This window comes from Bradyrhizobium sp. 18BD, assembly GCF_054185225.1.
Genome location: NZ_JAVAYL010000013.1, coordinates 1 through 112,158 on the forward strand (window position 1 = coordinate 1; position 112,158 = coordinate 112,158).

Genomic DNA, 112,158 nt, shown 5'->3' on the forward strand with positions numbered 1-112,158 from the left:
GTGGATGCGGCAGTCGCGTCAACCGGCGCAGTGCCGGCGACTTTCGCGAGGGCGAGGGAGGCCAAAGGGAATTCGGCTCCCGGGAGACCACGGCATAAGCCGTCCAACCATCGCGCAGGGAAGGCCGAGTGATTGGCTACACCTGTATGCTGCTGTGCGGTCTCTTTGCGCTACCTTTCGCGCAGCGGACCGCGGGTGCCAGCCGGCACCCGGCCTTCCCTGCGCCCTCTTGGTCAAGAGGGTGGAGTGACCAAGCAAAGCTCGGGCGAAGTGAGCCGCGAGAGCGAGAAGGTGTGCCTTTGTTGAACCGCGCACAATTCTATGACCGTCACCCCCGCGCAATGGCGAAGCCATTGTCGCTGGAGGTGCGCGCTCTGCGGCGCATCGCGCCGGAGAGTAAGCCTCGAAGGGCGACAGCCCGGCTGCATCTCGGCCGTACATCCTTCGAGGCTCCCGATGGGGCGCGCTCCGCGCCCCATCACTCGCACCTCCAGCGACAACGGCTTCGCCGTTGCGCGGGGATGACGGAGCTAGTGATGTCGTCATTGCGAGGAGCGAAGCGACGAAGCAATCCAGAATCTTTCCACGGACAGACTCTGGATTGCTTCGCTGCGCTCGCAATGACGATGGGGAGAGAGCTACGCATGACACTCCGCTCGCGTGCCCTGATATGGCCGCGCAACGACGCGTGCGGATCACACGTGCTGGCCGCCGTTGATGTGGATCTCGGCGCCGTTGACGTAGGAGCTGGTGTCCGTGCACAGCACGTAGATGATCTTGGCGACCTCGTCGGGGGTGCCGAGGCGGTGCATCGGGATCTGCTGCTCGACGATCTTCTCGGTGCCCGGCGACAGGATCGAGGTGTCGATCTCGCCCGGCGCGATCGCGTTGACGCGGACGCCGACGCGGCCGAAGTCGGAGGCCATCTCGCGCGTCAGCGATGCGAGCGCCGCCTTCGAGGTGGCATAGGCCGCGCCGGCGAAGGGATGCACGCGCGAGCCCGCGATCGAGGTGACGTTCACGACCGAGCCCCTGGCCGCCTTCAATTCCGAGATCAATCCGCGCGCGATCATGATCGGCGCGAAGAAGTTGACGTGGAAGACGTGCGTCCAGGTGTCGAGGTCGGTGTCGACCGAGCCGAGGCGGCTGCCGCCCGGGCCCTTGGGCGAGATCGCGGCGTTGTTGACCAGCGCGTGCAGCACGCCGCCTTCGAGGCGGTTGCGGATTTCAGAGATCGCGCGCGTGGTATCCTGGGGATTGCCGAGATCGACCTGGATGTGATCCTCGGGGCCCGCGTCCCACGGACAGTCCTCGGGGAAGGGATGCCGCGAGCAGGTGATGACGCGCCAGCCCGCCGACGAGAAGCGGATCACGGTGGCGTGGCCGATGCCGCGGCTCGCTCCGGTCAGGAGCAGCGTGCGGCGCGGCGCATTGGACGAATGCGGCATGGACATCTTTCAGGTCGGCCTAGAGCTTTAAGGGTACATCCGCGTCTTGGACCATGGTTGGCCGGCCGCGTCACGGCGAAATTCGATGCGGTCGTGCAGGCGGAATGGGCGATCATGCCAGAACTCGATCCGCGAGGGGATGATGCGCCAGCCGCTCCAGCCCGGCGGCCGTGGCACCTCGCCGATGACGTGCCTGGCCGCGACCTTGGCGATCGCCTGCTCGAAGGCGAAGCGGCTCTCCAGCTCCTGCGACTGCTTGCTGGCCCAGGCGCCGATCTGGGCCTGCTTCGGTCGCGTCGCGAAATAGGCGTCGGCCTCGGCGTCGGTCACCGGCGTCACGTTGCCGCGGATGCGGACCTGACGGCGCAGCGACTTCCAGTGAAAAAGTAAAGCGGCCTTAGGATTTGCGGCGAGTTCGCGGCCCTTCTGGCTGGCGATGTGGCTGTAGAAGACAAAACCCTCGGTATCGAAGCCCTTCATCAGCACCATGCGCACGTCAGGCAGCCCGTCGGGATCGACGGTTGCGAGCGCCATGGCGTTCGGATCGTTCGGCTCGCTCTTGATGGCCTCGTTCAGCCAGGCCTCGAACAGCGCAAAAGGCTCGTCGGCGGCGGTGAAATCACCGGATGTTAAGGGTGTCTGGTGTTTCATCGAGGTCGTGTCGGTCATGTCTGGAGTCCGAGTTGCGTCCCGCGGCCCAAAACGCGTTGTTGTCCGCTACCGCCCTATATAGGGCATGGGAACGCGTTGGCCTATCGGCGATGCGGCCGTCCGGCCTTGTCATGACGATGATTGTGATCGGGCTCGCGACCTGCGGCTGCAGCTTTTCCCGCGGTGACAAGACGGCCTACGCCAAGGCCGAGGACACCGACCTCACCGGCTCGATCGCGATGCTGGCGAAGGACGCCGCTCCGACCGAGACCGATCTCGCCTTCGCCCGCAATGCCGCCTCCGACGTACTGAGCAAGGGCGACAAGGATTCCAGCCAGCACTGGGAAAATCCGGAAACCGGGGCGCGCGGCTCGGTGACGCCGATCGCCCAGTCCTATGCGGCCGAGGACGGCCGCAAATGCCGCGATTTCCTCGCGAGCTACGTCAACGGGGCGACCGAAAGCTGGCTCCAGGGCGCCGGATGCCAAAGCAGCCGTGGCCGTTGGGAGATTCATACGCTAAAGCCGTGGCGTAGCTAGGAATCGCTCCGGGATACTAGTTGCAAAAATGCCACTCCGACCCCACATGGTTTGCAGGTGGGGTGGGGAGCCCTTTAAACAATTCGATTCTTTGAAGGAGACGTGACGGATGCGCGACCCCTATGAGGTCTTGGGGGTGCCGCGGAGCGCCAACGCTGCCGCGATCAAGAGCGCCTATCGCAGGCTGGCCAAGAAGCATCATCCCGACAGCAACAAGGATGACCCCAAGGCCGCCGAGCGCTTCTCCGAGATCAATTCGGCCAACGAGATCATCGGCGACGAGGACAAGCGCAAGCAGTTCGACCGCGGCGAGATCGACGCCGAGGGCAAGCCGCGCTTCCAGGGCTTTCCGGGCGGCGGCGGCCCGCGCGGTCGCGCGGGTGCGGGTCCCGGCGGGTTCGAGAGCTATTCGTTCCGCAGTGGCGGTCCGGGCGGTGGTGGTCCGGGCGCGGGCGCGTTCGAGGACATCCTCAATAGCATGTTCGGTGGCGGGATGCGCGGTGCGCGACCCGGGGCCGGCAGCGCCGGCCAGTTCGAATTCGACACCGGCGGGATCGGTCTCGATCTCGACGTCAATGTCGCCATGTCCGTCTCGCTCGAAGAATCGGTCAAGGGCGGCGAGAAGCGCGTCCGGCTGCCGAACGGCAAGGAGCTCAACGTCAAGATTCCGGCCGGTGTCGTCGAGGGCCAGCAGATTCGTTTGCGGGGGCAGGGCGAGAGCGCCCAGGGCCATCCGCCGGGCGATCTCCTGATCACCATCAGCGTCACGCCGCACCCGTATTTCAAGGTCGAAGGCGCTGACTTGCGAATCGACCTGCCGGTCACGCTTTACGAGGCGGTGCTCGGCGGCAAGGTCCGCGTGCCCACCCTGGGCAACGCGGTCGAGCTCTCGGTCCCGAAAAACACCTCCAGCGGCCGGACCTTCCGACTCAAAGGCAAGGGCTTGCCGAAATCTGGTGGAACCGGGGATCTCTTCGTCACCATCAGGATTATGCTACCGGACGGGAACGACGCCGAGCTTGAAGCATTGATGGAGAAGTGGCGGGACCAACACCCCTACAACCCGCGTAGCGGGCTGGGTTAAGGCGAGATCGAACTGAAGGGGCTCTCCTAGAGGCTATGAGCATCTCCGAGCAGGATGATGCTCATCATATGCTTGAGGCGTGGTAGCGCTTCACGGACTCGACGTGTCGGCTGTCCGGCGGGGCAGCCGACAAAAAGGTGCGGCCTCGAGAGGGGGACCAGCGCGGTACCAAAAACCCCAATCGAGGCCGCCCGCGTCGATCGGCGGATCGAACGCTGCTCATATTCGCGTGAACACCCGGTGCGATAATGAGACGCACACATGTCTTGATTCCAAATTTTCAATGACGGAATCGAGGCACCGCGTTTGTGCAGTTGTCTAGCCGCCGTTTTTCTCTGCCTGGTCGTACACGGCTTGCGCCACCTTGGTCAGCCTGTCGCGATCGGCACCGCCGCCGCTGACGACGTAGCCGACGCCGCGCTCGGCCCAGAACAGCGCGCCGTCCTTGTCGGTCTTCGCGTATCGCATTTGCGTTGCACCATTCTCGGTCTTGGCGGTGTAGATCGTATAGCGCTCGCCCGAGGCGCCCTCATACATCAGGAACGACGCCGGTCCGCTCGGCCCCGGCAGCAGCCGGCCGCCGACCAGCTTCAGCCCGCTCGCCTCCAGATTCGGTGCGAACACGGTCCAGCCGCAGCGCCGGGTCAGCCAGGCCTGGAGGTGGTCGCGCTCGTTGCCGCCGACCTCGACGGGGTGGCGGACCTCGACGACATAGAGGCGGTGGGCGTCGAGCGCGTCCGCCGTGAAGCTCTGGAAGGTCGAGGGTGCGTTGGCGGCGCCATGCGCCACCCAGCCGGCCGTGCCGCCGGCGACGAAGGCCACCAGCACGGCGGCGGCCGCGCCATAGAACCATTGCCGCGGACGGCGCTCCAGCCGCTCCAGCTCCAGCCGGGCCGGCACCGGCTCCTGCACGACCGAATCGTAGCGGGCGTGCAGCATCTCGGCCATGGCGCGCCAGGACTGCACCCGCTCGGCATCGTCAGGATGGGCGGCGAGCCAGGCCTCGACGTCAGCGCGGCGCTCGGCCGGCAGCTCGCCGTCGACATAGGCGTGCAGCTCGTCCTCGGTAATGGGAATATTACGGTCGTTCATATCGGTCGTCTCTGGCTCTGCGGCCCAAAAAATCCTACGCGGTTCAACTGCGCTGCTTCTCGCTCCATGCAGGGGAGGCGGCATGCGCGAGGCATCAATCCTGCCATCATTTCACCCGCCTGAGCGCCGGGCGCTCACCTTCCAGCGACGCTTTAACGTGTGCGCGGGCGCGCGCCAGTCGGGACATTACGGTGCCGATCGGCACGCCCTGGATGTCGGCGACCTCGCGGTAGCTCATGCCCTCCAGCATCACCAGCAGCAGCACCGAGCGCTGCTCCTCGACCAGTGTCGCGAGCGCCTTCTCGATGTCGCGTCCCTCGGCTTCGGTCCCGCTGGCATCGGGATTGTTCTCCGTCAGCTGCATGAATTGCGGCCGCCGTGCCAGCGAGCGCCGCCGGTTCTTGTTGAGGTTGGTCAGGATCGTATAGAGCCAGCTCCTGACGTCGCCTCCGAGAAACAAGCGCTCCGAGCGCAGCGCCCGCACCAATGTATCCTGCACCAGATCGTCGGCTGCATCCGCATCGCGCGTCAGCGCGCGGGCGTAGCGGCGCAACGCCGGGATCATGGCTTCCACACTCTGGCGAAACGCACTCATGCCGTGTTTGATGTCCTGCCGTTCGGCGCAAGCGCCACAATCATCATAACACCCGAATGGAACGGCTATTCCGGCCCTCGAAACAGCGTTAACGCCGCGTATTAGGGCTGTACCGCAAGGGAGGGCTGGTGTACCTCCAGACCTCAACGAGAGCTCGACGGGACGTTCAAAAATGGCGCAGAATTCAGGTCTGATGCAAGGACTGATGCAAGGCAAGCGCGGGGTGATCCTCGGCCTTGCCAACAACCGCTCGATCGCCTGGGGCATCGCCAAGGCATGCCACGCCGCCGGTGCCGAACTCGCCTTCACCTATCAGGGCGATGCGCTGAAGAAGCGCGTCGAGCCGCTCGCCGCAGAGATCGGCGGGCTCGTGCTCGGCCATTGCGACGTCACCGACGCTGCGACCATCGACGCGGCCTTCGCGGTGCTGCAGGAGAAGTGGGGCAAGATCGACTTCCTGGTGCACGCGATCGCCTATGGCGAGCAGCTCGACGGCCGCTATGTCGACACCACGCCGGAGAACTTTTCCAAGTCGATGCTGATCTCCTGCTATTCGTTCACGGCGGTGGCGCAGCGCGCCGAGAAGCTGATGACCGACGGCGGCTCGCTGATCACGCTCAGCTATTACGGCGCCGAGAAGTGGATGCCGCATTACAACGTGATGGGCGTGGCGAAGGCTGCGCTCGAGGCCAGCGTGCGCTATCTCGCCGCCGATCTCGGCGAGAAAAACATTCGCGTCAACGCGATCTCGGCCGGCCCGATCAAGACGCTCGCGGCATCCGGCATCGGCGACTTTCGCTATATCCTGAAGTGGAACGAGAACAACGCTCCGCTGCGGCGCAATGTCTCCACCGAAGACGTCGGCGGCAGCGCGCTGTATTTGCTCTCCGACCTGTCGCGTGGCGTCACCGGCGAGGTGCATCACGTCGATTCCGGCTATCACGTGCTCGGCATGAAGCGCCCCGACGCGCCGGACATCTCGTTCGGCAGCAAGGACTGACATCTCACTCGGAATGCCCGTGCCTACGATCTATTACCTCCGCCACGGCGAGACCGAGTGGAATGCACTCGGCAGGCTTCAGGGCACCAAGGACATTCCGCTGAACGCGCGCGGGCGCGGCCAGGCCGTGCAGGCCGGCGGCGTTCTCGCCGATCTCTTCAAGCGCAACGGCCGCGACAAGGCTGCGCTGCCCTATGTGTCGAGCCCGCTCGGCCGGGCGCGCCAGACCATGGAACTCGCGCGCGGCAAGCTCGAGCTGCCGGTGGCGGACTATGCGCTCGATGATCGCCTGCGCGAGATCGGTTATGGCGTCTGGGAAGGGCTGACGCTGGCCGAGAGCGAGGCGAAAGATCCTGAAATTTATGCCAGACGCCTCGCCGACAAATGGACCGTGGGGCCCGCGGGCGGGGAGACCTACGCCGATGTGCAGGTCCGCGTCCGCGCCTGGTATGATGAGCTCCGGACCGACATTGTCGCGGTCGCCCATGGTGGCACCTGCCGGGCCCTGATGGTCTCGCTCGGCCTCGAGACGCCCGCCAGCGCCGCCGAGCTCTATATCGAGCAGGGCACCGTCTACGTGTTCCGCGACGGCCGGCTGGAGAAGTATAGTTGAGGGCGGCGCAGCAGCCGGTCTCCGCTGTCATGTCGGGCTTGTCCCGGGCATTTGACCCTCTTTTCAGGGCGAGTTAAGTCAGCACTGACTTACCAGCCAGCGAGCAGCAATGTCCTTCAACACCTTCGGCCATATGTTCCGTGTCACCACCTTCGGCGAGAGCCACGGGGTGGCGATCGGCTGTGTGGTTGACGGCTGCCCGCCGATGATCCCGCTCACCGAGGCCGACATCCAGCGGGACCTCGACCGTCGCCGGCCGGGCCAGTCGCGTTTCACCACCCAGCGCCAGGAGCCGGACCAGGTCAAGATCCTGTCCGGCGTGATGGCGCATCCGGAGACCGGCGTGCAGGTGACGACGGGCACGCCGATCGGGCTCCTGATCGAGAACACCGACCAGCGCTCGAAGGACTATTCCGAGATCAAGGACAAGTTTCGCCCCGGTCACGCCGACTTCACCTATGAGGCGAAGTACGGCCTGCGCGACTATCGCGGCGGCGGCCGGTCATCGGCGCGCGAGACCGCGATGCGCGTCGCCGCCGGTGCGATCGCGCGAAAGGTGCTGCCCGACGTGAAGGTGCGCGGCGCGCTGGTGCAGATCGGCCCGCACAAGATCGACCGCGAGAAGTGGGACTGGGACGAGATCGCCAAAAATCCGTTCTTCTGCCCGGACAAGGACAAGGCCGCGTTCTTCGAGACCTATCTCGACGGCATCCGCAAGAGCGGCTCCTCGATCGGTGCGGTGCTCGAGATCGTTGCCGAGGGCGTGCCGGCAGGCCTGGGTGCACCGATCTACGCCAAGCTCGATTCCGATCTGGCCGGCGCGATGATGACCATCAACGCGGTGAAGGGTGTCGAGATCGGCGCCGGCTTTGGCGCCGCCGAACTCACCGGCGAGGAGAACGCCGACGAGATGCGCACCGGCAATGACGGCACGCGCTTTTTGTCCAATCACGCCGGCGGCGTTCTGGGCGGCATCTCCACCGGACAGCCGATCGTGGTGCGCTTTGCGGTTAAGCCGACCTCGTCGATCCTCCAGCCGCGTCTCACCGTCGATCGCAAGGGCGCCGACACCGAGATCTTCACCAAGGGCCGCCACGACCCCTGCGTCGGCATTCGTGCCGTCCCCGTCGGCGAAGCCATGATGGCCTGCGTGCTGGCTGACCACTTTTTGCGCGACCGCGGGCAGGTGGGGCGTTAGCGCGCGCATGATCCGGACCCGAAGGGCCGCGTGAGCGCAAAGTGTGAAGCTGTGTTCCGAACAGATCATGCGCGAACTATAATGTCGCGGTACCAGCTCACCGCGCAGCTTGACGATCGCACAACTTCGTCCGCAAATGGGGCATGGAAAATTCCGAGCTCCAGCGCATCACCAACTGGCTGATCGACGGCGCGAGGTCGTCGGGGACCCCGGCCGAGATGATTGCGGATGTCTGCGAACATCTGGTCGCAGCCGGTCTGCCGCTGTCGCGCTTCGGCATCTTCATCCGCACGCTGCATCCGGAAATCTTTGGCCGCAACTTCATCTGGCGGGAGGGCCAGGCAGTCGAGATCGGCACCGTCGATTTCGAGATTCTCGAGACCCCCGAATTCGCCAAGAGCCCGCTCCGGATCGTATTCGAGGAGGGGATCGAGGTCAGGGGGCGCATGGATGACCCCGATAGCAAGCGCTTTCCGTTCCTAGACGACATGCGCGCCGAGGGCGTCACCGACTACATCGCCGTGCCGATGCCGTTTCTCGACGGTTCGGTGCACGCGACGAGCTGGATCACGCGCGATCCCGGCGGATTCAGCGACGGCGACATCGCGGCAATCCGCTCGATCGTGACGCCGCTCGCGCGTGTGGCCGAGATCATCAGCCTGCGCCGCACCGCCGAGATGCTGCTCGACACCTATGTCGGCAACCGCGCCGGTGCGCGCATCCTCGGCGGCCAGATTCGCCGCGGCCACAACGACACCATGCAGGCCGCGATCTGGCTCTCGGATCTGCGCGGCTTCACCGCGTTGTCGGACCGCCTGCCGGCCGAGACCGTGGTCGAGATCCTCAACCATTATTTCGACTGCCAGGTCACTGCAATCCGCGGCCATGGCGGCGAGGTGCTGAAATTCATGGGCGACGGCCTGCTCGCGGTGTTTCCGATCGACGAGTATGTCGGCGATGCCGCGCATGTCTGCGCGCGCGTGCTCGAGGCCGCGCGCGAATCCCGCACCAGCGTCGAGGCGCTCGCATTTCCGGTCGGCCGCGTCATCGAGCGCTTCCGCTTCGGCGTAGCGCTGCATGTCGGCAACATCCTCTACGGCAATATCGGCGGCGGCAACCGGCTCGACTTCACCTGCATCGGCCCCGCCGTCAATCTGGCGGCACGGCTGGAGAAGATCGCCGGCCGGCTCGGCCGCACCGTCGTGGTCTCGGAAGTCTTTGCCAATGCCTGCCGCCACGACTGGCGCGAGCTCGGCGAATTTCCGATCGCGGGGTTTTCAAAGGCGCAGCGCGTCTATGGGCTCGCCGAGGAGACGGCGGTGGTGATGGCGTAGCTTGCAGGCCTAGATGCCAACGAAGAGCGTCAATTGAGCGACATCGTGGTCCGACCCGCGACCGAGCGGGATGCAGCAGTCATTGCCGACGTCCATGTATCAAGCTGGCGTGATGCGTATGCTCACATCCTCGCGCCGGAATTCCTGAACGGTGCCATCGAGGCCGACCGGCTTGCCCACTGGTCGGAGCGGCTCCGCGATCCTTCTGCGGTTCAATTGATCAAAGTGGCCGGCGACCCGGCCGGACTCGTGCAGGGATTCGCTTGCAGCTATTGCGATGTCGATCCTGTCTGGGGAAGTCTTGTGGACAATCTGCACGTTCGTCCGCAGGAGCGCGGGCAGCGGAGCAATTGGGCCAAGCTTGGTTCGCGCCACAGGGCCGCCCATGACCGTCGAATTCCGCCAGATCGAGATCGCCGACACCGATGCCTTTCGCGCCGCCGTCGATGTCGTTGCCCGCGAGCGCAAATACATCGCGCTGGTGGAGGCGCCGCCGCAGCCGGTTTGGTGAGGATCAACGGCCGCCCGCCCCGACACATTGCCGCAGCAATGGAAAAGGTATACTATTTATCGTTGCTCAGCCGGCTCGATATGCCGGCCTTTCGTTCGATCCCTGCATTGCGTCGCGAAAAGAGGAGCATAATCATGCCGATTACGACGCTGAAGGTCTTGGCAAGCCTCATCCAATTGCACGGGCCAGGCGCAACCATTCAGAGCGACCATCAGGGCATCGACGCGTTGCTCAACGATTTGCGTGGACAGGGCACGGAGCAGGGTGTCGTCTCCGACGACCCGGTCGCGACCCAGGCGGCTTTCAGACGAGGCGGTTTTGCCAAAGGTGCCAACGCAGGTGCCTTTCGCAGGGCGGCATACGCTCCGGGCGTGGGCGCGTTCCGCCGAGGCGGATTTGTTCGAGGCTACTAGTCTTTCCAGCCCGTCTTGGTATCGGCATGTCGGCTGACGATTCAGATCGTGTCGCCTTCCAGGATCAGCCGATCACGCAGTTGCTGGTCAAGGTCGCAACCAGATGCAACATCGACTGCTCCTATTGCTACTGGTTTCGCGACGCGTCCGTTTACAGCAAGCCGAAGCTGATGAGCTCCGAGGTTCGGCATCAATTGCTGCAACGCATCGAGGAGCACGTCGTCAGATATTCACTCGTCGATTTTCCCATCATTCTGCACGGTGGCGAACCATTGCTGTGGGGCGTCGAGAACTTCCACCGTTTTGCCGGGGCTTGCGATGCCATTTCATCGCGAACGGGCTGCGACATACCCATCGCGGTCACGACCAACGGCATATTGATTGATGAGGAATGGCTCGACTGCTTCGAGGCGCGCAACATTTCGGTTGCGATCAGCGTCGACGGGCCGGCCCACATTCACGACCTCCACCGCAAGACGTTTCAGGGTACGGGCACTCATGGCGCCGTCGAACGTGCCGTTCGCATGCTGGTATCGCGCAACATTGGCGTCATTGCTCTGGCTGTCTGCAATCCCGCCTACGCGCCGCAGGAATACACCGACTTTTTCGCCGCGTGCGGGATCTCCAACTACGACATCATGATCCCCGACGCGACGGTGGATGAGAGGCCGCCATCCATTGTCGCCTTCTACAAGGGACTGTTCGATCTGTGGCTGGCGGCAAATCGCACAACGCCGACGACCGATATCCGTATCATCTCGGATATGATCACCGCCCTGCTTGGCAACAATTCGCCGACCGAGGGCGTGGGTCACAAACCTGTCGAGCTATGCACGGTGATGACCGACGGCACCGTGGAGGCCCACGATGTGCTGCGGATTGCAGGCGACGGATTCACCAACACCAGGTTCAACATCTTCGATCATCCGATCGATGAGGTCAGGAATGAACCGCGCTGGAAAGCCGCCCGCGACGCCTCGATCAATCTTTGTGCGAAGTGTCGCCAGTGCAAGTTCATGAACGCCTGCGGAGGTGGCTATCTTCCGCATCGTTTCTCCAAGAAAAACGGATACGACAATCCTTCGGTCTATTGCGACGATCTCTATGCGATGTTCGAGAACATGCAATCCGTGCTGGACAGCCATCTCTATATCAGCAAGCCGGATGGAGCGCGCGTCAACGTGCGCGACACGCTGACGGGGGCTGCCGCTACGCCTCAATAGGCGACCTTCATCGCTAGCGTGGCAATCACGATCATGATGGCGCCGCCGACGCGGGTCGCGATCTGGGCGAAGGCCATCAGGCCCATGCGGTCCGCGGCACCGAGAATGGCGACGTCGCCGGTGCCGCCGAGGCCGGAATGACAGGCGGTCACGATCGCCGCCTCGACCGGGTACATGTTCAGCCATTTGCCGACGAAGAAGCCGGAGGCGACCATCGCCAGCACGGTCGTGGTGCAGACCGCGATATAGCCGGGATTGAACGACGCCACGAGCTGTTGCCACGACACCAGCAGCGTTCCCATCGCCACCAGGATCGCGAAGGTGAGGTTGGTCGACATGAACTTGTTGATCTGGTAGGCGCCGAGCTCCATCTCCGCCGGCAGCAGCTTTGTCAGCTTGAGCGCGACCGCCGCGACGATCATCAGGATCGGACCGGGAATGCCGGTATAGGGCGCGAGCACCATGCCGAGCACGAACAGCACACAGGACAGCACGATGCCGGCGCCGAGCAGGCCGAGATCGATCGGACGATCGGCTCGCGCCGGCCCCAGGATGTCGTTGTCGCCGGACTTGACCAGCATGCCCTGACCATTGAGCTCGCGCCTTTTCTCCCCGAGACGAGCGAGAAGTCCGGCCGCAACGATGGCGACGACGTTGCCGAGCAGGGCCGCGGGCACCATCTGTGCGACGAGCTCGGCTTGCGGCCGGTGCAACATCTCCGCATAGGCGATCGACAGCGGCAGCACGCCTTCGGCGAGGCCGCCGCCGATGATCGGGATGATCACGAAGAAGAGGGTCTCCTTCGGGCTGTGGCCGAACAGCAGCCCGACCGTGATGCCGACGGCGATCGCGCTGAGCGTCCCGATCAGCAGCGGCACGAACATCCGGATAAAGCCCTGCACCAGCACGCGATGGGGCATGCCGAGGATCGAGCCCGCGACGAGACAGGCGATGAAGAAGTACTGGAAGTTGGCGGTGCGGAACGTCGTCGTGATGGCCTTGAGCGCCGTCTCCGGCATCAGCCCGTAAGCGACCAGTGCGGCCGGTACGAACAGGCACAGGATGGCGGTGCCGCCGATTCGCTTCAGCACCGGGAAGGTCTGGCCGAGCTTGCCGAGCAGGAAGCCGAGCAGCATCAGCACCGAGAGCCCGCCGATCACGTCGTTGGGGAGCTTTCCGGTGTAGATCGCGACGACGCAGACCAGCGCAGCGGCAAGATAGACCGCGATCGGCAGCGGGCCGATCCTGAGCGCCGCCAGCGTGGACGACGGAGCGGGCTGCGCCGGCTCGTCGAGCTTCATGGTCGTGTCGGTCAAGATAGCCTCCCTCTGTCGCGTTATGATTGTTGGTCTGGTCGCGCAGTCACGCCGGTCAGAACCAGGGATTGTCCGCCCTGTGCCGCCGCTCAAAAGCACGGATGTCGTCGGCATGGACTAGCGTTGCGCTGATCGCGTCGCGCCCCGAGAGGAACGCCTCCTTGCGCGCAGGCTCGATCGCGAAGGGTACGGTGCCGCCGCCGTCGACGCGGATGGTTTGCTGCTCGAGGTCGATGGTGAGGCGATTGCTCGCCGGTTTCGCGACGATGTCGCCGATCATGCCGACCGTGGCAGCATCGAGGCTGATCGTGAGCAGGCCGTTGTTGGCGCAATTGTCGTTGAAGATACCGGCGAAGGTGGTGCCGATGAGGGCACGGATGCCAAGTTGCTGGAGTCCCCAGACGGCATGTTCGCGGCTCGATCCGCAGCCGAAATTCGGTCCCACGACGAGGAAGGCGGCGTCGCGATAGCCGTCCTTGTTCAGCACGAAGTCGGGGTTCGGCTTGCCCGCATTGAACCGCAGCAGGTGGAAGGCGCCGTCGCCGAGACCGCTGCGATCGACACCTTTCAGGAACATTTTCGGCATGATCACGTCGGTGTCGATATTGGGCGTCATCATCGGCGCCGCGGTGCCGGAGACACGGTGAAATGGCGTCATGGCGCGTCTCCTCCGATCAGGCTGCGGACGTCGGTGATGCGGCCGGTGACGGCTGCGGCCGCGACCATCGCGGGGCTCATCAGATGCGTGCGCGCGCCCGGTCCCTGACGGCCCTCGAAATTGCGGTTGGTCGAGGAGGCCGAGCGCTGGCCCGGCGCCAGCACGTCGTCGTTCATCGCAAGGCACATCGAGCAGCCGGACTGCCGCCATTCGACGCCTGCATCGATCAGGATTTGCGCGATCCCTTCCGCCTCCGCCTGCGCGCGGACCTGCGTCGATCCCGGCACGACGATGGCGCGAACGCCGGCCGCGACGTGGCGACCCCTGAAGATCTTTGCCGCATCGCGCAGATCCTCGATGCGCGCATTGGTGCAGGAGCCGATGAAGGCAAAATCGATCGGTACCGACTGGATCGGCGTTCCCGGCGCAAGGCCCATATAGGCGAGCGCGCGCGTCGCGGCCGCCTTGCTGTCCATGGCCGTGTTGCTGTCGGGATCGGGAATCCGATCGGTCACGGCGATGGCCTGGTCCGGGCTCGTGCCCCAGGTCACCAGTGGCGCGACCTCGCCGGCATCGAGCGTCATCTCGCGGTCGAAGCGGGCGTCGGGATCGGAGCTAAGCTGCAACCAGGCTTTGGCGGCGCGATCCCACATGTCGCCTTTGGGCGCGCGGGGCCTTCCCTCGAGATAGTCGAGCACCTTCTGATCGGGCGCGATGACGACACCGCGCGCACCGGCCTCGACGATCATGATCGACATCACGATGCGTCCCTCGACGCTCATTCCGGTTACGGCAGAGCCGGCGAACTCCACCGCATAGCCGGTGGCACCGTCCGCGCCGATGCGCCGGATGATCTCCATCACGATGTCCTTCGGTGTGACGCCGAGCGCAGGCCGCCCGGTCACGTTGATGCGCATCGTCTTCAGGCGGCGGTAACGCACCGTCGAGGTCGCGAGATAATGCTCGATGTCGGAGGTGCCGATGCCGTAGCCGAGCGCGCCGAAGGCGCCGTAGGCGGTGGTGTGGCTGTCGCCGGCGGCGATCACCATGCCGGGCATCACCAGCCCTTGCTCGGGCGCGACGACATGCTCGATGCCCTGGCGCGGGTCCAGGATGTCGAAATATTCGATGCCGAAGTCGCGCGCGTTGTCGGCGAAATAGTCGACCTGCCGCGCCGCATCGGTATCAGGCATCTGCCGCGTGCGGCGCGCCGCGGTCGGATTGACGTGGTCGACCACCATGAGCGCGGCGGACGGATTCCACACCTTGCGTCCAGCGGCGCGCAAGCCGGCAAAGGCCTGCGGGCTGGTATATTCGTTGAGCACGGTGCGATCGACATAGAGCAGCACCAGCCCGTCGTCGTCGAGCTTCCGCACCACATGCGCGTCGATGAGCTTGTCGTAGAGCGTGCGCCCAGACATTCCGCCTCCCAAAAGGAAATCTACTTTCAAGGAAGGTGCAGGCCGGGCTTCTGGAAATCTAATGTCACCTCATGATATGATTATGCAGGATTTGCATAAGCAGGGCGGGCCCATGGAAATCAACTGGCTGCACGATTTCATCGCGGTGGCGTCGACGCGCAGTTTTTCGCGCGCAGCCGAGCAGAGGAATTCCTCGCAGCCGGCGCTCAGCCGCCGGATCAAGGCGCTGGAGCTGTGGGCCGGGGCCGCGCTGTTCGAGCGTACGACGCACGCGGTGAGCCTCACCGCCGCGGGCGATGCGTTCCGCCTCACGGCGGAGGACATCATCCGCCGCCTCTCGGCCGGCCGGCTAGAGGCGCAGGAACTGGCGCGCGGCTCGTCCGACGTATTGAAATTCGCATCGACCAACGCGCTTTCGCTGACCTTCTTTCCGGACTGGCTGCGCGGCATCGAGACCGCGCTCTCCTTCGTGCCGAACGTGCAGCTTGTCGCCAACCACATGGAGGCGTGCGAGCGGATGTTGCTGGCGGGCGAGGTGCATTTCCTGCTCTGCCACCATCATCCCGCAACTGTCACGGCACTGACGACGTCGCAGTTCCGCTCGGCGCACGTCGGCGACGACTGCCTGATTCCGGCATCCGTGCCGGCGTCGCGATCAGGCAAGACCCCGCGCTTCAAGCTGCCGGGAACGGACGCCGCGCCGGTGCAGTTCCTGAGCTACCGTCTGGAATCCGGGATGGGAAAGATCCTCGACGCCGTTCGCTCGACGTCTCCGCTGCAAGCGCATCTGAAGCCCGCGTTCACCTCGCATCTCGCAAAGCTTCTCGTCACCATGGTGCAGGCCGGCCGCGGCATGGCCTGGCTGCCGGAGAGCCTGATCGCGGACCAGCTCGCATCGGGCGAGCTGGTGAAGGCGGGTGGACAGGAGTGGGAAATTCCGATCGAGATCCACGTGTTCCGGCCGAGATCGCGGCTGACGCCTGCGGCGGAGGCGTTCTGGCAGCACGTCCAGGGGCACCCGCCCGCGAGCATGGTACGCAAGCCGCCGCGCTCCCGTCGTCGCCGGGGCTCAAGGCTCGGCTAGCCGGCACGTCCGTCACTGCGATATTGGAATGTGGAGTGCAAAATGCGTCTTCATCTGACATGACGGGAATAAGCCTTCGACCAACCGCCCGCCGACCGGCGGAAATTGGGCTGTGGTGTCGTCCCTGAAATTGAACGCCATGTAGGACCAGTTCTTCACGGCATAGCGATCGTCGTCACGAACGATCATCAGCGCGTGGAACTGCTGCGTGAAATCGTCTGCCCCGCCAAACCACTTCGCATAAGCCCGCATCTTCCAGGAGGAGAGCTCGAACATCGAGGGCGCGTGATAGCCCAATCCCCTTTCATCCGGGAGAACGATGCAATAGGCGCGGCCGGCCGCGATCTGCTCCGCACGCACGATCGCAGCCGGGATGGTCACGAAGGAGGCAATGAGCGCGGCGACGGCTGCGTAGCGGACGCCGTAGATCGCCCCACGCTTCGTCTCAGGCCGGGCCCAACTGACTGGTATCGCAAGCAGGATGAGGATATCGGCGGAGGCCGCGTAGAAGCTGGCGACGGAGAGCACGAGGCCGGGATCAATCGCGAGTGCTTTCCTGCTCAGAAAGGGCAAGAGCGCCATAGCCGACGCCAGCAACAGGTGCAGGCAGATGGCCGTGTACAGCCATCGATAGTAGCGGGAGCCAAACCGGGCGGGAGCAAAGCTCCAGACGATCACCAGGACCGGTGAGAAGATGAAGATGGCGAGCGGCGCGATAAGTTCACGCCGGAGACCGGTCAAGATGCCGGTCTTGTTGCAGGTGTAGAAAAAGATCAGGGACAGTGTCGCGCCGAGGATGAAGTACAGCGTCGGTCTGACCCGCAGACGCGCGGGGCGCGATAGGGATTCGTGCGGTGCGGTATCGACGGTCACGCCCCTGATCGCCCCAATGCGAATGATGAAAGATCAGCCCTTCTCTAGCATCAGGTTCCGCGAAGAACGAGTGGCTAGCGCTATTCCTCCGGCTCCGTCGTGAACAGTAGCGGATAGCCCTTGGCGCGGCCGGCATCGGTGGCGCGCGTCGCCTTGGTCTCGGCCACGTCCTTGGTGAACACGGCGACCACGCAGGCGCCGAGCTTGTGCGCGGTGATCATCACCTTGTAGGCCTGATCCTCCGTCATGCGGAACTCCGCCTTCAGCACCATGGTGACGAATTCGCGCGGCGTGTAGTCGTCGTTGATCAGGATGACCTTGTGCAGCTTGGGCCGCTCGACCTTGGTCCTGGTCCTGGTTTTCGGCTTGGTGACGGTCTCGTTCATTCCGCCTCCCGGACTCGGCGGGTTCGGGTTTCCGCCGCGGCGATCAGCTCGCGGCTTTCGCACCATATTGCAGAACCTGCACCTTCTCCAAGGTGATGAGGCCGCTCGACATCATGCCATCCAGGATGGGCAGGAATGCGTTGATGTTGTCCTCGCTGTCGACGATCTCGATCAGCAGCGGCAGGTCCTCCGAGAGCCGCAGGATTTTCGAGGTGTGCAGCCGGCTCGACTTGCCGAAGCCGATCGGCCCGCGCAGCACGGTGGCCCCCGCAAGATGGCGCTCGCGCGCGGTCATCACGATCGCCTCATAGAGCGGCTTGCCGTCGTAATGGTCGCTCTCGCCGATGAAGATCCGCAGCAAAACGGCCTGATTGGGAATTTGCATGGTCAGCTCCTTTTCAAGCGGTTGATGCTGGTTGCCATCATATGCCCGAGCCAGACTGACACCAGCCAGCAGACGACGGAGGCCGCGATATAGGCCAGCGCCGTATATTTCATGCCGCCGTGGAACAGGCGGAAGGTCTCGAGGCTGAAGGTCGAGAAGGTGGTGTAGCCGCCGCAGAAGCCGGTCATGACGAATTGCCGGTGCTCGGGCCGCGCCAGCATGCGGCCATCCGGGCCGGTCAGCGTTGCATAGAAGCCGATGATCAGCGAGCCCGTGGCATTGATGAACAGCGTCGCGACGGGGAAGCCCGGCCCGGTGTCGAGCGCGATCCCGACCAGATAACGCGCCAGGCCGCCAATGATGCTGCCGGCAGCAACCCAGGCATAGAGCACCGCAGTGCGCCAGCGCTCGGCGGAGGAGGGAGAGTTCATCGGCCTCTATCCCCCAAGACTGTCAGCGAGGAGGAAGCCGCAACTGACGGCGGCAAGGCACAGCCCGACCGAGAACACGACATTGCCGAGCGCGTGCATCGGCTCGCCGGCACGGGCGAGCGTCAGCGTCTGCAGGCTGAACGAGGACACCGTGGTGTAGCAGCCGAGGAACCCGGTCACCGCGAACAGCCATGGATTGGGGGAGGCGAACAACGAGCCGGGATGGGTCGCCAGTGCGCCGAAGATGCCGATCAGGAAGGCGCCGGTGACGTTGATGGTCATGGTGCCCCATGGAAACGTCTCGCCCATCCGCCGCGCGATCGCGCCGGAGACGAAATAGCGCGAGCAGCCGCCCAGCACGCTGCCGACCACGATTGCGATCACTCCGCTCAACACGATGAATTATCCCCCACTTTCATTTGTCCTCCGCAGCCAGCCCGTTGCCGATCGCGAGCAGTCCCACCAGCGAGACCAGCGCGAAGCCGAGCCCGGCGAGGAACGTGCCGGTCGGGCCATAGGCGTCCCACAGCGCGCCGGCGATCACACTCGCGGCCAGCAGAGCAAGGCCCGTGAACAGGTTGAAATAGCCGAAGGCGGTGCCGCGCAGGCTCGGCGGCGCGGCGTCGGCGACCAGCGCCGAGAGCAGGCCTTGCGTTAGTCCCATATGCAGCCCCCACAGCACGACGCCGAGCGCGAGGCCGCCAAGGCTCGGCAGCAGTGCGAGTGCGAGATCGGCGCCGGCGAGCAAGACGAGGCCGAGCGCGAGCAGGCCGGTGCGGTTGATCCGGTCCGACAGCACGCCGGCCGGGTAGGCGGAGAGCGCGTAGGCGATGTTCATGAGCACCAGCACGGCCGGCACCCACATCGCATTGAGGCCGATGTTTTGCGCGCGCAGGATCAGGAAGGCTTCGCTGAAGCGCGCCAGCGTGAACACGACGCCAACAGCTACGACGCGCCAGTACACGGGTCCGAGTTGCCGCATCGCGGCGAGATTGAGCGGGTTTTTCGCGCGCTCCCGGCTCGGGTCCGGCTCCGGCTCGTTCACCGCGAACGCGATCAGTCCGAACGACAGGAAGGCCGGCAGCACAGCCACCCAGAACACGAGGGCGAAATTATCCGTGGTCCACCACATCAGGCCGATCGCCGCGAGCGGCCCGACGAAGGCGCCGACGGTGTCGAGCGATTGGCGCAGGCCGAAGCTCGCGCCGCGCAGGCCTGGGGGTGCGATATCGGCGATCAGCGCATCGCGCGGTGCACCGCGGATGCCCTTTCCGACGCGGTCGATGAAGCGCGCGGCCACCAGCCAGCCGACGCTGGGAGCGAGTGGGAACAGCGGCTTTGTCAGCGCGGCCAGCCCGTAGCCGAGGGCCGCGAGCAGCTTGCGGCGGCCAAGCCAATCCGACAGCGCGCCGGAGAAGATCTTCGTGATCGAGGCCGTCGCCTCAGCGATCCCCTCGATGAAGCCGACCGTGAGCGTGGAGGCGCCGAGCACGGTGACCAGATAGACCGGCAGCAGCGCGTGGATCATCTCCGAAGAGACGTCCATCAGCAGCGAGACGAAGCCGAGCACCCAGATCCCCCTGGGCAGCCCCGCATGCGCAGCCTTCTTCGGTGTCGTCGCAGTCACGCCTTCTCCTTCTTCCGGCCCGCTCGGCCTTCCCCTTGGCTTCTTGCAGGCAACAAAAAACCCGCCATCGGCGGGTTTGTCCATGCTCCCGCCAAAGGCAGAGGCTCAAAGATTGCCCCACCTCAAGCAGGAGCCATCAGCCCACTACGGTTCACAGGCCGCCGGGCGGTTATCGGGGGACTCCATCCCCATCTGTAGGATCAGCCTAGCATGGAAATCGTGCCCGACAAGTGGGCCGGGGAATGTCTCCACACGGCTCCTGTCATTCCGGAGTGAGGCGCCGCATCGATGACGGTGCGAGCCATCGCGCCTGTTCCAGCGGCGCAAGCGCGGCAATGCGGCGGCAGCTTTGTGCAAAGTGCGCAAATTCCTAACCTGAATGTGAAGCGCGAGCGATCTTCGCGCTTTGCGGCAAGCCGATTGCATGTCACCATCACGTCATACGACGGGAGACTGCGATGCGCTTGCTGTTCTCGATCGGGGCTGTGCTGGTGGCCGGCGTTCTCGCCGGGGGGGACGTCGCGGGCATCGCGGCACCAGGGCCGAAGTTTGAGCCGACCAAAAATCAGCCGCAGCGGCTCGCTGCCGACAAAGACGCTCAGTCGGTCGACGTCGAGCTGATCCTCGCGGTCGACGTCTCCTACTCCATGGACATGGACGAGCTCGCGATCCAACGCGAAGGCTACGCGCAGGCGATCCAGTCGAAGGAATTCTTGCAGGCGCTGAAGCTCGGTCCGAACGGCCGGATCGCGGTGACCTATTTCGAATGGGCCGCCTCCACCGACCAGAAAGTCATCATCCCCTGGCGTCTCGTCGACGGCCCCGAGACTGCGGATGCGGTCGCCGCCGAAATCATGAAGACGCCGATCCGGCGCGCCTCGCGCACCTCGATCTCCGGCGCGATCACCTTCGCGATGCCGCTGTTCGACGAGGATCCCTATCGCGGCTTGCGCCGCGTCATCGACATCTCCGGCGACGGTCCGAACAACAATGGCGGCCCGGTCACGGTGGCGCGCGACGCCGCGCTCGAGAAGGGCATCGTCATCAATGGCCTGCCGATCATGGTCAAGGAGCCGTCCTACTCGACCATGGATATCGACAATCTCGACTACTACTACGAGGACTGCGTCATTGGCGGCCCCGGCTCCTTCGTGATCTCGATCAAGGACCGCGAGAAGTTCAAGGAAGCGATCCGCACCAAACTCCTGATGGAGGTTGCGGGTCGCACGCCGGACCGCCCCGTGATGCGCGTTGCCGACAAGGAGCCGCGGATCAATTGCATGATCGGCGAGAAGATCTGGTCGGATCGCTGGGGGCGCTAGAGCGTTTTCGAGCGACGCGGGCTAGGCCGATCCTCACCAGTTCGGCGCCCGCTTCTCCACGAACGCCCTCAAACCTTCCTGCGCTTCATCCGAGGTCGCGACGTTGCAGAAATCGTCGACGGCGCTGGCAATGCTGCGCCGGTAGTCGAGATCGATCTGGCGCATGAAGGCGGCCCGGCCCATCCGGAGCACCGCGGCCGATTTGCCGGAAAATTGCGCCGCGAGCTTCAGGGTCTCGGCCTCGAGCTGGGCGTCTGCGACGACGCGGTTCACCACGCCGAGCTCGCGGGCCTCAGTCGCGCTGAAGACCCGGCCGGTGAACAACAGCTCGAAGGCGCGGTGGCGTCCGACGATGCGCGGCAGATGGGCGTAGTGGATCGCGGGAATGACGCCGACGTCGATCTCGGGATAGCCGAACGTCGCGCTCTCGGAGGCCAGCACGACGTCGCAGGACACCGCCATGGTCATGCCGCCGCCCCGCGCCGCGCCACCGACCGCGGCAATCGACGGTTTGCCGAGCCCATACTGGGCATCGTAGAGATTGATATAGAGCGCCTGGAGGAATTCGCGGATCTGCGCGCCGGACTTGCCGAGCAGGATGTCGAGGTCGAGCCCCGCCGAAAACCGCTTTGCAATGGCGCTCGCCAGCACGACCACGCGCGCATCGTCATCCTCGGCCGCGCGGCGGAGCGCTGCGACCACGGCACGGATGACCTCGAGGCTCAGCGCGTTGACAGGCGGACGGCGCAGCGTGATGCGGGCGATGCCGCCTGCGCACTCGTAAGTGACGGGATTGTCTGATGTCATGGGGGTCTCCATGCCTTAGGTGGTCAGAAGTTTCAGCTGCTGCACGATCTGATCGTCATTGCGAGCGCAGCGAAGCAATCCAGAGTCTTTCCGCGGAGGCAGTCTGGATTGCTTCGTCGCAAGTGCTCCTCGCAATGACGATGCTATCCAGTCCGTCATCCTGAGGTGCGAGTGGCGCGATGCGAAGCATCGCGCCGGCAGCCTCGAAGGATGCACGGCCCCGATGTTTCCGCTTGGCCACCAGCGGGGCCATCGCCCTTCGAGGGCCGCTGAAGAAGCGGCCACCTCAGGGTGACGGGGTGGAGGTGCGCTCGACGACAGCTACTTCGCGGCCAACGGTGGCAGCGGCGGCACGCTGTCGTTCGGCGCTTCGGCCTGCATCGTGATCAGCGTCATCGAGACCAGATCGTAATAGCCGATCAGGCCGATGATATCCATGATGCCGCGCTCGCCGAATTTCTGCTGCGCTGCGCGGTAGATGTCGTCGGACACTTTCTTGTCGCGATAGAGCGCCATCGCAAGGTCATAGAGCGCGGCCTCGTCATCCTTCATCGCCTGCGGCCGCACGCCGTTCGCGATATCCTTGGCGACCTGCGGGTCGAGGCCGGCCTTCATCGCGAGCGGATAATGTGCGAACCATTCGTATTGTGCGGTCCATTGCCGCGCGGTGATCAGGATGGCGAATTCGCTGAGGCGCGCCGGCAGCGACGAATTCCAGCGCAGATAGTCGGACATCGCCGAGAGCTTTGGCGCCAACTCGGGATTGCGGATATAGGCGCGGTAGGGCGGGTTGGTGAACTTGGCATTGCGCGGCGGCACCGCGATCGCATCCGCCCATTCCTTCTGCGGCGGCGTGAGCTCGTCCGGCTTCAGCGGAACGAAGCGGGTCGGCTCCGCAGCGCGGCCCGCTCCCGACAGCGTCACAGCGAACAGCGCGGCCAGCGCCAGGCCAAGATATTTCATCGTCATCCTCCCATGTCGGCGGACTCGCGCCGCCTTGTTCGCCGTGCAGCTTACGTTGCGAGGCGCAGCGTGCAAGGCCTCAGGAATGCATGCTAGACTGCGTGGCGGAGATTGCTTGCGACGGAGAGGGATCAATGACCGACGAACGGGCGATGATGGTGGGCTCTGCGTCCGTCTTCGTCGTCGCCGACATCGGCGCCAGCCTTGCTTATTACCGTGACGTGCTCGGCTTCGAGGTCACCTTCGAATACGGCCAGCCTCCGTCCTATGCCTGCCTCTGCCGGGACGAGGTCGGCCTGCATCTGCTCGCGGCGGCCGTAACGAAGCGGTCGGCCGGGCAGGGCGGCCTCTGCATCTTCGTTCGCGACGTTGACCAGCTCTATGCCGAGCTGTCGGCGCGCTGCGCCACGCTGCTCAACCGGCCGGAGGACCGCGACTACGGTACGCGCGATTTCGACGTCGTCGATGCCGACGGCAATCAGCTCACCTTCGGCATGGGGACGGACGCCGCGGCCTGATTTCGTCGGCCGCGCGCGTCCGCTTCAGGCTCAGATCCGCGCCTCGAGGATCAGGTTGAACGGCGTTTCGGCGGCGCGGCGGAAGCGCGTCAGGCCGCCCTCGTTCGCGACCTTACGTAGCCTTGCCTCGCCGGCCTGCGCGCCGAGTGCGAGGCCGACCTCCTGGTCGAGCGAGGCCGGCGTGCAGATCATGGTCGACGCCGCGTAATAGACGCGGCCGACCGGATTGAGATTGTCTTCGAGACGGTCGCCGGCAAATGGCTCGACCAGCATGCAGGTGCCGTCCTTCGCCATGCTCTCGCGCACATGGCGGATGGCGCCGACGGGATCGCCCATGTCGTGCAGGCAATCGAAGAAGCAGACGAGATCGTAGCCTTCGGCCGGGTAGGTCTTGGCCGAATGGACCGCGAAGCTGACGCGGTCGCCGAGCTTCGCCTCCGCGGCGGCCTTTCGTGCCGCCTCGATCGAGCCCTCGTGATAGTCGAAGCCGTAGAAGCGCGAATTGGGGAAGGCTTCCGCCATCAGCCGCGTCGAGACGCCGTGACCGCAGCCGACATCGGCGACCTTGGCACCGCGCTTGAGCTTGTCCACGACGCCATCGAGCGCAGGCAGCCACTCCTGCACCAGGTGATGCATGTAGCCGGTGCGGAAGAAGCGGGCGGTGCCGCAGAACAGGCACTCGCTGCGCCGGTTCCAGCCGACACCCTTGCCGGACTTGAAGGCGTCCGTGATCTTCGGCTCGTCGAGAAACGCCGCGGCAATGACGTTGCCGACGGCACCGAGGAACACCGGGCTGTCCGGGTCTGCAAGCGCCATCGCTTGCTCCGGCAGCATCGAGAATTTTCCGGATGCCGAGTCATATTCGACGTAGCCGGACGCCGCCTGGCTCGAGAGCCATTCGCGGACATAACGCTCCGTCGTTCCGGTGGCGCTCGCCAGCTCGGCGGACTTCATCGGCCCCTTGGCGGCGAGGGCGCGGTAAAGGCCGAGCTTGTCGCCCAGCAGGACCAGCGATGCGTTCATCGCCGCCCCGACCTCGGTGATCATCTTGCCCATAAAGGCATTCAACCTGTCGGTATCGACGTCCATGATAGCCTCCATGCATGTGGGGCATTTTCAAAGGTCTGCGCACGCGCAGCACGGCGCGCGCAGCCTTGTAATTAGGTCCGCCCGCCACAGGTGAGGTTCAAGGCGTCAGGAAAAGGTGATGGCCGGAACTGGGTGGCGTGATCACGGGCATTGCGTGGCTGGCATTTGCACGATCCTGGGCATATAATCAGCGAGGTTTTTTGACGGTCACCTGAATGCCCAACTTCGCTCGTTCCTGCGGTCTTGCCACTCTCCTCACCGTGCTCTGCTTCGGCGGAGCGCCGGCTCATGCGCAGGTCGCGCCCGTGCAGTATTGGATCCCAGGCGGGGCTTTCGGCTTTGGCGGCAGCACCGACAGCTACGGCAATTTTCCGAGCTTCAATGCCGGCGATGCCAAGGCCGGTTATGATTTTCGTCCCGGCTTCGTTGTCGGAAGCCAGCACGGCAGCTTCGGTCTCGGCGGGTTCAGCCAGCCCGCGACGGTCGGCAATTTCAGCGCGCTGTCTTATGACAGCACGCAGTTCGGCTACAACACCAAGACCGCAGGCGGCATGCCCGTCACGTTCTTTGCCGGTTTCAACGCGATGAAATATGGCGACGGCATCGGCAGCTCGCTTGCGCCGCTGACCTCGGGTGTTACGCCCGGCTATGGCGCGTTCGCAGGCGTCGAGTTCAAGCCGACCTCGAACCTCAGCCTGTCGTTCGGGGCCGGGTTCACCCAGCAGGACTCGAGCCGCATGGACAGCGACATCAGGTCGAACATGCTGCCCGGCGAATCGCCGGCATTGAGCGGGCTGCGGCGCTAACGCTGCATCACCTGCTCCGGTGGACGCCGCAGAGATTTCGGCATGTCCGGACCGGTTCCGAAGCGCATCACGATATCGGGGCGCCGTTCGCCCAGTCCGAGCGAGGTGGCGAATTGCGGCCTAAGTGCTGCCACCTCGACCGGCTGGTTGACGAACGAATATTTGAGCCCCAGCGCGGTCGCCTGCAAGCCGAAACGCTGGCAGGCGCGGCCGACCGCGATCCAGTGCGCCTTGTCGCTGCGATCGGCTGCCAGCACGACGACACCCGCAGAGCTGTCGAGCTGCTCCCGGTATTTGCTGTTCTCTCCATCCTCGGTGAAGAAGAGGCTCAGGAGCGGTCGCGCGATCCATGCAGGCAGGGACGGATTTCCCGAGACACGCGAAAACAACCCGTCCGTCGTCGCAAGCGCATCGGTCTCGTTGAAGCGCATCCAGCTCACGAGCTCGCGCATGAAAGCCTTGTCACGCATCTGCGCTGAATTGCCCTCGATCACATAGTCGGTGACCGTCTTGATCGCGGCGCGCTCGGTCATCAGGATCGCAGCGACGTTCGGCTCGCGGCAGGCGTTCTCGAGCTGGCGCAGGATCTCGGGCCTAGCCTGCTTGCCGTCGAAGACTGCGCGGGTGCATTGCCTGAGGGGAATCGCGCCGGCCAGCGCCGATGCAACCGGCGGCGCCTCCTCGAGTGCGAGCACGATCCGGTCGCCGTCGACGACCGGGCTCGCGCGCCAGCCGAGCGTGGACGCCGAGAGAATGAGATTTTCGGCGGCGCAGCCGAGGCTGACGAAGAGGTGATGATCGTCCGGATCGACGGCCGGACAACGGCGAGCGAAGTCGGGCGCAATCGAAATCTCGTTGGCGTGGGCGGAGAAGATCCACGGCTGGGTGTTGTGGCTGTTGGCTGCTAGCGTCGCAAAGCGCACCAGCTCGCGATCCCTCGGCGCAGCCTGCAGCGGGGCTCGCGACGCTTTCACGGCTTCATCGTAGGTCATCGTCGCCGCTTTAGCAGGGAGGCTGCTGATCGCGGCCGCAGAAAGCCCGAGCGCGGTCGCGATGAACTGTCGCCGGTCAACCACAAAAATCCGCTCCACATCCTGTTGCGCAAGGACGCTTTTAGCGTCAGCAGACGCCGGCGCGATTGACCGGAATCAAAGCTGGAGGGTGCGGATCAATCCGGAATTCGCGGCCTAGCGCGCGAACCGCGCGACCAGCTCAACATGCGCGGTGTGGCGGAACTGGTCGACCGGAACGACGCTCTCGATTCTGTAGCCGCCGTCGATCAGCAGCCGCGCGTCGCGGGCAAACGTCGCGGCGTTGCAGGACACGGCTACGACCACCGGCACCTTGCTTGCGGCGAGTTTCAGCGCCTGAGCCTGCGCGCCCTGGCGCGGGGGATCGAACACGACGGCGTCGAAGTCGCGCAGCTCCGGCGGTACCAGCGGGCGGCGGAACAGGTCGCGCGGCTCGGCCTTGATCGGCTTCAGGCCGGGCGTGCGCGCGGCTTTCGCGAGTGCGGCGATCGCGCCGGCGTCGTTGTCGTAAGCCGTGACGCGCGCCTTCTCGGCGAGCCTGAGCGCAAACGGCCCGACGCCGCAGAAGAGGTCGAGAACCTCCTTGGCCTTGCCGACGCGCTCGGCAACGAGCGCGGCCAGCGTCTCTTCGCCCGCCACCGTCGCCTGCAGGAATGAGCCCGGCGGCAGCGTCACCTCGGCACGGCCCATCTTCACCGACGGCGGCAGGCGTTGCAGCACCAGCTCGCCGTGCCGCGTCAGCCGCGCCAGGCGATGCTGCTCGGCAACGCGCGATAGCGCCGTGACCAGCGGCGTCGGCAGCGGACCGGAGCCGCGCACGTCGACGTCGAGGCCGTTGGCAGTCGCAGTGACCTGGATGTCGAGCGGCTTCGTCACCGGCATCTTCGACGTCAGCGGCTCGGCCAGCGCCCAGGCGGCATCGAGCGCGCCTTCGAGCGCGGGATCGAGGATCGGGCAGCGATGGATCGGGATGACGTCGTGCGAGCTCGCGGCGGAGAAGCCGACCTTCAGCACGTCATGCGTGCCGAACCGTCCATGCAGCGTGACGCGCCGGCGGCCCGCGCCATGGGCATCGACCAGCGGCGCCACCTCGCAATCGATGCCGGCCTGCGCCAGCGTCTCGACCACGATGTTGCGCTTCCAGGCATGGTATGGCTCGGCCGCCCAGTGCTGGATCGCGCAGCCGCCGCAGACACCAAAATGCGGACAGAATGGTTCGATGCGCTCGGGGCTCGCGACGTCCACCGCCAGCAGCTTGCGGCGGTCGGGATGATGGCCGGCGACGTGATCGACCTCGACGGTCTCGCCGCCAAGCGTATAGGGCACATAGACTGCATCGCCCGCCGTCAGCGAGACGCCGTCGCCGCGATGGCCGACGTGATCGATCGTGACGCGTTCAACCACGGCGCGCGCCCAGGAAGAATTCGATGTTGCCGTCGCCGCCCGCGATCGAGGAGGGGAACACCTCGATGTCGGTGCAGTCGAGCGAGGCAGCGAAGGCCGCGATGTCGTCGCAGATTTCCTGATGCACGGCGGCGTCGCGAATGATGCCCTTCTTGTTATGCTTTCGATCGGCCTCGAATTGCGGCTTGATCAGCGCCAGGAGGCTCATTGGCGCAGCCGCCAGCGACAGCGCAACAGGCAGCACGGTTTTCAGCGAGATGAAGCTGACGTCGATGACGACGACATCGGGCCGCGCCGGCAGGCGCTTGCCCTCGTAGCTGCGGATGTCGGTCTCCTCCATCGACACGATCTTGGAATGACCGCGCAGCGAGGGATGCAGCTGGCTGGTGCCGACATCGATCGCGAACACCAGGCTCGCGCCGTTCGCCAGCAGCACCTCGGTGAAACCGCCGGTGGAGGCACCGACATCGAGGCAGACATGGTCCTCGATCTCGATCGGGTAGCGCTCCAGCGCGCCGGCGAGCTTGACGCCGCCGCGGGACACATAGGGATGCGCAGGCTCGGCCTGGATCACGGCGTCCTCGGCGATCGTCTCCGAGGGTTTTGACACCTGCTTGTCGTCGGCGGTGACGAGGCCGGCCTCGATCGCGGCGCGCGCCCGCGCCCGGCTCTCGAACAGGCCGCGCTCGACCAGCAGAACATCCGCGCGCTTGCGGGCAGGGGACATGATCTCTCCGAAAGACGATAGAAACGTCTATGTAGCGATCAATCGCGCGGCTGCCATCCGGACGCAAGTCTCGAACGCGGCCAGATCGTGCCAGACGTCGGCCGGCATCGCGGCCGGCGTCACCAGCGGGCAACCGTGCAGCTCCAGCGCGTGGATCATCATGAGATTGTCGACGAGACCGAAATCCTCGACCGTCAGCCCCTGCGCGTCGACCAGCCGCCCATCCTGGGACGTGACAGTCGTGAAGCGCGTGACGCGATCGGCGTAGCTAGCCGGATCGTTGCAATAGGCCAGACAAAATTTGCGGCGCCCGGCCATGTAGCCGAGCTCGTAGACGGTGCCGGGATCGGCGCCGGCGCCGCGGAACGGCGTCAAATTCGCGATGGTGGCATCGGCCCCGTCCATCATTGCCTCATTGCCGCAGAAAATCTGCCGCGACGCGTCGGCCGCGGCGAGGTCGATGGCGTTGTCGAGGGGGTAGAGGCCGGTGAGGCCGTGCGCAGCGCAGATCGCGACCTTCTGCTGGCCGATCTCAACCGCATCCGGCAGGAACACGTCGGGACCTGCCAGATAGATTTTCATGGAAGTCGCGCTGCTTCGGATGGTCGAAGCTCGCCCCTCAGGCGAGCTTGACTGTCTCGGCCTTCACGTCCTTGCCGAGCGCTTCGAACACCTTGGCGACGATGCCCTTGGCGTCGAGGCCGGCGCGGGCGTACATCGCCGCAGGCGTGTCGTGGTCCTGGAACACGTCGGGCAGCACCATCGAGCGGAACTTGACCATGCCGGTGTCGAGCACGCCCTGGTCGGTCAGGAACTGCGCGACATGCGAGCCGAAGCCGCCGACCGAGCCTTCCTCGACCGTGATGAGGACATCGTGGTCGCGGGCGAGCTTGAGCACCAGCTCGGTGTCGAGCGGCTTCATGAAGCGCGCATCGGCAATCGAGGTGGAGAGACCGTGAGCGGCGAGCTCGTCGGCCGCCTTCTCGCATTCGGCGAGACGGGTGCCGAAGGAGAGCAGGGCGATCTTGTTGCCCTGGCGGATCATGCGGCCCTTGCCGACCTCGAGCGGAACGCCGACGTCGGGCATCTCGATGCCGCGGCCTTCGCCGCGCGGATAGCGCAGCGAGCTCGGGCGATCGTCGATCGCAACCTGGGTCGCCACCATGTGCACGAGCTCGGCTTCGTCCGCCGCCGCCATGATCACCATGTTGGGCAGACAGCCGAGATAGGCGTTGTCGAACGAGCCGGCATGGGTCGCACCGTCGGCGCCGACGAGGCCGGCGCGGTCGATGGCGAAGCGGACGGGCAGGTTCTGGATCGCGACGTCATGCACGATCTGGTCGTAGCCGCGCTGCAGGAAGGTTGAGTAGATCGCGCAGAACGGCTTGTAGCCTTCGCTGGCAAGACCGGCGGCGAAGGTCACCGCGTGCTGCTCGGCGATGCCGACGTCGAAGGTGCGGTCCGGGAACGCCTTGTTGAAGATGTCGACGCCGGTGCCCGACGGCATCGCCGCGGTAATGGCGACGATCTTGTCGTCCTTCTGGGCTTCCTTGACGAGGCTCGCGCCGAACACGTTCTGGTAGGCCGGCGCATTCGGCTTGGCTTTCGCCTGCGTGCCGGTGGCGACGTCGAACTTGACGACGGCGTGGTACTTGTCGGCGGACGCTTCCGCCGGGCCGTAGCCCTTGCCCTTTTGCGTGACGACGTGGACCAGGATCGGGCCTTCCTCCATGTCGCGCACGTTCTTCAGCACGGGCAGGAGGTGGTCGAGATTATGGCCGTCGATCGGGCCGACGTAATAGAAGCCGAGCTCCTCGAACAGCGTGCCGCCGTCCATCATGAAGCCGCGGGAGTATTCCTCGACGCGGTTGGCGCGGTTGGCGATGATCTTGGGCAGGCGCTTGTTGATCTGCTTGGCCGCATCGCGCAGCGTGCGATAGGTCTTGCCCGAGTAGAGGCGCGACAGATAGGCGCTCATGGCGCCGACCGGCGGCGCGATCGACATGTCGTTGTCGTTGAGAATCACGATCAGGCGCGAGTTCATGGCGCCGGCGTTGTTCATGGCCTCATAGGCCATGCCCGCCGACATCGCACCGTCACCGATCACTGCGATAACGTTGTTCTTGCCGCCGGAGAGGTCGCGCGCGACGGCCATGCCGAGACCGGCCGAGATCGAGGTCGAGGAATGCGCGGCGCCGAACGGATCGTAATCGCTCTCGCTGCGCTTGGTGAAGCCGGACAGGCCGCCGCCGGTGCGCAGCGTGCGGATGCGGTCGCGGCGTCCGGTGAGGATCTTGTGCGGATAGGCCTGATGGCCGACGTCCCAGATCAGCCGGTCGCGCGGCGTGTCGAAGACGTAATGGATCGCGGTGGTGAGCTCGACCACGCCGAGACCCGCACCGAAGTGACCACCGGTCACCGAGACGGCATCGATGGTCTCCTGCCGCAGCTCGTCAGCGACCTGGCGAACCTGCTCGATCTTGAGCTTGCGCAGGTCGTCCGGCGTCCGGATGGTGTCGAGAAGCGGCGTCTTACTGTATGCGTTCACGGCGATTTCCAATTTGTCAGCGCCGGAAGATCGTTCCGGTGCGCGATGGGTTTGCACAATATCGGCGCAGCGCGAGTCCTAAAACCGTCGGAGCCACCTGCATGGGGCAAGGCCCCGTCTTCAAGCTTAGGTGAGCTTAAGTGCGCTCCGGTTCAGTCTCTGTGATCCCTGTCACTTAGATCGGCTTCGTCCGTCCCAGCCAATTTCATTAGCAGTTTGAAGCGCTTGTCGTCGGTAATCGATGCCCACGCAAGGCTTACAAAAAGCCACACTCCGCGCAGCTTTACACCAAAGCTTGGGCCAAAGCCAACCCGCTGGGTCGATTACAGGCATACCAGTGCAACCCGCGGGCCAGAGTGGTTAACCGTGGCGCCGGGTTTAGGGTTCCAATTTTGCCCGGTTCCCCGGCACGATTTTGGCCGGGAGTAAGCCCTTTTTGGACGGATTCGGGAGGGTGAAGGGGCCCCGCGCCGAGTTCCCCCAACTTTATGTCGTCTCGGTTGCCGCTGAAGCGGGAATCATCGGCGTGCAATCATGAAAAAATGCAGGCGGCCGATGCCGGGAACGGGCCTCTCGGCCCGGCAATCTTACTGAACGTCGAGCGGCGCGGTTCCGGTGGCCTGACCGCTGGCATCAGTGGTGATCTTGTCCACGCGCGCTTCGGCCTGGCGCAACAGTTCCTCGCAGCGGCGCTTCAGCGCCTCGCCGCGCTCGTAGATCGTCACGGATTCCTCGAGCGGCACCTTGCCGTCCTCGAGCCGCTTCACGATCGTTTCGAGTTCCTCGATCGCGCGCTCGAAGGTGAGCCGGGAGACGTCGACTTGGGTATTTTCGGCCATATCCGTTTCCGATTGCCCGATTTGCTTCTGATGCAAAACAGCAGCGTTTTGCGGGCTTAATGTGGCAGGTGGGTCAAGCGCCCATCAGGGCGCCGACATGCGCCGTAACAGATTCTTTCAGTCCTTGCAGGTCATAGCCGCCTTCGAGCACGGAAACAACGCGCCCCCCAGCGGACTTGTCGGCGAGATCGATCAGCTTGCGCGTGACCCAGGTATAGTCCTCGGCGCGCAGATTCAGCGAGGCCAGCGGATCGCGGTAATGCGCATCGAAGCCCGCCGAGATGATGAGCAGCTCGGGACTGAATTTTTCGAGCTGCGGCAGGATGAGGTTCTCGAACGCGGAGCGGAATTCGGGGCCGCCGTCCTCGGAGGCGAGCGGCGCGTTGACGATGGTGTCGTGGTCGCCGCGCTCGCCTTTCGCGCCGGTGCCCGGAAACAGCGGCATCTGATGCGTCGAGCAGTACATCACGGTGGGGTCCGACCAGAAAATGTCCTGCGTGCCGTTGCCGTGATGCACGTCGAAATCGACGATGGCGGCACGCTTGATGCCGTATTTGCGCTGCGCGTGGCGCGCGGCGATGGCGACATTGTCGAAGAAGCAGAAGCCCATCGGCTTGCCGATTTCGGCGTGATGGCCGGGCGGGCGCACCGCGACGAAGGCGTTGCGGTGTTCGCCGTTCATCACCGCTTCGGTTGCCGCCACCGCGCCGCCGACGCCGCGCATCACCGCCTCCCACGTGCCGGGAGACATCGAGGTGTCGCCGTCGACATAGACCTGTCCGCTGGTCGGAGCGATGTGGCGCAGCTCGGTGACGTAATCCTCGTTGTGGCACAGCGTCACGAGATCGAGATCGCCTTCCGGCGCCTGGTCACGAACGAGGTACTGGAAACGCTCATGCGAGAGCGCTTCCTCCACCGCGCGCAGGCGATCCGGTCTTTCTGGATGTCCCGGCGGCGTAACGTGGTCGAGGCAGGCCTTGTGGGAGAGGAGAAGCGTGCTCATCAGGTCGGCCTCACTGAATACGGGCTCTTGACGTCGTTGGCGCATCCGGCGCGAAAACGCAATGCAAAACCCAATCTATGCGTTCCACCGGGAATGGCAAACGCCTGTCCCGTTACGGCCCGTTTAATCCGGATCAATTCACGCGCAGGATGCGGGTCGGCGGCAACGGACCGATCGGCCCGTGCGCCCGGAAAAACGCGAACAGCGCGTCCGCGTCGTAGCCGCCATATTGCGGCGATGTGCCCTGCTTGGCGACGGTAAAGCCGTCGCCGCCGACTGCAAGGTAATCGTTGACGGTGACGCGGTAGCCGCTTCCGGGCTCGATCGGCCTGCCGTTGAGCGCCATCTTCTCAAGCGCGATTCGTTCACCGAACGGCTTTGACGCATCCCAAGAATAGCTGAACCCGTTCGACACCTGCAGGATCCGCGGCCGCGTCGGATCGAGCCATTGCTGCTCCAGCATGTCCTTGAGCTGGTTGCCGGTCAGCGTCATCGTGACGAGGCGGTTGCGGAACGGCTGGCTGGCGAACAATTCGCCAAAGGACACCGCGCCGTTCTCCTTCGGCACGATGTCGGTGCGGATGCCACCGGGATTGGTGAGCGCGATGACGGCGCTACCATCCTTGGCGTCCTTGGTGGCAAAGAGCTGCGCATCCGCGATCACGTCGCCGAGCGGGCTTTCGCCGGCTTCGTTCGGAATGCGCGACAGCGTCTGTGTCACCGATCCCGCCGGGCGATTGGCGATCGGCGCGGACAGCTTGTCGTAGGCATCTATCAGCGCGGTCTGCTCGGGGTCCTTCGCCAGCGAGGCATTGGCGACGATGACGTTGTCGGCCTTGGCGTCGACGATGTCGCGGGTCACAGGATCGAGCTTGAGATCGATCGCCGTGACCAGCGTGCCGTATTTGTCGCCGCTGGTGACCAGCCGCCCGTCGATCTGACAGATGTAGGCACGATGGGTGTGGCCGCTGACGACGACGTCGACGGCGCGATCGAATTTCTTGACGATGTCGACGATCGGCCCGGTGATGGCAGGGCATTCATTGTAGTCGCCGGAGGGCTCGCCGCCCTGGTGGATCAGCACCACGATCGCCTCGACGCCGCGCGCCTTCAATTGCGGCACCAGCGCATTCACCGTCTCGGCCTCGTCACGGAATTCGAGCCCGGCAATTCCGGCGGGCGAAACGATGCCCGCGGTTTCCTTCAAGGTCAGCCCGATGAAGGCGACGGGGATGCCTTCGAACTCACGGATCTCGTAAGGCGGCAGCACGCTCTTGCCGGTCGCGGTCTCCACAGTGGAGGCCGCGAGATAATGGAATTTGGCGCCGGTGAAGGGATGCGGTCCCTGGCAGCCGTCGACCGGATGGCAGCCGCCGTTCTGCATCCTGAGCAGCTCGGTCTTGCCCTCGTCGAACTCGTGATTGCCGACCGAGGTGATCGCAAGCCCCATCATCGAGAGGGACTCGACAGAGGGTTCGTCGTGGAACATCGCCGACAGGAACGGACTCGCGCCGATCAAATCGCCGGCGGCGACGAAGATCGTGTTCTTGTGTCCTTCGCGCAGTTGCTTGACCAGCGTCGCCATGTACTCGGCCCCGCCTGCCGCGATCATCACCTTCCTGGTCTTGTCCTCGGGATCGTTGATGCGAATTCCGCCCGGCGGCGGCCGCAGATTGCCGTGGAAGTCGTTGATGGCGAGGATGCGCAGCTCGACCGGCGCGGCGGTCTGGGCCGAGGCGGGGAGGGCGAAGGTGAGCGCGAGAGCGGCAAGGATGGATCGGTATCGCATGGAACCAGACTAGTCGTTCCGCGCGAAGATTTCACGAAAGTTCTTGCTGTCATTCCGGGGCGCTACAAAGTCGCGAGCTATGATGCGCAATTGCGCATCTGAGAATCCATCGTGCCTCAGCGTCGATGGATGAATGGATTCCGGGTTCGCGCTAAGCGCGCCCCGGAATGACGCCCCTACCGCTTCTTCCTGTTTGCGAACGCGTTGAACGCGGCAATCGCGTCGTCGGACTTCAACCGCTCGCTGAACAGATGGGCCTCCTGGTCGATGCGGCGGGTCAGATTTTCCGGCGGGGTGCGCAGCAGCTTGCGCGAGGTCGCGACCGCTTCGGCCGGCAGCCGGCAGATCTCGCGCGCCACCTTGCGCGCCTCGACCTCGGTATGTCCCGGCGAGACCACGGTATTGACGAAGCCGGCCGCGTGCGCCTCCGCGGCGGTAAAGGTCCGCCCCATGATCAGCATCGCAAAAGCGCGCTGGTAACCCATCGTGTTCGGCATCAGGAGGCTGGCGGCGCCGACCGGCACGAGCCCGAGATGGATATAGGGCGCGGAAAAGGTCGCCGCGTTCGAAGCCAGCACGTAGTCGCAATGGAACAGCATCACCGTGCCCATGCCGATCGACGCGCCGTCGACGGCTGCGATGATCGGCTTGGTGTTGAGGGCGAGCGAATAGAGAAACTTGGCGCCGTCCGACAGCGTCTCCGGGCGCGCGGTGTCGGCCTGGAGAAAATCGTCGATGTCGTCGCCGGCCGTGAACACGCCGGACCCGCCGGTGATGATCATGCAGCGGATGTCGGGGTTGTTCTGCGCGGTGTCGATCGCGCGGCTCATCTCCCGGTACATGCCCTGCGTGATCGCGTTCTTCTTGCCGGGACGGCGCAGGGTGATGACGCGTGTTCCACGCTCTTCGGTGACGACGATATTGCCATTCGGCATAAAGACCCCCTGCGGCCGCCGCGACGCCTGACTTTGGCGAGTCTCGCGAGCGGCAGCCTACATGATCTCGCAGGCGTGCCAATCCGCCCGCTCGACCTTTTCGAAAACGTCCCCGTGAGCCAGTCGCAGGGCGCTGCCGCTTTTCCGACCGGGAACTGCACTGCGCAGGATCACATGGGTTGTATCGCTTCGCACATGCAGTTGCGCATTGCAACAAATGGCTACAATGTTTAATTTGAAAAACCAATGGTTGTGGGGCACGATCACCCCATGCCGTTCCATTTGGCCGATTGCTCGATCGATGATTGCCGCAGCGGGCGCTGACGAATCCTCGCTGCGCTATCGCGGCTGGCGCGTCGTGCTGGCCTGCTTCCTGATGGCCTTCTTCATGTTCGGGTTCGGCCTCTACGGCCAGGGCGTCTATCTCGCCGAGCTGCAGCGCGCCCATGGCTGGCCGGGCACGCTGGTCTCCGCGGCCAGCACCTTCTCGTTTCTCCTGACCGCCGTCCTCGTCATCTTCACCGACGATCTGCTCGCCCGTATCGGGCTGCGGCCGCTGATCCTGTGCGGCCTGACGGCACTCGGCGCTTCGACGGTGCTGCTGGCGCTGATGCAGACGCCCTGGCAGCTCTATCTCGCCTATGCGCTGATGTCGGTCGGCTGGACCGGCATGGGCACGGTGGTGATCGCGACCGTGCTGAACGCCTGGTTCGAACGGCGCCGCGGCCTCGCGCTCAGCCTTGCCTTCAACGGGGCTACCTGCGGCGGCATCATCCTCGTTCCGCTGTTGCTGTCGCTGACAGGCAGCATCGGCTTCCGGTCCGCCATGCTGGCGGCCACGATGGCGATGGTAGTGCTGGTATTGCCCGTGGTCGTCATCTTCATCGGCTGGCCGGCGAAAATGTCGCAGGCGTCGGGCGACCGTCCGTCCGGCGGCGGCACCGCCGCGCCGGCCCATTCCCGAAGGGCGCTGCTCGCCAACGCGGCGTTCTGGACCATGGTGCTGCCGATCGCGATCGCGCTGCTGGCGCAGATGGGATTCATCATCCACCAGGTGACGTTCCTCGAGCCGCTGATCGGACGCTATGCTGCGGGCCTTGCCGTCACCATCATGGCGGCTATGGCGGTGGTCGGGCGCCTCTCGCTCGGCCTGTTCGTCGACCGGCTCGATCCGCGGCTGGCCTGCGCGGCGTCGATGACGAGCCAGGCCGCGGCGCTGTTCGTGCTTCTCCAGAGCACCAGCCCCACGGTGCTGCTGGTGTGCTGCGCCGTCTACGGCTTCTCGATCGGCAACATGATCACGTTCCCGCCCTTGATCATCCAGCGCGAGATCGGCTCTACGGCCTTCGCCGCCGCGATGGGATTGGGCACGTCGATCAGCGGCGTCGTCAGCGCCTTCGGCCCGGGCATCGTCGGCCTCGTGCGCAGTTTCACCGGCAGCTACACGATGGCATTCGCGATGTGCGTCGTGCTCGATGTCATTGCAGCCGGTATCGTGCTGTGGCGGCCGGGGAAGCGCGTAGAGGTGTCGCGAGATCTGTCACCTGAGCGAGATCGTAGAGTGGGTTAGGCCCGTAGCCCGGATGGAGCGAAGCGTAATCCGGGATCCGTGCCACAAGCGACAACGGCCCCGGATTGTGCGGAGCCTGTCATCGGGCGGCGCTTCGCGCCGACCCGTTGGCTCCATCCGGGCTACGAGACCTCAACTTACCCCAGCAACACCGCATCTGCCGCGGCGACCGACTCCGCACTCTCGGTCACCGTGCGCTCCAGCGCCCCGGCCTGCACACTGATGTTCTCGGCGAAGAAACGCGCGAGCGACACGTAGCGCGATGCATCCGTGTTGCCGTCGGCCTTCGCCGCGAGCGCCTCGGAGGCCAGCATGCAGCCGCCGAGTGTCGCGCCGAACTGCTGCAGATACGGCGTCGCGCCGGCGAGCGCCTCGTTCGGCGCGGAGGTCACGCGCTCCAGCAGCCATTTGCTGGTGCGCGTCAGCGCCTCCAGCGCCTCGCGCAGTTTCGTGCCCGTGGTGCCGAAGGCGGGATCGTTGGACGCTTCGACCTGCTTGACGGTCGCGGAAAGTTCATCGAGCAGCGCCCACACCGAGGCGCCGCCATTGGCCGCCAGCTTGCGCGTCACGAGGTCGATCGCCTGGATGCCGTTGGTGCCCTCGTAGATCGCGGTGATGCGGGCGTCGCGATAGTGCTGGGCCGCGCCGGTCTCCTCGATGAAGCCCATGCCGCCATGCACCTGCACGCCGAGATAGGCCACCTCGTTGCCGATGTCGGTGGAATAGCCTTTGGCCATCGGCGTCAGCAGCGCCGCGCGCGCGGCCGCATCGGCGCGCACCTTCGGGTCCTTGGCGCGTGTCGAGACGTCGATCGCGACGGCGGTCGCATAGCAGATGGTGCGCGCGGCCGCGGTCTGCGCCCGCATCCGCATCAGCATGCGCTTGACGTCGGGATGCACGAAGATCGCATCCGAGCCGTCGCCCTTCTTGCCGATGGCGCGGCCCTGCTTGCGCTCCTGGGCATAGGCCAGCGCCTGCTGATAGGCGCGGTCGGCAACGCCGACGCCTTCGAGGCCGACGCCGAGGCGGGCCTGGTTCATCATCGTGAACATGCAGCGCATGCCCTGGTTCTCTTCGCCAATCAAAAAGCCGATGGCGCCGCCATGATCGCCCATGGTCATGGTGCAGGTCGGCGAAGCATGCATGCCGAGCTTGTGCTCGACGCCGCTGGCAAAGATGTCGTTGCGTGCGCCGAGCGAGCCGTCGGCGTTCACCATGAACTTGGGCACAAGGAAGAGCGAGATCCCCTTCGTGCCGGCGGGCGCGTCGGGCAGACGCGCCAGCACGAAATGCACGATGTTATCGGTCATGTCGTGCTCGCCATAGGTGATGAAGATCTTCGTCCCCTTGATGCGATAGGTGCCGTCGGCCTGCTTCTCGGCGCGGGTGCGCAGCGCGCCGACGTCGGAGCCGGCCTGCGGCTCGGTGAGCTGCATGGTGCCGGTCCATTCGCCGGAGACGAGCTTTTCGAGATAGATCGTCTTCAGCTCGTCGCTGCCATGCGCGTCCAGTGCCTCGATCGCCGAGGCCGTCAGCAGCGGGCAGAGGCCGAAGGCGACGTTGGCGGCGCTCCAGATCTCGGTGCAGGCGGCGTTGATCGCGATCGGCAGGCCCTGGCCGCCGAAATCTTCGGGGCCCGACACTGCGTTCCAGCCGCCCTCGGTCCAGCGCTTGTAGGCATCCGGCCAGCCCGGCGCCGTGGTGACCTTGCCGGCGTCGAGCTTGATGCCGTGCTCGTCGCCGACCTTGTTGAGCGGCGCCAGCACATCGGTTGCGAACTTGCCGGCTTCCTCCAGCACGGCCGCGGCAACGTCGGCGTCGAAATCGCCGTAATGGCCGGCTTCCACGGCAGCCTTCAGGCCGGCGCCATGGTTGAGCGACAGCAGCATGTCAGAAATCGGCGCGCGGTAGGTCATGGCTCACTCCCGTCGACATCATTGGCGCCGTATTCCCATGAAACGGCTGAGGTCTCAATGGGCGGGATGCCCGGGAAAGGGTCATGACCGGGACTATAATACTATAATAGAGTATGGCGCGGTCGCCCCCGAGGCCTGTGGTATTTTGCCCCTCCAGGCGGTTGAAATGCCGCGCCGCTCCCTATAGACCGGCTGCGACCGAAGGGAATCTGCGGGAGCTATTCACCCCCGTTCCGTCAGTCGCCTGTTGGGGCGTAGCCAAGCGGTAAGGCAGCGGATTTTGATTCCGCCATTCGGAGGTTCGATCCCTCCCGCCCCAGCCAGCGCTTAAGCTGTTGAGTTCGTTGTGCAAGTAGGTTCTATGCCGCCAATTTTCTTGGGCGCGTTTGGAAATTGAGATTCTGAAGCGCTAATTAACGCGCAGGGCGTCACGCGGCGAGTGTTGCGAGCTACCGGCTGGCTCACATGCGAACGCGAAGAACGCTGTTGGCCTTGTCCGCGGCCCGTTGCAATACCGGCAAGAAGCGGCGCTGGAGATCTTCGATCGACGCCCGACTGGTCGGCGCTACCACTTTCATCGCCGCAGCAATTTTCCCGTTCCGATCAAACAGAGGAACGGCGATTGAGCGTACTCCCTCTTCGAATTCCTGATCGCCCAAAGCCCAGCCTCGTTGACGCGCAAGCGCTATCGCCTTCTTCAGTCGCACTGGATCAGTGATCGTGTTTGGACTTCGCTTCGCTAACTTCGCCTTTCCAAGCTGCTCGTCGAGGGCGGCGGGGTCTAAAGCTCCCAGGACGATATGTCCCAGAGAGGAAGCGTGGGCAGGAATGCGTGATCCGACGCTGAGAGTGGCATTGACGACCCGACGGGCCTGGACACGCGCGACATAGATGACATCCGGCCAATCCAGCACCCCCACGGTGCAGGACTCGTTCAACTCGTTCACGACCTCTTCGATGAAAGGCTCCAGCGTTTCCCACATATTTTGCGAGGACAGATACGCGAACCCGAGGTCCAATACCTTTGGACGGAGCGTGAATGATTTCCCATCGAAGCTGGCATAGCCAAGATCGTTCAAAGTGAGCAGGAAGCGTTGGACGGTGCCCCGGCTCAAGCCTGTTTGCCGCGCAGCCTCGCTGATCGTCAGCGACGGATGATCGCGATCAAAGGCACGGATAACCTCGAGTCCTCGCTGTAAGCCTTGGATGAAATAGCGCGGCTGTTTGGCTGGGCCCGCGCGCTTGGCTGTCTTGATCGTCTTCATCATCGACTTCCCATCGTCCGCTTATCGGACAAACGGTCCACGAGTTCAATATCCGATGCTTGTCCGTTTATCGGACAAATGTCCGAATATTGACCGATCTGCATCTGCCGGTTATTCTGGCGGCTGCCGCAGACCACAGAAATTCATCCCTTGGCGAAGCCATCAAGCTCCGAATACCTGCGTGGCGCACTCTACGGCCTCGCGACCGCGTGCATCTGGGTATCCTGGATCGTGGCCGCGCGGCTCGGGCTCAGAACGAGCCTCAACCCCTGGGACATCACGGCCATTCGTTGTGGTGTCTCTGGAGTCATCTTGCTGCCGTATCTGCTGAAGGTGGGTGTTCCCGCTGGCCGGCTGGGGGGACCGGGGCTGGCGGCGATTGTGCTGGGCGGCGGGGCGCCGATGGTGCTGGTCGCCTACGGAGGCCTGCAGTTCGCCCCGGCAGCCCACGCAGCATCGCTATTTACTGCACTCATCCCCTTGCTTGTTGCGATCTTGGCCGCTGTCGTCCTTGGCGAGACATTCAATGTTTCAAGGCAGATCGGGCTTGCCTTGATCGTGACTGGGGCTCTCCTCATCGTCGGTGGCGCGGGTGGCACGATCGGATCGCCGCAAAACATCGGCCACGCCCTGTTCATCGGCGCGGCCATGTTGTGGGCCTGCTACACCGTCGCGATGCGCAAAGCGAGATTAGACGGGCTCCACGCGGCCGCTATCGCCGCTATCGGGTCACTGATCGCTTACGTGCCAGTGTACGCCGTCATGTTCGGGGCCAATCTGCTCAATGCACCTTGGCGCGACGTCGCTCTGCAAGCCCTCGTCCAAGGACTTCTCACGCCCATTGTATCGTACTGGCTTTACGGACGCGCGGTCAGCATTCTTGGCGCATCGAACGGCTCGGCGTTCGCAGCCCTAAGCCCTGCCATGACGGCACTCGTGTCCGCGCCGCTCCTCGGCGAATGGCCGGCAACGGGTGATTGGATCGCAATATTTCTAATTTCTGGTGGTGTGTACGTTGCAAGTGGAGGCTTGGTCCGGGTCCGACGAGCCGGACACCGAGCCGCTCCCCGGTCGCAGTGATACAAGGTGAGGTGGCAGTCATGGCAGCAGCGACATTGGCCGGCGCGGCCAACACCGTGTGGACGGAAGACACAAGGATTGATCAAGCTTCGTGCGAGGATCTGGGACAGCTCGTGGCAAGGCGCTGGCTGGAACGCAGATCTCTTCCATTGATCGATGAGAGCCTGTCCATGGAAAGGGCGCTGTGCGCCCGAGACAAATTCTTGAGCCTCATTCAGCCGCTGTTGGGAGCTCCTCTGGGATACAAGGTCGCAGCGATAACGCCGCCAGCACAGAGGGATCTGGGCATCAATCAGCCATTAGGCGGCATCTATCTTGCTGGGATGTTCATTTTCGAGAACAACGCTCCGGTCCCGATCAGCTACGGCAATCGACCGATTGTTGAGGCGAAATTGATGGTCGCCGTCAGGGATGAGGGTATCAACGAAGCGAAAACGATCGAGGACGCAGCGAAGCACATTGCGTACATTTTACCAAGCATCGAGCTCGGGGATTCTCTCGCTGACATCGGGCAAAAGCTCACCGCGCCGATCTTGATGCTCTACAATGTCGGCGCACGCGCGGCGCTTCTCGGTCCACCCATCGCTTTCGATGGCTCGGAGAAAGCTATTCGAGCGCTCAATTCGCTCGTTGTGACCACGACAGATTCAAGCACCGGTCGTCATATCGACAGACAATCGGCCGACGCCATGATGGGAGGCCCGCTCGATGCGGTGCTTTGGATTATTCGAGACCTGCACATTCGAGGTGTGAGGCTGCGCGCCGGGGATCGCTTGGGGCTCGGAGCCTTGTCGCGCGTGCGGCCGATGCCAGGTCTGCTGCTGGAGACGCGATGGGAGGGACTTACGGAAAGTCCAACGGTGGTCAGAGCGACATTCGAATAGCGTCAGCGGGGCGCTGTTTTGGCATTCGGTTCATGTTTGAGAGGCGAGCGTGACAAAGAGATTTGCAAAGGCCGAAAAGATAGTCTTGTGCTGGCTTGCAACGGTTGACGCCAGGAACAGGCCCAATGTGACACCCAAGGAAATTTTTGCAGAGATCGGCGACGGCTCACTTGTCATCGCCGATATTGCTTCGGCCGGTAGCGTGCAAAACATCAGAGCCAATCCGGCGGTCTGCGTCAGTCTGATAGATGTCTTCCTTCAGCGAGGACGAAAGCTGGAGGGTGCAGCCGAGATCATCGCGCCGGATCACCCCGACTTCACCGGGCTGGTTGCACCACTGCTTGGGATGACCGGCGGCAAGTTTCCGATCCGCCACGTGATTTCCGTCCGTATCGAGCGCGCATCACCTATGCTCGCGCCGAGCTATCTGTTCTTTCCTGAGCGGAGCGAGGAGGAGTTGCAGAACGACGCCTATCGGACCTACGGCGTCCAACCGATTAGAGGATGATCGCGAGTCTCGCATCGCAGAACCTTGGGAGGAGGAGAAGTCTAGCCAACTCGGGATGCGGCGTATGAAAGGCGGTCTGTCATTTGGAAACGGCTTCCAAGCTATTGAATTTGCTGGAGCTCGTTTTTTTCATTTTTTCTAAATGCCCCTTGAAATCATTGGACAATCAAACGGATTTTGATTCCGCCATTCGGAGGTTCGATCCCTCCCGCCCCAGCCAGATTTTTTCCACACAGCCTGCCCGTGCACGAATACCATGACACGGCACTGATCAATCAGATTCGGCCGTGGCGGGGATGGTAGCTGGTTCAAAGAGAGCGCGTGGAGGCAGCGGCCGCGTCAAGCTCGAGGAGGTTGCCCGCAAGGCCAATGTCTCGACCGCGACCGTTTCGCGCGCCTTCAACGAACCCGACAAGGTCTCCGAAGAGGTCAGGCAGCGGGTCAAGGATGCCGCGCGCGCGCTGAACTGGATTCCGAACGCGGCCGGGCGGGCGCTGGCGTCGCGCCGGACGCATATCGCCGGGGCCATCATCCCGACGCTCGACAACGAAATCTTTGCCCACCAGATCAGCGGCATGCAGAGCGTGTTCAGCGAACGCGGCTTCACGCTGTTCCTGGGCTGCTCGAACTACGATCCGCACGAAGGCTTGAAGCAGGCCGATGCCATGCTGGCGCGTGGCGTCGAAGCGCTGGCCGTGGTCGGTGAAAGCCATCCGCCAGAACTCTTCGAGGCGCTCAATTCGCGCGGCATTCCCTATGTCGTGACGTACTCCTACAACAAGCTGTCGCCGCATCCGTGCATCGGCTTCGACAACCGTGCCGCCTTCCATCGCATGACGGATCATTTGCTGTCGCTCGGCCACCGCCGCTTTGCCGCGATCTTTCAGCCCGACACCAACAACGACCGGGTGAAGCAAAGGCTTTGCGGCGTCCGTGATGCGCTCGCCACTGCGGGCCTTGAGATCGCCGCGCAGGATCTGATGATGGGTCCTTCGACGCTGGAGTTCGGGGCGGAAAGTTTTGCGGCCTTGATGAGCCGAACGGGCGGGCCCAGGCCCACCGCGATCGTCTGCGGCAACGACAATCTGGCGATCGGCGCGCTGATGGCCGCGCGGGAAGGCGGCTTGGAGGCGCCGAGGGATTTTTCGATCACCGGCTTCGACGACCTTGCGATTTCATCACGCTTCTCTCCCGGGCTGACGACGATGAAGGTCGACAACCAGCAGATCGGCGTCCTCGCGGCCAACGAGCTGCTCGCCGTGATCGCGGGCGAGCAGGCGCAGGTTCAATCCCGCGAGATCGTGCCCGTCCTGAAGATCCGCGAGAGTGCGGGCGCGCGAGGCCGCTGACGCGCGAGCGCCAGCAACGATCATCGCTTCGATAGCCGCGCAAACGCCCCCGAAGCGGACGCTTGACAGCATATATGTAAGCGCTTACATGAGCGCGTTTTTTAAAAGCCATGAAAGCACCCGGCGGGTCTCTCGCCGGAACGGGACGGAGAGGAAACGAGAATGCGCGATAGCCTTTTGCGATGGGCCAGGACCTGCTCGATGGCGGTGTCCCTGCTGCTGCCGGTGATGGGAACGGCAAGCCCGGCAGCCGCCGAGGAGAAGCTCGTCGTCTGGTGGAACAAGGGCTACTACAAGGCCGAAGAAGACGCGCTGCTCGACGTCATCAAGAAGTTCGAGGCCAAGACCGGGGTCAAGGTCGAGCTGTCGCAATATGCGACGCAGGACATGATGCCGAAGCTGGTGGCCGCGCTCGACGCCGGCAGCCCGCCCGACGTCACCTATGCCGACACCTATCACTTCCAGGGCGCCGGCAAATGGGCGTCCGAGGGCAAGCTGGTCGACCTGACCTCCGTCCTCACCCCGATCAAGGGCGAGTTCTCCCCGCAGTCGCTCGAAACGGTCATGCTCTACAACGACAAGACCAAGGCGAAGGCCTACTACGCCTTCCCGCTGAAGCAGGCGACGCTGCATCTGCATTATTGGAAGGACATGCTCGAAGAGGGCGGTCTCAAGGACACCGACATCCCGAAGGACTGGAAAGGCTTCTGGTCGTTCTGGTGCGACAAGGCGCAGCCGGCGGTGCGCAAGGCCTCCGGCAAGCGCATCTACGGCATCGGCCATCCCATGGGCGTCGACGCCACCGACAGCTTCATCTCCTTCCTGGTGTTCATGGACGCCTACAACGTCGTGCTGGTCGACGATAACGGCAAGCTCCTGGTCGACGACCCCAAGGTGAAGGCCGGCCTCGTCGCCGCCATGAAGGACTATGTCGAGATCGCCGCCAAGGGCTGCACGCCGCAATCGGCGACGAGCTGGAAGGACCCCGACAACAACGTCGCCTTCCACAACAAGACGACGATCATGACGCACAATTCGACGGTGTCGCTCCCCGGCAAATGGCTGGACGATGCCGGCAACGAGACGCTCACCACCGAGCAGCGCGACGAGGCGAAGAAGAACTACTACGACCGCATCCGCACCATGGTCTGGCCCAATAAGCCCGACGGCACGCCGGTGCACACCCGCGCGTCCGTGGTGGTCGGCCTGATCTTCGAGCAGGCCAAGAACAAGGATCGCGCCAAGGAGTTCGTCTCGTTCCTGCTGCGCGATGAGAACCTGCAGCCCTATATCGAAGGCGCGCTCGGCCGCTGGTTCCCGGTCAAGACCGCGGCGCAGAAGTCCGCTTTCTGGGACGGCGACGTGCATCGCCGTGCCGTGCGCGACCAGTTCTTCGCCGGCGTCGGTGGTTACGAGATGAGCAAGAACTACAAGTTCACCACCCTCAACAACGAGAACGTCTGGATGAAGGCCGTCAACGCCATCGTCACCAACAAGGTGCCGGTCGAGAAGGCCGTCGACGACATGATCGTTCGCATCAAGGAAGTGGCCGGCAACTGATCGCCGGGTCCGAACAGTACCGCTCACGCGCTGCAAGGCGCGTGAGCGGCAGGGATCGTCAGTCGTGGATCGCCTGTCGCGAGCGAAGCTCTGTGGAGATCGTAGAGTCCATGTCTCTCATCACCGTCTTCGGTTCGATCAACGTCGACCTCGTCGCTGGTGTCGACATGATTGCCAGACCCGGCGAGACGGTGCTGGCGACCGGCTACGCGACGCTCTGCGGCGGCAAGGGCGCCAACCAGGCGGTCGCCGCCGCGCGCGTCTCGCTTCGGGGGCGCGTCGCCATGGTCGGCCGGGTCGGGCGCGACGGGTTCGGCCAGCTTTGTCTCGACAATCTTGCCGCCAACGGGGTCATCGTCGATAGCGTCACAACGGGCGCGGAGCCGACCGGATGCGCCTTCATCAGCGTCAGTGCCGACGGCGAGAACGCGATCACGGTGGCGAGCGGCGCCAATGGCTGTCTTGCAGCCGACGCGATGCCGGCTGCCGGGCTTTCCGCGACGACGACCCTCGTCCTTCAGATGGAGGTCCCGTTCGCGGCTTCGCTCCTCGTCGCCCAGCGCGTCCGCGCGACGGGCGGCCGCGTGATCTGGAATCTCGCGCCTGTGCCGGAGCGCCTCAGCGAAGCCGAGCTGCGCGCGCTGCTCGAAGCCACCAGCGTTCTCGTCGTGAACGAGCACGAGGCCTGCGCCGCCGCGCGGCGACTAGGCTGGACCGGCGACGATTTCGAGAACGCCACGGCGTTTCTCGCGGCCACGGGCGGGGTGACCTGCATCGTCACCGCGGGCGCGCTGGGTGCGCGCGCCTTCCATCCGGACGGGACGCGCCACACTGCAGCGGCCGAACGGATCCTCCCCATCGATACGACCGGGGCAGGTGATACATTCGTCGGCATTCTGGCGGCCGGGCTCGACGAAGGGCGCGGCTGGCCGGAGGTGCTCGCTCGCGCGTCCCGCGGAGCCTCGCTGGCCTGCCTCGCCCACGGCGCGCAGCGCGGCATGCCCACCGCCGAGGCGCTGGCGTGAACGACTGTCCCTTCGACAGGCTCCTGCCTGTCACCGATTTCAACGTCTTTGGAGCTGATCTGTGACTGCAACCCTCAAAGGCATCATTCCGGTGATGCTGACCCCGTTCACCGAAGCGAACGCGATCGACTATGCGGGCCTCGAAAAGCTGATCGAATGGTACATCGCCAATGGCGCCGATGCGCTGTTCGCCGTGGCCCAGTCGAGCGAGATGCAGTTCCTGAGCCTCGACGAGCGCATCGCGCTGGCGCGTTTCGTCGTCCAGAAGGCGGCAGGCCGGGTGCCCGTCATCGCGTCGGGCCATGTCAGTGAATCGCCCGCGGATCAGGTGACCGAGCTGACCTCGATCGCCAGGACCGGCGTGGACGGGCTGGTGCTGGTCACGAACCGGTTCGATCCGAACGGGCAGGGCGGCACGGTCTTCATGGACAATCTGCGTGGCCTGCTCGATGCGCTTCCCGCCGGCCTTCCGCTCGGCCTCTACGAATGCCCCGCGCCGTTCCGCAGGCTCATGTCCGACGACGAGCTGGCGTTCTGCGCCGACAGCGGGCGCTTTGCGATTCTCAAGGACGTGTCCTGCGATCTCGAGACGGTGAAGCGCCGCGTGACCCTGACCAAGAATTCCTCGCTCGCCATCGTCAACGCCAATGCGGCGATCGCCTTTGACGCCATGAAAAGCGGCTCCGCCGGCTTCACCGGCGTGTTCACCAATTTCCATCCCGATCTCTACAAATGGCTGCTGACGCACAGCGCGACGCATCCGGCGCTGGCGGATGAGCTCTCCGTCTATCTCGCGCTCGCCGCGATGGCCGAGCCGATGGGCTATCCCAAGTTGGCGAAGCTGTACCATCAGCGGCTCGGCACGTTCGCGTGCGCCCACAGCCGGGCCGTCGACTTCGACATCCGCGAGCGCTTCTGGGCGCTCGATGCGCTGCTCGACAAGATCATGCAGGGCCAGGCGAACTTCCGCGCCAGGATCGCGGCCGCGGGTTGATGGCGACGGTGCCTATCTCGATGATGTGAGGGCGCTGGCCGCGCGGCGGCTGCCGAAAGTTTTGGCAACGAGTGCTCCCCCCTGAATCCAGTAGGCTATCCTCTTCTCACTCCCGCCCCCGCCAGCCGATCTGCCCCCCGCGCGTGCCAGAGTGTGTCGCAGGAGCAACAGACGGCGCCTTTCCGCGAGTGGCGGCCGGATTCAGGCCTCCCGCACCCTTGTGAACGAGCAATCGGTTCCAACATTCGCTCGCACATCATTCACGCGCCGCGAGCGGCGGGTGGGGTGGAATGAGGGTTGCCGGTTGCGAGTGAGCATCATGGGCGCGTTCTTCAGAATCGCGATCTCTGCATTTGTCCTGTCGCTTCTTGTTGAGCCGCATGCGGCCTCGGCTCACGCCATCATCGTGTCGTCCGCGCCGACGGCGGGTGCGACCGTATCAGGCGATGCGGTGGCAATCCGCCTGCACTTCAACAGCCGGATCGACCATGTCCGCTCCAAGCTGACCCTGCTCGCGCCGAACGGCGAGTCGCAAGCGCTGACGCCGGCCGCCGATGCGCCGGTCGACGAGCTCAATGCCGATGCGACGCACCTGTCGAGCGGCGCGTGGCGCCTGCGCTGGCAGGTGTTGAGCGTCGACGGGCACATCACGCGCGGCGACATTCCGTTCAAAGTTCGCTGATGCTGCGCCCTTGTATCTGCTCCTCGACATCTTTGGTTATCTGTCGGTCGTCCTGCGCGGCCTGATCCTCATCGCGCAGTCCTTCACGCTTGGCGGTCTCGCGTTTTGGATGTTGCTGTGGAATCCGCTGCGGCCGCAGCTTTCGACCGGCGGTCCGACGATCGAGGAGAGGTGCCGGACGTTTCTCAAGGTCAGCGCCGCGGCATGGGCGTTCCTTACCATCGCCTCGCTGGCGCTCAACGCGGCCGCGCTGGTCGGAACGCTCCAGGTCTCGTGGGGCGACGCGGTCAGTGCCGATTTCGGCCGGGCCGACGTCATCATTGCGGCATGCGCACTGAGTATCGCTACCCTCGCAAAAGGTTCGGCGCGAGGCGTGCGGTCGGTCGTTCTTGTCGCGCTTGCCCTGTTGGCGCTCGCCATGCAGACCAAGTTGACACACGCGGCGAGCCGGCCGGACCTGCGATGGCCGCTATTGTTGTCCGATGCCGGCCACGTGCTGGGGGCGGGAATCTGGATCGGGGGGCTGCCCTATTTCCTGCTCGCGCTCAACGGCTGCAAGGACGCGGGCGACTGGCGCCTCATCGCACGGCGCTATTCGCTGATGTCGATGGCCGCGGTCGGCGCGATCCTCATCGGCGGACTGACGATGGCGGTGACCTATATCGGCTCGATCGATGCGATCTACGGGACCGCCTATGGCGTCATGACGCTGGCGAAGGTTGGATTGCTGTTGATGCTGCTGGCGCTCGGGGCGGGCAATTACGTCCTCGCCGAGCGGCTGCGCCGCGATCCCGCGACGCCGATCCTGCGCCTGAAGCGCTTTGCCGAGGTCGAGATCGGGATCGGCCTCACCGTTCTGCTCGCCGCTGCGTCGCTGACGTCGCTGCCGCCGGGCGTCGATCTCGCGCAGGATCGCCTGAACTGGCAGGAGATCGTCGAGCGCGTGACGCCGCAATGGCCGCCGCGTCTGACCAGCCCGGATTATGACAAGCTCACCGTCGCGCAACTCCAGGCCAGGATCACCCTGGCGGACGCCGGGCGCGCGAACGCACAGGCCGCCTACGTTCCCGGCGAGGGCACGATCCTGCCGCGCAATGCCGAAGACATCGCCTGGTCCGAGTACAACCACCATTGGGCCGGGATCTTCGTGGTGTTGATCGGGTTGCTCGCGCTGATCGAGCATTTTCACTGGGGGCGATGGGCGCGGCACTGGCCGCTGTTGTTCCTGGGGATGGCCGCCTTCCTGTTCTTTCGCGCCGACGAGCAGGCCTGGCCGCTCGGGCCGGCGGGCTTCTTCGAATCGTTGCGCGATCCGGAAGTGGCGCAGCATCGCATCTTCGTGCTGCTCATCGCCGTGTTCGGCATTTTCGAGTGGCGCGTGCGCCTGCGCGGCGGCCATGCCGGGCTGGCGGCGCTGGTGTTTCCCCTGACGACGGCGCTGGGCGCGGCGCTGTTGCTGACGCATTCCCACGCCATCGCCAACATCAAGGATCAGCTCCTCATCGAGATGAGCCACACGCCGCTGGCGCTGTGTGGGGTCTTGGCGGGATGGGCGCGCTGGCTCGAATTGCGCATGGACGGTCGCGTCCGTCAGGCGGCGGCCTGGGTCTGGCCGGTCGCCTTCATCCTGGTCGGGCTGATCCTGCTGGACTATCGCGAAGCCTGACGGCGCGTCGTCAAAGCGAGCTGCCGCCGCAGATAACGAGCTGCTGACGCGGCCGCGATTGGCGGCCCTCAATGACGTAGCATCGTCATGCAAATGCGCATCTACTCGGCACTGCGCTTCCAGGCGCCGGTGCCCAGCTTGCCGGTGATCACCGCCAGCGCATCGTGGATCTCATAGGCGCCGCCGTCGCTATAGCCTGACAGGCCCCTGATTGCGTGCAGGGTCCAACGGCCGTTCGCCGCAGTGATGGTGCCTTCGTGCGGGCGGGCCGAGTGCTGCGGCTCGGCGTGGAACCTGTAGGTGCCGTCGCCCATGATCTGCCAGATCCAACGCGACTGCCCGCGGCTGCTCGGCACCATGATCTCCCAGGTGCCGACCAGCGCGGGATCGATCATTGTCGACGTCGTCGTGTCCGGCGGAGCAGGAGAGACGACGGCCGGAAGCGGGCCGGGCGGCGCCGCCTGCTCGCTACCTGCCGGTGGCCGGCCCGCGAGGTAGATCGCCTTGCGCGACAGCGAACCGTAGACGAACGGTTGTTGTTCGTTGCGGGTCGCCTCCATCACGTCGTCGCGGACATTGCGGAACATGAAGGTCACCTCGACGCCGGGCGCCTCGATGTTGTGCAGGAGCGCTGCTGCAAACGGGCTGTTGCGCGCGTCGCCGTCCAGCGCGGTGGTGCCGTCGCGCGCGGCATAAGCGACGAGGACGTTGCCGACGGGCTCGATGCGGCCGAGCCCGCTCGTATTGGCCGCACGCGTGGCGATCGATCGATTCATCTTGGCGGCAAACGGATTGTTGCGGCAGGCGTCGAGGATGACGAGGCCAAGTCTCGTGGTGTTGGACACCTGCAACATCACGCTTTGCAGGTTGATGGCCTCATTCGCCGCGTCCGTATCCCGCTTCAGGTCCGCGTCAACGGGGATCAGCCAGTTCTCGCCATTGATCTCCATGCCATGGCCGGCGAAATACACGGCCGCCATGTCGGCGCCGGCGGCGTCGCGCCCCAATGCGATCAGGCTGCGGCGCATGGCTTCGAAGCCGGCGTTGGTGACCAGGGAGACGGTGAAGCCGAGTCGCTTCAGCGCCGCGGCGATGTCGCTCGCGTCGTTCGGCGGATTGAGCAGCGTGGGCACGTTCCTGTAGGCCCCGTTGCCGATGACGAGCGCGACCCGCCTGCCTTCCGCTGCGGCTGCCGTCGCGGCCACGCCCGCCAGTGCGGTTGCCGCCATCACCCCCGAAACGAATTCGCGCCGGTTCATCCGGATCTCGCTGGCTCGAACGAGCTTAGATCCTAGCGCAACCGATCCGGCGGGGCCACGGGGCCTTGGCCAGTTCGCCGGTCCAGCGCTGTCGTGCTCAGTTCGATGCCAATGCCGTGTGGACGACCTCGGTCTGAAGCCGACGTTCCGCGGGACGCGCCACGAAGAGATAGAGGACCAGCGCGAGCAACGATGATACCGCCATGACCGCGGTCATCGAGAGCGCGGTCTGTCCGTCGAAGCGAACCGCCACGAGCCCGCTCGAGATGGCGCCCGTGATCAGTTGGATGCTCCCGGCCGCCGCGCTGACCGCGCCGGCGATGTCGGGCAGATGCTGCATCGTCGCGCTCATGACGTTCGGCACGCTCAGCCCGAAGCCGAGGGCAACTGCCATCAGCAGCACCACGACGGCCGCGATGGGCATCCAGCCGGCCAATGTCATCGCGAGCAGGGCGACGCTTGCTGCCGAGGACAAGGACAGCCCGATCGCGAGCATGTGGCCTGAAGAGATCCCGCGGCGGCCGAGTTGGCCGTCGAGGAAGGCGCCGCCCATCACGGAGGCCGAGCAGGCGCTGAAGATCAGGCCGTATTGCTCGGGCGAGAGCCCGACGGCGCCGACGAAGAACAGCGAGGCGCCGGTGACGTAGGCGAACACCGTCGCGCCGCCGGCGGCGCCGACCAGGATGAAAGGCAGCGACACCGGATGCGTCAGCACCCGGCGATAGCTGTCGATCACGCTGGACGGCCCCAGGCGAGCGGATGGCGCGGTCGCCGCGGTTTCGGCGAAGCGAAACATCACCACCACCAGCAGCATGAAACCGATCGCGGCCTGGGTCGCATAGATCGATTGCCATCCGGCCGCCGCCAGCAGCGCGGCGCCTGCCGTCGGCGCGATCACGGTCGCGACGTTGACCGCGACCATGACGTTCGCGATCTTGCCGCGCGCGGCGTCGCCGTCGAAGAGGTCGCGAATGATGGCGAAGGTCGTGGCGGTCGCGGCCGCGCCAATCCCCTGGACGAAGCGGCAGACCAGCAGAACCGGCAACGAGGTCGCGAGCGCGCAGCCGATGCTGGCGGCGATGAACAGTGTGAGGCCAAAGGCCAGCACCGGTTTGCGGCCAAGACGGTCCGAGACCGGTCCGTAGACCAGCGGCGCGGTGGCAAGGCTCAGCATGAAGGCGCTCATGGTCAGCCCGACATCCGATGCGCTGACGCCGAGCGCGGCGCCGGTGGCCGCCAGTGCCGGCAGGTTGATGTCGATGCCGGAATACGGCACGGCGGCGAGAGCGCCGAGCAGCAGGGTGAACGCAAGAGTGTCTGGTTCGATACGCATGGACGGGTATCCGCTCACGTTTGATGGGCTTTCACGTGGCGATGGAGCGCGGTCGCGCCGCGCTCCATCGCTCTGCTCAGGCGTGGATCAGGCGCGCCGGCCGGCACGCCGTCCCTGGCTCGCCGCGACGGCGCGCAGGCGCGACACCTCGGTCTCGTCGGTCACGAGCTCACCGATGACGCGGAGCACTTCCGCCCGCGTATTGATCCCCGCGAACTCGTCCGCGATCTGCGTTGCGCGCAGTTGGTAGCGCGGCTGGTCGAGCACCGCCCGCACTGCGTTGCGCAACGCTTCCGGCGTCGGCTCGTTGGTCTCGAGGTTGATGCCGACACCGGACCATGCGACCCGCGCATTGACGTCGGCCTTGTCTTCGGTCAGTCCGGCCGTGACCAGCGGGATGCCGAAGCTCATCGCCTGGTTGACGCTGCCATAGCCGCCATTGGTGACGAGCACGTCGACATTCGGCAGCAGCCATTCGAACGGCAGATAGCGGGCGATGCGTGCGTTCGACGGCACCTTGCCGGGGATGGCGTTGACCGGGCGGCCGCCCGCGGTCGCAATCACCAGGATGTCGGGCTCGTCCGCAAGCGCCGCCAGCGTCGGGGCAACCAGCAGGTTGAAATTGTGATTGGCCACCGTTCCCTGCGTCACCAGGACGACCTTGCGCGAACCGTCGAGATCCTCGGCCCAGGACGGCGGCGGGACCTGGTTGGGGATGATCGGCGGCGTGCCGACGAAGTGCACGGTGGGCGGAATCTCGCGCGGAAATTCGAAGCTCGGTACCGACAATTGCAGATAGGCATCCGCGAGCGCGACGACGGAATGGAATAGCGGCATCGCGATCGGCCCGACGCCGAGGGTCTTCAGCGCCCGGTTGAGGCGCAGCGACACCGGCTGATCGACCGCCGCGTCGAAGTCCCGCGCCATCGCGGCATATTGATCGCGCTGCTCGACGGACTGTGCCGGCGGCAGGCCGAGGAAATTCGGCGCGCCGTCCTCGCGTGCCCAATGCAGGAACGAGGTCCCGCACAGCGCGATGGGAGGCCGCTGCGAGCGCGGTCCGAGCAGCATCGGCAGCACGCCGAACAGCATGTCGTCGCCGACGATGATGTCAGCGGGAAACTGCCGCAGCACCTGCAGCAGCCCCTGGTGCTGGGCCGGCACGGCGTCGACGAACAGCCGCTCGCAGGCGACGCGGAACCACTCCAGCCCCGGCGGGATGGATTTGAGCTCGGGGATCAGCGAGAAGATGTCGTTCGGATCGAAGTCCGCGCCTTCAGGGAGGGGAAAGAATTTGACGCCGCTGGCTTCGACGCGGGCCCGGAAGGCGGTGCCCGTCATGAAAGCAACCTCATGGCCTTCGCCGACGAGAATCTGCGTGATCGCCAGCATCGGATTGAGATGACCGGTCGCAGGTGTCGAGCCGATTAGAATCTTCATGGGAGATGACCTCTTGATGATCGATGCACGGTCGCCACAGGGCGGCCGCTCGCGTGAGCAAGAGGGAATTGAGGGGATCGCCGTTACACCAAGGCTTCCGATGACCACCAAATGGTTACGTCGGCAACGCAACGTGGCGCGGCCAAGGCCGGCATCAAGGCCAGGATCAAGGCCGGCATCAAGACCCAGCATAGGCGCGTGCTGCGACAACGTCGCCGCGCAAGAATTACAGTTGTAACGCGAGCGGTCCGCCGTGAAACGCGGCGGTAATCCCGCACCCGTAATCCGGCAAGGCGCCGTTTGGCGTGCCGCGGACATTCAACGGCGATTTGGCCGAAGGCAATTTTTGACGACCGAGATATCGCGCGGTTTTGACCGTGCAGAATTCTTTGAGGAGAACACCCATGCAGGAAATTGTCGCGCTGGCGGCGATGGTTGCTCTCATCGCGTTTCTGGTCTGGCTCGGCGTTCGCGCCTTGCGGGCAGATCATCTTCTGGTGAAGTGGGGCGGAGTGGTGCTGGCGGTCGCGCTGGCCATCGCAATGTCCGGCGTCAGCGCGTTGACCGCAGCGGGCATCGTCAAGGAGCACTCCCGTTCCGCGCCGGTCCCCGATCTCAAGATCGAGGGGACTCCGGAGCTGATCGCCCGCGGCAGGGCGGTCGCCGACGGCTTCTGCGCCGGATGTCATTCGAACAGCGGCGTGCTGTCGGGCGGCGGCGACGTCGGCGCGGATCTCCCGCTTCCCATCGGCTCGTTCGTGCCCGCGAATCTCACGCCCGCCGGCCTCTTGAAGCTATGGTCCGACGGCGAGATCTTCCGCGCCATCCGCAATGGCGTCGACGCACAGGGGCGATGGCTGGCGATCATGTCCTTCACCAATGCCGGCCGGCTCAGTGACGACGACACCAAGGCGGTGATCGCCTATATCCGCAGCCTGCCCGCGACGGGTGCGCCGACCCGTGATCCTCCGGATCGCTTCACCGTGCTGGGTCTGGCGATGCTGGGCGCCGGAATGCTGCCGGATGCGAAGCCGGTGTTCACGGGCGTGATCACCGCGCCGCCGAAGGCGCCCACGGCGCGTTATGGCAGATATCTTTTGTCCTATCAGGACTGCCGTGAATGTCACGGCAAGGATCTCACCGGCGGCGTGCCCGGCCAATTGCCGCCGCTCGGGCCGGACCTCGGTATCGTCAAGGACTGGAGCCAGGCGCAGTTCATCGCCACCATGCGCACGGGTGTCGATCCGAACGGACATCGGCTCGACGACCAGATGCCGTGGCGGCCGATCGGACGGATGGACGACGACGAGCTGGCCGCGATCTACCAGTACCTCGCAGGTCTTCCGCGAACCTGACATCTCCCGCCAGAACGATCTCGCGCTGCTGGTCTCACCCGCCGCGCGATTGGCACGCGCGTCTCGTATGGAAGCAAGAGCGGCGGCATCGGTTGAAGCTCGCGCAGTGAAAGTCGGCGTCGCGCAGACCGGGAAAAACTTGCAGCGTTGCTGACTCAGTCGCGCATGCCGTCGTCAACGGCGAACAATCTCTTCGTCACCGGCGAACAATGAAGCACGCCGGCATACTGGAATCGCTCAAGAGTAGCATTAGCTAGGATCACAATGCTTCACGTCTGCGATATCCGAGGGAATTAGCCGCAGAAATACCGGGATACGGCGTCATCACAGCGTTATGGATGGTGTCGCACGTGGCGACGTTTCTGCCGTCCGGCATAATGTTTTGAATGATTGCGGATCGTGAAGCGACTCAATTGGTGGGGGCGGATTTTGAGAGAGAAGTATGCTTGCAGATGTTGGCCACATCGTCGTTGTCGACGACGACCCTACCTTGCGACAGATGGTGATCAGGTATCTTGAGGAGCACAACGTTCCGACCAAGGCGGCCTCCAACAGGACTGAGTTGAACCACTATCTCGAAGCCAGTCAGCCCAGCCTGATCATTCTCGACCTTCGGCTTGGTCAGGAAGACGGCCTGGATCTGCTGCGGGAGATCCGTTCGCATTCCGACGTGCCGGTCATCATCACGACGGGCCACCGCCCTGATGAGATCGATCGCATCGTCGGGCTCGAACTCGGTGCCGACGACTACATCATCAAGCCGTTCTCCTTGCGTGAACTGCTGGCGCGCGTGCGTGCGGTATTGCGGCGACAGGAGATGGGCCGTGCCGCGCGCGCCCGCGATCCCGAGCGCGGCGGCTATCGCTTCAGCGGATGGAAGCTGGAGCGCCGCGGCCGCAAGCTGACCGATCCCAACGAGGCGCCGGTGCCGCTCAGCAAGGGCGAGTATGCGTTGCTGCTGGCCTTCCTCGAAGCACCGCAGCGGCCGCTGACCCGCGAACATCTGCTGCAGGCGACCCGCATCCACGAGGACATTTTCGATCGCAGTATCGACGTCCAGGTGCTGCGGCTGCGGCGCAAGCTCGAGACCGACCCGAGTGCGCCGCGCGTGATTCAGACCGAGCGCGGCGTCGGCTATGTCTTCGCGGTTCCCGTAGATCCGTTCTAAACACGGCGACCCGGATTGCAACTGTAACCGCTTTGCCGGTGACGGTGATCTCCGTGTAACCGCCGGCTTTGATATTGCCTCCCACCAACAGCGTGTGGGAGATTTACGATGAAGACGCAGTCTCGCAGTGCAGCCCGTGTTGTCCGGCTGAGTGCCACCGAGCTCGATGGACCGGGCTGGCTCGCACGGTCCGATGGCCGCGGCCTTGTCCGTCCCGGTTCGATGCGGAACGTTGCAGACACAGCCTCGCGCCCGGCGCCGCCCGATGCGGAGCCGGCGCAGGACGCCGGCACGTTCTGGTGGGCGCTGCTGTTTTCCCTGATGGAAGGCTTTGCCCTCTATGGCGCGGCGTTGCATCCGACCGCGGTGATGCCGGTCCACGCCATCCTGGCGGCCCGCAAAGATCTGGAGCTGGAGCCCGATGCGGCCGAGCCAGTGCAAAGCAGTGCGGCCGTACGCCACGGCAATGTGGTCAAGCTCGATCGCGTCGGGCCGTCCGGTGCGCGACCGGAGCGGCGTTGGCATTGGCTGCGCGCCGTGGGTGAGAGCGTGGCGGCATTGGTTGTATGGCTGCGCCGCGAGCGCGAGATCAGGAGGGCAGTTGCCGCTCTTCAGGAACTCGACGACAGGACGTTGCGCGACCTTGGAATCCGCGGCCGCGCGGAGATCGAGTGGACGGTGAGATACTGCCATGATTGCTGACGCGTTCTATCTGGCCTTCGCCGGGCTCGACCTCTGTCACCTCGTGTACCGTTCGGTTATGTCGAGCGGCTTCAACACCGGCATGTCCGGCCTCAATCTTCGGATTTGGCGGTGGCCGCGTTCACGAAATCGACGGGCTGCAATCAAAAGCCCTTGAAGAGACGCCTTCGCTTTCACTTCCACGCTTACATAACAGACAGTGCGACAATTGATCGGATTTCGCGGAGCCGGATTAGGCGCCGGCTACCGGGGTGGGGTGATCGCCATTTGCGCGGTGCTGTTGTGCTGCGTGGAGGTTACGCCTGCGCCATCGCAATCGCCGCCGCCCCCTGTCCCGGACCGCGGAGAGCCGATCACGCCGATCCCCACGCCTCCTGCTCTCGATCCGCTCAAGGTCGCGCTCGGCGAGAGGCTGTTCAGCGATCGCCGGATCTCGCATGACAATTCCCGCACCTGCCAATACTGCCACGATGTCACGACCAACGGCGCGAGCCAGAAGCGCCACGACCTCAGTGTCGACGGGACGGAGCTTGCGCTCAACACGCTCACCGTCTTCAACTCGACGCTGAGCTTTCGCTACAGCTGGGAGGGAAAATTCCGCACCGTCGAGGCCGATATCAAGGCTTCGCTGGAGAGCCCGCACACCATGGGCAGCAGCACGACGGAGATTGCCGCAAAGCTCGATGCGGATCTCGATATGCGCGCCCGCTTCATGGCGGCTTACGGCCGCCGCCCGGAGGGTGACGATGTCGTCGACGCGCTGGCGAACTTTCAGCGCACGCTGCTCACGCCGGGCAGCAAGTTCGACCGCTGGCTGGAAGGCGACGACGCGGCGCTGTCGGCCGACGAGCTGGAGGGATACCGCCTGTTCAAGTCGCTGGGTTGCTCGGCCTGCCACCAGGGCGTCAATGTCGGCGGCAATCTGTTCGAGCGGCACGGCATATTCCACCCGCTCGCTTCGCCCGAGCCGAAGATCCTGCGTGTGCCGAGCCTGCGCAATGTCGCGACCACGCCGCCGTATTTTCACGACGGCAGCGCTCCGACGCTGGAGGACGCGGTTCGCAAGATGGCGCTGGCCCAATTGAACGCGACGCTGACGGACCAGCAGGCCCGCGCGCTCGTCGCCTTCCTCAACAGCCTGACCGGGACCTATCGCGGCGCGCCCGTGGGAGGCTCGCCGTGAAATCAGCTCCCGCCATTGTCAGCGTCGCCTTCGTGCTCGCACTCCTCACCTGGCTGCTGCTCAACGGGCTGAACGTCAATTCGGCCCGCTACGACGCGCAGTTGCAGGCGCTTGGGGATTTCACCCGGTTCGAACGCGGGATGACCAGGGAGGTCCTCACCGCGCGCGCCGGCCTGTCGCGCAATTATGACGCGCTGGTGCATATGGTGAATGCCTATGACGATGCCTTGATGCGGCTGCGCGACACGGCAGGCCTCGACGTCGAACAGACCGGCGCGATCGATGCCCTGTCGCTGCGGGCCGACCGACAGGAGAGCCTGATCGAACGGTTCAAGAGCAGGAACGCGCTGCTCCAGAACTCCTTCGCTTATTTCGCCTTGTTCAGCGACAAGCTGGCTGGATCGGACTCCCGGCCGGTGGTGACGGCGGCCTCGGCATTGGCGGCCGCCATGCTGCGCCTGACGCTCGACACCTCCGACACCACGGCGCGCCAGGTCGAGGACCGGCTGGAAGAGCTGGCGCAACTGCCGACGCCGCCGGGGGAGAAGGACTCGGTCCGCGCCCTCTTGACCCACGGGCAGATGCTGCACGATCTGCTGCCCGATATCGACACCATCCTGAAGACGCTGGTCGCCGATTCCAACAACCGCGAGCAGGATGCGATGCTGGCCGTCATCCTGAAGCGCCAGCTCGCCGCGCGCGCCTCGGCGCGCAAGACGCGGTTGCTCCAGTACATCACCTCGCTGCTGCTGCTCTCCGGCATCATCTATTTCGGCATGCTCTTGCGCAAACGGGCCGTGACGCTGCGCAGGCGCGCCACGTTCGAGCACGCGATCGCCAACATCTCGATGCTGTTCATTAACTCGAGCAGCGAGCGGATCGGCGCGGATGTCGAGATGGCGCTCCACCAGCTCGCCGGCTATATCGGCGCCGATCGGGCCTATTTCTGCTGCATGGTCGGCGCGACGATGCACACCTATCGGTGGTCGCGCGACGGCATCGAGTTCGAGCCGGGCTGGCCGGAGCGGGTGCTGAACCTCGCGCCGCGGTTCGACGGCGGCAATGACGGCATCATCTACATCCCCAAGGTGAACACCTTGCATTCCCATGACCCGATGCACCTGCTCGCCGACGCCGGCATCAGCGGCTGGCTGTGCATCACACCGGCCTACGGAAGCCGCGAGTGCGTGCTCGGCTTCGATGCCGTGCACGGCGGCGCGCTCACTTATTGGTCCGAAGTCTCGCTGTTTCGCATGGCCTTCGACGCCATCGGCAACGCGATCCGGCGGGCCCGGCTCGAAGGAGAGAAGGAGCGCCTGCAGGCGAGCCTGCAACATGCCCGCCGCATGGAGACCATCGGCACCTTCGCCAGCGGCATCGCCCATAACTTCAACAATATCGTCGGCGCCATTCTCGGCTATGCCGAGATGGCCGATGCGCGGGTCCCGTCGGGCAGCCGTCCGGCCGCGAGCCTCGCCGAGATCCGCCGCGCCGGCGAGCGCGCGCGCGAGCTGGTCGAGCAGATTCTCAGCTTCGGTCGTCGCGGCGAGGGCAGGCGGGAGCGCGTCTGCGTCAAGACCCTCGTCGACGAAACCCGGTCGCTGCTGGCGGCGTCGCTGCCCTCCCACGTCAAATTCGAGGTGACCGAGACGGCCGACATGGCCGTCGTGACCGGCGAGCCGGCGCAGTTGCAGCAGGTCATCCTGAACCTGTGCAACAATGCGGCGCAGGCGATGAAGGAGCCGGGCCGCATCAAGCTCGATATCAAGACGCATGATCTCTCGAAGCCGCTACCGGTCGGGCGCAGTGAGCTGGGTCCCGGCCGCTTCACCGTCATTTCGGTCGCCGATCCCGGCCCCGGCATGGACGAGGCGACGCTGGAGCGGATTTTCGAGCCGTTCTTCACCACCCGTGTGGACGGCAACGGCCTCGGGCTCGCAACGGTGCGCGAGATCGTCGAGCAGCACGACGGCGCCATCGCCGTGGAGAGCAAGCCCGATGCGGGCACGCGCTTCGACGTCTGGCTGCCGTCGGCCGACGCCGACGAGCCGCAGCCGGCTCAACACAGTTCCGATCCTGCGCTCCGCGGCGCCGGCGAGACCGTGCTGGTGATCGACACCGACCGCCGCCGCCTGTTGCGCTACGAGGAGATTCTCGCCGCGCTGGGTTATGAACCCGTCGGCTTCACCACGCTCGCGGAGGCGATCGCGGCGTGCCGTGCCGCGCACGCCCGTTTCGACGCGGCGCTGGTGTGTCATCTGCCCGGCGGCTCCTCGCTCGAGTTCGCGGCGGCGCTGCATGATGCCGCGCCGGGCCTGCCGATCATCCTGGCGGCGCCCTCGACGCGCGACCTGGCGATGCCTTCGCTCAAGACGTCAGGCATCACCGAGCTCGTTCACCACCCGCTGGTGTCGGGGGAGCTCGCCGGCGTCCTGGTGCGAAGCCTCGTCTCGTCGGCGAGGGGCGGACGATTGAGGCGGGCGGCCGGAGCCTCGTAAGCCTTTCGCCATCCGGCGGCGCTGCATGCGGTTTCAGCCGTAACGCGATATCATCGCGGACGAAATGGCGGAGTAGCCGGCACCTCCTATTCCTGACGTGCGCGTGTTCGCATTGTCACCGCGATAGGAGAATAATGATGTCGATCAGACTTGGTTCGTCCATCGTCGCCGCTGCGTTGTTGTTCTGGCCAATTTCAAGCCTCACGGCAGGCGAAAGCGCGGGCGCCGGTGCCCGCACCACACTTGTGCCGCCACTCAATCTCGCTCCGACCAGGTACGCGGATCTGTTCCGGCAATCTGCTCCCATCGGGCACCGGCAGCCGCGGCCCAGCGATATGGCCGAGCCCGTGCCGGTCACGCACGTCGACACCGAGCTGCGGCGGCTCGATGTGGAGATCGATCGCAAGCTGATCATCTGCCGCGGCTGTTGATCATGATTGAAGGCGGCGGGCCGCCTGCCTGGCCGCGCCGCCTTTGCGCGCAGCTATGCCGCGCTCGGGGCCTTGCTGTTGACGCCCTTGCGCACGCCCCCGTGTTCAGTCTGGCATTTGCGGCCTAATGTTTCCTCTTGAAAAATGCCGGCGCTGGAACGCCGGCATGCGTGCGTAGTTCCTGTTCCGGGACGCACGAGGGAGGAGCTGACATGGCCGACGAACGTTTTGCCTATCTGCTGGGCCAGGCTGCCATGGCTGTGTGGGGCGATATGCCGCGTGACATCCAGGAAGCGCTGTTCGAGACGGCGATGAAGGACCATGCGGGGGATCGCGAGGCGCTGGCGCGCCTGCTGCACGACCGCCATCCGCGCACCGCGCATCCTGCCAGACCCAACTGACAGGGAGACGGCGCCGCCTCGATCAAAGCGTATCGTGAGTGCTGATCATGGAGCCGATGGAGGCCGAATCCGTCGCCGAGCTTCCCCGCGGTGCGCAATGGCAATACGAGCCGAAATGGGACGGATTCCGCTGCCTGCTGATCCGCGACGGAGAGCGCGTCAGGATGCAGTCGAAGGGCGGTCGCGACCTCGTCCGGTATTTTCCGGAAGTTGCATCCGCTGCGTCCGCCATCTCGGCCGGCTCCTTCATCCTCGACGGAGAACTCGTCGTCCAGCTCGACGACGGCTATTCGTTCGACGCCTTGCTTCAGCGCATCCATCCGGCCGCCAGCAGGGTGAAGCGTCTCGCCAGCGAGACGCCGGCCCGCTTCATGGCCTTTGACCTGTTGCAGTCGGCCGAGACGGATCTCGCGGCGCTCCCGCTTGCGAAGCGCCGGCCGGCGCTTGAAAAGTTCGCGCAGCGCCACTTCAAAGGCAGCAGCGTGTTCGCGCTCTCGCCGGAGACGCGCAATTACGCCGAGGCCAAAGCGTGGCTCCAGCGCGTGGAGGACGGTCACGACGGCGTCGTCGCAAAGCGGCGGGACCTCGGTTATTGCAGCGGCACCCGCGAGGGGATGCAGAAGATCAAGCTGCTGCGATCGGCCGACTGCGTGGTCGGTGGGTTCAGATATGCCGAGAAGAAGCAGGGCCGACGGAAGGTGATCGGCTCGCTGCTGCTCGGCCTGTACGACGAGTCCGGCCTCCTGCATCACGTCGGATTCACCTCGGCGATCACGGCATCGGACAGGCCCGGCCTCACCGAACGGTTCGAGAAGATCATCGCTAAGCGAAGCTTTACCGGCAAGGCGCCGGGCGGTCCGAGCCGATGGTCGACGAAGCGATCGGCCGACTGGCAGCCGGTGCGTCCGGTCCACGTCGTCGAGGTCTGCTACGACCACGTGTCCGGCGACCGGTTTCGTCACGGCACGAGGATCCTGCGCTGGCGACCGGACAAGAAGCCGTCGCAATGCCGGATGAACCAGCTTCGGCAGCAACGGACCAAGCGGCAGGCGAAAGTCGGGGCGCCGGATCGGCGCGCGGGCCCGGCTGGAACGTGACGCGAGGAAGGAACGGGCGAAGCCCTGGGCGATTAGACAGGCAAATGTCACGCCCGCGGAGATGCTCGCCGGGCAACATCGCAGGATAGCGGAACCCGGCTCCGCCAAGCATTAGCCGGTAAAGCAAGAAGGAGATTGTCATGCTCACGAGATCAATGCTGGTCGGCGCCATGCTGGCCGTCAGTTCGACCATTGCCTGGGCCGGTCCCTGCAACACCGCCAATCGCGACGCCGGTTCAGGACCGGTCACGACGGGGCAGGCGAGCGAAACCACCGGCACCGCTTCGTCGCACGCCAAGGAGCACCCGCCGACAGCGGCCATGGACAAGGCGACCGAGAACACCGCGACCTCGTCGCAGGATGCCCAGCGCCAGATGCAAAGCCAGCCGACAGCCGCCGAACAGTCGAAGACAACGGTCGGCGCCGCTGACAAGGGCTGCTAGGTCGGCGGAATTTCGAAACGGAGCGCGAGAGGGAGCGCGATGTTCACTCCTGGCGTTCCGCCGGTTGGAGAGCATTCCTGTGACGGGAGAGCGAGCGGATCGTTGATGACCGACGCAAAGTCGCCCGACACCCAAATCCGGGATGCGGTTCATCTCTGCATCGACATGCAGAACATCTTCGCGCCCGGCGGTCTCTGGCAGACGCCGTGGATGGAGCGGGTGCTGCCGACGATCGTCTCGATCGTCGCGCGCTATCAGGCCAGGACGATCTTCACGCGCTTCATCACGCCGCAGGATCCGGAAGACCGTCCCGGCCAGTGGCGGGCTTATTTCCAGCGCTGGCGCGAGGCGACCCGCAGCCATCTTGCGCCGTTTGCGCTCGATCTGGTGCCGGCGCTGGCGCGCTACGTTCCTCCGGTTCGCATTGTCGACAAGCCGGCCTATTCGGCGTTCAGTAATCCGGCGCTGGCGAGCCTGCTGATCGAGAAGGGCGTCGGCACGGTGGTGATCACGGGTGCGGAGACCGACGTCTGCGTTCTCTCGACGGTGCTGAGCGCGGTCGATCTCGGCTTCAAGGTCGTCATCGTCGAGGACGCGCTGTGCAGCTCGTCGGACGTCGGTCACGACGCGCTCATGACGATGTATCGCACCCGCTTTCATGGCCAGGTCGATCTCGTGACCGCGGAAGAGCTGGGCGAGTTCTGGCGGGAGTAGGAAGGCGCGATGCCCAGGGGGGGCACCGCCGGGAACAGGTTAGATGTCAGCGCGTACCGATGCGTTGGTGTCGTGGGCAGAAACCGGAAAAATGAGCACCACGTCCATCGTCCCAGTTGCGTCCGGTTGTCACCCGGCGGTGCTCGGGGTCAACGTTGCAAGGGCGTATTGGTTCGCTCGTCTCACCGCGAGGAACCGCGCCTGACACGCCGGGGTTGGTCGGATTGCATCCACTGGTCGAGGAACCGGCATGACGGAAGTCGACGTTCGCAAGGGAATGCCGCCCGTCAAGCTGTCGCGCGAGGCGTTCGAGCGCCGCTACAGGAGCCGGTTCGTCGATCCCGCCTTTGCGCCGCTGCAGCGCGAGCTCGATGTCATCGTCGCTGCCGCCTGGGATGCCTACAGCCATTCGCGCAAGGCGCCGGTGACGCGGAAGGCCGGCGCGGGATTCGCCGATCCCGATTACGACCTCGCCGTGGACTGGCTCGCCACGCGCGCGGCCATCCTGGAGGCGCAGCGGCGGCACGACGATGCGGAGGCGACGCCGCGCATCCTCGTCATCAACGGCTCGGCGCGCAGCGAGCACACTTGTCCCGGCGAGATGTCCAAGACCTGGCGCCTGGTCAAGCTGGTCGAACCCGTTTTCACGGAGATGGGCTATGCAGTCGACATCCTCGATCTCTCGCGCCTGACCTCGGAGTTCGGCAAGACCATCCATCCCTGCAAATCGTGCGTCTCGACCGCGATGCCGCTCTGCCACTGGCCGTGCAGCTGCTACCCGAACTATTCGCTGGGCCAGACCGACGACTGGATGAACGAGATCTACCCACTCTGGGTCGCGGCCCACGGCATCCTGATCGTGACGCCGGTGAACTGGTATCACGTGCCGGGCGGGCTCAAGGCGATGATGGATCGCCTGGTTTGCGCCGACGGCGGCAATCCCGATCCGACATCGACGCACGGCAAGAAGGCGGACGAAGCCAAGGCCATCGAGCTGAACGGCTGGCCCTATCCGCGCCATCTCGCCGGCCGCCATTTCGGCCTCGTCGTTCACGGCGATGCCGTCGGCGCCGAGGGCGTGCGCCGGGCGTTGTCCGACTGGCTTACCGACATGCGCCTGATCTCCGCGGGCCGCTTCGGCGAGCTCGACGGCTATGTCGGCTACAGCGAATCTTACGCGACGTCCCATCGCGAGCTGGACCAGGACCGCGAGTTTCAGCAGGAGACGCTGAATGCAGCGCGAGCACTCGGCAACGCGGTCAGGCTCGCGCGGAGCGGGCGGCTGGAGGAGCCTGGGACCGGCCTCGAGAACCCAAATCCCAAATGACCGCAACCGGGAACGAAGTGGTTCGCGCCAGCTTGACTGGATGACGCGTCCAAGCGGGAGAACCGGCTGCGTGAGGGAGAAATTCATGCTGGAAGAGAAACTCAAGGAAGCGATCATAGGTGAGCTGAAACGTCAGGCCGCCAACCGGCCGCAATCGCTGAAGGTCGAAGGCTCCTCCGAAGAGCTGCTCGTCAACGGCAAGATCGATCTTGCCGAGTTGACGATGGTGATCGCGGGCTCCGTTGCCGGAGGGCCGTAGCCCGCGGGTCAAAGCAGGGCTTGCAGCTTCGAAGCATCGGCGGGCGCTGCGCTCTTCTGGTCATTGTCGAAATAGACATAGACGTCGCAGCCTTGCCGCTTCCAGGATTTGATCCGCCGCGCCCATTGCGCGAGGGTGGCCTGCGAATAGTGGCCGTGATAGCGACCGCTCGGCCCGTGGCCGCGCACATAGACGAAGTCCGCGGTGCGTTTCCACGGCGCCGGCGCGTCGTGATGATCCGACAGGCAGAGCGAGATGTTTTCGTCGGCCAGCATCCGCAGGATGCGGGGCTGATACCAGCTCGGATGGCGAAACTCGAAACTATATTGGCGCTTGCCCGACAGCAGCTTGAAGAAGGATGCGAGCCTGTCGGCATTCGCCTCGAATTGCGGCGGGAGCTGGAACAGGATCGGACCGGCCTTGCCGCCCAGCAGCGAGATCCGGTCCTCGAGCAGCGCGAGGCTGTTCTCGCAGGCGTCGGACAGACGCTTCCAATGTGTGATGAACTTGGACGCCTTCCAGGCAAAGACGAAGCCGCGCTCGGTTTGCTCGCGCCACCCTTTCACCGCTTCGGGTGTCGGCGTGCGGTAGAACACGCCGTTGAGCTCGGTGGTCTCGAACCGTCCGGCATAGTAACGAAGCTGCTCCTTCAGCGGCAGGCCCTCCGGAAAGAACGGGCCTCGCCAGGAATCATAGTGCCAGCCAGAGGTTCCGATCAGAACGCGCGCCATGTTGCTTGCCGCCTTGGCGCGGCGGGACGGGCCGCGCTCGTGTGAGAAGGAACGTCTGTGCCGGAGATACGTTGCTTCGAGACGAGGCTCGGTGTCCGCCTCATTCAGACAGGTTTGAAACGATGTACGCGCTGTTCGAAGGCGACAAGCAGATCGGCGATCCGTTTCCCACCGAGAAAGAAGTGTGGGAGGCTGCGCTGATCGAGGGATTGGTGACCGACGTCCCGGTGGCCGACGAGGAAGGCGGCCAGCTCCTCCCGGCCGGATATCATGTCGCCCGAGTGGACGAGGTCTGCGAGCCCCGACCTGACTGGAAGCTGCCCCGCGAAATCTCGTGAGAGGGCTCGCCCTTCCGCACGTTCGCGGCTTCAGGCCATCCAAGGTGACGCAGGATCATGTTGGTCGTCCGCCTGATCTCTCAATGATGGCGTCCTTGACAGCGCAGCGATGATGCCGCAGCTTGCGGCTCATCATGAGGCGCCCGAGATCCGGGTTGTCCTGATACCGTCGAACCAAGCATGGCGAGAACGCAGTGGGATCGAGTCGATCCACGCTGCAGAACACGTGCGTTCGCACGGCAAATCCCATATGCATGGCGACGGACGGCCGAATCGAACGGGTTCGGCGCGCGTGCCATCGATGACTGTTGACAATTTGAGACGAGTGAACGTGCGGCATTCCAAGAAAACGCAGGCGGCCCAAAACGCGCGAAACAAGACATCGCGGACCAAGAGCGCGCCCGCCAAAAGTTCACCCGTCAAGAGTTCGCCCGCCAGGCGAGCGCCGGCGCGGAAATCGCCAGCGAAGCGTTCGCCGAAGCTGGCCAAGCCGGTGCAGCGCGGGACGGTTTCGTCGTCGTCGCCGCTTGGCATGATGGCGCTTCATCTGCTCGAGCAATACAAGCAGTCCGGCCGCAGCGGCCTCGTGTTCCTCGCCGAGAGCGAGAACAGGGCCGAACGGCTCGGCAGCGTCATTCACGGCCTCGGTCCGTCCTGCGAGGTCCTGGTGTTTCCGCGGCTGAACACGCTGCCGTTCGATCAGCTGGAACCGTCGCACGAAATCGCAGGCCGGCGCGCCTCGGTGCTGCGGCGTCTGGCGAAATCCAAACAGCCGATCTTCCTGATCGCGACGGCGGAGGCCGTGATGGAGCGCCTGCCGCTGCCGGCGAGCCTGCTCCGCCTCAACACCAGCCTGAAGGTCGGCGGAACGTTCTCCGAAGCCGAGCTTCGCACGCGTCTCGAGGCGCTTGGTTACGATCTGGAGGACGAGCCGGATTATCCGGGCGGTGCGCTGTTCCACGGGCAGACCTTCGAGATATTTCCCGCAGGCGCGCTCGGCCCGTTCCGGATCGAGCATTCGGCGCGCTCCATCACCCGGATCGTGGCGTTCGATCCGCGAGAGCACGACGTCATTTTCGAGACCAAAGAGCTTCTCGTCGATCCCATGTCTGAGCGGCTCGCCATCGCCGGCCGCGGCAAGCGCGCGACACTGTTTGACTATTGCGGGCGCGCGAAATGGATCGCGGATGCCAGGGTTCCCTCGCACGCCGATGCCTGGCTCGGTACGATCGAGGATGCCGGTGCCCGCGCGGACCGGGAGCGTGAATATCTGGCGCGGCGCGACTGGAAGCTGGCGACGAAGGGCATGAAGGTGCTGCCGCAGACCGCGCCGTTCCAGCCCACGCCCGAATTCTCCAAGCTGACATCCACGCGAAAAGCCCTGCGCGCCTTCGTCGAGGAGACGCGCCGCGCCGGCTCGCGCCTGATCTTCGTCGCTGCGCAGGAAGAGGATTTGCGCGCGATGGAGCGGATGAGCGGCGTGAAGGTTGAGCGCTGCGCGGATTGGCACGAGGCCATCAGCGCGCGCGATGACGAGGCGGCGCTGCTGGCCGATCTCGACGCCGGCTTCGTCGTGCCCGGACGAAAGCCGATCGTCGTCTTGACCGCGTCCGACGTGCTCGGCAGCAGGGCGCATCATCCGCAGCCGATGGCGCGAAGCTGGAGCGCGGCCTTCGATCATGCCGACGTTCCGGAGCAGGGCACGGTGGTGGTGCATCTCCAGCGCGGCCTCGCCGTGCTCGACGGCTTGCAGACCGTGAACACCGGCGGCGGCGCGTTGCGGGAGATGGTCAGGCTGTCGTTTGCGGGCGACAACGCGGTGCTGGTGCCGCCGTCCGATCTCGCTGCGATGTGGCCCTATTCGACCGAGCTCGGCAAGCTCGCGCTCGACAAGGCGGATGGCAGCACATGGTGGGCGCGCCGCACCTCGGCCGAGCAGGAGATCCAGCTCGCCGGCAAGACGCTCGCCAAGCACATCAGCCAGCGCCGGCGGCGAAAGGCGGACAAGCTGGTGCCGCCGGGCTCGGCTTACGAGAAATTCGTCGCGCGCTTTCCCTATTTCACGACGGCCGGCCAGGCGAGCGCCATCCATGACGTCCTCGACGATCTCGCATCCGGCCATCCGATGGACCGGGTGATCTGCGGTGACGTCGGCTTCGGCAAGACCGAGGTGGCGTTGCGCGCGGCGGCCGCCGTGGTGCTGTCGGGCAAGCAGGTGGCGATCGCGGTGCCGACGACAGTGCTGGCACGGCAGCATGTCGCGACCTTCCAGAAGCGTTTTGCCCCGTTCGACATCGAAGTCGGCAATTTGTCGCGGGCGACCTCAGGCGCGGAGTTGCGCCAGACCAAGGAGGCCCTGCGCAGCGGCCGCATGAAGATCGTGGTCGGCACGCAGGCGCTGTCCTCGAAGGACGTGAAGTTCGACGATCTCGGCCTCGTCATCATCGACGAGGAGCAGCATTTTGGCGCCGCCGAGAAAGCGAAACTCTCGGGCCTCGCCAAGAATGTCCATACGCTCTGGATGAGCGCGACACCGATCCCGCGCACGCTGGCCGCAGGCCTGGCCGGCTTCCGGGACCTCAGCGTCATCGCCTCGCCGCCGGTGCACCGGCTTCCGGTCGCGACCAAGATCGCGCCGTTGTCGGATGCTGCGATCGCCTCGGCGTTGCTGCGGGAGCAGCGGCGTCACGGCCAGAGTTTCCTGATCTGTCCGCGCATCCAGGATCTGGAGCCGATGCTGGCGCGCGTGCAGGCGGTCGCCCCCGATCTGCGCATCGTGTGCCTGCACGGCAGATTGCCGGCCGACGAGATCGACGACCGCATGATGAGCTTCGTCGAGGGCGAGGCTGACGTGCTGCTCGCAACCAACATCGTGGAGAGCGGCCTCGATATCCCGCGCGCCAATACGATCGTGGTGTGCTGGCCCGAGAGGTTTGGTCTCGCCCAGCTTCATCAGCTGCGCGGGCGCGTCGGGCGCGGCGGCATCCGGGCCTTCGCCTTTCTGCTGACCGAGACGGGCTCCGAGCAGTCCGAGAAGCGGCTCGCCGTGCTCGAGGAGTTCAGCCGGCCGGGCGCGGGCTTTGCCATCAGCGAGCGCGATCTGGATTTGCGCGGCGCCGGCGATCTGTTCTCGGAGCAGCAATCCGGCCATGTCCAGGTGTTCGGGCCTGTGCTCTACAGTCACCTTCTGAAAATGGCCTCGGAGAAGGACGGACGGGTCGAGATGTGGGTACCCGACCTCAACCTGCCGATCGCGGACATGCTGCCCGAGACCTATGTGCAGTCGGAGCCGGTGCGGCTCGAGCTCTATGCGCGTGCGGCCAGGTGCCGGGACGAGGACGAGCTCGACGACCTCGAGGAGGAAACCTCGCGCCGGTTCGGGCAATTGCCGAAGGTCGCCCGCGACTTCTTCGCTGCAGCAAGGCTGCGGCTCGACTGCAAGCGCCGAGGAATCATCCGCCTCGACGTCGGCGCCAATGCGGTGGCCGCGACCTTCCTGCCGGGCCGCCTGCGGAAATCCCGCGGCAAATCCCTGCAACGCGACGGCGACCGCGTCGTCTATCACAGCCAGATGCGCGACGCCCCGTTCGACCGGGTCGAGGAATTGTTCGAGCTGCTGGACGAGGCGTGACGGTAGCGGCTGGAGGCCGGCGCGCGTTGCTCGGTCATGATGACCTGCCGCGATCGAGTTCGGCCGCCAGCACCGCTCTCTCATTCCCCCCTTGCGAGGGGCAGGGAGAGGGGTGCCACACCGGGACTCCAACCGTCGTGGACCTACACGCCGTCCATCAACAACCTGCACTTTTTCCTGGGCCACCCCTCTCTCTGACCCTCCCCCGCAAGGGGGGAGGGAACGCACCTTCTTCGGCGCGCTCGTCGGGGCTTATCTCATCGGAGCTTGGTTTGCGCTCAACGGCTTAGTTGGCGTTCAGCGCCGTCTTCGCGACTTCTGCCATCCAGCCCGACGCCACGGGGAGGATCGCGTCGTTGAAATCGTAGCGCGGGCCGTGCAGCTCGGCGCCGTCGCGCAGTTCGCCATTGCCGATCCAGACGAAGGCGCCGGGTCGCTTCTGGAGATAGAAGGCGAAATCCTCGCCGGCCATGCTGGGCGCGAGATCGCGGCGCAGCGGCGCGTGCACGTTCTCGGCGGCGAGGCGCGCAAGACCAGCTTCCTCCGCCGTGTTGATCACGACGCCGACGCCCATGACGATCTCGGGCGTGACCTTGACGCCGAAGCTGGTGGCGACGCCGGCGCAGACCTCACTGATGCGGGCGAGCAGAATGTCCTTCACCGCCTCGCGATGAAACCGCAGCGTGCCGCGGATCGTGACCTTGCCGGCGATCTGGTTCGGCGCGGTGCCGCCGTCGATCGTGCAGAGCGAAAGCACCGCGGTGTCGAGCGGATCGACGCTGCGCGACACAATCGATTGCAGCGCCACGATGAGATGGCCCGCCGCCATCACCGGATCGCGCGTCAGATGCGGCATGCCGGCGTGCCCCGCATGACCTTCGATGGTAATGGTGACGCGCCCGCCCGAGGCCATGACGACGCCGTCATGGACCGCGATGGTGCCGGCCTGCAGGCCCGGCCAGTTGTGGAAGCCGAACACCCGGTCCATCGGAAAGCGCTCGAACAGCCCGTCCGCGACCATCGCGCGCGAGCCGCCGTAACCTTCCTCGGCCGGCTGGAAGATGAAATCGACCGTGCCGCTCCAGCTCGTGTCGGCGGCGAGCAGCGCAGCAGCCCCCAGCAGCGAGGCGGTGTGTCCGTCATGGCCGCAGGCATGCATCACGCCTGATGTCGTCGAGGCGTAGGGCAGGCCGGTGTCCTCGGTGATCGGCAGCGCATCCATGTCGGCGCGCAGGCCGACGCGGCCTTGCGCCGCGCCGCGCGTCAAGGTCGCGACGATGCCGTGGCCGCCGACGCCGGCCTCGAAGGGAATGCCGAGCTCGGTGAGCTTGTCCTGCACGAAGGCTGCGGTCGCCTTTTCCTGCAGCGACAATTCGGGGTGGGCATGCAGATGCCGGCGCCACGCGGTCAGTTTCTGGTGCAACTCGGGTGTCAAGGGAGGTCTTTCACAGGGAGGGCCGGCGATCGCCAGCATAGCCGAATATCGGGCCGCCGCATCAAGCGCCTTGGAATGCCTCGCGTGCGGCAATGCGCGTTGCCTATGGCGCGAGCTTGGCCAGTCCCTTCCAGTCGAAGCCGATGCCGTGGCCGGGCCGCGACGGCGCCAGCGCCTTGCCGTCCTCGAGCACCAGCGGATGCTCGATATAGGTGTCGAGGCCAAAACCGTGCGCTTCGAGATACGAGCGGTTCGGGCAGGCTGCGAGCAGATGCACGGTGACATCGTGCGCGCCATGGCTGGTGACGGGCAGGTTGAAGGCTTCGGCCAGCCGCGCGATCTTCATGAAGGCGGTGACGCCGCCGCAATTGGTGACGTCGGGCTCGGGATAGGATACCGCGCCCGCTGCGATGTAGTTCTTGAACTCCCACAGCGAGCGCAGATTCTCGCCGGCCGCGATCGGCACGCCGCCGGCCTGCATGATGCGGGCATGGCCCGCGACGTCGTCGGGAATGATCGGCTCTTCCAGCCAGGTGAGGTCGTAGGGCACGAAGGCGCGCGCGGCGCGGATCGCTTCCTCGACCGTCCACTTCATGTTGGCATCCGCCATCAGCGGAAAGCCGTCGCCGAGATGTTGTCGCATCGCTGCGACGCGTGCGACGTCGGATTTGAGATCGGGCCGCCCGACCTTCATCTTGATGGCGCGAAAGCCCTTGGCGAGATTGCCGTCGGTCTGCTTCAGCAGCGCCTCCACGGAGAGATCGAGGTCGATGCCGCCGGCGTAGCACGGCACATGCGCATCGAAGCCGCCGAGCAGACGGAATAGCGGCAATTTCGCGCGCTGTGCCTTCAGATCCCACAGCGCGATGTCGAGCGCGGAGAGCGCCAGCACCGCCGGGCCGCCGCGGCCGCCATAATGCAAGCCCCACCAGACGTGATGCCAGATCGCCTCGGTGTCGTCGGCCTCGCGGCCCTCGACCAGCGGCGGGATCTCGCGCTTGAGGATGTCGGCCGTCGCGCCGCCATTGCGCCCTACGGTGTAAGTATAACCCACGCCCTCCGCGCCATCGGCATCGCGAATGCGGCAGGTGATCAGCTCGAACGCCGCGATCTCGCCATGGGTGGAGTCGGACAGCGTGACGGGGAGGGGGATCCGGTAGAGCCCGGATTCGATTGTCGCGATGCGTGCCATGTTTGCTCCCTGCGTTTTCTTTGCAGGCTAGGCCGGTCGCGCGGCGTGGGCAATCGGCCGCGAGCGGGCAGCAGGTCTGCGGCTGCGCCGGGTAGATGCGTCGTCGCGACGCGCCAGTCGTCGGGTGGGCAAAGGAGCGCAGCGACGTGCCCACCATTGCGCGACGAACGACACATGGTGGGCATGCTTCGCTTCCCCGCCCTGCGAGACCGGCTCCAGGTCTGGATCATCCGCGCGGCGCGGGTGATCCGCTCACCGCTTGGTGGCGAAATAATTGATGCTGATCGAGGCCCGGCGCGGCGATGTTCGCCACACCGACATTTCGAGCGTGTCGCCGCTGTCGGTGCCGACACGCCAGCTCGCCAGGCGATGATTGTCGTCGTTGGACGGCTTGTCGGTCCGCTCGCGGGCCTTCAATGAGGTTTCGATCAGCCCGGGCAGCGCGTCGGCCGAGGCCCCGACGGCCGACACCGTGCAGGCTACGCTCGGACGATCGTCAGGTCCCTCGAAATAGGCCGTCATGCTGCCGAGCCGCTCGCCCCGCCTGATCAGCTTCGCCGAGTAGAGAAGGTCGATTCTTGCCCCACGCTCCATCTCGGCCGTGATCGGGCCGCCGTCGCTGACAAACCCGAGACCGGTCGCGATGCGCTCGACCTGGCTCGGCCTCGCCGGCTTGGGCGCACAGATCTTTGCGAAGAGATCGACCAGCAAGGCGCTGTTGTCCTCTTCCGCGCCGGCCGCGCCCGCAAGCGCCAGCAGCGCAAATCCCGCGAGCGCGAACCGAACCATGCGCATCATCGCATCGTCGCGACCTGCAGCGCCAGCGCGCAGCCGCGGTCGTATTCGTCGAGGTTGATCCACTCGTCGACCGTGTGCGCCTCGTTCTGGCCGGCGCCGAAGGTCACGGTCGGAATGCCGTGGCGGACCATCCAGTTGGCATCGAGGCCGCCATTGGCGGCGCGCACGTTCGGGGTGCCGCCGACCGCGGCCACCGCCTCGATCGCGCGTTTGACGACCGGCAGGCTCTCCTTCATGCGGAACGGAAAATAATCGGTCTCGGCCTTGAACTTGACCTTGCCCGACTTGCCTTGCGTGTTCGTCACCTTCTTGGCCGCCTTCTCGAACGCGGCCTTGTAGGCCTTGGTGATCTCCTTGAAGAACTTTCCGTCATGGCTGCGGCTCTCGCCGCGCACATGCACGTAATCGGTGACGACGTTGGTGGCATCGCCCGCCGGACGGCCCTCGCCGCCGGTGACGGGGCCGACATTGCTGGTGCCCTGCAGCTTGCCCTTCACCACCTTGCCGAACCAGCCGCCGGCCTTCACCTCGGCGAGCGCGAGCGCCATGATCATGGTCGAGGAGATGCCGCGCTCGGGCGCGACGCCCGCATGCGAGGCGCGGCCATGGATCTCGACGGTCCAGCGGTCGGCGCCGACCGCGCCGATGATGACGTTGGAGGCCGAGCCGCCGTCATAATTGAACGCCATCACCGGCGAGCCGAGCTCCTCGAGCTTGACGTGGCGCGCGCCGTAGAGCCCGCTCTCCTCGCGCACGCAGAACAGCAGCGTGATCGGCGGATGATCGAGCTTCTGCTTGGCAAGCTCCGCGGCCAACGTCACCAGCACGCCGCAGCCGGTGCGATTGTCGCCGCCGAGCGCGGTCTTGGCCTCATTGACGATCTTGCGGCCGGAAATCTTCGGCTTTGCGCCGGCGCAGAGCGGCACGGTGTCCATGTGGGTCATGAACATGATCCGCGGCTGGTTGTGCAGCGCGCCGCGGCCGGGCAGGTCGACGATGAGATTGCCGGTCTCGGTCGGCACGGGAATGCGGCTGTTGGCGTCGTCGAGCCGGATCGCCTTCTTGGGCACGCCGACCTCCTGCAGCGCGGCGGCAAGCTCACGCCCGATCGCCGCCTCCTGTCCGGTGACGCCCTCCACAGTGAGGAAGCGCATGAGACGGTCGGTGGCGGCTTTGTGGTCGACAGGCATGGAGTTGAATTCCCTTGATGCACAGACTTGTAGGATGGGTAGAGCGCAGCGAAACCCATCACCTCAACGCATGCCGATGATGGGTTTCGCTTCGCTCTACCCATCCTACGAATTCGCCGTCGTATAAGTCAAAAAGATCACCACGCCGACCATCAGCGCCGCCGCCATGAACAGCAGCACCGCCGGCAAGCCTGCGAGCGCGGCCACCGCGCCGGTGATCGATTGCATCAGCGCCGTGCCGAGAAAGAAGGCGAGGTTGACCGCGGCGAGCGCCTTGCCTGCGACCTGCGCGTCGACCAGTTGCCGGGACATGCCGAACAGCAGCGGCTGCGCCGAGGTGAAGAGCCCGATCAGCACGAACAGTGCCAGATCATAGTGCGGCGGCATGACGGTCACGCCGAACAGCCACGCGACGGCGAGGTGCGGTGCGCCCAGCGCCATCAGCGCGAGCAGCAGCGCCGCGAAGGCGTGGGTGCCGGCCACGAGCTCCCTGCGGCGGCCGATCCTGCGGTCGATCATGCCGACCAGCAGCGGCCCCGCAATCATCGCCAGCGTGAACGCGCCGAGCTGATTGCCGGCCTCGACCCGCGACAGGCCCTTGACCTGCATCAGCCACGGCCCGCCCCACAGCCCGCGCAGCACCAGCGAGCTCGCCAGCGACACCAGCGCCAGCGCGATCAGGCCGCGCAGCGGTCGCGACAGGCCGAGCCTGAGCACCTCGATCATCTGCGACAGCGGCGAGGACGTGTCCTTGTGCTCGGCCGGCTGGTTCGGCACCAGCACGAATACTGCGAGCGCGACGGCGATGCCGCCGAGCGCGGAGATCCAGAATCCGGCGCGCCAGCCATAGGTGTCGATCACGAAGGCGAGCGGGCTCGACGACAACAGCATGCCGATATTGCCGATCGAGAGGATCGCGCCCGACCACAGGCCGAAGCGGCTCGCCGACAATTGCTTGGCCGCCAGCGTCATCGGGCACATCAGCATGCCCGAGGTGGCAACGCCGAGCATGAACTGCCCCACCGCAAAACTCTCCGGCCCCGTCGCAAACCCGGACGCGATCGCGCCGAACACGGTTCCTGCCAGCAGGCCGAGCGACACCGGCCGCACGCCGAACCGGTCCATCGCGGCCCCGACCGGAATCTGCGATGCCGCAAAAGCGAAATGATAGACCGAGGTCAGGCTCGCCAGCGCCTGCGGCTCGATGTCGAAATCCGCCGCCATCAGGTCGAGGCTGATCGCGGGAATGGTGCGCAGCAATGTCGAGAGCATGTGCCCGCAGGCGAGCGCGACCAGCGCAAAGATCAGCGCGCGGGTGCCATCTCCCGCTTCTTCCGTGGCAACCGCACTCATCAGCGTCCCGTCCCGGCAAAGGGTTTTAGCAAGGGTTTTGGCCGGGTTACATCATTGGGGCAGGCGTGCCAATGCCGGGAGGGGTCGTGTTGGCGCAGGGGCGGTCTGACCCGACGTCGGGGGTGCCTTGCCTCGTTTCCGATTGCATTTGCCTGCGCGAATTCACAGAGTGCGACTCGGAAAGGCCGCGGACGCGCCGGCGTCTGGAAGACGGCTTCCGCATTGGGGAGAAACATCATGATGGGTCTATCGTCTGCGTCGCGCAGCCTGTTGCTGGCTGGCGCGGTCTTCGGTGTGTTCACGCTGTCCGCTGCGGCGCAGCAGCCGGCAACGCCACCTGCCGCGGGCGCCGCGCCCGCAGCCCAGCCGCTTCCGCCGGGATCCCCGTTGATCGGGCGTCCGGACGGCGAGGCTGCCGCCAAGCTCGCGCCCGTTGCGCCGCCGCCGATTCCGGCCGCGGCCGACAAGCTGCCGCTCGCCAAGCTGAAAGTGCCGGCGGGCTTCAACATCGAGGTCTATGCCTCCGGCATGGCGAATGCGCGCTCGCTCGCGCAGAGCGACAAGGGCACCGTGTTCGTCGGCAGTCGCCTCGTCGACAAGGTCTATGCCATCGCCGACAAGGACGGCAAACGGTCGGTCAAGGTGATTGCGTCGGGCCTCTACCGTCCGAACGGCGTCGCCTTCAAGGACGGCACGCTCTACATCGCCGAGCTGTCGAAGGTCTCCAAGATCGAGAAGATCGATGACGTCATCGACAGCCCGCCGAAGCCGACCGTCATCTACGACAAGCTGCCGAAGGACGAGGCGCATGGCTGGAAGTTCATCGCCATCGGCCCCGACAACAAGCTCTATGTTCCGGTCGGCCAGCCCGGCAACAACGTGCTGCACGATGCCGATCACGGCCAGATCCGCCGCATGAATCTCGACGGCTCGGGCGCGGAGGTCTACGCGGTCGGCGTGCGCAACACGGTCGGCTTCGACTGGAATCCTGAAACCAGGCAGCTTTACTTCACCGACAACGGTCGCGACTGGCTGTCGGAGACGGTGCCGGAGGACGAGCTCAACCGCGTCACCAAGGCGGGCGAGGATTTCGGCGCGCCGTTCTGCTACCAGGGCAACATCATCGACCAGGAGCTCGGCTGGGGCAAGGACTGCAAGAACTACACCGCGCCGGTCGGCCTGATGGGCCCGCACACCGCCGCGCTCGGCATGCGCTTCTACACCGGCAGCATGTTCCCGAAGCAGTACAAGAACGCGATCTTCGTCGCGCGCCACGGCTCCTGGAACAAGTCGCAGAAGCAGGGCGGTGACGTCGTCGTCGTCAAGCTGAACAAGGACGGCACCGTGAAGTCGATGGAGCCGTTCCTGACCGGCTTCCTCGAGGACAACAAATATGTCGGCCGCCCCGTCGATGTGATGCTGCTGAAGGACGGCTCGCTGCTCGTCTCCGACGACTGGAACGGCGCAGTGTACCGCATCAGCTACGGCAAGCAGAAGGTCGCGGCGAAGTAGCAACAACCACCGTCATTGCGAGGAGCGAAGCGACGAAGGAATCCAGTCTGTTTCCATGGAAGCATTTCTGGATTGCCTCGCTTCGCTCGCAATGACGGAGTATGCAGGAAGCGGCACATGTACAAGACACTCACCGCCGCTCTGGCGCTTATCTCGCTCACCTTCCCCGCCAGCGCCGAAACCATCCAGGAGCGTGCCGCGCCATGCCTTGCCTGTCACGGCGAGAGCGGCACGTCCGAGACCGAGAACACACCCTCGCTCGGCGGCCAGCAGGCGCCATACGCGCTGATCCAGATCTTCATGTTCCGCGAGAAGTTGCGCGTGTTCGAGCCGATGAACGAGATGGCGAAGTCACTGACCGACGACGACCTCCGCACCTTCTCCGATTTCATCGCCACGCTGCCGAAGCCCGCGCCGCCTACTGATGCCGCAGACGCCACGCGCATGGCGCGCGGAGAGGTCTTGGCGAAGCAGAACCGCTGCAACACCTGCCACAACCCTGACTACTCCGGAAAGGAGAACGTCCCGCGCATCGCCAACCAGCGCGAGGATTACCTCGCCAAGACGCTCGCCGAGTACAAGGACAACTCTCGCCACGGCTATGACGCCACCATGGCCGACGTGATGCAGACCGTCGGCAAGGAGCAGATCGCTGACCTCGCCCACTACCTCGCGCATTATCGCTGAGGGGCCGGCGCTCAGGTCGCACTGGAACGTCGGCTCGCGACGGAGCAGACGGCGGCCGATCGTTACGTCCGCTCGAAGGTGTCGATGTTGGTGGTCACGGCGCGCCACCAGTTCAGTGGCTTGAGCCTGGCCGGATCGCCCTCGCTGGCGGCACTCAGCGCCTGGTCGGCGACCACGAACCACGCGGTCTCCATCTTCTCGTGACGCAGCAATCCCGCATATGTCACGACGCGGTCGCCTGCGGCCGACGAGCCCACGGCGGCAAAGCCGATGCAATTCCCCCGGTGAAATCCGGTCACCTGCACCGTCTGACCGTAAAAGCCGCTGTCCTCCAGCGCGGTCTCGAAAGTGCCTTCAATGCGTCCCTCCGCATCGCTGATAATGCGCAAAATGGAGCCGAACTGGTTTCGCCCACTGCCGACCCATGACATGCCGGTTCTCCACGGTCATTTGCCCGGCGCGACGCGCAGCCGGTGCAATCGATGCAGCTCCGTGGCGGCGTCCTTCATCAGGCCGTGCGCCGCCTCGCGCTCCTGGCCGACGATGAATCCCGATGCGAAAGCCTGGGCGCGGCGGTTCGCCGGAGGGGCAGCCAACGCCGCCTCGGTCGCCAGCTCGCGATGCGTCGTGAAGTCGTTGAGCGATCCCAGCGCGGACTGGATTTGCTTCAGCCGGCCGGCGAGGCTTGCGAGCTGCTTGCGGTCGCGATCGCTGTAGAGGCTCTCGAAGAAATCGACCGCATAGCGGATCTTCTTGATCTTGATCCGCAGCTTGTGGCGCTGCGTCGGGTCGAGATCGTTCAGATGCTTGCCCTGCTTGCGTGCCTTCCTGATGCGCCGGTCGAGCACCTCCGCGGCATAGGCGGCGATCCGCCGGTCGTCGTGGGCGCGGGACTGTCCGGTTTCGATCCACTCGATCGCGTCGATCAGCAGGCGGCGATAGCGGGCCGACCCGACTGCGTCGCGGGCGCGCGCGAAGGCCGCCTTTCGCTGGCCGGAAAACCTCGCGCGGATCGCGCGTGCGCCGCGTTTCGGGACGCCTTGGCCAGCGATCGGCCGAATGCTCTCGTTGACGAACACGTCGATCTCGCGCGCCGGCGCCAGCTCGCTCGTGAGCCATTTGAGTTCGGACTTGATCCGCTCCGTGCTGGCGCGTGGCAGGAGATCGCCGAACAGCGAGATCGCGGCCCGCAGGCGTCGCAGGCCGACGCGCATCTGATGGACGCCCTCGGAGTCCAGCTCGCGCACCGGATCGGCATTTGCCGTGACCTGACGAAGGGTCGAATGCGCAATCGCCCGGAATGCGTCCTGGGGTGAAAGATGCTGCTTGAGGTGTATCGGCTCGGCGCGCTGGGCACCGCCGCGGTCTCCTGCGACAAGCCGATAACCCCGTTCGGATTTCGAGCGCAGATCGAGCTCGGCGCCCGTTCGTCGTTCGAGGTTGCGCGCCAGTCGAAACAGGTCGGCGACTTGCCCCGACTTCAATTCCAGCTCGAGCTCGGCCACAGGGCGCGAACGCCGCCCGGTGCCGATGCGGCCGCGATCGACCGCGAGTTCGATGCGGCTCCGTCGTACCCGTCTCGCTTCCGTCGTGCGGTGGATTTCGGTCTGAAACACCGGCTTCAGCTTGCGCGGAAGTTTCCTCGTCACAAGGTCCGCAAGCGGCGTAGTCTTGATCTTGCTGAAGTCGGGCTTTGCATCCGCGATCTCATGCTCCCATTCGCCGCGCGTCACGGTTCCCGAACCACCGGCCTTGACGGTCTGCACATAGTGTCCGTCGGCCTTGCGGACGCGGAGTGTGAGGCCATGCCGCCTCAGCTTTTGTTTCTTCGTGTCGTAGTAGGTCGAGACGAGCGCCTGCTCGGACCGGTCGCGTTGCCGTCCGTTCGATGAGCCGGCGTGCAAGGCGGATGACAGCTTTCGCGGCGCAAGGCGGAATTTCAGTTCCGTTTCGGCGTTCATCGTCACAGCTTCCGTTGCCGGATTCAAAGTGGCTCACTTGCGAGAAGTTCCGCGATGCCGGGCATTTCGAATCCGGATCACCGCGAACGATGGGCACGTCCGCGGGTCATAGAAAATTCACGGAACTTCGCCGATGCCCGGCGGCCGTGCTATGGTTGCGCCGCTTCCGCGAGCAGCGCCGTCGGGTAGACTGGCTTGGTGAAGAACTTTGCGCCGGCGGGCAGGGGCCGTGGCAGCGGACGGCCCGAGATCACGATGATCCGCACGTCGGATTGCTGCTGCTGCGCATAGTAAGCGAGGTCGACGCCATCCATCTTTCCGACCAAATTGACGTCGGTGATGATCAGGGCAGGGTGCTTCACCTTCAGCGCCAACGCCGCAGTTTCGGCGTCCTCGCACTGCAGTACGTCGAAATTGCTTTCTTCGAGCAGCAGAGCGAGCATTTCGCGCTGAATGTCGTCGTCCTCGACGACGATCGCGGTCGGGCGGATCGGCTTCGACTGGCCCATGGCTGCACCTCGCTGTCTTATCATATGTTAAGTGCGGAGGGAGAAATCTGTTCCTGGTATGGCGCGTCGGGTTCGGCTCACATGACTGTGCGCTAGGCCGCGTGCTCACCGCTGTTGCGGCAGATCGAGCTGGTTCTCGTGCGCCTGCCGAGAGAGCGCGCCGATGGCGACGATCGCTGCTGCGAAGCCTGCGGCCGCGCCGATGCCGAGGGCCCATCGCGGGCCGCAATGATCGGCGACCCATCCGACGATCGGCGCGCCGATCGGTGTGCCGCCCAGTGCGACGCCGAGCCGAAGCGCCATCACGCGCCCGCGCATCGCCGGTTCAGTCGAGAGTTGCATCAGCGCGTTGGACGTGTTCATGACGGTCAGGGCCGCGACGCCGATGACGACCAGCGCAGCGGCGAACAGCCAGTAGCCCGGCGCGAGCGCAGCGAGCGTACAGCCGAGGCCGAAGATCGCGGCACCGAGCACCAGCGCGTTGAAGCGCGGCCGCTCGCGGCTTGCGGCCAGCAAGGCGCCTGACATCGTGCCGACCGCCATCATCGAGGATAGCAGGCCGAAGCCGCGTGCATCGGTGTGGAAGACCCCGACGGCCATGGTCGAGATGAAGATCGGAAAATTGAGCCCGAACGTGCCGATCAGGAACAGCATGATCAGGGTCATCCGGAGGTCGGGACGGGACCAGACATAGTGAAATCCCTGCAGCACGCTGCCCTTGGCGCGGTGAGCGCGGGCGTTGGGGCGAAGTTCCGATGTTCGCAGCAGCGACAGCGAGGCCAGCACGGCCATGAACGAGGCGCCGTTGAAGAGGAACGCCCAGCCGGTGCCGACGGAGGCGATGACGAGACCGGCCGCTGCGGGCCCGATCATGCGCGCGGCGTTGAACGTGGTCGAATTCAGCGCGATCGCATTCGACAGATCGGCATCGCCCACCAGTTCGGCCACGAAAGTCTGCCGCACCGGGGCATCGAGCGCCGCGCTGCAGCCGAACAGGAACGCGAACACATAGACGTGCCAGAGCTGCACGAGGCCGGTGACGGTGAGAAGCCCGAGGATCAGCGCCAGCGCGCCCATCGTGGCCTGGTCGCCATCAACAGCCGGCGCTGGTTCAAATGGTCGGCGGCATATCCCGACCAGGGCATCAGCAACAGCTGTGGTCCGAACTGCAGCGCCATCACGATGCCGACGGCGGACGCGCTGTGATCGGTCAGCTCGGTGAGGACGAGCCAGTCCTGGGCGGCCCGCTGCATCCAGGTTCCGATATTGGACACCAGCGCGCCCGCCGCCCAGACCCGGTAGTTGAAGCTCCGCAGCGAACGAAAGATGCGCCTCATGTCTGCCGGGGCTCGTTGCCGCCGTGAAATCGTCCGAACCGCCGCGCCAGGAAGAGGCCGATCAGGAGCCCGCCAAGTCCGGATGCGGCGACATCGCCGGCGCTCCTCAGGTCGAAAGCGCCGACGCGGCAGATCAGGCAATACCCGACGAGAAGATTGAAGAAACCCCATACGATATTGACGGTCGATGTCGAGAGCCCTTCGCCCGGCGGCTTTGCAAATGGCGTCTGGAACGGCTCGCCCATCATGCCGGCGACGACATGGGGAATGGCATTGGTGAGGAAGGCGCCGCCGAAGAAGTAGGCGACGAGGTCAAGCCAGTTCATGCGCGTGGGTCCTTGCAAGGAGGTCGATGATCCCAAGCGTCGAGCCGGTCTCGCCAAGCCGCGGAAAAACGTTTGCGATGCTGTAGTCATGTGCGCTCGGTCGCGCGTCCGTCATGGCGTCGAGGGCGAGCGTGACGTTGAAGCCCGCCTCATAGGCCTGCCGTGCCGTGGATTCGACGCCGGTGCCGGTGGCGACGCCGGCGATCACGACCTGCGTGACGCCGCGGCTCCTGAGCTGACCTTCCAGATCGGTGCTTGCGAACGCGCCCCATGTCCGCTTCGTCACCACGATGTCGTCGGGCTGCCGGCCGAGTTCCGGAAGAAAGTCGGTCCATCCGTCGGGAAGCAGGCCGGTCTGTCGTGGCCGCTCGGTTCGTCCGGGTGCAACGCCGTCGACATTGACCAGCACGATCGGCAATCGGTGTCGCCGAAACGCAGCGATGAGGTCGCAGGCGCGCGTCACGACATCGTCGATGGGATGGATGAGGGGCGAACCGGCGATCCCGCTTTGCAGGTCGACGATGATGAGGGCCGAGATCGGATCGAGCATCGTGAGAGCCATGATCGTCCTTTCGATGGGATGATGTACGTGACCGGTGCCGGCAGAGGCCCGCGTCAATCCTCGACAAGCCGCTTCAACAGCCTGACCGCCGATGCGAGTTCGTGCTGCTCGCGCGGAGACAGTTTTGCTGCGATGGTGCGCGAGAGCCAATCCTGCCGCGCGGCCCGGCCGGTGCGCAGCCGCTCGCGACACATGTCAGTGAGCGACATGATGGTTTGCCGGCCGTCGTCGGGGTCGGGCGCGCCGCGGACCAGGCCCGCAGTTTCCAGCGCCGCCACCGCGGCACTCATTGATTGCGGCCGCATCCCCTCCAACCGGGCGAGGCCCGAAACGGTCGCGGGTCCGTCCTTTTCGAGGCGAAGCAGAACGGCGATCTGCGACGGGGGAAGATCCTCGCGTTGACCCTGCTCGCGAAGCCGCCGCTTCAGCGTTCCCATCAGTAGACGAAGCTCTTCGGCGAGCGCGGACTTACGTCCCGCCGCGGTACCTGGTGCATTGCTCATGCCAGGCGTTTAGCATATATGCAGGTAAACTGTAAAGATTAGCTTTGCAGTTTGCCTGTCAAAGATTCGGTGTTTCAGCGCATTCCGGTTCCCATGAGGGGCGCCGGTGCGGCGGCGCGCCGCCGTGATGCGCCGTCGCCTGTTATTTCTCCGACAGCTCCGCGACAGGTGCAGCGTCCAGCGGAACCTTGCTCTTGAGCTTCTTCATGATCGAGAGGAACGTGGGCGGCGTTCCGATGTCCCCGTCGGCCGAAAGTCCCTCGCCGGACTCAAATGCGCGGTCTGCGATCTCGTAACCGAGCGCCCGGTAGCTCTCGAACTGTGATTCCGAGAAGAACTGGTTCAGCGTCGTCTCATGCGGAAAGGTCGTGTGGGCTATCGCGTAGCTCAGGACGCCCATGGGCTCCGTGCCGTGCAGGCCCGACTTGAAGTACAAGAGCAGTCCGTCTTCCGACTTGCCGCCGTCGGCCTCGCCATAGAGAATGTCGCCGATTGCCCAGTAAGGTCCTTCCTTCGCCGGGCTCGGACGATCCTTGAAGCGCTTTTTCAGGAGGTCGAGGCCGTGCAGGTCGATCCGAACGCCGAGATCGATCCATATCTTGCGAAGCGCGTTGCCGAGGTCCTCGAAGGAATAATCGGGGTCGCAGCCGGCGTCGCTGACCACGATCACGCGGCAACGCCGGCGAACCATTTCGTAGAGTCCGAGGTTTTCGAAGTGTCCGCCGTCGGTCAGGTAGACCCAGCGTTCGGTCTCGCTGGTCAGGCCGAACATTTCCATGAAGAACGGCCGGAGCGCGTTCGTCGGTTTGACCTCCGCGTAGTCGGGATTGTCGCCGCGCGGGTTGGCCAGCCACCAGCCGAGGCGCACATTGAACAGCGCCATCAGGAAAGCCACGCCCGGCGACGAGTTGTAGCCCATGCTCGGACTCACGGCCGCGCCGGAGATCGCCATGGCGGTTCCGAGCGTGAGGCCGAGCCTTCCGCCGTAGGGCTGCGGCTGGTCGGTCGTGGCGAAGCTCGACCGGTAGGCGCCGTCGGAAAATGCCGCGCTGCCGCTGCCGCAATGGAGCGGCGAGAACGTGAAGGGCGCCGCCATCCGTTCCTGCCATGCGAGGTTCTTGGACGATACGAGGTTGAGCGCGGCGCTGATGACGTGGAGTGGTTTCCAATTCGCTCCCGTCGGGACGACGCCGTGCTCCCATAGCTCATGCAGCATCGGGCTGTCGCGACCGTCGAAATCCGTGAAGGCATTCTTCGTCCGGTCACGCTCCTTCTCGTTGCGCGAGGCGCCGAGGAAAGCGCGAACCAGCCGGTTGCGGTAGAGACTGTGGAGCGAGTAGCGGTTGATGTTGAGGACACGCGAGGCGGCAAGGATCAGAACTCCCAGCAAGAGGGCCGCCACGGCCACGACTGCCCAGGGCATATGGCCATCGGCACCAGACTGGAACGACATGAATGTCCTGTCCCAGGCGATCGACAGCAGGGCGACCAGGGTGGCCGCGAAAATCGCCGCCGCGATCGCCGCAATCGTGTTCAATCCGAGATATTGGCGAATGCCCGAGACCTGCTCGGCAGCGGCCTTGGTCTTCGAACTCGCGCCCAGGATGACGGAAATCAGGCCCGAAATGCCTCCCCCTGTCGCGAGCGATGGGACGGCCGCGCTGCCAAGGTGACCTTCGATCCATGCTGCCGCCGGCGGCGCGCCTAGCACGAGTCCGAACCACAGTAGCCAGCCGAGATAGGCCAGCGTGAAGATTCCGCTCGACCGCGCCTGGAATTCGAGTCCGACGTCCACCTCGGACAGGAACTCGGCAAACGAGATGTAGATCACGTCGGCGACGATCCGCGCCATCACGATCCAGGGCAGGCCGAAGATGCAGGCAAAGATCGCTGTCGTGGCATCGGAGCCGGACCGGTTCAGATACCACAGCAAGGCCAGTCCCGCGGCGCTCAGCAACCCGAACGCTGCGCCGGCGAGGCCCCAGGCGCCAAGATCGATCCAGCGCTGCCAGGGAGCAGGTTCGCGCGGTGGGCGGGCCGTCTTGCCGAAGACACCGGTCCAAGCGCGCGCCAGGACCCAGGCGAAGGTGTAAAAGACAGCGCCGAGCACGGCGCCGCGCGTGATCACCCGGACATAAAATTGAGCCCCTTTGACCTCTTCGCCGAATTTGAAGCCGAGGAGATCGGTCACATACGTCAGCACCGACAAACCGTATGGGCTTTGCAAGACGAAGACCAGCAGCGCGGCTCCAATGAGAAAGGGCGCGAGATCGCATGCAAGAAATCGGGGCTGTGCGACATTGATCCTTCCGCGGGCAGGACGATTGGCGGCAGAGAAAGACAAGGAAATCAGGAAGCAGAGAGTTGGTATGATCATCAGAGTCAGGAACCACCACGATCTCTCCGTGATGCTGTGCGCATCGAGGACGGCGAAGTAGAGCGCCTTCGTGACGAGCACCGCCAGGATCATCGGGGGGACGAGCAGGATCCAGTTCAGGAACAGAAGTGCGCAGGACGCTGGCAACATCGCTCCACAGGTCCGGAGAGATCGACGAAAAGCTCGGAGCGAGAAAGTGCGAGTTGCGCCGGAGGTTGGAAATCGGCTCCGCTTCCTCGTGATCTCCGAGCGGACTGCGGCTCTTTCGCGTGTTGAGTGCTGGAACCACCGTATCCGGCGGGATGCCCGGACTGCCGATGCCGACGAGAGGTGGGACGATCAGTGCCTGGCGCTCCTTCTCGCGCCGTCGCTCCTGAAACAGCCATGCCGATAGCCAGCTGCCGATATAACCGCCCCCCGACACGGTCGAAAGGTACTCGAACTGCTTGAGGGCCGCGCCCGGTTCTTCATCCTTGCGCTTCGACGTGACCTTCAGCGCAGCAATTCTCTGCAGAATTCCGAGTGCAAACGCCGCGCTGCGGATGCCGCCGCCGGACAGGCACAGCGCCCACCGGTCGTCCGCGTTGAGTGCCTGATAGACGTCAAGGAGTTCTCCCGGGACTCGATCGGTCGGCCGCGGCAATGGCGGCGGCGAAACTCGAACCGGCGTGTCGGAGATTAGAAACTTTGACGGGGCCGTCGGCGCCGGCCGTTTTAGCGAGCTGTCAGGTAACGGATCTCTGTCTTCGGGCAATTCTAGCGGGATGCCTGCGAGAGCCCGCCGTTCTTGCCAAAGCACCTGCAAGAGATTCAACGCCCCCATGACACCGCTCCGCCTGTTGACCGGGACCCGACCAAGCTAGCGGGATCAGCCAAGGCTCACGTGTGAAGCGGTTCACAGGCACGCATAAATTGTCAATGCGCCCCGATGGGAAGCGAAGCAAAACCCATCAATTTCCGGGAGAGGCGGCAGGATTCAGCGGCCGATTACCTCAACTTCCGCAGCAGTCCCTGTGCCTCTTCGAGCAACAGCCGCACCTCGTCCCGCTCGACCCTGGCTCTTCGTGTGAACAGTCCGTGCTTCCGCGCATTCCCATTTCCTCTCGGCGCGCCGCTCCTCGCCGCCCCGCCATGCATGCGACATCGCTCTTTCCCGCACATGGCCGGTGCAAGGCAGGCATCGCCATCGCGGGTTCTCGCGCCGCACCGCGGGCTCGCCTGCATCGGGCTGGTGTTGCGGGCGTGTCCGCCGCTCATCGGTTCGCCTCTTGCCTTGCGTCCTCGAGCCCCGCCTCCGCAACGAGCACGTTCGCATGCTGCGTGACGTTGCCCACGATCGCGCGTCCGCCGTCCTGCACGGACAGGTTTTTCACCGTGATCGCGCGCTCGTCGCTGCTGCGGTGGCGGCTCAGGGCCTCGACCTGCGCGGCGAAGGTGCGGGAGAGGCGGGTCAATGCGCGCGTGACGCCCTCCTGCTGCGTCAGATCGTCCGTGCAGGCGAGGCGGCAGGCGCAGCGCATCGCCGCCATGTGGACCGAGACCATCTGCGACACCAGCATGGCCTCGATGGAATCCCTCGGCGCGATGCTTTTGATCATCGAGACCATGAAGGCGAGATTGGTTTCATCGGGCTTCAACGCGACCGCGCTCGCTTTCACCAATTGCCTCAGGAGGCCGTGCAGCGCGTCGCGGTCGACCGCACCGAGCGCCTCGGCCAGCAGTCGTTCGCCGGCTTGCGGATTAGGATGGGTGATCGCGATGCGCCGCTTGTAGAGCTTGATGCGCGGGCTCGCAGGCGGGTCGCTGCGATCGTTTGCCGCAACCGGCGTGGTGATGTGGCGTTCGGGAGCTGTCGTCATGGGCGCTGTCCTTTGCTGGCGCAGGCGCGCGAACGCGTTCGCTCGCTTGCCGCGCGTTTACGAATTTCAGGATGTGGATGAAGGGCTTATGCGCAACCACGTCGCGGCGACCCTGGTGGGGCAGGTCGGACGTTCACGATTGTTGCGATGATGGCATTCTGCCAGTGTTTTGCCCGACGAGTCAAACTGTCGTGCTGCGCGCGCAAGTCCTTGTTCTTGCTAGGGCCGGCTACTGTGCATGGGGTTGTTTTCGAACTTTTTGTTTGGAAGCGGCGCTTGCCTGCCGCGCGGCGGAATGCCGGCGCGCAAACGCGATTGCGGAATCCGGTATGGCCGCTAATCATGCGCCTCGCCTGCGCCGCACCAACAAGCATGCACAAGCAGCGCGGGAGAGGTCTGGGGAGAGAACCAATGCAACGAACGGCTCGCCTGCTGGCGCTCATCGCCGGACTGTGCGCGTGCGCGCTGACGACCGAGGCTCTCGCGCAGAAATATCCGGCGCGGCCGGTCAAGGTCATGGTCGGCTTCAGCGCGGGCGGCCCGGTCGATGTCGTCGCACGCATCATCGGCGATCGCATCGGTGCAAAGCTCGGCCAGCCCTTCGTGGTCGAGAACCGCGCCGGCGCCAACGGCATGATCGCCGCCGAGGGCGTCGCGCATGCGGACGCTGACGGCTACACCATGCTGGCCTGCAACTCGTCCACGATCACCCTCAACAAGACGCTGTTCAAGGACATCCGCTACGACCCGCAGACCGACTTCGCGCCGCTGACCACCGTCGTCTCGGCACCGCTGGTGCTGGTGGTCAATCCGGAGAACCCCAAGACGGCGAACATCAACACGGTGGCCGATCTCGTCGCCGCGGCGAAGGCTGCGCCGGGTGCGCTCGCTTACGGCTCCGGCGGCAACGGCAACCTCGCCCATCTCGCCATGGAGCTGCTCAGCCAGCGCGCCGGCATCAAGATGATCCACGTACCCTATCGCGGCGGCGCGGCCTCCGAGGTCGGCATTCTCGCGCAGGAGGTGCTGGCGGTGTTCGATCCGCTCTCCGCGGTGCCGCTGGTGAAGGGCGGCAAGCTGCGTGCGCTCGCGGTGTCCTCGGCCGAACGGCTGCCCTCGCTGCCTGACGTGCCGACCGTCGCGGAAGCCGGCTATCCCGGCTTCGACCTCTCGTTCTGGGTCGGCTTCTTCATGCCGAAGGCAACACCCGCGCCGATCCTGGAGACGCTGCACCGGGAGATCGTCACTGCGGCCAAGGATCCTGCGGTCGAGGAGAAGCTCGGCTCGCAGGGCGTCGTGAGCGTGCTCAGTCCCGCCGACTACGCCGCCAAGATCGCGAAGGAGACCAAGGAGCTCGCCGAGGTCGTCGCAGCCGCGAACATCAAGGCGGAGTAGGCATCACAGAGCACGCGATCTCGAATTCCGGCCTCACCGATCTCGTGTTCCTGGTGGTGACCTCGCCGGTGACGGACGACGAGAAGCCGGTGTGACCTAACCCGTCCAATCGCGGAACACGCGCGGTTGGCCCCGCGCATCTGCGGAGCTGCGACTAGATGCGGCGTGCGAGTGGTCGCGCGGCGATTACGCCTTTGGAAAATCCTTGCGCATCGCGATCTCGGCGGCATCGCCGGGCGACAGCACGGTCTGATCGAAGGCCGGTTGCGGCTTCGTCATGATGTCGTAGAGCGAGATACCCTTGATCGGCTTGTCCATCAGCTCGCGGACGCAGTCGGCGAGCGTGCCGTTGTAGACGAGATAGGGCGGACCTCTGTCCTTCTGTCTCTCGCCCTTCAGCGACGGCCACTTCTTCAGTTCGGCCGGCGCGTCATAAGCGATCGGCGATCCCTCTTTGAACATGCGCTTGGTTCCGGACGGCTTGGACTGTCGGGAATCCTAAAGCCGCCGGGTAAACACACGTTAAAGAATTAGTTAAAATCAGCCGGCAACGAAGGCGAGCAGCGTGCCGTTGGCCTTGGCAGGCGGTACGCAGATCGCGGCCCCGCTGCGCACGGCCACTGAGCCCAGCGCCTTCTCGGTCGTCGCAAGGTCGCCGCTGACGAGCACGAGCGCGGCGCCGCCGCGCTCGGACAGGCCCGCGAGCGGCACGCCGGGATAGCGTTTGCCGAGCTGCTCCAGCGTCAGATAGACGAAGTCGGCACGGTCGCCGCCGGAGAGCACGGTGACCGCGCCGTCGGCCTCCGCCTTCGGTTCGCGGTCGATCAGGCGCGCGAGGTGCGCGGCTTCCTTCACCGGCTCAGGCGTTGCGATCAGCGCCTGCTTGATGCGCTTGGCCGCATTGGCGTGCTTCATCAGCTCGGGGATCCACACCGTCTCGCGGGTCTTGTGCTGGCAGGCGAAGATGCGCACACCGCCCGGCGCCTCGGCGGTTGGCCACATGAAGGTTCGGAATTTGGCCGCCGAGATCGTGCCGTCAGGCAGCGTCACCGGGCGCTCGAAATCGGTCGGGCCGATCGGCGTCAGACCGCGCGCACGGATTTCCTCGGCGCCTGCGGCGGAATCGATCGCGGTGAGCGCGATGCGCTCGATGCCTTCACCCTGCCGCTCGACGAAGGCGCGGGCCGGCGCGTTGTGCTCGGTCGCCACCAGCACGCCGAGCAGCTCCATATAGTCGGGGTCGAACATGATGGTGTAGTTGCCGGTGCCCATATGCGCGCTGTGGGTGCCGCGCGGGGAGATGGTGAAGCCGAGTTGCCGGTAGTTCTCGGCAGCCTTGTCGAGGTCCTTCACCATGACCACGGCGTGGTCGATACCGATGACGTTCTTGAGAGCCACTGTGATTTCCCCGAATGCAAACAGACTTGAGCCGCCGCGTCAGCGGCCGCTGTTCCTGTCTACGCCGGATGGGCGGTCAAGTCATTTTCAAATCGGCGGAGAATGCGGAATTTCATTCCGCGAAATGGTGTCGCGACGCGCGTCGGCGTCAGCGCGCCTGCTCGATATAGGCGGCGAGGATCGCGCGCTCCTCGCTGGTCATCTCGGTGATGTTGCCCGGCGGCATCGCGCTGGACCAGGCGGCGACGCGGCCGATCAGGCGGATGTTGCGATGGATGTGCTCGGGTGCATCGAGCAGGATGCCCTTCGGCGCGGTGACGATGCCGGCCCAGACCGGCTCGGCCGCATGGCACATGCTGCAGCGGGACATCACGATCTCCTCGACATTGGCGATTGTGGGCTGCGCCGACAGCGCGGCCGTCTTCACCTCGCGCGGGCCGGCCGCGGAGAGGAACAGGATCGCGATCACGCCCAATGATGCGACACCCCACACCCACCACGGCGATTTTCGTCCGGCATGGCGCTCGTTGAAGAAGTGGCGGATCACCGGGCCGAGCGCCAGGATGATGGCGACGATGATCCAGTTGAATCGCGTGGCGTAGAGCAGCGGATAGTGGTTGCTGATCATCAGCACGACCACGGGCAGCGTCAGATAGTTGTTGTGGACCGAGCGCTCCTTGCTGGTCTTGCCGAGCTTCGGGTCCGGTGCCTGTCCTGCAACCAGCGCCGCCACGATCTTCTTCTGGTTCGGAATGATCAGCGCGAAGACGTTGGCGACCATGATGGTGCCGATGATCGCCGCGATCTGGTTGAAGGCGCCGCGGCCGCTCAGCACATGGGTGAAAGCATAGGTCAGCGCGACCAGGAACAGATAGCCGCCGATGGCGAAGGGCAGCTCGCGCTGGGCAAGGCCGGTGCGGCACGCGGCCTCATAGAGCAACCATGCCAGTGCAAGGCTGCAGAAGCTGAACAGGCCGGCCTGGAATGGCGTGAGGTCGAGGATCGACTTGTCGACCAGGAACAGGTCGGCCTCGAGATAATACACCACCACCATCAGTGCGAAGCCGGACAGCCAGGTGGTGTAGGCCTCCCATTTGAACCAGGTGAGCTCGTCCGGCATCTGGCTGGGGGCGACCAGATATTTCAGGATCCGGTAGAAGCCGCCGCCATGGACCTGCCAGGCTTCGCCCTGCACGCCGTCGGGCAGATCGCCTCTTGGCTTGAGGCTGAGGTCGAGGGCGATGAAATAGAAGGAACTGCCGATCCAGGCAATCGCCGCCACCACATGCAGCCAGCGGAGCAGCAGGCTCGCCCACTCCGATATGATGGATCCCCACATGATCACCCCATCAATGGCGACACCGATGCCGCAGCTTTGATGGCCGCAACCGGCGGCCCAGCCCCTACAATGTGTCGCACCTATCGGTGGTGTTTTCCAGTACGATGGGCTGCGGCTGATGCACATCGTGCGGGCATGAGCTGATGTGGGATGCGGCAGGTGTTTTGCCTGTCGCAGACCATTTGCGGGGCGATCGGCATTGACGCCTCGCACGTGCAGGCCGGGAGGAAGACGACGTGAAAAGCAGGATATGGTCCGTGGTGCTGGCCGCTGCGATGCTGGCTGCGGCGGGTGCGCAGGCCGAGCCGCTGCAGGGCAAGGACGCCTATGGCGATTGGCAGTCCGACAAGCCTGGCACGGTCAGGTTGATCCGGCCGGAGGATCTCGTCAGGCCCGGCGCCACGCGGTCGGTTGCGAGCTCCCCGCGCGTGGTGCCGCGGCCGCCGGAGGCGTCGCCGCAGGTGCCGGCCGGTTTCAAGATCGAACTGTTCGCCGAAGGCTTGCGCGGGCCGCGCATCATCAGGGTTGCGCCGAACGGCGATGTCTTCGTCGCGGAGACGCGGATCGGCGCCGTCCGGGTGTTGCGCGCCGGCGAGGGCGGCAAGGCCGCCACCAACGAGGTGTTTGTGAGCGGATTGAGACAGCCGTTCGGCATCGCCTTCTTTCCGAACGGCGACAATCCGCAATGGGTCTACATCGCCAACACCGACAGCGTCGTCCGCTTTCCCTATCAGACCGGCGATCTCAAGGCGCGCCGCAAGCCGGAGACGATCGTTGCAAGCCTGCCGCATGACGGCGGTCACTCAACCCGCGATATCGTGTTCACGCCCGATAACAAGCGCATGTTCGTGTCGGTCGGCTCGCTCAGCAACGTCGCCGAGGGCATGGGCACGCCGCCGGGCGGAGTGGAGGCGTGGTCGAAGGCACAACCGCTCGGCGCGGCGTGGGCCAGCGAGCTTGAGCGGGCAACCGTGCTGGCCTTCACGCCTGACGGCAAGGACCGGAAGATCTATGCGACCGGCATCCGCAATTGCGTCGGTCTTGCGATCGAGCCGCAGACCGGCTTGCCTTGGTGCTCGACCAACGAGCGCGACGGCCTCGGCGACGATCTCGTGCCCGATTACGTCACCAGCGTAAAGGAGGGTGCGTTCTATGGCTGGCCGTGGTTCTACATCGGCGCCAACGAAGACCCGCGCCACGCCGGCGCGCGGCCTGATGTCAAGGACAAGGTGACGGTGCCCGACGTGCTGATCCAGCCGCACTCGGCCTCGCTCGGCATGACCTTCTATCAGGGCACGCAGTTTCCGTCCGAATATCAAGGCGACGCCTTCGCCGCCGAGCACGGCTCCTGGAATCGCTCCAAGCGCACCGGCTACAAGGTGATCCGCATCCGGATGAAGGACGGCAAGCCGACCGGCGAGTACGAGGATTTCGTCACGGGGTTTGTGGTCAGCGACACGCAAGTGTGGGCGCGGCCGGTCGGTGTTGCGGTGGCGAAGGATGGTTCGCTGCTGATGTCCGAGGATGGCAATGGGACGATCTGGCGGGTGACGAGCGTGCCGCGGTGAGCGAGGTTCTTCGCCTCTCCCCGCGTGCGGGGAGAGGCCCGAATTTGCGAGAGCAAATTCCTGGTGAGGGGGACTCCTCCGCGAGTCCATCTATCACCGTCCCCGAGGAAACTCCCCCTCACCCCGACCCTCTCCCCGCAAGCGGGGAGAGGGAGAAGCAAGACCTACCCCCGCCGCACGCTCGCGCCGCCATCGACCGGCAGCGTCACGCCGGTGATGAAGTTCGCCTCGTCCGACGCCAAAAACAGCGCGGCATTGGCGACGTCCCAGCCCGTGCCCATCTTCTTGCGCAGCGGCACCTTGCTGTCGCGTTCGGCTTCGACTTCGGCGCGGGTCTTGGACCATTCGCGGGCGCGGGTGTCGACGGCCATCGGCGTGTTCATCAGGCCGGGCAGGATGACGTTGGCGCGGATGCCGTATTCGGCGTTCTGGTAGGCGAGCTGTTCGGTGAAGGCGATCATCGCCGATTTCGTCGCCTTGTAAGCGACGTAAGGATAGGTCGTGATCGCAGCCATCGAGGAGATGTTGATGATGGCGCCGCTCTTCTGCGCGCGCATGATCGGGATCACTTCTTTCGCCGCGAGAATGCAGCTCTTGAGATTGATGGCGACGACGCGGTCGAACGCCTCTTCGGTGATCTCCAGCAGCTCGGCGTCGCCGCCGGAGAGGCTCACGCCGACATTGTTGTGCAGCACGTCGATGCGGCCCCAGCGCGATTTGGCGTCCGCGACCATCGCCTTGATGTCGGCGGATTTGGTGACGTCAGCCTTGAACGCCGCGGCGGTGCCGTGCGTCGCTGTGATCAGATCCACGGTCTCCTGCGCCGAGTCCAGATGATGATCCACGCACAGCACCTTCGCTCCCTCGCGCGCGAAAGTCAGCGCGGTGGCGCGGCCATTGCCCATGCCTTCGCCGGGGCTCTGGCCGGCGCCGACGACGATCGCAACCTTGTCCTTCAAGCGCATCTCACTTCACTCCCGGGATCGGGTACTGCCGGAGTACCTCTTTGTAATAGGGCTCGTTGTCGATCTTCATCGTCGCAAGCACGCGCACGACGCCGCAATAGAAGGCGATGGTCGGGACGAGGTCGACCATGTGCTCGTCGGAGAGATCCTTCTTGATCTCGGCGAAGGTCGCATCCGACATCGCGAGCTCGCGCACCATCTCGCGGGCGCCTTTCAGGATCGCCCTGGCGAGCGGCTCCAGCTTCGACGGCTTACCCTCGGTCTCGGCCATCAGGCCGGCGATGTCGTCGTCGGTGACACCGAACTCCTTGCCGATCTTCACGTGGTGGGTGAATTCGTATTCCGACTTCTCCATCCAGCCGACCTGGAGGATCGCGAGCTCCCGCAGCCGCGGGTCGAGCTTGCTCTTGAAGCGGATGTAGCCGCCGATGCCGTTGAAGGCCCGCGCCATCTCCGGCGAGTTGACCAGCAGCTTGTGCAGATTGGTGTTGCGCTCGAGCATGTCGCGATATTCGGGCGCGACCTGGTCGGCTTCGAGATAGGGCAGGCGGGCCATTTCCGTGTGTCCTCTAGTGTTTTTGTGACTCGCGTTCGGGGGCTTGAGGTCACGATCGGCCACCAGCACGTTTGCGCCGGCGCGGGCGAGCACGATTGCTGCAGCGCGGCCGTTGCCGATGCCATCACCCGCGGCGCCGCCGCCGCTGATCAGCGCCACCTTGCCGGCGAGGCCGGCATCGTCCTCAGGGCCCTGCATGTCGTTCCATCCCGGTATTTTTTTCCAGACGATAGCAACGGGCTGCGTGCCGGAGAAGGCCGGCCGTCCCGCGCGGATGTCATTGACATCGCATGGAATTGCATGCCGCCGCACGGGATCGGGCGGTTCTGGAAGACGGCTCGCGGAACCGCAGTGATACAACTGTGTTTGTTGCGGAGAGATTTTCGCGTTACGCTTCCTCCGGGGGCTTCCCAATCGCCAGCGGTGTATCGATGAATCTGCTCGATCCACAAGGGCCGGTCGCTGTCGCCAACAGCACCATCCTGGTCGATTCCGTCTTCATCATGCTCGTGATCGTGGTGCCCACCATCATCGCTATCCTGGCGTTTGCGTTCTGGTTTCGCGCGTCCAATCCGAGGGCGCGCTTCCAGCCTGGCTTCGTCTACTCCGGACGCGTCGAGATGGTGGTGTGGGCGATCCCCGCGCTCACCGTGATCCTGCTCGGCGGCGTCGCCTGGATCGGCTCGCACCAGCTCGATCCCGCAGCGCCCGTGCCGGGCACCGGCAGCCCGGTGCGGATCCAGGCCGTCTCGCTCGACTGGAAATGGTTGTTCATCTATCCGGACCAACGCATCGCCACCGTCAACACGCTGACGGTGCCCGCCGGTGCAGAGCTGAATTTCCAGCTCACGTCGTCGAGCGTGATGAACGTGTTCTTCATCCCGCAGCTCGGCAGCATGATCTACACCATGAACGGTATGGTCACGAGGCTAAACCTGCGCGCCGACAATGAAGGCAAGCTGCAGGGCCTGTCGGCGCATTTCTCCGGTGACGGCTTTCCGGACATGATGTTCGACGTCAACGTGGTCTCGCCGCTCGCCTTCCCGGATTGGGTGGCGGCCACGGCGAAGAGCGATGCCGTGCTGAACGAAGACAGCTACAAGAAGCTGATGCAGCAGGGCATCGAGAGGAACAGGCTGGCCTTTCGCCTGGACGATCCCCGGCTGTTCGACCTGATCGCGACCCAGCACATTCCGCCGGGACCGGGGCCGGAGCTGCTCTCCGATGCCGGCCGCCCCCACAGTGGAGGCCATGATGCTCGGTAAGCTCGATTGGTCGGCCATTCCGTTCGATCAGCCGATTCCGCTCGTCGCGGGCGCGATGGTGCTGGTCGCGATCCTGGGCGTGCTGATCTGGGTCGTGGTGAAGGGACATCTGCCTTATCTCTGGGCTGAGTGGATCACCAGCGTCGATCACAAGCGGATCGGCGTCATGTACATCCTGCTGGCGTCGGTGATGCTGCTGCGCGGCGGCAGCGATGCCATCATGATGCGGATCCAGCAGGCGGTGGCGTATCAGTCACAAGGCTATCTGCCGCCTGAGCACTACAACCAGATATTCTCGGCGCACGGCACCATCATGATCTTCTTCGTGGCGATGCCGTTCGTGATCGGGCTGATGAACCTCATCGTGCCGCTCCAGCTTGGCGTGCGCGACGTCGCGTTCCCGACGCTCAATTCGGTCGGCTTCTGGCTGACCGCGACCGGCGCGTTGCTGGTCAATGTCTCGTTGGTCGTCGGCGAGTTCGCACGCACCGGCTGGCTCGCCTTTCCGCCACTGTCGGGGCTGTCCTATTCGCCCGGCGTCGGCGTCGATTATTACGCCTGGTCGCTGCAGATCTCAGGCGTCGGCACGCTGGTGGCCGGCATCAATCTCGTCACCACGGTGCTGAAGCTGCGCACCAGGGGCATGAACTATCTGCGCATGCCGATGTTCTGCTGGACCACGCTGGCCTCGAACCTCCTGATCGTCGCGGCGTTCCCGATCCTCACTGCGACGCTCGCGATGCTGCTGCTCGACCGTTACCTCGGCTTCCACTTCTTCACCAACGAAGCCGGCGGCAACGTCATGATGTTCATGAACTTGATCTGGGCCTGGGGGCATCCGGAGGTCTACATCCTCGTGCTGCCCGCCTTCGGCATCTTCTCCGAGGTGGTATCGACCTTCTCCGGCAAGGCGCTGTTCGGCTATCGCTCCATGGTGCTGGCAACCATGGCGATCTGCGTCATCTCCTTCATGGTCTGGCTGCACCATTTCTTCACGATGGGGGCGGGGCCCGACGTCAACGCGATCTTCGGCATCGCCAGCATGATCATCGCGGTGCCGACGGGCGTGAAGATCTACAACTGGCTGTTCACGATGTATGGCGGCCGCATCCGCTTTGCGACGCCGATGCTGTGGGCGGTCGGCTTCATGGTCACCTTCATCATCGGCGGCTTGACCGGTGTGCTGGTCGCGGTGCCGCCGGCCGACTTCATGCTCCACAACAGCATGTTTTTGGTCGCGCACTTCCACAACGTCATCATCGGCGGCGTGCTGTTCGGCGCCTTTGCCGGTTTCGAGTACTGGTTTCCGAAGGCGTTCGGCTTCCGCCTCGACGAGCGCTGGGGCAAGGCCGCGTTCTGGTTCACCTTCCTCGGCTTCTACGTCACCTTCATGCCGCTCTACATTGCGGGCATGCTGGGTATGACGCGGCGCCTGCAGCACTACGACGTCGCGGCGTGGCGGCCATGGATGATCGTAGCCGTGTTCGGCATGGCCGTGCTGAGCATCGGGGTGATCTGCCAGATCATGCAGCTCGTGGTCAGCATCCGCAATCGCGAGGCATTGCGCGACCGCACCGGCGATCCCTGGGACGGCCGCTCGCTGGAATGGGCGACTTCGTCGCCGCCGCCGGTGTTCAACTTCGCCTTCCATCCCGACGTGCGCGGCGAGGACGCCTATTGGGACATGAAGAGACGCGCCCAGCAGCAATCGCTCGAGCACGAGGAGCCGGAATACCGCGACATCGAGATGCCCAGGAACTCGCCGACCGGCTTCGTCTGCGCGTTCTTCGCCACCATCATGGGCTTCGCGCTGATCTGGCACATCTGGTGGATGGTGATCCTGGGCGGCATCGGCGCGTTCGCGACCTTCGTCGTGTTCGCCTGGCGCGACCATGACGAATACGTCATTCCGGCCGCGGAGGTCGCCCGTATCGACCGCGTCAATCTCGAGGAGCGGCGCAGCCTCGTCAGCATGGCGGGGGCAATCTGATGTCGATGACCGCAACCGCCGGCCATGCGCATGCCGATCCCCATCACATCGGGATCGTCATCGAGCATCCCGGGCCCGCATCGAAGCGGATCGTGACCGCCTACGGCTTCTGGGTGTTCCTGCTCTCCGACATCGTGATGTTCTCCTGCTTCTTTGCCGCCTATGCGGTGCTCTCCGGCCAGACTGCCGGCGGCCCGAAGGGCGCTGAGATCTTCGAGCAGCGTAACGTCGCGATCGAGACGGTCTGCCTGCTGCTGTCGAGCTTCACCTGCGGCATGGCCAGCATCGCAGCCGACGTCCGCAACCGGTTCTGGTTCTATCTCGGCATGGCCGTGACCTGCGTGCTCGGGCTGATCTTCCTCGCCATCGAGTTTAGGGAATTCGCCGACCTCATCGCGCGCGGCTATGGCCCGACGCGCAGCGCGTTCCTGACGTCGTTCTTCTCGCTGGTCGGATGCCACGGCCTGCATGTGTCGGCCGGCGTGCTGTGGCTGCTCACCATGATGGCCCAGGTGTTCGCCAAGGGATTTCGTGCCGACGTCCTGCGCCGGATGATGTGCTTTGCGCTGTTCTGGCATGCGCTCGACATCATCTGGGTTGGAGTCTTCTCCGTCGTCTACCTGCTTGGGAGTGCCGTATGAGCGATCAGATGCACGTGCCGGCCGGACACGATCTGGCGCCGGGCGAAGAAGAGCAACACAGCGTCGGCGAGCGCATCCTCGGTTATGTCGTCGGTCTCGGTCTTGCGTTGCTGCTCACTGCGACCTCGTTCTTCATCGCCGGCACCGATCTGGTCTGGCAGCCCTCGATCCCGGTCGCGCTGATCGTGCTCGCGATCGCGCAGATGGGCGTGCATCTCGTGTTCTTCCTGCACATCACCACGGGACCTGACAACACCAACAACGTGCTGGCACTGGCGTTCGGGCTGCTGGTCGTCTTCCTGGTGGTCGGCGGCACCGTCTGGATCATGTCGCATCTGAACGGCAACATGCCGCCGATGGACCAGATCATGAAGACGCGGATGTAGGGCGCACAAAAAAGAAGAGCCGCTTGTTTGTGACAAGCGGCCCAAGTCTAGGGAGGAAACGCCCGAGCAAAGCAATCGGACCGAAGCCGGATTGCCGCCAAGGAAACGCTCGCGCAAAGCGCTTGCGTACACATATAGGTGTAGCAACTCCCCCTGGAGTTCAATTCCGGATCAATACTGTCTCCGGCTACCGCTCACGGCTGCGTGAACCAATTCTTCACTTCGGCCGGCGGCAGTTATAAGCCTTGCGGAAGCCTGCGGCCTGCGCGTCGTCCTCCGAGCAGAACCAGCGGTCCGGCTTGGTGGTCGCGGGATAGCTCGGGCAGCCCCGCAGGTGATAGATGCCAATATTGCCGGTGACGCGTGCACGCACCGCGAGCTTGCCCTTGATGCTGCAGCTCGGCGGCATCGTCAGATCCTCCGGGAATAGCACGGCGCGGATCTCCTTGTCGCGATCGGAGCGGCAGGCGGCGCCCAGCAGCGCGCCGTCCTTCTTGCCGCTGCGGAATTCTTGCGGTGCAACAAAGCAACCCTTCCAGATCCCCGCCGAGGCCGTTTTGGCTTCGCCCGCCGCCGGTTTGACGTTCGCCTTGATCGGCTCGCGGGCGATGGCGTAGCCGAGCTTGACCAGCTGCTCGTTCAGGCTGGTCTTGTCGCCCTCCGCCGTGCAGATCGCCCGGTGGCGCTTGCCGAAGCTCTTTTCCGGGCCCACGTCATCGCAGCGCACGGAGCGCTTGTTGATCAGCTTCGCAAGCTGGTCGCGGGCCTCGATGCCGCAGGTCCAGGGATCGGCGTGATCATCGATGCAGACCTGATCCAGTTCGGGGGCGTCGACCCCGTCCAGCCGATAGGTGACGTCGCCGAGCTGGATCGAATTGGCGTCCCGGACGGTGGCAGCCGCCGTCAACGCGGAGGCGGGGCCGGAAGAAACCAGAAACCCCGATAGAGCAAGAGACAAAGCAAGCGCGAAGGCGCGGGCGGCGGCAAATGAATTCTCGAAGGACATAAATTCTCGCTATCGATGGCTCTTGCCCCTCGTTCCTAGCATCCGGATCGGACGATACCAATGGTCTGCGCCCTGCGAAGTGCGACATTCGCCCGCCCGCCTTTACTCGCCCGCCGGTCTGCCCCTATCGTCCGGCGCTGCAGACATGGCAGCGAAGGCCGAATCGCCCCTGAAGCGGCGAGGGCGGGAGGAAGAAGTTTCGATGAAAGACCCCGTGGACGTCCTGATCATCGGCGCCGGCGCTTCAGGCGCGGCGGTGGCGTGGTCGCTGGCCGAAACCAAGATGCATATCGTCTGCCTGGAGCAGGGCGGCTGGATGAACCCGGCGGAATACCCGAGCACGGGCCGCGACTGGGAGGCCAAGTTCTACGGCGAGTGGTCGTCGAGCCCGAACGTGCGCGGCCGGCCCGAGGACTATCCGATCAACGACGACAATTCGCCGATCAAGGTAGTGAACTATAATGCGGTCGGCGGTTCGACGGTGATGTACACCGCGCACTGGCCGCGACTGCATCCCTCCGATTTCAAGGTGAAGACGCTCGACGGCGTCGCCGACGACTGGCCGATCGACTACGACGCCCTGACCCCGTTCTTCGAAGAGAACGACCGGATCATGGGCACGTCGGGGCTTTCAGGCGATCCGCTGTCGCCGCTGACGCATCCGCCGATGCCGCAGCAGCCGCTCGGCCTGTCCGGCGCCATCATCGGCAAGGCCATGAACAAGCTCGGCTGGCACTGGTGGCCGTCGGACACGACGGTCGCGACGATGGATTACGAGGGCCGCGCCCGCTGCATCAATCTCGGCCATTGCACGCCGGCCTGTGCGCAGGGCGCAAAGTCCTCGACCGACATCACCTATTGGCCGCATGCGGTCCGCGCCGGTGTCGAGTTGCGCACGCATTGCCGGGTGCGCGAGATCACCACCGACGCGAACGGCATGGCCACGGGCGTGGTCTACTACGACAAGGACGGCATCGAGCAGTTCCAGCCGGCGCATGTCGTCATCATCGCCTGCAACGGCGTCGGCACGCCGCGGCTGCTGCTCAATTCGAAATCCGACCGCTTTCCGAACGGCCTCGCCAATTCGTCCGGCCTCGTCGGCAAGAACTTGATGTTCCATCCCTATGCGCAGATCTACGGCTACGTGAAGGAGCCGACCGATAGCAATCGCGCGCCGCCGACCTGCCTGTGGAGCAAGGAGTGGTACGACACGGATTTGTCGCGCGGCTTCGTGCGCGGCTACGGTGTGCAGTTCGTGCGCGGCGCAGGGCCCGTATTCGAGGCCGTCGTCAGCGAGCAGAAGGGCATTCTGCCGTGGGGCGAGGACCACCACCGCGTCTTCCGCAAGCTCAACGGCCATCGGCTCGGCTTCTCCGCGATCTGCGAGGACCTGCCGGAGGAGCACAACCAGGTCACGCTCGATCCCGTGCTGAAGGACAGCCACGGCATTCCCGCGCCGAAGATCGATTACACGATCAGCGAAAACAGCCGGAAGATGATGGAGCATGCGCTGGCCCGCGGCCGCGAGGTGCTGGAGATGGCGGGCGCGACCGACATCTGCATCAACTCGCCGATCCCCTGGGGCGGCTGGCATCTGCTCGGCACCGCGCGGATGGGCACCGATCCCAAACGCTCCGTCGTCAACGAATGGGGCCGCACGCATGACGTGAAGAACCTCTTCATCGTCGACGGCAGCATCTTCATCACTTCGGGTGGCGTGAACCCGACGTCCACCATCCAGGCCCTCGCGCTCTACATCGCCGACCAGATGAAGCAGCGCCTCGCCAATCTGTTCGACTGAGACCGTCATGACCGTAGACAATCTCACGCGCACCCAGCGCGACGACCTCCGCACCGTCGCCGGGATGATCGTGCCCGCCAGCGATGAGTACAAGGTGCCCGGCGCCGACGACGCCGCGATCCAGGCCGATATCGTTGCGACCCTCGGCCGCGACACCAGACTGGTGACGGCGGCGTTGGATCATCTGGCGCGGCTGGCCGGTCAGCCGCTCGCCGAGCTCGACGCCGCCAGGCGCGATGCCGTGGCGCAGGAGTTTCGCAAGAGCGGTGGTGCGGCCGCGGCAACGCTCGTGCGCGTCGTCCTGCAATGCTACTACCGCGACGACCGCGTGCTCCGCTCGCTCGGCCTCGAGCTGCGCGCGCCGTTTCCCAAGGGCTACGTCCTTCCGGACGGCGACTGGTCGCTGCTCGATCCGGTCAAGGCGAGGTCCGGCACGCTGCGGCGGGCGACCTAGCCATTTGGGTAGTCAAGCACTGGCAGTCCAGCCTTGCACCCCGGCGGGCCACTTGCGCGAGAGGGAACAGGCCACCATCTGTGTGAGCCTCAAGGACTTTCGCCATGCTGGATTTCACTTCAGATATCGTCGATGACGCCGCGTCATCGCGAACGACAGAATCTGCCCCGGTCGATGACCGGGCGCTGCTGGACGCCTATTCCAACGCCGTGATCGACGTCACCGACCGCGTCGGTCCTGCGGTCGTGCGCGTCGAGACCGGGCCAAAGGTGCCGAACGGCCGCGAGCGCGGCGGGCTCGGCTCCGGCATCGTGATCTCGCCGGACGGGCTCGTGCTCACCAACAGCCACGTGGTCGGCGCCTCCAAGGAGATCCGGCTGCGCGACGTCGAGGGGCATGTCGGTGATGCCCGGGTGCTCGGCGTCGATCCCGATACCGATCTGGCGCTGCTGCGCGCCAACGGCGTGCGCGATCTGCCCTATGCCGCGCTTGGCAACTCCAAGACGCTCCGGCGTGGCCAGCTCGTGATCGCGATCGGCAATCCGCTCGGCTTTGAATCGACCGTCACCGCGGGCGTGGTCTCCGCGTTGGGCCGCTCGATCCGCTCGGTCAGCGGGCGCACCATCGAGGACGTGATCCAGACCGATGCCGCGCTCAATCCCGGCAATTCCGGCGGGCCGCTGGTGTCGTCGAATGCCGAGGTGATCGGCATCAACACCGCCATCATCAACGGCGCGCAGGGCATCTGCTTCGCGGTCGCCAGCAACACCGCGCAATTCGTGCTGTCGGAGATCATCCGCCACGGCTATGTCCGCCGCGCCTTCATCGGCGTCGCCGGGCAGACCGCGCCGGTTCCGCGGCGGCACGCGGTGCTGGCAGGCGTCGAGAACAAGATGGGCGCGCTGCTGATGCAGATCGAGCCGGATGGACCGGCGGCGAAGGCGGGCCTGCTGCCCGGCGACGTCGTCATCAGGCTCGACGGCGTCGAGATCAACGGCGTCGACGATCTGATCCGCGTGCTCGACCGCGACCGGATCGGCCGGCGGCTCGCCATGGACGTGCTGCGGCTCGGCCGCCTGCGGGCGATCGATATCGATCCGATCGAGCGGAAGCCCGCCCGCTAGCTGCGGGACGGCGGGCGGGGTATGACGGTGTCATGCCTCGCCTCCGGACCCCAGCCGCATGATGCCGGCGCACGAGACCTACGACGTCATTGTCATCGGCGCGGGCGCCGGCGGAATGACGGCCGCAGCAGTTGCCGCCGCCGAAGGGCTGCGCGCGCTGGTGATCGAGAAGACCGCCTTCGTCGGCGGCACCACGGCGTGGTCCGGCGGCATGGTCTGGATCCCCGCCAATGCCAAGATGAAGGCGGCGGGGCTCTCCGACAGCATCACGGATGCTGTCCGGTATCTGTCGAGCACGGTGCCGGAGCCCGCCAATGCCGGCCTGCGCGCCGCTTTCCTCGCGCGCGGGCCGGAGGCGGTCGCTTGGCTCGAAGCCAACACCGAGGTGCGGCTGCAGCCGGTGAAGACCTATCCGGACTATTATCCGGAGCGGCTGGGCGCGACGTCAGGCGGGCGCGTGCTGGAGCCGGTCGCTTTCGACGGTACCCGGTTGGGCGCGCATTTCGCGCGGCTGCGCGCGCCGCTGCCGGAGTTCACGCTGTTCGGCGGGATGATGGTCAATCGCCTCGACATCCCGCATCTGCGCCGGATCGGAAAATCGCTGCGCTCGACCCTGCGCGCGGCGCGGCTCGTTTCCCAATACGCATTGCAGCGGCTGCGCAGCCCGCGCGGCACGACGCTGCATCTCGGCAACGCGCTTGCGGCGCGGCTCTATGCCTCGTTGCTGGCGCGGCAGGTCGATATCCTGTTCAGCGCGGATGTCGAGGATCTGTCGATGCAAGGCGATCGTGTCGCCGGCGTTGTGATCCGCCACGGCGCGCGCGACCGGCTGATTGGCGCGCGCCGCGGCGTGGTGCTGGCAACAGGCGGCTTCTCGCACGATATGGCGTTGCGCAAACGCTTCTTCCCGCCCGCGGCCGGCTTCGTCTCGGCGACCAACACGGCAGGCACGGGCGACGGACTTCGGCTCGCCGCGACCGCCGGTGCTGCGCTCAACCCGGAGGCGACGAGCCCGGCCTATTGGGTGCCGGCCTCGCTGTTCACCCGTGCCGACGGCAGCCGGGGTGTCTTCCCGCATACGGTGACCGACCGCGCCAAGCCCGGCGTGATCGCCGTCAATGCGGCGGGACGCCGCTTCGTCAACGAGGCGCTGTCGTACCATGAGTTCGTGCTCGCGATGCTGCGCGATGGCGATGGTGAGCCGGACCGGCCGTTCTATTTGATCTGCGACCGTGAGTTCCTGTGGGCTTACGGCCTCGGCCGTATCAAGCCGTTCACGCGCAATGTGCGGCGCTACGTGGCGAGCGGTGAGCTGGTTGAGGCCCCTGACATCGCGCAGCTCGCGGCGAAGATCGGCATCAAGCCGTCCACGCTCACGGCGACGATCGCGAGCTACAACACCGATGCGAAGGAAGGCCGCGATCCCGAATTCGGCCGCGGCAGCACCATCTACCAGCGCCACCTCGGCGATGCCGCTCACAAGCCCAACCCCTGCGTCGCGCCGATCCTCCGCGCGCCGTTCTTCGCCATGCGCATCTACCCGGCCGATCTCGGCACGGCGATCGGCATGAAGGTCGATGCGCAGGCGCGCGTGCTCCGCGAGGACGGTACGGCTGTCGCGGGGCTTTATGCCTGCGGCAACGATATGGGCTCGATCATGAACGGGAATTATCCGGGCCCAGGGATCACGCTCGGCCCGGCGCTGACGTTCGGGTATATCGCGGGAAGGCATTTGGCGGAGGGGAGTGTGGCGTCGGTGGCGAAGGCTGCGAATGCGGCTGTCTGATTGTGCCCGCGCTATTTCCACGTCATTGCGAGCGTAGCGAAGCAATCCAGAAATCCCTCCGCGGAGGCAGTCTGGATTGCTTCGTCGCTTCGCTCCTCGCAGTGACGGGTGGCGAGAGCGCGTTCTAAATCGCTACTCCGCCGCCGCTGCAAAGCGGCTGTTCTCTAGCTCCGCTTCCAACCGCGCCTTCTCGGCGGCCGCGAGCTTGACGCTGGCTTCCTTGACGTGGCCGAAACCGCGGATGGTCTCCGGCACTCTTGCGAGCCGTGCCAGCAGCGGGATCTGCTCCGCCTTCAGCCCGGTCATCCGCTGATCGATCATGCCAAAATAGTCCGCGACCAGCTTGCGCTCGGTCTGGCGCTCCTCGGTGCGGCCGAACGGATCGAACGCGCCGCCGCGCAGGAATTTCAGCCTGGCCAGCACGCGGAAGGCATGGATCATCCAGCCGCCGAACTCCTGCTTCTGGAGATGTCCGGTGGTCTTGTCGCGCTTCGCGAAGATCGGCGGGGCGAGGTGATATTTCAGCGTGAAATCACCGTCGAACTTCTCCGACACCTTCTTCGCAAAGCTGCCGTCGGTATAGAGCCGCGCGACCTCGTACTCGTCCTTGTAGGACATCAGCTTGAACAGGTTCTTTGCCACGGCTTCGGTCAGCTCCGTGGAGGCGGGCGAAGCGGTGGCTTCCGCCTTGCGCACCTTCGCCACGGCCGCGAGGTAGCGGTCGGCATAGGCCTTGTCCTGATAGCCGGTCAGGAATTCGGCGCGGGTCGCGATGATGTCGTCGAGCGACTTCGTCGGCGCCGATGCCCGGCTCTTAAACTGCAGCACGCTGCGCACCCGCGACATGTCGTGGGCGGCGAGCCGTCCCCATGTGAAGGCGAGCTTGTTCATCTCGATCGCGGCGCCGTTGATCTCGATGGCGCGGAGCAGGGCCTCCAGCGACAGCGGGATCGCGCCCTTCTGGAAGGCGAAGCCGAGCATGAAGGGATTGGTCGCGATGCTGTCGCCCATCAGCGCGGCGGCAATGCCCGTGGCGTCGATGATGTCGAGGTTCTTGTCGCCCACGGCGTCGCGCAGCACGGTCTGCATCGTGCCCATCTCGAAGTCGAGATCGGGATTCTGCACGAAGCTCGCAGTCGGCTGCAAATCGGCGTTGATGTAGGCCTTGGTCACGCCGCGCTCGGCGCGGCTCAGCGCAGTCGGGCCGGCCGAGACGATCATGTCGCAGCCGAGGATGACGTCGGCGCCGCCGGTGGTGATGCGGACCGCGGAAATGTCCTCCGGCTTCGGCGCGATGCGGACATGGCTCATCACCGCGCCGTTCTTCTGCGACAGGCCGGTGAAATCCAGCGCCGAGCAGCCGCGGCCGTCGACATGGGCCGCCATGCCGAGCAGGGCGCCGATGGTGATGACGCCGGTGCCGCCAATGCCGGTGACGAGGATGTTGTAGGGTCCGTCCAGCTCCCGCGCGGGCGGCAGCGGCAGATCGGCGAACAACTGGCCGGAATCGACCGCCGAGGTCTTCATGCGCTTCAGCGAACCGCCATGCACGGTGACAAAGCTCGGGCAGAAACCTTCGACGCAGGAAAAGTCCTTGTTGCAGTTCGACTGGTCGATCTGGCGCTTGCGGCCGAACTCGGTCTCCAGCGGCTGCACCGAGACGCAGTTGGAGGCCTGCGAGCAATCGCCACAGCCTTCACAGACCAGCTCGTTGATGAAGGCGCGCTTGGCCGGATCGGGATAGAGCCCGCGCTTGCGGCGGCGGCGCTTTTCCGCGGCGCAGGTCTGGTCGTAGATCACGACCGTGAGGCCCTTGATGTCGCGCAGCTCGCGCTGCACGGCATCGAGCTCGCGGCGGTGATGGATGGTCGCGCCTTGCGGGAAGTAGTTTCCTTCCGGATATTTGCTGGGATCGTCCGAGACGATCGCGAGACGCTTGACGCCCTCCGCCCAGACCTGATGCGCGATCTGTGCGACGTTGAAGGCGCCCTCGGCCGGCTGGCCGCCGGTCATGGCGACGGCGTCGTTGTAGAGGATCTTGTAGGTGATGTTGATGCCGGCGGCAGACGCAGCGCGGAGGGCGAGGAGCCCGGAATGCGTGTAGGTGCCGTCGCCGAGATTCTGGAAGATGTGCTTCTCGGTGGTGAAGGGCGACTGGCCGATCCAGTTCACACCCTCGGCGCCCATATGCGAGATCAGGTCGGTGCGGCGGGTCGGCATGCTCAGAGCCATACCGTGGCAGCCGATGCCGGCCATGGCGCGGCTGCCCTCGGGCACGCGGGTCGATGAGTTGTGCGGGCAGCCGGAGCAGAAGAACGGCGTGCGCGCCAGCTTGATCTGCGTGCTTGACGTGACGGGATTGTCGAAGGCCTCGAGCCGGGCAAGGCGCTGCTCCAGCACCGGGCTGTGATGGCCGAGCTTGCGCAAGCGCGCCACCAGTGCGCCGGCGACGATGGTCGGCGTCAGCTCGCCCTCACTCGGCAGCAGCGGCGCGCCGCTCTCGTCGCGCTTGCCGGTGACGGTCGGGCGCCTGGACGCATCGATATTGTAGAGGATGCGCATCAGCTGGTCTTCGATGAAGCCGCGCTTCTCCTCCACCACCAGCACGTCCTGAAGCCCTTCCGCAAAGCGCTTAGCGCCGCTCTCCTCCAGCGGCCAGGTCAGAGCGACCTTGTAGATGCGAAGGCCGAGATCCTGCGCGTCCTTGTCGGTGATGCCGAGGTCAGCGAGCGCCTGGCGCAGATCGAGATAGGCCTTGCCGGTCGCGACGATGCCGAGCCGCGCGGGCTTGGAATCGAGCACGATGCGATCGAGCTGGTTGGCGCGGGTAAAGGCCTGCACCGCCGCCATCTTCGGGCCGAACAGGCGCTTCTCGGCCTCCAGCGGCGGATCGGGCCAGCGGATGTTGAGGCCACCGGGCGGCATCTCGAAATCATCGGGAAGCACGATCTTGATACGTTCAGGATCACTATAGATCGAGGCCGAGCTCTCGACCGTCTCGCTGATCGCCTTGAAGCCGACCCAGCAGCCGGAGAAGCGCGACAGCGCAAAGCCGTAGAGGCCGAGATCGAGATAATCCTGCAGCGTCGCCGGATTGATGACGGGGATCAGTGCTGCCGCGAACACCTGCTCGCTCTGATGCGCGAGCGTCGAGGATTGGCAGCCATGGTCGTCGCCGGCGAGCGCGAGCACGCCGCCATTGAGCGAGGTGCCGGCCGCATTGGCATGCTTGAGCGCGTCGACCGAGCGGTCGACGCCGGGGCCCTTGCCGTACCAGATGCCGAACACGCCATCGACCTTGGCGCCGGGAAACAAGCCGACCTGCTGGCTGCCCCAGACCGCGGTTGCCGCCAGATCCTCGTTCAGGCCGGGGACGAAGGCGATGTCGTGCTGCTGGAGGTGCGACTTCGCGCGCCATAACGCGTGGTCGTACATGCCGAGCGGGGAACCGCGATATCCGGAGATGAAGCCGCCGGTGTTGAGACCCTGGAGGCGGTCACGTTCGCGCTGCAACATGGGCAGGCGGACCAAGGCTTGTGTGCCGGACAGGAAGATCCGCTTCGATTCGAGCCGGTATTTGTCGTCCAGCTCGACCTGCATCAGCGTCATTTCAGAAGTCCTCGTGTCTCGTTCGGCGTGGGGTTTGCGCTGCGGGAGGGATTGCGGCTGCGCGACGCGAATTGTGACAGTCAAAAGCATGGGCGGGCGAAGTCAATATCGCTGGCCGCATCCGTGGCGCTCCTGCTAGTCATGGCTGCGTGTGGAGAACATCATGACGGCGAACGCATTCGACACCGAGATATCAGAGACGGCTGAGGCGCTGATCGGGCCATGGCGCCGGCCGCGCCAGATGCTGCAGGCGCAGACTTACGACGCGCACGCCTCGATCCACGACGATGCCACCGCGCAAAAGCTCGGCTTCAAGGGCGGCACCATCGAGGGTCCCACGCATTTCAGCCAGTTCGCCCCGCTCGGCGCGCGTCTGTGGGGGCAGGCCTGGTTCGAGAGCGGCTGCCTCTCCGCGCACTATCGCAGTGTCTGCTACGAGGGCGAGGAGGTGCAGGCGATCCTGTCGAAGCCGCTGCCCGGCACGCGCCAGTGCCAGATCCAGATGGTCAAGCGCGACGGCACCGAGGTGCTGCGCGGCACGGCTTCCGTCGGTGATGCCCCTGTCGCGACCGCGCTGGAGACGCGCTTTGGCGAGCTCAAGCCGCTCACCGATCCCGTGATCCTGCGCGACGTCAAGGTGGCGCAGACCGGGAAGCGGCAGACGGTGCGGATGGCGTTCGACCAGAATATGGGCGACCTCTATCCGTTCTCCCTCAGGCAGAAGCTCGCGGTCATCACGGAGACCTCGCCGTATTACTCAGGCGCGGAAAATCCATGGGGCAGGGCGATCATCCCGATGGAAATGCTGAGCGTGCTTTTCCAGTACCGCTCCAAGGAGGATCCGCTGCCGGCCAAGGGACCCGCGGTCGGCCTGTTCGCCGATCAGGAGATCCGCCTGGTGAAGGGGCCGCTGTTCGTCGACGAAGAATATGAGGTCGAACGCGAGGTCGTCGCGCTGTCCGGCAGCCGCCGCACCGAGAGCGCTTGGGCGAAGACGCGGGTGTTCGACAGAGCGGGTACGGTGGTGGCGACCATGCTGCTCAACATGGCGACGCTGAAGGATTCATATGCGCCGTATGAGGTGGAGCATCGGCGCCTGTACGGGGCGGGGCGGTAGTCCCCACTTGTCATTCCGGGGTGCGCGCAGCGCGAACTATGATGCGCAATTGCGCATCAGAGAATCCATTTCACCGCACATATTGTCGCCCGATGGATTCCGGGCTCAACGCTTTGCGTCGCCCCGGAATGACGATGGCGGCCGCTCATCCTTTGAGCAAATGCACGTCGCAAAGCCGTCGCACAGGGAATAAGCAGCCGCCGATCGCGGGCGTAACCTTCTGACCACGCAACGAATTCTCTCGACGCTCGTGCTCCATCGCAATTGTACACAATGGCACGGCGCTTGCAGAACTCCTGGCAAAGAGAGTTCTCGCGAGGGGCGTCATGTTGAACTCAACCAAGCCGACACTGGGCGTCATCAGCGCCGAGCCCGAGCCGATCAAGCTCGACTGGTCGTCGACCGCGCTCGTGATCATCGACATGCAGCGCGACTTCATGGAGCCCGGCGGCTTCGGCGAGACGCTCGGCAATGACGTCGGCCAGCTTGCGCGCGCGGTGAAGCCGATCGGCGCGGTGCTGAAGGCCGCGCGCGACACCGGCATGCTGGTGATCCACACGCGCGAGGGGCATCTGCCCGATCTCTCCGATGCGCCGCCGGCAAAGGTCGAGCGCGGTGCGCCGTCCTTGCGCATCGGCGATCCCGGTCCGATGGGTCGCATCCTCATTCGCGGCGAAGCCGGCCACGACATCATCCCCGAGCTTTATCCGCTCGACAGCGAGGTCGTGATCGACAAGCCCGGCAAGGGCGCGTTCTACGCCACCGAGCTCACCGATGTTTTGGAGAAATACGGCATCGAGAATCTGTTGGTGTGCGGCGTCACCACTGAAGTGTGCGTCAACACCACCGTGCGCGAGGCCAATGACCGCGGCTATCGCTGTGTCGTCATCTCCGACGGCTGCGCATCCTACTTCCCCGAGTTTCACGAGATGGGCCTGAAGATGATCAAGGCCCAGGGCGGCATCTTCGGCTGGGTCGCTAGCTCAGCCGCAGTACTGGAGGCGATGAAGGTTTCGACCACATAGGGGTATTATCATGAGCACATTGACGGGGACGGCCGGCAAGTCCGAATTTAAGCCGGCACTTTGGACATCGGGCGACTGGAACGCGTTTTTCGGCTTCGGCACCAACATCCTCGTCAACATGCTGGTGCTCACGGGCCTGCTGCGCTTCGTCCTGAAGATGCCTGACAGTCTCGTGTTCGGCCGCATCCTGCCCGCGCTCGGGCTGATGATGTGCCTTTCCACCTTCTACTACGCGTTCCTCGCCTACCGCCTTGCGCAGAAGACCGGCCGCAACGACGTCTGCGCGCTGCCGTCTGGCGTCAGCGTGCCGCACATGTTCATTGTGACCTTCGTGATCATGCTGCCGATCACGCTCAAGACCGGTGACCCGCTCAAGGGCTGGTCGGCCGGCCTCGTCTGGGTGTTCTTCCAGAGCTTCATCCTGATGATCGGCGGCTTCATCGCACCGTTCATCCGCAAGATCACGCCGCGCGCGGCGCTGCTCGGCACGCTTGCCGGCGTCTCCGTCACCTTCATCTCGATGCGGCCAGCACTCGAGATGTACATGACGCCGCAGATTGGTCTGGTCTGCTTTGCCATCATCCTGGTGAGCTGGTTCGGCGGGGTGAAATACTGGCGCGGCATTCCCGCAGGCCTCGTCGCCATCGCGGCCGGCATGAT

107 protein-coding genes, 1 tRNA gene, 2 pseudogenes and 1 riboswitch (1 of these 111 only partly in view) are annotated in these 112,158 nt (G+C 65.0%); of the genes and pseudogenes, 53 read left to right on the top strand and 57 right to left on the bottom strand.

The window, feature by feature from the left end:
- Positions 1-695: 695 nt before the first annotated feature.
- The gene (locus tag RAD16_RS22945) at positions 696-1,448 is read right to left on the bottom strand and encodes an SDR family NAD(P)-dependent oxidoreductase (protein WP_458160124.1); all 753 of its coding nucleotides are present in this window, start codon (positions 1,446-1,448) and stop codon (positions 696-698) included.
- 27 nt (positions 1,449-1,475) lie between these two features.
- Positions 1,476-2,117 (bottom strand): pyridoxamine 5'-phosphate oxidase, encoded by a 642-nt coding sequence (gene pdxH / locus RAD16_RS22950; RefSeq protein WP_326904193.1) that lies wholly within the window; start codon positions 2,115-2,117, stop codon positions 1,476-1,478.
- Between the two features lie 113 nt (positions 2,118-2,230).
- Between pdxH and RAD16_RS22955 the strand changes: the two genes are divergently transcribed.
- Together RAD16_RS22955 and RAD16_RS22960 are read left to right on the top strand one after the other, a co-directional pair.
- A complete protein-coding gene (locus tag RAD16_RS22955; protein ID WP_458160125.1) occupies positions 2,231-2,638 on the top strand; it encodes an RT0821/Lpp0805 family surface protein in 408 nt (135 codons plus the stop codon).
- A gap of 109 nt (positions 2,639-2,747) precedes the next feature.
- The gene (locus tag RAD16_RS22960; protein WP_458160126.1) at positions 2,748-3,722 is read left to right on the top strand and encodes a DnaJ C-terminal domain-containing protein; all 975 of its coding nucleotides are present in this window, start codon (positions 2,748-2,750) and stop codon (positions 3,720-3,722) included.
- 318 nt (positions 3,723-4,040) lie between these two features.
- Here RAD16_RS22960 and RAD16_RS22965 read toward each other — a convergent pair whose 3' ends face one another.
- Complete coding sequence (locus RAD16_RS22965; RefSeq protein ID WP_458160127.1) at positions 4,041-4,814, bottom strand: anti-sigma factor family protein; 774 nt, start codon at positions 4,812-4,814, stop codon at positions 4,041-4,043.
- Positions 4,815-4,920: 106 nt separating this feature from the next.
- Positions 4,921-5,409: a sigma-70 family RNA polymerase sigma factor gene (locus RAD16_RS22970; RefSeq protein WP_011085414.1), complete on the bottom strand. Its 489-nt coding sequence runs from the start codon at positions 5,407-5,409 to the stop codon at positions 4,921-4,923.
- Between the two features lie 172 nt (positions 5,410-5,581).
- On the opposite strand from RAD16_RS22970, the gene fabI reads away from it, so the two are divergent.
- The 4 genes from fabI to RAD16_RS22990 all read left to right on the top strand — a co-directional run bounded on the left by fabI (position 5,582) and on the right by RAD16_RS22990 (position 9,554).
- Positions 5,582-6,409, top strand: coding sequence for an enoyl-ACP reductase FabI (gene fabI, locus RAD16_RS22975; RefSeq protein ID WP_458160128.1), 828 nt, complete (start codon positions 5,582-5,584; stop codon positions 6,407-6,409).
- A gap of 13 nt (positions 6,410-6,422) precedes the next feature.
- Complete coding sequence (locus RAD16_RS22980) at positions 6,423-7,022, top strand: histidine phosphatase family protein (protein ID WP_458160129.1); 600 nt, start codon at positions 6,423-6,425, stop codon at positions 7,020-7,022.
- Positions 7,023-7,131: 109 nt separating this feature from the next.
- The gene (aroC, locus tag RAD16_RS22985; protein WP_458160130.1) at positions 7,132-8,220 is read left to right on the top strand and encodes a chorismate synthase; all 1,089 of its coding nucleotides are present in this window, start codon (positions 7,132-7,134) and stop codon (positions 8,218-8,220) included.
- Positions 8,221-8,363: 143 nt separating this feature from the next.
- The gene (locus RAD16_RS22990) at positions 8,364-9,554 is read left to right on the top strand and encodes an adenylate/guanylate cyclase domain-containing protein (protein ID WP_458160131.1); all 1,191 of its coding nucleotides are present in this window, start codon (positions 8,364-8,366) and stop codon (positions 9,552-9,554) included.
- Positions 9,555-9,653: 99 nt separating this feature from the next.
- Here RAD16_RS22990 and RAD16_RS22995 read toward each other — a convergent pair whose 3' ends face one another.
- Positions 9,654-9,941 (bottom strand): hypothetical protein, encoded by a 288-nt coding sequence (locus tag RAD16_RS22995; protein ID WP_458160132.1) that lies wholly within the window; start codon positions 9,939-9,941, stop codon positions 9,654-9,656.
- Here RAD16_RS22995 and RAD16_RS23000 point away from each other — a divergent pair.
- The 3 genes from RAD16_RS23000 to RAD16_RS23010 all read left to right on the top strand — a co-directional run bounded on the left by RAD16_RS23000 (position 9,940) and on the right by RAD16_RS23010 (position 11,701).
- A complete protein-coding gene (locus RAD16_RS23000; RefSeq protein ID WP_458160133.1) occupies positions 9,940-10,065 on the top strand; it encodes a hypothetical protein in 126 nt (41 codons plus the stop codon). The two genes, RAD16_RS22995 and RAD16_RS23000, sit on opposite strands and share 2 nt — an antisense overlap.
- Positions 10,066-10,199: 134 nt before the next feature.
- Positions 10,200-10,478 (top strand): hypothetical protein, encoded by a 279-nt coding sequence (locus RAD16_RS23005; RefSeq protein ID WP_458160134.1) that lies wholly within the window; start codon positions 10,200-10,202, stop codon positions 10,476-10,478.
- Between the two features lie 26 nt (positions 10,479-10,504).
- On the top strand, positions 10,505-11,701 hold the full coding sequence (locus tag RAD16_RS23010; RefSeq protein WP_458160135.1) for a radical SAM protein: 1,197 nt from the start codon (positions 10,505-10,507) through the stop codon (positions 11,699-11,701).
- On the opposite strand, the gene RAD16_RS23015 is transcribed toward RAD16_RS23010, so the two are convergent.
- The 3 genes from RAD16_RS23015 to leuC are packed head-to-tail and all read right to left on the bottom strand — an operon-like array spanning position 11,695 to position 15,096.
- Positions 11,695-13,017, bottom strand: coding sequence for a 2-hydroxycarboxylate transporter family protein (locus tag RAD16_RS23015; protein WP_458160136.1), 1,323 nt, complete (start codon positions 13,015-13,017; stop codon positions 11,695-11,697). The genes RAD16_RS23010 and RAD16_RS23015 overlap by 7 nt on opposite strands.
- A gap of 55 nt (positions 13,018-13,072) precedes the next feature.
- Positions 13,073-13,675 carry a 3-isopropylmalate dehydratase small subunit gene (leuD, locus tag RAD16_RS23020; RefSeq protein ID WP_458160137.1) on the bottom strand — a complete coding sequence of 201 codons (603 nt, stop codon included), beginning with the start codon at positions 13,673-13,675 and terminating at the stop codon, positions 13,073-13,075.
- Positions 13,672-15,096, bottom strand: coding sequence for a 3-isopropylmalate dehydratase large subunit (gene leuC, locus RAD16_RS23025; RefSeq protein ID WP_458160138.1), 1,425 nt, complete (start codon positions 15,094-15,096; stop codon positions 13,672-13,674). Before leuC ends, leuD begins: the two co-directional genes overlap by 4 nt.
- A gap of 112 nt (positions 15,097-15,208) precedes the next feature.
- On the opposite strand from leuC, the gene RAD16_RS23030 reads away from it, so the two are divergent.
- Entirely contained in the window at positions 15,209-16,180 is a 972-nt protein-coding gene (locus RAD16_RS23030; protein WP_458160139.1) for a LysR family transcriptional regulator, read from the top strand.
- Between the two features lie 12 nt (positions 16,181-16,192).
- Here the strand turns inward: RAD16_RS23030 and RAD16_RS23035 are convergent, their stop codons facing one another.
- The 6 genes from RAD16_RS23035 to RAD16_RS23060 form a co-directional block, all read right to left on the bottom strand.
- On the bottom strand, positions 16,193-17,053 hold the full coding sequence (locus tag RAD16_RS23035) for a hypothetical protein (RefSeq protein WP_458160140.1): 861 nt from the start codon (positions 17,051-17,053) through the stop codon (positions 16,193-16,195).
- A gap of 80 nt (positions 17,054-17,133) precedes the next feature.
- Positions 17,134-17,439, bottom strand: coding sequence for an ATP-dependent Clp protease adapter ClpS (gene clpS, locus RAD16_RS23040; RefSeq protein WP_458160141.1), 306 nt, complete (start codon positions 17,437-17,439; stop codon positions 17,134-17,136).
- A 43-nt stretch (positions 17,440-17,482) separates the two neighbouring features.
- Positions 17,483-17,824: a DUF190 domain-containing protein gene (locus RAD16_RS23045; protein ID WP_458160142.1), complete on the bottom strand. Its 342-nt coding sequence runs from the start codon at positions 17,822-17,824 to the stop codon at positions 17,483-17,485.
- Between the two features lie 2 nt (positions 17,825-17,826).
- Positions 17,827-18,255 carry a fluoride efflux transporter CrcB gene (gene crcB, locus RAD16_RS23050; RefSeq protein ID WP_458160143.1) on the bottom strand — a complete coding sequence of 143 codons (429 nt, stop codon included), beginning with the start codon at positions 18,253-18,255 and terminating at the stop codon, positions 17,827-17,829.
- Between the two features lie 6 nt (positions 18,256-18,261).
- The gene (gene crcB, locus RAD16_RS23055) at positions 18,262-18,651 is read right to left on the bottom strand and encodes a fluoride efflux transporter CrcB (RefSeq protein WP_458160144.1); all 390 of its coding nucleotides are present in this window, start codon (positions 18,649-18,651) and stop codon (positions 18,262-18,264) included.
- 19 nt (positions 18,652-18,670) lie between these two features.
- The gene (locus RAD16_RS23060) at positions 18,671-19,882 is read right to left on the bottom strand and encodes an MFS transporter (protein ID WP_458160145.1); all 1,212 of its coding nucleotides are present in this window, start codon (positions 19,880-19,882) and stop codon (positions 18,671-18,673) included.
- 120 nt (positions 19,883-20,002) lie between these two features.
- A riboswitch (Fluoride riboswitch) is annotated at positions 20,003-20,081 on the bottom strand.
- Between the two features lie 259 nt (positions 20,082-20,340).
- Here RAD16_RS23060 and RAD16_RS23065 point away from each other — a divergent pair.
- Positions 20,341-21,204: a DUF1194 domain-containing protein gene (locus RAD16_RS23065; RefSeq protein ID WP_458160146.1), complete on the top strand. Its 864-nt coding sequence runs from the start codon at positions 20,341-20,343 to the stop codon at positions 21,202-21,204.
- A gap of 33 nt (positions 21,205-21,237) precedes the next feature.
- On the opposite strand, the gene RAD16_RS23070 is transcribed toward RAD16_RS23065, so the two are convergent.
- Both RAD16_RS23070 and RAD16_RS23075 read right to left on the bottom strand, forming a co-directional pair.
- A complete protein-coding gene (locus tag RAD16_RS23070; RefSeq protein ID WP_458160147.1) occupies positions 21,238-22,011 on the bottom strand; it encodes an enoyl-CoA hydratase/isomerase family protein in 774 nt (257 codons plus the stop codon).
- A 321-nt stretch (positions 22,012-22,332) separates the two neighbouring features.
- Complete coding sequence (locus tag RAD16_RS23075) at positions 22,333-22,974, bottom strand: carboxymuconolactone decarboxylase family protein (protein ID WP_458160148.1); 642 nt, start codon at positions 22,972-22,974, stop codon at positions 22,333-22,335.
- 134 nt (positions 22,975-23,108) lie between these two features.
- On the opposite strand from RAD16_RS23075, the gene RAD16_RS23080 reads away from it, so the two are divergent.
- A complete protein-coding gene (locus RAD16_RS23080) occupies positions 23,109-23,492 on the top strand; it encodes a bleomycin resistance protein (RefSeq protein WP_458160149.1) in 384 nt (127 codons plus the stop codon).
- Between the two features lie 30 nt (positions 23,493-23,522).
- Here the strand turns inward: RAD16_RS23080 and RAD16_RS23085 are convergent, their stop codons facing one another.
- Positions 23,523-24,581, bottom strand: coding sequence for a class I SAM-dependent methyltransferase (locus RAD16_RS23085; RefSeq protein ID WP_458160150.1), 1,059 nt, complete (start codon positions 24,579-24,581; stop codon positions 23,523-23,525).
- A gap of 215 nt (positions 24,582-24,796) precedes the next feature.
- Between RAD16_RS23085 and RAD16_RS23090 the strand changes: the two genes are divergently transcribed.
- Positions 24,797-25,387 (top strand): hypothetical protein, encoded by a 591-nt coding sequence (locus RAD16_RS23090; RefSeq protein WP_458160151.1) that lies wholly within the window; start codon positions 24,797-24,799, stop codon positions 25,385-25,387.
- Here RAD16_RS23090 and RAD16_RS23095 read toward each other — a convergent pair.
- The 9 genes from RAD16_RS23095 to RAD16_RS23135 form a co-directional block, all read right to left on the bottom strand.
- The gene (locus RAD16_RS23095) at positions 25,384-26,463 is read right to left on the bottom strand and encodes an Acg family FMN-binding oxidoreductase (protein ID WP_458160152.1); all 1,080 of its coding nucleotides are present in this window, start codon (positions 26,461-26,463) and stop codon (positions 25,384-25,386) included. The two genes, RAD16_RS23090 and RAD16_RS23095, sit on opposite strands and share 4 nt — an antisense overlap.
- 111 nt (positions 26,464-26,574) lie before the next feature.
- On the bottom strand, positions 26,575-27,822 hold the full coding sequence (locus RAD16_RS23100; protein WP_458160153.1) for a class I SAM-dependent RNA methyltransferase: 1,248 nt from the start codon (positions 27,820-27,822) through the stop codon (positions 26,575-26,577).
- Positions 27,815-28,549, bottom strand: a complete 735-nt coding sequence (locus tag RAD16_RS23105; protein ID WP_458160154.1) for a TlyA family RNA methyltransferase — start codon at positions 28,547-28,549, stop codon at positions 27,815-27,817. The genes RAD16_RS23100 and RAD16_RS23105 overlap by 8 nt, the downstream gene beginning before the upstream one ends.
- A gap of 27 nt (positions 28,550-28,576) precedes the next feature.
- Positions 28,577-29,131: a nucleoside 2-deoxyribosyltransferase gene (locus RAD16_RS23110; protein WP_458160155.1), complete on the bottom strand. Its 555-nt coding sequence runs from the start codon at positions 29,129-29,131 to the stop codon at positions 28,577-28,579.
- Between the two features lie 37 nt (positions 29,132-29,168).
- Positions 29,169-31,097: a 1-deoxy-D-xylulose-5-phosphate synthase gene (gene dxs / locus RAD16_RS23115; RefSeq protein ID WP_458160156.1), complete on the bottom strand. Its 1,929-nt coding sequence runs from the start codon at positions 31,095-31,097 to the stop codon at positions 29,169-29,171.
- Positions 31,098-31,684: 587 nt separating this feature from the next.
- Positions 31,685-31,936 carry an exodeoxyribonuclease VII small subunit gene (locus RAD16_RS23120; protein WP_008132970.1) on the bottom strand — a complete coding sequence of 84 codons (252 nt, stop codon included), beginning with the start codon at positions 31,934-31,936 and terminating at the stop codon, positions 31,685-31,687.
- 73 nt (positions 31,937-32,009) lie between these two features.
- On the bottom strand, positions 32,010-32,939 hold the full coding sequence (locus RAD16_RS23125) for a histone deacetylase family protein (protein ID WP_458160157.1): 930 nt from the start codon (positions 32,937-32,939) through the stop codon (positions 32,010-32,012).
- Between the two features lie 133 nt (positions 32,940-33,072).
- Positions 33,073-34,728: a bifunctional metallophosphatase/5'-nucleotidase gene (locus tag RAD16_RS23130; protein ID WP_458160158.1), complete on the bottom strand. Its 1,656-nt coding sequence runs from the start codon at positions 34,726-34,728 to the stop codon at positions 33,073-33,075.
- 176 nt (positions 34,729-34,904) lie between these two features.
- Positions 34,905-35,663: an enoyl-CoA hydratase-related protein gene (locus tag RAD16_RS23135; RefSeq protein ID WP_458160159.1), complete on the bottom strand. Its 759-nt coding sequence runs from the start codon at positions 35,661-35,663 to the stop codon at positions 34,905-34,907.
- A gap of 301 nt (positions 35,664-35,964) precedes the next feature.
- On the opposite strand from RAD16_RS23135, the gene RAD16_RS23140 reads away from it, so the two are divergent.
- Positions 35,965-37,233, top strand: a complete 1,269-nt coding sequence (locus RAD16_RS23140) for an MFS transporter (RefSeq protein ID WP_458160160.1) — start codon at positions 35,965-35,967, stop codon at positions 37,231-37,233.
- A gap of 137 nt (positions 37,234-37,370) precedes the next feature.
- Here the strand turns inward: RAD16_RS23140 and RAD16_RS23145 are convergent, their stop codons facing one another.
- On the bottom strand, positions 37,371-39,149 hold the full coding sequence (locus tag RAD16_RS23145; RefSeq protein WP_458160161.1) for an acyl-CoA dehydrogenase: 1,779 nt from the start codon (positions 39,147-39,149) through the stop codon (positions 37,371-37,373).
- Between the two features lie 248 nt (positions 39,150-39,397).
- On the opposite strand from RAD16_RS23145, the gene RAD16_RS23150 reads away from it, so the two are divergent.
- Positions 39,398-39,472: transfer RNA gene (locus RAD16_RS23150), tRNA-Gln, on the top strand.
- 138 nt (positions 39,473-39,610) lie between these two features.
- Here RAD16_RS23150 and RAD16_RS23155 read toward each other — a convergent pair.
- Entirely contained in the window at positions 39,611-40,417 is an 807-nt protein-coding gene (locus RAD16_RS23155) for an IclR family transcriptional regulator domain-containing protein (RefSeq protein WP_458160162.1), read from the bottom strand.
- A 147-nt stretch (positions 40,418-40,564) separates the two neighbouring features.
- Here RAD16_RS23155 and RAD16_RS23160 point away from each other — a divergent pair, with 147 nt between their 5' ends.
- The 9 genes from RAD16_RS23160 to RAD16_RS23200 all read left to right on the top strand — a co-directional run bounded on the left by RAD16_RS23160 (position 40,565) and on the right by RAD16_RS23200 (position 50,162).
- Positions 40,565-41,494: a DMT family transporter gene (locus tag RAD16_RS23160; RefSeq protein WP_458160163.1), complete on the top strand. Its 930-nt coding sequence runs from the start codon at positions 40,565-40,567 to the stop codon at positions 41,492-41,494.
- Positions 41,495-41,514: 20 nt separating this feature from the next.
- Positions 41,515-42,378: a hypothetical protein gene (locus RAD16_RS23165; RefSeq protein WP_458160164.1), complete on the top strand. Its 864-nt coding sequence runs from the start codon at positions 41,515-41,517 to the stop codon at positions 42,376-42,378.
- 49 nt (positions 42,379-42,427) lie between these two features.
- Complete coding sequence (locus RAD16_RS23170; RefSeq protein WP_458160165.1) at positions 42,428-42,886, top strand: pyridoxamine 5'-phosphate oxidase family protein; 459 nt, start codon at positions 42,428-42,430, stop codon at positions 42,884-42,886.
- Between the two features lie 296 nt (positions 42,887-43,182).
- On the top strand, positions 43,183-44,235 hold the full coding sequence (locus RAD16_RS23175; protein WP_458160166.1) for a LacI family DNA-binding transcriptional regulator: 1,053 nt from the start codon (positions 43,183-43,185) through the stop codon (positions 44,233-44,235).
- Positions 44,236-44,436: 201 nt separating this feature from the next.
- Positions 44,437-45,795, top strand: coding sequence for an ABC transporter substrate-binding protein (locus tag RAD16_RS23180; protein ID WP_458160340.1), 1,359 nt, complete (start codon positions 44,437-44,439; stop codon positions 45,793-45,795).
- 110 nt (positions 45,796-45,905) lie between these two features.
- Positions 45,906-46,820: a ribokinase gene (locus RAD16_RS23185; RefSeq protein WP_458160167.1), complete on the top strand. Its 915-nt coding sequence runs from the start codon at positions 45,906-45,908 to the stop codon at positions 46,818-46,820.
- A 61-nt stretch (positions 46,821-46,881) separates the two neighbouring features.
- On the top strand, positions 46,882-47,814 hold the full coding sequence (locus tag RAD16_RS23190) for a dihydrodipicolinate synthase family protein (protein WP_458160168.1): 933 nt from the start codon (positions 46,882-46,884) through the stop codon (positions 47,812-47,814).
- Positions 47,815-48,133: 319 nt separating this feature from the next.
- Positions 48,134-48,496 (top strand): copper resistance CopC family protein, encoded by a 363-nt coding sequence (locus RAD16_RS23195; RefSeq protein ID WP_458160169.1) that lies wholly within the window; start codon positions 48,134-48,136, stop codon positions 48,494-48,496.
- 10 nt (positions 48,497-48,506) lie between these two features.
- Positions 48,507-50,162, top strand: a complete 1,656-nt coding sequence (locus tag RAD16_RS23200) for a copper resistance D family protein (RefSeq protein WP_458160170.1) — start codon at positions 48,507-48,509, stop codon at positions 50,160-50,162.
- A 101-nt stretch (positions 50,163-50,263) separates the two neighbouring features.
- On the opposite strand, the gene RAD16_RS23205 is transcribed toward RAD16_RS23200, so the two are convergent.
- From RAD16_RS23205 to RAD16_RS23220, 4 genes are all read right to left on the bottom strand, one after another.
- A complete protein-coding gene (locus RAD16_RS23205; protein WP_458160171.1) occupies positions 50,264-51,421 on the bottom strand; it encodes a caspase family protein in 1,158 nt (385 codons plus the stop codon).
- A 97-nt stretch (positions 51,422-51,518) separates the two neighbouring features.
- A complete protein-coding gene (locus tag RAD16_RS23210; protein ID WP_458160172.1) occupies positions 51,519-52,754 on the bottom strand; it encodes a multidrug effflux MFS transporter in 1,236 nt (411 codons plus the stop codon).
- Positions 52,755-52,841: 87 nt separating this feature from the next.
- Positions 52,842-54,194: a glycosyltransferase gene (locus RAD16_RS23215; protein WP_458160173.1), complete on the bottom strand. Its 1,353-nt coding sequence runs from the start codon at positions 54,192-54,194 to the stop codon at positions 52,842-52,844.
- Positions 54,195-54,420: 226 nt separating this feature from the next.
- On the bottom strand, positions 54,421-54,600 hold the full coding sequence (locus RAD16_RS23220) for a hypothetical protein (RefSeq protein ID WP_458160174.1): 180 nt from the start codon (positions 54,598-54,600) through the stop codon (positions 54,421-54,423).
- Here RAD16_RS23220 and RAD16_RS23225 point away from each other — a divergent pair.
- From RAD16_RS23225 to RAD16_RS23280, 12 genes are all read left to right on the top strand, one after another.
- Entirely contained in the window at positions 54,599-55,549 is a 951-nt protein-coding gene (locus RAD16_RS23225; protein ID WP_458160175.1) for a c-type cytochrome, read from the top strand. The genes RAD16_RS23220 and RAD16_RS23225 overlap by 2 nt on opposite strands.
- A 442-nt stretch (positions 55,550-55,991) precedes the next feature.
- The gene (locus tag RAD16_RS23230) at positions 55,992-56,717 is read left to right on the top strand and encodes a response regulator (RefSeq protein WP_458160176.1); all 726 of its coding nucleotides are present in this window, start codon (positions 55,992-55,994) and stop codon (positions 56,715-56,717) included.
- Between the two features lie 108 nt (positions 56,718-56,825).
- The gene (locus tag RAD16_RS23235; RefSeq protein WP_458160177.1) at positions 56,826-57,419 is read left to right on the top strand and encodes a DUF1127 domain-containing protein; all 594 of its coding nucleotides are present in this window, start codon (positions 56,826-56,828) and stop codon (positions 57,417-57,419) included.
- Positions 57,420-57,675: 256 nt separating this feature from the next.
- Positions 57,676-58,602, top strand: a complete 927-nt coding sequence (locus RAD16_RS23240) for a cytochrome-c peroxidase (protein WP_458160178.1) — start codon at positions 57,676-57,678, stop codon at positions 58,600-58,602.
- The gene (locus RAD16_RS23245; protein WP_458160179.1) at positions 58,599-61,100 is read left to right on the top strand and encodes a two-component system VirA-like sensor kinase; all 2,502 of its coding nucleotides are present in this window, start codon (positions 58,599-58,601) and stop codon (positions 61,098-61,100) included. Before RAD16_RS23240 ends, RAD16_RS23245 begins: the two co-directional genes overlap by 4 nt.
- A gap of 137 nt (positions 61,101-61,237) precedes the next feature.
- Positions 61,238-61,531: a hypothetical protein gene (locus RAD16_RS23250; RefSeq protein ID WP_458160180.1), complete on the top strand. Its 294-nt coding sequence runs from the start codon at positions 61,238-61,240 to the stop codon at positions 61,529-61,531.
- A 212-nt stretch (positions 61,532-61,743) separates the two neighbouring features.
- On the top strand, positions 61,744-61,932 hold the full coding sequence (locus RAD16_RS23255; protein ID WP_458160181.1) for a hypothetical protein: 189 nt from the start codon (positions 61,744-61,746) through the stop codon (positions 61,930-61,932).
- Positions 61,933-61,988: 56 nt separating this feature from the next.
- Positions 61,989-63,029 carry an ATP-dependent DNA ligase gene (locus tag RAD16_RS23260; protein ID WP_458160341.1) on the top strand — a complete coding sequence of 347 codons (1,041 nt, stop codon included), beginning with the start codon at positions 61,989-61,991 and terminating at the stop codon, positions 63,027-63,029.
- A gap of 140 nt (positions 63,030-63,169) precedes the next feature.
- On the top strand, positions 63,170-63,472 hold the full coding sequence (locus RAD16_RS23265) for a hypothetical protein (protein WP_458160182.1): 303 nt from the start codon (positions 63,170-63,172) through the stop codon (positions 63,470-63,472).
- Positions 63,473-63,577: 105 nt separating this feature from the next.
- A complete protein-coding gene (locus RAD16_RS23270) occupies positions 63,578-64,186 on the top strand; it encodes a cysteine hydrolase family protein (RefSeq protein WP_458160183.1) in 609 nt (202 codons plus the stop codon).
- A gap of 250 nt (positions 64,187-64,436) precedes the next feature.
- Entirely contained in the window at positions 64,437-65,513 is a 1,077-nt protein-coding gene (locus RAD16_RS23275; RefSeq protein ID WP_458160184.1) for a flavodoxin family protein, read from the top strand.
- An 85-nt stretch (positions 65,514-65,598) separates the two neighbouring features.
- Entirely contained in the window at positions 65,599-65,772 is a 174-nt protein-coding gene (locus RAD16_RS23280; RefSeq protein ID WP_458160185.1) for a hypothetical protein, read from the top strand.
- 8 nt (positions 65,773-65,780) lie between these two features.
- Here the strand turns inward: RAD16_RS23280 and RAD16_RS23285 are convergent, their stop codons facing one another.
- Positions 65,781-66,503 carry a DUF72 domain-containing protein gene (locus RAD16_RS23285; protein ID WP_458160186.1) on the bottom strand — a complete coding sequence of 241 codons (723 nt, stop codon included), beginning with the start codon at positions 66,501-66,503 and terminating at the stop codon, positions 65,781-65,783.
- A gap of 122 nt (positions 66,504-66,625) precedes the next feature.
- Between RAD16_RS23285 and RAD16_RS23290 the strand changes: the two genes are divergently transcribed.
- Complete coding sequence (locus tag RAD16_RS23290; RefSeq protein ID WP_458160187.1) at positions 66,626-66,841, top strand: hypothetical protein; 216 nt, start codon at positions 66,626-66,628, stop codon at positions 66,839-66,841.
- A gap of 132 nt (positions 66,842-66,973) precedes the next feature.
- Here the strand turns inward: RAD16_RS23290 and RAD16_RS23295 are convergent, their stop codons facing one another.
- Positions 66,974-67,375 carry a hypothetical protein gene (locus RAD16_RS23295; protein WP_458160188.1) on the bottom strand — a complete coding sequence of 134 codons (402 nt, stop codon included), beginning with the start codon at positions 67,373-67,375 and terminating at the stop codon, positions 66,974-66,976.
- Here RAD16_RS23295 and RAD16_RS23300 point away from each other — a divergent pair.
- Complete coding sequence (locus RAD16_RS23300) at positions 67,374-70,472, top strand: DEAD/DEAH box helicase (RefSeq protein ID WP_458160189.1); 3,099 nt, start codon at positions 67,374-67,376, stop codon at positions 70,470-70,472. The two genes, RAD16_RS23295 and RAD16_RS23300, sit on opposite strands and share 2 nt — an antisense overlap.
- Positions 70,473-70,758: 286 nt before the next feature.
- Here RAD16_RS23300 and RAD16_RS23305 read toward each other — a convergent pair whose 3' ends face one another.
- The 5 genes from RAD16_RS23305 to RAD16_RS23325 all read right to left on the bottom strand — a co-directional run bounded on the left by RAD16_RS23305 (position 70,759) and on the right by RAD16_RS23325 (position 76,440).
- Entirely contained in the window at positions 70,759-71,907 is a 1,149-nt protein-coding gene (locus RAD16_RS23305; protein WP_458160190.1) for an amidohydrolase, read from the bottom strand.
- Between the two features lie 103 nt (positions 71,908-72,010).
- Entirely contained in the window at positions 72,011-73,099 is a 1,089-nt protein-coding gene (locus tag RAD16_RS23310) for a mandelate racemase/muconate lactonizing enzyme family protein (RefSeq protein WP_458160191.1), read from the bottom strand.
- 252 nt (positions 73,100-73,351) lie between these two features.
- On the bottom strand, positions 73,352-73,888 hold the full coding sequence (locus RAD16_RS23315) for a hypothetical protein (protein ID WP_458160192.1): 537 nt from the start codon (positions 73,886-73,888) through the stop codon (positions 73,352-73,354).
- A 5-nt stretch (positions 73,889-73,893) separates the two neighbouring features.
- Entirely contained in the window at positions 73,894-75,087 is a 1,194-nt protein-coding gene (locus RAD16_RS23320; RefSeq protein ID WP_458160193.1) for a M20/M25/M40 family metallo-hydrolase, read from the bottom strand.
- Positions 75,088-75,192: 105 nt separating this feature from the next.
- Positions 75,193-76,440 carry an MFS transporter gene (locus RAD16_RS23325; protein ID WP_458160194.1) on the bottom strand — a complete coding sequence of 416 codons (1,248 nt, stop codon included), beginning with the start codon at positions 76,438-76,440 and terminating at the stop codon, positions 75,193-75,195.
- 237 nt (positions 76,441-76,677) lie between these two features.
- On the opposite strand from RAD16_RS23325, the gene RAD16_RS23330 reads away from it, so the two are divergent.
- Together RAD16_RS23330 and RAD16_RS23335 are read left to right on the top strand one after the other, a co-directional pair.
- Positions 76,678-77,952, top strand: coding sequence for a PQQ-dependent sugar dehydrogenase (locus RAD16_RS23330; protein WP_458160195.1), 1,275 nt, complete (start codon positions 76,678-76,680; stop codon positions 77,950-77,952).
- A gap of 117 nt (positions 77,953-78,069) precedes the next feature.
- Positions 78,070-78,639, top strand: a complete 570-nt coding sequence (locus tag RAD16_RS23335; RefSeq protein WP_458160196.1) for a c-type cytochrome — start codon at positions 78,070-78,072, stop codon at positions 78,637-78,639.
- Between the two features lie 62 nt (positions 78,640-78,701).
- Here the strand turns inward: RAD16_RS23335 and RAD16_RS23340 are convergent, their stop codons facing one another.
- The 11 genes and pseudogenes from RAD16_RS23340 to RAD16_RS23390 form a co-directional block, all read right to left on the bottom strand.
- The gene (locus RAD16_RS23340) at positions 78,702-79,070 is read right to left on the bottom strand and encodes an avidin/streptavidin family protein (protein WP_458160197.1); all 369 of its coding nucleotides are present in this window, start codon (positions 79,068-79,070) and stop codon (positions 78,702-78,704) included.
- A 15-nt stretch (positions 79,071-79,085) separates the two neighbouring features.
- Positions 79,086-80,600, bottom strand: a complete 1,515-nt coding sequence (locus tag RAD16_RS23345) for a CYTH and CHAD domain-containing protein (RefSeq protein ID WP_458160198.1) — start codon at positions 80,598-80,600, stop codon at positions 79,086-79,088.
- A gap of 149 nt (positions 80,601-80,749) precedes the next feature.
- Positions 80,750-81,109 (bottom strand): response regulator transcription factor, encoded by a 360-nt coding sequence (locus RAD16_RS23350; protein WP_458160200.1) that lies wholly within the window; start codon positions 81,107-81,109, stop codon positions 80,750-80,752.
- Positions 81,110-81,214: 105 nt separating this feature from the next.
- Positions 81,215-82,446 (bottom strand): annotated as a pseudogene (locus tag RAD16_RS23355) (MFS transporter).
- Positions 82,443-82,772: a hypothetical protein gene (locus RAD16_RS23360; protein ID WP_458160201.1), complete on the bottom strand. Its 330-nt coding sequence runs from the start codon at positions 82,770-82,772 to the stop codon at positions 82,443-82,445. Before RAD16_RS23360 ends, RAD16_RS23355 begins: the two are co-directional and overlap by 4 nt.
- On the bottom strand, positions 82,759-83,334 hold the full coding sequence (locus RAD16_RS23365) for an isochorismatase family protein (RefSeq protein WP_458160202.1): 576 nt from the start codon (positions 83,332-83,334) through the stop codon (positions 82,759-82,761). Before RAD16_RS23365 ends, RAD16_RS23360 begins: the two co-directional genes overlap by 14 nt.
- Positions 83,335-83,387: 53 nt before the next feature.
- Positions 83,388-83,837 carry a MarR family winged helix-turn-helix transcriptional regulator gene (locus RAD16_RS23370; protein WP_458160203.1) on the bottom strand — a complete coding sequence of 150 codons (450 nt, stop codon included), beginning with the start codon at positions 83,835-83,837 and terminating at the stop codon, positions 83,388-83,390.
- A gap of 142 nt (positions 83,838-83,979) precedes the next feature.
- Positions 83,980-86,364 carry a hypothetical protein gene (locus tag RAD16_RS23375; protein WP_458160205.1) on the bottom strand — a complete coding sequence of 795 codons (2,385 nt, stop codon included), beginning with the start codon at positions 86,362-86,364 and terminating at the stop codon, positions 83,980-83,982.
- A gap of 223 nt (positions 86,365-86,587) precedes the next feature.
- A pseudogene (locus tag RAD16_RS23380) lies at positions 86,588-87,037 on the bottom strand (patatin-like phospholipase family protein); the annotation flags it as partial.
- A gap of 164 nt (positions 87,038-87,201) precedes the next feature.
- Positions 87,202-87,471 (bottom strand): HGGxSTG domain-containing protein, encoded by a 270-nt coding sequence (locus tag RAD16_RS23385; protein ID WP_458160206.1) that lies wholly within the window; start codon positions 87,469-87,471, stop codon positions 87,202-87,204.
- On the bottom strand, positions 87,468-88,073 hold the full coding sequence (locus RAD16_RS23390; RefSeq protein ID WP_458160207.1) for a hypothetical protein: 606 nt from the start codon (positions 88,071-88,073) through the stop codon (positions 87,468-87,470). Before RAD16_RS23390 ends, RAD16_RS23385 begins: the two co-directional genes overlap by 4 nt.
- Positions 88,074-88,484: 411 nt before the next feature.
- Between RAD16_RS23390 and RAD16_RS23395 the strand changes: the two genes are divergently transcribed.
- Positions 88,485-89,468: a Bug family tripartite tricarboxylate transporter substrate binding protein gene (locus tag RAD16_RS23395; protein ID WP_458160208.1), complete on the top strand. Its 984-nt coding sequence runs from the start codon at positions 88,485-88,487 to the stop codon at positions 89,466-89,468.
- Between the two features lie 186 nt (positions 89,469-89,654).
- Here RAD16_RS23395 and RAD16_RS23400 read toward each other — a convergent pair whose 3' ends face one another.
- The 3 genes from RAD16_RS23400 to RAD16_RS23410 all read right to left on the bottom strand — a co-directional run bounded on the left by RAD16_RS23400 (position 89,655) and on the right by RAD16_RS23410 (position 92,205).
- Entirely contained in the window at positions 89,655-89,930 is a 276-nt protein-coding gene (locus RAD16_RS23400; protein WP_211410954.1) for a hypothetical protein, read from the bottom strand.
- A gap of 78 nt (positions 89,931-90,008) precedes the next feature.
- Positions 90,009-90,866 (bottom strand): VOC family protein, encoded by an 858-nt coding sequence (locus RAD16_RS23405; protein ID WP_458160209.1) that lies wholly within the window; start codon positions 90,864-90,866, stop codon positions 90,009-90,011.
- A gap of 148 nt (positions 90,867-91,014) precedes the next feature.
- On the bottom strand, positions 91,015-92,205 hold the full coding sequence (locus RAD16_RS23410) for a urate hydroxylase PuuD (RefSeq protein WP_458160210.1): 1,191 nt from the start codon (positions 92,203-92,205) through the stop codon (positions 91,015-91,017).
- Positions 92,206-92,441: 236 nt separating this feature from the next.
- Between RAD16_RS23410 and RAD16_RS23415 the strand changes: the two genes are divergently transcribed.
- Complete coding sequence (locus RAD16_RS23415; protein ID WP_458160211.1) at positions 92,442-93,773, top strand: PQQ-dependent sugar dehydrogenase; 1,332 nt, start codon at positions 92,442-92,444, stop codon at positions 93,771-93,773.
- 164 nt (positions 93,774-93,937) lie between these two features.
- On the opposite strand, the gene RAD16_RS23420 is transcribed toward RAD16_RS23415, so the two are convergent.
- Both RAD16_RS23420 and RAD16_RS23425 read right to left on the bottom strand, forming a co-directional pair.
- Positions 93,938-94,738 carry an SDR family NAD(P)-dependent oxidoreductase gene (locus RAD16_RS23420; protein ID WP_458160212.1) on the bottom strand — a complete coding sequence of 267 codons (801 nt, stop codon included), beginning with the start codon at positions 94,736-94,738 and terminating at the stop codon, positions 93,938-93,940.
- Between the two features lies 1 nt (position 94,739).
- The gene (locus RAD16_RS23425; protein ID WP_458160213.1) at positions 94,740-95,492 is read right to left on the bottom strand and encodes a carboxymuconolactone decarboxylase family protein; all 753 of its coding nucleotides are present in this window, start codon (positions 95,490-95,492) and stop codon (positions 94,740-94,742) included.
- A gap of 233 nt (positions 95,493-95,725) precedes the next feature.
- Here RAD16_RS23425 and RAD16_RS23430 point away from each other — a divergent pair, with 233 nt between their 5' ends.
- The 4 genes from RAD16_RS23430 to cyoD are packed head-to-tail and all read left to right on the top strand — an operon-like array spanning position 95,726 to position 99,576.
- Positions 95,726-96,559, top strand: coding sequence for a cytochrome ubiquinol oxidase subunit II (locus RAD16_RS23430; protein ID WP_458160214.1), 834 nt, complete (start codon positions 95,726-95,728; stop codon positions 96,557-96,559).
- Positions 96,549-98,549 carry a cytochrome o ubiquinol oxidase subunit I gene (gene cyoB, locus RAD16_RS23435; RefSeq protein ID WP_458160342.1) on the top strand — a complete coding sequence of 667 codons (2,001 nt, stop codon included), beginning with the start codon at positions 96,549-96,551 and terminating at the stop codon, positions 98,547-98,549. The genes RAD16_RS23430 and cyoB overlap by 11 nt, the downstream gene beginning before the upstream one ends.
- Entirely contained in the window at positions 98,549-99,190 is a 642-nt protein-coding gene (locus tag RAD16_RS23440) for a cytochrome (ubi)quinol oxidase subunit III (protein WP_458160215.1), read from the top strand. Before cyoB ends, RAD16_RS23440 begins: the two co-directional genes overlap by 1 nt.
- Positions 99,187-99,576, top strand: a complete 390-nt coding sequence (gene cyoD, locus RAD16_RS23445; RefSeq protein WP_458160216.1) for a cytochrome o ubiquinol oxidase subunit IV — start codon at positions 99,187-99,189, stop codon at positions 99,574-99,576. The genes RAD16_RS23440 and cyoD overlap by 4 nt, the downstream gene beginning before the upstream one ends.
- Before the next feature lie 217 nt (positions 99,577-99,793).
- On the opposite strand, the gene RAD16_RS23450 is transcribed toward cyoD, so the two are convergent.
- Entirely contained in the window at positions 99,794-100,582 is a 789-nt protein-coding gene (locus RAD16_RS23450) for a thermonuclease family protein (RefSeq protein ID WP_458160217.1), read from the bottom strand.
- Positions 100,583-100,784: 202 nt separating this feature from the next.
- Here RAD16_RS23450 and RAD16_RS23455 point away from each other — a divergent pair, with 202 nt between their 5' ends.
- The 4 genes from RAD16_RS23455 (at position 100,785) to RAD16_RS23470 (ending at position 105,747) form a co-directional block, all read left to right on the top strand.
- Positions 100,785-102,383, top strand: coding sequence for a GMC family oxidoreductase (locus RAD16_RS23455; protein ID WP_458160218.1), 1,599 nt, complete (start codon positions 100,785-100,787; stop codon positions 102,381-102,383).
- A 7-nt stretch (positions 102,384-102,390) separates the two neighbouring features.
- Positions 102,391-102,837 (top strand): hypothetical protein, encoded by a 447-nt coding sequence (locus RAD16_RS23460; protein ID WP_458160219.1) that lies wholly within the window; start codon positions 102,391-102,393, stop codon positions 102,835-102,837.
- Positions 102,838-102,941: 104 nt separating this feature from the next.
- Positions 102,942-103,961 carry a S1C family serine protease gene (locus RAD16_RS23465; protein ID WP_458160220.1) on the top strand — a complete coding sequence of 340 codons (1,020 nt, stop codon included), beginning with the start codon at positions 102,942-102,944 and terminating at the stop codon, positions 103,959-103,961.
- 58 nt (positions 103,962-104,019) lie between these two features.
- Positions 104,020-105,747 (top strand): FAD-dependent oxidoreductase, encoded by a 1,728-nt coding sequence (locus tag RAD16_RS23470; protein WP_458160221.1) that lies wholly within the window; start codon positions 104,020-104,022, stop codon positions 105,745-105,747.
- A gap of 132 nt (positions 105,748-105,879) precedes the next feature.
- Here the strand turns inward: RAD16_RS23470 and RAD16_RS23475 are convergent, their stop codons facing one another.
- Positions 105,880-109,356 (bottom strand): indolepyruvate ferredoxin oxidoreductase family protein, encoded by a 3,477-nt coding sequence (locus RAD16_RS23475; RefSeq protein ID WP_458160222.1) that lies wholly within the window; start codon positions 109,354-109,356, stop codon positions 105,880-105,882.
- A 163-nt stretch (positions 109,357-109,519) separates the two neighbouring features.
- On the opposite strand from RAD16_RS23475, the gene RAD16_RS23480 reads away from it, so the two are divergent.
- The 3 genes from RAD16_RS23480 to RAD16_RS23490 all read left to right on the top strand — a co-directional run.
- Positions 109,520-110,473, top strand: a complete 954-nt coding sequence (locus tag RAD16_RS23480) for a hypothetical protein (protein WP_458160223.1) — start codon at positions 109,520-109,522, stop codon at positions 110,471-110,473.
- A gap of 326 nt (positions 110,474-110,799) precedes the next feature.
- The gene (locus RAD16_RS23485; protein ID WP_326897147.1) at positions 110,800-111,498 is read left to right on the top strand and encodes a cysteine hydrolase family protein; all 699 of its coding nucleotides are present in this window, start codon (positions 110,800-110,802) and stop codon (positions 111,496-111,498) included.
- A gap of 10 nt (positions 111,499-111,508) precedes the next feature.
- Positions 111,509-112,158, top strand: the start of a protein-coding gene (locus RAD16_RS23490; RefSeq protein WP_458160224.1) for a regulator. 1,003 nt of this gene lie beyond the right edge of the window; the window shows 650 of its 1,653 coding nt (coding positions 1-650); it begins with the start codon at positions 111,509-111,511; its stop codon lies beyond the right edge, outside the window.

Excerpts from the sequence above, each read along its gene's own strand:
- RAD16_RS23080 (WP_458160149.1), top strand. The coding sequence starts at position 23,109 with ATGACCGACGAACGGGCGATGATGGTGGGCTCTGCGTCCGTCTTCGTC.
- RAD16_RS23220 (WP_458160174.1), bottom strand. The coding sequence starts at position 54,600 with ATGGGTGTTCTCCTCAAAGAATTCTGCACGGTCAAAACCGCGCGATAT.
- RAD16_RS23440 (WP_458160215.1), top strand. The coding sequence starts at position 98,549 with ATGTCGATGACCGCAACCGCCGGCCATGCGCATGCCGATCCCCATCAC.
- RAD16_RS23330 (WP_458160195.1), top strand. The coding sequence starts at position 76,678 with ATGATGGGTCTATCGTCTGCGTCGCGCAGCCTGTTGCTGGCTGGCGCG.
- RAD16_RS23360 (WP_458160201.1), bottom strand. The coding sequence starts at position 82,772 with ATGAACTGGCTTGACCTCGTCGCCTACTTCTTCGGCGGCGCCTTCCTC.
- cyoB (WP_458160342.1), top strand. The coding sequence starts at position 96,549 with ATGCTCGGTAAGCTCGATTGGTCGGCCATTCCGTTCGATCAGCCGATT.
- RAD16_RS23300 (WP_458160189.1), top strand. The coding sequence starts at position 67,374 with ATGATGGCGCTTCATCTGCTCGAGCAATACAAGCAGTCCGGCCGCAGC.
- RAD16_RS23105 (WP_458160154.1), bottom strand. The coding sequence starts at position 28,549 with ATGTCCCCTGCCCGCAAGCGCGCGGATGTTCTGCTGGTCGAGCGCGGC.
- RAD16_RS23420 (WP_458160212.1), bottom strand. The coding sequence starts at position 94,738 with ATGCGCTTGAAGGACAAGGTTGCGATCGTCGTCGGCGCCGGCCAGAGC.
- RAD16_RS23140 (WP_458160160.1), top strand. The coding sequence starts at position 35,965 with ATGATTGCCGCAGCGGGCGCTGACGAATCCTCGCTGCGCTATCGCGGC.
- RAD16_RS23210 (WP_458160172.1), bottom strand. The coding sequence starts at position 52,754 with ATGCGTATCGAACCAGACACTCTTGCGTTCACCCTGCTGCTCGGCGCT.
- RAD16_RS23335 (WP_458160196.1), top strand. The coding sequence starts at position 78,070 with ATGTACAAGACACTCACCGCCGCTCTGGCGCTTATCTCGCTCACCTTC.
- clpS (WP_458160141.1), bottom strand. The coding sequence starts at position 17,439 with ATGAACGAGACCGTCACCAAGCCGAAAACCAGGACCAGGACCAAGGTC.
- RAD16_RS23195 (WP_458160169.1), top strand. The coding sequence starts at position 48,134 with ATGGGCGCGTTCTTCAGAATCGCGATCTCTGCATTTGTCCTGTCGCTT.
- RAD16_RS23235 (WP_458160177.1), top strand. The coding sequence starts at position 56,826 with ATGAAGACGCAGTCTCGCAGTGCAGCCCGTGTTGTCCGGCTGAGTGCC.
- RAD16_RS23180 (WP_458160340.1), top strand. The coding sequence starts at position 44,437 with ATGGCGGTGTCCCTGCTGCTGCCGGTGATGGGAACGGCAAGCCCGGCA.
- RAD16_RS23030 (WP_458160139.1), top strand. The coding sequence starts at position 15,209 with ATGGAAATCAACTGGCTGCACGATTTCATCGCGGTGGCGTCGACGCGC.
- RAD16_RS23130 (WP_458160158.1), bottom strand. The coding sequence starts at position 34,728 with ATGCGATACCGATCCATCCTTGCCGCTCTCGCGCTCACCTTCGCCCTC.
- RAD16_RS23070 (WP_458160147.1), bottom strand. The coding sequence starts at position 22,011 with ATGACATCAGACAATCCCGTCACTTACGAGTGCGCAGGCGGCATCGCC.
- RAD16_RS23090 (WP_458160151.1), top strand. The coding sequence starts at position 24,797 with ATGCCCAACTTCGCTCGTTCCTGCGGTCTTGCCACTCTCCTCACCGTG.
- RAD16_RS23225 (WP_458160175.1), top strand. The coding sequence starts at position 54,599 with ATGCAGGAAATTGTCGCGCTGGCGGCGATGGTTGCTCTCATCGCGTTT.
- RAD16_RS23345 (WP_458160198.1), bottom strand. The coding sequence starts at position 80,600 with ATGAACGCCGAAACGGAACTGAAATTCCGCCTTGCGCCGCGAAAGCTG.
- RAD16_RS22945 (WP_458160124.1), bottom strand. The coding sequence starts at position 1,448 with ATGCCGCATTCGTCCAATGCGCCGCGCCGCACGCTGCTCCTGACCGGA.
- RAD16_RS23475 (WP_458160222.1), bottom strand. The coding sequence starts at position 109,356 with ATGACGCTGATGCAGGTCGAGCTGGACGACAAATACCGGCTCGAATCG.
- RAD16_RS23480 (WP_458160223.1), top strand. The coding sequence starts at position 109,520 with ATGACGGCGAACGCATTCGACACCGAGATATCAGAGACGGCTGAGGCG.
- RAD16_RS23005 (WP_458160134.1), top strand. The coding sequence starts at position 10,200 with ATGCCGATTACGACGCTGAAGGTCTTGGCAAGCCTCATCCAATTGCAC.
- fabI (WP_458160128.1), top strand. The coding sequence starts at position 5,582 with ATGGCGCAGAATTCAGGTCTGATGCAAGGACTGATGCAAGGCAAGCGC.
- RAD16_RS23000 (WP_458160133.1), top strand. The coding sequence starts at position 9,940 with ATGACCGTCGAATTCCGCCAGATCGAGATCGCCGACACCGATGCCTTT.
- RAD16_RS22960 (WP_458160126.1), top strand. The coding sequence starts at position 2,748 with ATGCGCGACCCCTATGAGGTCTTGGGGGTGCCGCGGAGCGCCAACGCT.
- RAD16_RS23185 (WP_458160167.1), top strand. The coding sequence starts at position 45,906 with ATGTCTCTCATCACCGTCTTCGGTTCGATCAACGTCGACCTCGTCGCT.
- RAD16_RS23455 (WP_458160218.1), top strand. The coding sequence starts at position 100,785 with ATGAAAGACCCCGTGGACGTCCTGATCATCGGCGCCGGCGCTTCAGGC.
- RAD16_RS23410 (WP_458160210.1), bottom strand. The coding sequence starts at position 92,205 with ATGTGGGGATCCATCATATCGGAGTGGGCGAGCCTGCTGCTCCGCTGG.
- RAD16_RS23390 (WP_458160207.1), bottom strand. The coding sequence starts at position 88,073 with ATGACGACAGCTCCCGAACGCCACATCACCACGCCGGTTGCGGCAAAC.
- RAD16_RS23340 (WP_458160197.1), bottom strand. The coding sequence starts at position 79,070 with ATGTCATGGGTCGGCAGTGGGCGAAACCAGTTCGGCTCCATTTTGCGC.
- RAD16_RS23320 (WP_458160193.1), bottom strand. The coding sequence starts at position 75,087 with ATGCCTGTCGACCACAAAGCCGCCACCGACCGTCTCATGCGCTTCCTC.
- RAD16_RS23395 (WP_458160208.1), top strand. The coding sequence starts at position 88,485 with ATGCAACGAACGGCTCGCCTGCTGGCGCTCATCGCCGGACTGTGCGCG.
- RAD16_RS22970 (WP_011085414.1), bottom strand. The coding sequence starts at position 5,409 with ATGAGTGCGTTTCGCCAGAGTGTGGAAGCCATGATCCCGGCGTTGCGC.
- RAD16_RS23470 (WP_458160221.1), top strand. The coding sequence starts at position 104,020 with ATGATGCCGGCGCACGAGACCTACGACGTCATTGTCATCGGCGCGGGC.
- RAD16_RS23125 (WP_458160157.1), bottom strand. The coding sequence starts at position 32,939 with ATGAGCACGCTTCTCCTCTCCCACAAGGCCTGCCTCGACCACGTTACG.
- aroC (WP_458160130.1), top strand. The coding sequence starts at position 7,132 with ATGTCCTTCAACACCTTCGGCCATATGTTCCGTGTCACCACCTTCGGC.
- RAD16_RS23155 (WP_458160162.1), bottom strand. The coding sequence starts at position 40,417 with ATGATGAAGACGATCAAGACAGCCAAGCGCGCGGGCCCAGCCAAACAG.
- RAD16_RS23110 (WP_458160155.1), bottom strand. The coding sequence starts at position 29,131 with ATGAAAATCTATCTGGCAGGTCCCGACGTGTTCCTGCCGGATGCGGTT.
- RAD16_RS23275 (WP_458160184.1), top strand. The coding sequence starts at position 64,437 with ATGACGGAAGTCGACGTTCGCAAGGGAATGCCGCCCGTCAAGCTGTCG.
- RAD16_RS23145 (WP_458160161.1), bottom strand. The coding sequence starts at position 39,149 with ATGACCTACCGCGCGCCGATTTCTGACATGCTGCTGTCGCTCAACCAT.
- RAD16_RS22995 (WP_458160132.1), bottom strand. The coding sequence starts at position 9,941 with ATGGGCGGCCCTGTGGCGCGAACCAAGCTTGGCCCAATTGCTCCGCTG.
- RAD16_RS23460 (WP_458160219.1), top strand. The coding sequence starts at position 102,391 with ATGACCGTAGACAATCTCACGCGCACCCAGCGCGACGACCTCCGCACC.
- RAD16_RS23430 (WP_458160214.1), top strand. The coding sequence starts at position 95,726 with ATGAATCTGCTCGATCCACAAGGGCCGGTCGCTGTCGCCAACAGCACC.
- RAD16_RS23010 (WP_458160135.1), top strand. The coding sequence starts at position 10,505 with ATGTCGGCTGACGATTCAGATCGTGTCGCCTTCCAGGATCAGCCGATC.
- RAD16_RS23375 (WP_458160205.1), bottom strand. The coding sequence starts at position 86,364 with ATGTTGCCAGCGTCCTGCGCACTTCTGTTCCTGAACTGGATCCTGCTC.
- pdxH (WP_326904193.1), bottom strand. The coding sequence starts at position 2,117 with ATGACCGACACGACCTCGATGAAACACCAGACACCCTTAACATCCGGT.
- RAD16_RS23135 (WP_458160159.1), bottom strand. The coding sequence starts at position 35,663 with ATGCCGAATGGCAATATCGTCGTCACCGAAGAGCGTGGAACACGCGTC.
- leuC (WP_458160138.1), bottom strand. The coding sequence starts at position 15,096 with ATGTCTGGGCGCACGCTCTACGACAAGCTCATCGACGCGCATGTGGTG.
- RAD16_RS23450 (WP_458160217.1), bottom strand. The coding sequence starts at position 100,582 with ATGTCCTTCGAGAATTCATTTGCCGCCGCCCGCGCCTTCGCGCTTGCT.
- RAD16_RS23325 (WP_458160194.1), bottom strand. The coding sequence starts at position 76,440 with ATGAGTGCGGTTGCCACGGAAGAAGCGGGAGATGGCACCCGCGCGCTG.
- RAD16_RS23065 (WP_458160146.1), top strand. The coding sequence starts at position 20,341 with ATGCGCTTGCTGTTCTCGATCGGGGCTGTGCTGGTGGCCGGCGTTCTC.
- RAD16_RS23315 (WP_458160192.1), bottom strand. The coding sequence starts at position 73,888 with ATGGTTCGGTTCGCGCTCGCGGGATTTGCGCTGCTGGCGCTTGCGGGC.
- RAD16_RS22990 (WP_458160131.1), top strand. The coding sequence starts at position 8,364 with ATGGAAAATTCCGAGCTCCAGCGCATCACCAACTGGCTGATCGACGGC.
- RAD16_RS23370 (WP_458160203.1), bottom strand. The coding sequence starts at position 83,837 with ATGAGCAATGCACCAGGTACCGCGGCGGGACGTAAGTCCGCGCTCGCC.
- leuD (WP_458160137.1), bottom strand. The coding sequence starts at position 13,675 with ATGACGCCATTTCACCGTGTCTCCGGCACCGCGGCGCCGATGATGACG.
- RAD16_RS23485 (WP_326897147.1), top strand. The coding sequence starts at position 110,800 with ATGTTGAACTCAACCAAGCCGACACTGGGCGTCATCAGCGCCGAGCCC.
- cyoD (WP_458160216.1), top strand. The coding sequence starts at position 99,187 with ATGAGCGATCAGATGCACGTGCCGGCCGGACACGATCTGGCGCCGGGC.
- RAD16_RS23120 (WP_008132970.1), bottom strand. The coding sequence starts at position 31,936 with ATGGCCGAAAATACCCAAGTCGACGTCTCCCGGCTCACCTTCGAGCGC.
- RAD16_RS22955 (WP_458160125.1), top strand. The coding sequence starts at position 2,231 with ATGACGATGATTGTGATCGGGCTCGCGACCTGCGGCTGCAGCTTTTCC.
- RAD16_RS22980 (WP_458160129.1), top strand. The coding sequence starts at position 6,423 with ATGCCCGTGCCTACGATCTATTACCTCCGCCACGGCGAGACCGAGTGG.
- RAD16_RS23265 (WP_458160182.1), top strand. The coding sequence starts at position 63,170 with ATGCTCACGAGATCAATGCTGGTCGGCGCCATGCTGGCCGTCAGTTCG.
- RAD16_RS23310 (WP_458160191.1), bottom strand. The coding sequence starts at position 73,099 with ATGGCACGCATCGCGACAATCGAATCCGGGCTCTACCGGATCCCCCTC.
- RAD16_RS23270 (WP_458160183.1), top strand. The coding sequence starts at position 63,578 with ATGACCGACGCAAAGTCGCCCGACACCCAAATCCGGGATGCGGTTCAT.
- RAD16_RS23465 (WP_458160220.1), top strand. The coding sequence starts at position 102,942 with ATGCTGGATTTCACTTCAGATATCGTCGATGACGCCGCGTCATCGCGA.
- RAD16_RS23230 (WP_458160176.1), top strand. The coding sequence starts at position 55,992 with ATGCTTGCAGATGTTGGCCACATCGTCGTTGTCGACGACGACCCTACC.
- RAD16_RS23215 (WP_458160173.1), bottom strand. The coding sequence starts at position 54,194 with ATGAAGATTCTAATCGGCTCGACACCTGCGACCGGTCATCTCAATCCG.
- RAD16_RS23295 (WP_458160188.1), bottom strand. The coding sequence starts at position 67,375 with ATGCCAAGCGGCGACGACGACGAAACCGTCCCGCGCTGCACCGGCTTG.
- RAD16_RS23365 (WP_458160202.1), bottom strand. The coding sequence starts at position 83,334 with ATGGCTCTCACGATGCTCGATCCGATCTCGGCCCTCATCATCGTCGAC.
- RAD16_RS23350 (WP_458160200.1), bottom strand. The coding sequence starts at position 81,109 with ATGGGCCAGTCGAAGCCGATCCGCCCGACCGCGATCGTCGTCGAGGAC.
- RAD16_RS23385 (WP_458160206.1), bottom strand. The coding sequence starts at position 87,471 with ATGAGCGGCGGACACGCCCGCAACACCAGCCCGATGCAGGCGAGCCCG.
- RAD16_RS23280 (WP_458160185.1), top strand. The coding sequence starts at position 65,599 with ATGCTGGAAGAGAAACTCAAGGAAGCGATCATAGGTGAGCTGAAACGT.
- RAD16_RS22965 (WP_458160127.1), bottom strand. The coding sequence starts at position 4,814 with ATGAACGACCGTAATATTCCCATTACCGAGGACGAGCTGCACGCCTAT.
- crcB (WP_458160143.1), bottom strand. The coding sequence starts at position 18,255 with ATGAACTCTCCCTCCTCCGCCGAGCGCTGGCGCACTGCGGTGCTCTAT.
- RAD16_RS23400 (WP_211410954.1), bottom strand. The coding sequence starts at position 89,930 with ATGTTCAAAGAGGGATCGCCGATCGCTTATGACGCGCCGGCCGAACTG.
- RAD16_RS23260 (WP_458160341.1), top strand. The coding sequence starts at position 61,989 with ATGGAGGCCGAATCCGTCGCCGAGCTTCCCCGCGGTGCGCAATGGCAA.
- RAD16_RS23085 (WP_458160150.1), bottom strand. The coding sequence starts at position 24,581 with ATGGACGTCGATACCGACAGGTTGAATGCCTTTATGGGCAAGATGATC.
- RAD16_RS23290 (WP_458160187.1), top strand. The coding sequence starts at position 66,626 with ATGTACGCGCTGTTCGAAGGCGACAAGCAGATCGGCGATCCGTTTCCC.
- RAD16_RS23250 (WP_458160180.1), top strand. The coding sequence starts at position 61,238 with ATGTCGATCAGACTTGGTTCGTCCATCGTCGCCGCTGCGTTGTTGTTC.
- RAD16_RS23285 (WP_458160186.1), bottom strand. The coding sequence starts at position 66,503 with ATGGCGCGCGTTCTGATCGGAACCTCTGGCTGGCACTATGATTCCTGG.
- RAD16_RS23165 (WP_458160164.1), top strand. The coding sequence starts at position 41,515 with ATGGCAGCAGCGACATTGGCCGGCGCGGCCAACACCGTGTGGACGGAA.
- RAD16_RS23045 (WP_458160142.1), bottom strand. The coding sequence starts at position 17,824 with ATGCAAATTCCCAATCAGGCCGTTTTGCTGCGGATCTTCATCGGCGAG.
- RAD16_RS23175 (WP_458160166.1), top strand. The coding sequence starts at position 43,183 with ATGGTAGCTGGTTCAAAGAGAGCGCGTGGAGGCAGCGGCCGCGTCAAG.
- RAD16_RS23255 (WP_458160181.1), top strand. The coding sequence starts at position 61,744 with ATGGCCGACGAACGTTTTGCCTATCTGCTGGGCCAGGCTGCCATGGCT.
- RAD16_RS23205 (WP_458160171.1), bottom strand. The coding sequence starts at position 51,421 with ATGAACCGGCGCGAATTCGTTTCGGGGGTGATGGCGGCAACCGCACTG.
- RAD16_RS23075 (WP_458160148.1), bottom strand. The coding sequence starts at position 22,974 with ATGAAATATCTTGGCCTGGCGCTGGCCGCGCTGTTCGCTGTGACGCTG.
- RAD16_RS23425 (WP_458160213.1), bottom strand. The coding sequence starts at position 95,492 with ATGCAGGGCCCTGAGGACGATGCCGGCCTCGCCGGCAAGGTGGCGCTG.